We start from the raw sequence: 115,343 nt of genomic DNA on the forward strand, positions 1-115,343 counted from the left end.
CGCGCGAGACCATCGCCGAGGGCCTGGCCGCGGCGCCCGAGGCCTTCCTGGGCCTGCTCAAGGGCAAGAACTTCGGCAAGCAGCTCGTCAAGCTCGTCTGACGATGGCGCTGCACTGGACCTGGGCCCGCTTCGACGACATGGGCGTGCACGCGCTGCACGATGCGCTGGCGCTGCGCTGCCGCGTGTTCATCCTGGAGCAGGGCCCCTACCAAGACCCCGACGAGGCCGACAAGACCGCCTGGCACCTGCTGGGCCGCGGCGGCGCGGGCGACCTGCAGGCCTACCTGCGGCTGGCCGATCCGGGCGTGCACTACGTGGAGCCCTCCATCGGCCGCGTGGTGGTCGCGCCCGAGGCGCGGGGCACCGGCATGGGCTGGGCCCTGGTGCGCGAGGGCCTGGCGCGCGCGCAGGCCACCTGGCCGGACCGTGCGGTGCGCATCAGCGCGCAGGCGCATCTGCAGCGCTTCTACGGTGAGATGGGCTTCGTGGCCGTCTCGGCGGAGTACCTCGAAGACAACATCCCCCACATCGAAATGCTGTGGAGCCCCGCCTGACGGCCCGGCGGCCCGCACGCAGCAGCCACCACTGGCCAGGAGATCGTTCATGTCCGCGCTGATCCTTCACCACTACCCCTCGTCGCCGTTCTCCGAAAAGATCCGCGCGGTGCTGGGCTTCAAGCAACTGGCCTGGAAGTCGGTCATCGTGCCCAGCGTCGCGCCCAAGCCCGACGTGCTCGCGCTCACGGGCGGCTACCGCCGCACACCCTTCCTGCAGGTGGGGGCCGACATCTACTGCGACACCGCGCTGATCTGCGACGTGCTGGAGCACGCCCAGCCCGAGCCGGTGCTGTACCCGCCGCACCTCAAGGGCGTCTCGCGCGTGTTCGCGCAATGGGCCGACACCACGCTGTTCTGGGCCGCCATGGCCTACAACCTGCAGCCGCGCGGCGCGGCCGTGTTGTTCGCCAACCTGCCGCCCGCGGCCGCCCAGGCCTTCGGCGAGGACCGCAAGGCCATGAGCGCCGGCATGAACCGCCTGCGCCCGCACGATGCCACGGCGGCCTACCGCTCGTACCTGCGCCGCATCGCGCACATGGCCGAGGAGCACGAGTTCCTGTTCGGCGCCGAGCCGTGCGTGGCCGACTTCGCCGCCTACCACCCGCTGTGGTTCACGCGCACCTGCGTGCCGGTGATGGCCGAGATCTTCGCCGCCACGCCCGCGGTCACCGAGTGGATGGACCGCATCGCCGCCCTGGGCCATGGGCGCATGGAGAAATTCAACGCGCAGGACGCGATCGCCGTGGCCGCGGCGGCCGAACCCCTGCCGCTGCCGGCCGAGCCGTTCCAGGACGAGCATGGCATTCCCCTGGGCAGCGCCGTCACCATCGCCGCCGAGACCTTCGGCACCGAGCCGACCGAGGGCACGCTCGTGGCCGCCACGCGCACGCGCTACACGCTGGCCCGCACCGACGCGCGGGCGGGGGCGCTGCACGTGCATTTCCCCCGCATCGGCTACGTACTCAAGAAAACGGAGACATCGGCATGATCGAATCGTTCCAGGGCAAGACGGCGGTACTGACCGGCGCGGCATCGGGCTTCGGCCTCGAATGCGCGCGCATCGGCGCGCAGCGGGGCATGAACCTCGTGCTGGTGGACGTGCAGCAGGACGCGCTCGATGCCGCCGCGGCCGAGCTGCAGGCCGCGGGCGCCGCCGTGCTGGCCCGGCGCGTGGACGTGGCCGACGCCGCGCAGATGGCGCAGTTGGCCGCCGACGTGCAGCAGCGCTTCGGCGCGCCGCACCTCGTGTTCAACAACGCGGGCGTGGGCGCGGGCGGGCTGATCTGGGAAAGCAGCGTGCAGGACTGGGACTGGGTGATGGGCGTGAACCTGATGGGCGTGGTGCACGGCGTGCGCCTGTTCACCCCCATGATGCTGGCCGCCGCGGCGCAGGACCCGCAGTGGCGGGGCCACATCGTCAACACGGCCAGCATGGCCGGCCTGCTCAACGCCCCCAACATGGGCATCTACAACGTGAGCAAGCACGCGGTGGTGAGCCTGTCCGAAACGCTGTACCAGGACCTGGCCCTCGTCACCGACCAGATCGGCGCCAGCGTGCTGTGCCCTTACTTCGTGCCCACGGGCATCACCCGCAGCGAGCGCAACCGCCCGGACGTGGCGACCGCGGCGCAGCCCACTAAGAGCCAGCTGATCGGCCAGGCCATGACCGACAAGGCCGTCAGCAGCGGCAAGGTGACGGCGGCCGAGGTGGCCCAGCGCGTGTTCGACGCGGTGGGTGCCGGGCAGTTCTACATCTTCAGCCACCCGCAGGCGCTGGGCAACGTGCAAAGCCGCATGGAGAACATCGTGCGGATGGAGAACCCGCCCGATCCGTTCCTGGCCCGGCCGGACATCGGCCAGCGGCTGCGCGAGCAGCTGCGCGGATGAGCCGCTGCAGGCCTGCCCGCACGGGTGGATCGGCAGGCGAGGGCGGCGCTGGCGGCAGAGGCTTTATGAACGAAAAAGGCCGCCAGCGCAGATTCCACTAGGGCATTCTGCTATCGATTGAATAGCAATCGCGCTCAGCGTGGCGCCAGGCGGATCGCGCCGTCCAGGCGGATCACCTCGCCGTTAAGCATGTCGTTCTCGAAGATGTGCTGCACCAGGCGCGCATAGTCTTCGGGCGTGCCCAGGCGGCTCGGGAAGGGCACGCCCGCGGCCAGCGCGTCCTGCACTTCCTGCGGCATGCCGAACAGCATGGGCGTGCCGAAGATGCCGGGGGCGATGGTCATGTTGCGGATGCCGTTGCGCGCCAGGTCGCGCGCGATCGGCAGCGTCATGCCCACGATGCCGCCCTTCGATGCGGCATAGGCGGCCTGGCCGATCTGCCCGTCATAGGCCGCCACGCTGGCGGTGGAGATGAGCACGCCGCGCTCGCCGGTGGCCTCCGCCTCGTTCCTGGCCATGGCCTCGGCAGCCAGGCGGATCATGTTGAAGCTGCCGATCAGGTTCACGGTGACCGCCTTGGCGAACAGGGGCAGGGCGTGCGCGCCGTTCTTGCCCACGGTCTTCTCGGCCGGGGCGATGCCCGCGCAGTTGACCAGGCCCATCAGCTTGCCCAGGGACACGGCCTTCGCCACCACGGCCTGTCCATCGGCTTCCTGGCTCACGTCGCACTTCACGAAGGCTCCGCCGATGTCGCGGGCGACCGCTTCGCCCCGGTCCGCCTGCAGGTCGGCGATGACGATCTTGCCGCCCTGCGCGGCCAGCTGGCGCGCCGTGCCTTCGCCCAACCCCGACGCGCCGCCGGTGACGATGAATACCTTGCCTTGGATTTCCATGGGGGATGTCTCCTAGATATGACGTTAACGTAAACGTCAATTATGGCCGAAGCCGCGGGCGTGAAAAAGCCCGGCATGCCGGGCTTTTGGTGCGAGGAAAGGGCGGTGCGTGGCTTACTGGAAGTTCACGCGGTCCAGCATCTGCTGCACTTTGGTCATGTGCTCGCCCACCGCGCTGATCGGGATGGTCTCGCTCTTGAAGGGCTTGCCGTCCGTCATGGCTTTCAGGGCCGGATTGCCCGGGTCCACGCCCTTGGCGGCGGGCCATTCGTTGTTACCGTTGGCGAAGTAGTTCTGCGCCTCGGGGCTGGCCAGGTATTCCAGGAACTTGACCGCGTTGGCCTGGTTCTTGGTGTTGCGTGCCACGGCCCCACCGGCGATGTTCATGTGCGTGCCCCACGACTGCTGGTTGGGAAACACCACCGACACCTTGCTGGCGATGGTTTTGTCCTCGGGCTTTTCCGAACGCAGGATGCGGGCCAGGTAGTAGCTGTTGGTCACGGCGATGTCGCACTCGCCGGACGCCACGGCCTTGATCTGGTCGGTGTCGCCGCCCTTCGGAGGACGCGCCAGGTTGCCGGCCACGCCCTTGAGCCAGGCCTCAGCCTTCTGCTCGCCCATGTGCTCGGTCACGGCGCCGAACAGGCTCAGGTTGTAGGGGTGTGAGCCGGAGCGGATGCAGATCTTGCCTTTGTTCTTCGGGTCGCCCAGCTCTTCATAGGTGTCCACGTCTTCCTTGCTGACCTTGTCCTTGTTGTAGACGATCACGCGGGCGCGGGTGGACAGGCCGAACCAGGCAATGCCGCCGTCGGCCGCGGGCTTGGCGCGCAGGTTGGAGGGGATCGTGTCTTCCAGCACCTTGGAGCGGATGGGCAGGAACAGGCCATCGACCTCGCCGCGGTACAGGCGGGCGGCGTCCACCAGCAGGATCACGTCGGCCGGGGAGGCGGTGCCTTCAGCCTTCAGGCGGGCCATGATGCCGGCGTCGTCGGCGTCCACGCGGTTCACCTTGATGCCGGTGGCCTTGGTGAAGCCGGTGTACAGCGCTTCATCGGTGGCGTAGTGGCGGGCGGAGTACAGGTTGACGACCTGGTCCTGGGCGGAGGCGGCGCCAGCGGCGGCCAAAAGGCAGGCCGCCAAAACGGCTTTCATGGACTTCTGCATGGAGAGGGTCTCTTCTCTGGAGGTTGGAAACCGGGCGATGATAGGTCGAACGAGAATGATTCTTAAACAAGACCTGCTGAACCAGAGGTCTTATCGCGGTGGTCCCGCCCGGCCCGCTGCCACTCCAAGCGCCGCGCGCCCATAAAAAAAGCCCGGTCGCAAGACCGGGCTTGAATTGGATCCCTGAAACCCGGTTTCGAGAGATCCAAGGAGACAACGGGTTTTAGCGCTTGCGCTGCTGCACGGCGGCGGCCGACTTGGCGGCGGCGTTGGCAGCGGTGTTGGCCACGGCGTTGAAGTTGGCTTCAGCGACATCGCTGGCTTGCTTCACGGCCTTTTGAACGGATTCGAAGGCGTTGTTGGCGGCAGAGACGGCGCTCTTGAACACGGCCACGCTGGTTTCCGAACCGGCGGGTGCATTCTTGGCGGCGCTGTCCACCAGGTTGCTGAAGTTGCGCTGCACTTCGGACGCCTGGGCTTCGAACGTGCGGCCGAATTCGGCGCTGGTGCTCGAGGCGATGTCGTACAGGTGGCGGTTGTAGGCAGCGGTCTTTTCTGCCAGGGGCTGGAACAGGCTGGCTTGCAGGGACAGCAGTTCTTGCGCATCCTTGGCGCTCAGCACGGCTTGCGTGTGCGTGGCGACTTCGGCCAGGGCAGCGCGGGAGGCGGTGACGTTCAGTTCCACCAGCTTTTCCACGCCTTCGAATGCCTTGTTGGTCAGGCCGAACAGGGTTTCGAGGTGGGCCTTGTGGGATGCAATGAGTTGTTCCGGGGTCAGCGACATGGTGTATCTCCTATTGATAGGTCCTCAAGGGACGGATGGTTGAGACATCTGCGCTGTCGTGACCTGGAAGTCATGTTGCAGTGCAGCATGGGACGGATTCTAGGCGGTTGAGTTCAGGAATCAAGCGATTTTGCTGCGTTGCAACATGATTAGAGTGCATAACCAAAAATGCCGGTCACCTGAGGCACATCAAAGGGGGCGCCTCCACTGGCAGAATTTGCCGCCATGAATGCCCCCACCGTTTCCACGCCGCCCCGCCGCCTGCCGGAGCCGCGCTCCGCATATTCCGTGTTCCGCACGATTACCACCCGCTGGGCGGATAACGACGCATATGGCCATGTCAATAATGTCGTGTATTACAGCTGGTTCGATACGGCGGTGAATGCCTATCTGATTGAGCTTGGCGCCCTGGATATCCATGCGGGCGAGACGATCGGCCTAGTGGTCGAAACCCAGTGCCATTATTTCGCGCCCCTCGCTTTTCCCCAGACGGTGGAGGCTGGCATCCGCGTGGCGCACGTGGGCCGCTCCAGCGTGCGCTACGAAGTCGGGCTGTTCGCCGAGGGCGCGCCCGAGTCGGCGGCGGGCGGGCACTTCGTGCACGTGTATGTCGGCCGCGAGGACCGCCGGCCCCGCGCCTTGCCGCAGGCGCTGCTGGACGCCCTCGCACCCCTGCGCATCGCGGTCGGCCCCTGACCCGGCCCCTTCCATGAAAAAAGCACCGGAACGCTCACGCGGCCGGTGCTTTTTGGAGGGGGGCGCGGCAGGCGGCAGCCCTTCGGCCGGGCCGCCTGGCGCGTCAATGCACGGTCAGGGCTTGTAGGTATCGCCCAGCACCACGCCTTCGCGGCGGGGATCGGCGCCGCCTTGCAGCACGCTCTCGCCGTTGCGCTGCACGCGGATGATGGTGCTCGTGCCGCTCGACTGGGCCGAGGTGGACACCGTGTGGCCCAGTGCGCGCAGGCCCGTGATCAGCGGGTCGTTGTTGCCGCCGTTGCTGCTGTTGATGGCCGGGTGTTCGCCGCCCAGCGAGGTCGTGGGGCTGTTGCTCGCGCCGAAGTCCACCAGCGAGGTGGCCTGCTGCGCATCCAGGCCCCAGTCGAGCGCGCCGACGACCGTCTTCACCACGTACTGGATGATGGTGCCGCCGCCGGGCGAGCCCGTGCCCATCAGGAAGTCGCCCATGCTGCCGTCCGCGGCCTTCTTGAACACCAGCGTGGGTGCCATCGAGCTGCGGGGCCGCTTGCCGGCTTCGACGCGGTTCGCCACCACGGCGCCGGTGCTGTCGGTCGGCGTGGCCGAGAAGTCGGTCAGCTGGTTGTTCAGCAAGAAGCCCTGCGTCATGTGGAACGAACCCATGCCGGCTTCCACCGTCGTGGTCATCACCACGGCATTGCCCTGCTTGTCCACGATGGTGAAGTGCGTCGTGCCCTTCTCGTCGATCAGGCTCACGCCGGCAGGCTTGTTGCTCAGGTCGCCGGCCACGGCCGTGCCCATGCTCTTGGTCATGCTGATCAGGCCCGCACGGTTGCGCAGGTAGGTCTTGTCCAGCATGGCCGCGGGCGAGCCGCCGGGCAGCGACACGAAGTCGGTGTCGGCGATGTACTTGTCGCGGTCGGCATAGGCCAGGCGCTCGGCCTCGCTCACCAGGTGCACGCCCATCACCGAAGGCTTGCCGCCTTCGATGTCGATGGCCGTGGGCTTGTAGTTGGCGAGGTTGAAGTTCTCCAGGATGCCAAGCGCCGACGCCACGGCGATGCCGCCGGAGGACGGTGGCGACATGCCGCACACCCAGTAGTCGCGGTAGGTCGTGCAGACCGGGTCGCGGCGCTTGGCGCGGTAGTTGGCCAGGTCGCTCATCTCGGTCAGGCCGGGGGTGATCGCCACGGTGGGCGTGCCGCCGCTGGTGACCTTGATCTTGTTCACGATGCCTTGCGCCACGGGGCCGGTGTAGAACGCATCGGCGCCGCCGCTGGCGATGGTGTTCAGCGTGGTGGCGTAGGCGGGGTTCTTGATCAGCGTGCCCAGGCCCTTGGGCGTGCCATCGGCATTGAAGAAGTAGGCGACGGCCTCGGGATCGCGCGAGAGGCCGGTGGTGGCGCCGGCGATGGCGCTGGCCATGCGGCCGCTGATCTGGAAGCCGTCCGAGGCCAGCTTGACCGCGGGCTGGAACAGCTCGCTCCACTTGAGCTTGCCGTGGTCCTGGTAGGCCATCTCCAGCATGCGCACGGCGCCGGGCGTGCCGATGGAGCGGCCGCTGGCGCGCGCGCCGCCGGGCTGGGGCAGGGTGCGGTCGCTGTCGCTGACCCAGCGCAGGTAGTTTTCCGTCGCGGCCGCGGGGGCGGTTTCGCGGCCGTCATAGGCCTGCACTTTCTTCTGCGCCGCATCGTAGTGCAGCATGAACGCGCCGCCGCCCAGGCCCGACGATTGCGGTTCGACCAGGCCCAGCACCATCTGCACCGCCACGGCCGCATCGACCGCGGAGCCGCCCTGGCGCAGCACTTCGCAGCCCGCGCGGGAGGCCAGCGGATTGGCCGTGCTCACCATGTACTGCTTGGCATAGACCGCGGTCTTGCCGACCTTGTAGCCGGAGGCGGGTTCGGGCGCTGCGGGATCGCCGGGCAGGCCGGAGCCGACCGTGACCGAGCCGCCATCGCTGACGACCGCGCAGGCCGAATCCTGTCCGGGTGCCGAAGCGCTGCCACTGCCACCCCCGCCACCGCCGCAGCCGGCAAGGACCAGCAGGGCGGCCGTCAGCGTGGCGGTGTAGCGCCAGACAGGGCGCGCGGTGGAGGGTGTGATGGGCGGGCGGGAATGGCGCATTGGAAAAATACCTTTGTTCTTGAAGAAGGAAGTGCCGTCGTCTCTGCGGCGCATCGAGCATACGCGCTGCGCGGGCCCGTTCGGACCCCCTCCATTCCGCCGTGCGACATGTGCGAGATGCGATCGGTGGCGAAGCGGGTGGGGCGGTGACGCGTGCGCGCGTTGCGGGATGCATGCAGTGCGGCGGCCGAAGTGCGGTGCAAGATCCGGACCAATGCGGTGCCCGGCAATGGGGCGCCCTTGATGACACAATGCCATGCGACGGTGCGCCGCTGCCGTTCACTGCAGATGCCCAGCCGGCCCGCCGCGGCCGCTTCCACCCATGATCATCACCAGCCTGCTCGACACCGATCTCTACAAGTTCACCATGATGCAGGTGGTGCTGCACCAGTTTCCCGGCGCGCAGGTGGAGTACCGCTTTCGCTGCCGCAATCCCGGCGTGCAACTGGTGCCTTTCGTCAACGAGATCCGCGAGGAGATCCGCTCGCTGTGCAGCCTGCATTTCCAGGATGCCGAGCTGGCCTACCTGCGGTCCATGCGCTTCATCAAGAGCGATTTCGTGGATTTCCTCGGGCTCTTCCGGCTCAACGAAAAGTACATCACCGTGAGCCCGCTGGCCTCGGGCGAGATCGACATCACCATCACCGGGCCATGGCTGCACACCATCCTGTTCGAGGTGCCGGTGCTGGCCATCGTGAACGAGGTGTACTTTCGCAATACGCAGAAGGTGCCCGACTTTCCCGAAGGCCGCCGCCGGCTCGACGCCAAGATCGCCCTGCTGCAGGCCGATGGCCTGGGTGACCTCAAGATCGCCGACTACGGCACACGTCGCCGCTTCAGCCGCGCCTGGCACGAAGAGGTGCTGCGCGTGCTGTGCGCGCGCCTGGGTACGGGGGAGCGCCGCACGACAGGCGCGCCTTCGGGGCCGGGACAGTTCGCCGGCACGAGCAACGTGCTGTATGCCATGAAGCTCGGCGTGACGCCGCTGGGCACCATGGCGCACGAGTACCTGCAGGCCTGCCAGGCGCTGGGCCCGCGCCTGCGCGACAGCCAGATCTTCGGCTTCGAAATGTGGGCCAAGGAGTACCGTGGCGACCTGGGCATCGCGCTGTCGGACGTGTATGGCATGAGCGCCTTCCTGCGCGACTTCGACCTGTATTTCTGCAAGCTCTTCGACGGCGCGCGCCACGACAGCGGCGACCCGTTCGCCTGGGGCGAGCGCCTGCTCGACCACTACCGCCGCAACCGGGTCGATCCGCTGACCAAGACGCTGATCTTCAGCGACGCCCTCACCGTGCCGCGCACCATCGAGCTGTACCAGCAGTTCCGCGGGCGCTGCCAGCTGGCCTTCGGCATCGGCACCAACCTCACCAACGACCTGGGCTGCGAGCCGCTGCAGGTCGTGATCAAGATGACGCGCTGCAACGGCCAGCCCGTGGCCAAGCTGTCCGACACCCCCGGCAAAGGCATGTGCGACGACGAGAAGTACCTGGCCTACCTGCGCCAGGTGTTCGAGATCCCGGCGCCGCAGTGAACGCATCGACCCGCATGCAGCGCACCGGTCCGCCGGCGCGCGCTTTGATGGCCACCCCCAACCCCGTTCCCACTCTGGAGGCTTCCAACGCCATGTCCCTGTCCTTACTGATGTCCCGCGGCCTGCGTGGCTTGTTGCTGATCGCCACGGGCCTGCTGCCGGGCCTGGCGCGGGCCGCCGAGATCGACGGCAGCGCGCTGTCGGTGCTGTGGGGTGTGCCCTTCGCGGGCCTGTTGCTGTCGATCGCGCTGGTGCCGCTGTTCGCCCCCGCGTTCTGGCACCACCATTTCGGTAAGATCGCTGCCGCGTGGGCGCTGGCGTTCCTGCTGCCGTTCGCGGCAGTCTTCGGGGCCGGTGCGGCGGGTGTGAACCTGGTGCATGCGCTGCTGGCCGAGTACCTGCCGTTCGTCATCCTGCTGGCGGCGCTGTTCACCGTGGCGGGGGGCATCCACATCCGCGGCAACCTGCATGGCGGCCCCGGGCTGAACACGGCCATCCTGGCCATCGGCGCGGTGCTGGCAAGCTTCATGGGGACGACGGGCGCATCGATGCTGCTGATCCGGCCGCTGGTGCGCGCCAACGACCACCGCAAGCACGTGGCGCACATCGTCGTGTTCTTCATCTTCATCGTCTCCAACGCCGGGGGCTCGCTCACGCCGCTGGGGGACCCGCCGCTGTTCCTGGGCTTTTTGAAGGGCGTGGATTTCTTCTGGACGGTCGGGCACATCCATCAGGAGACTCTGTTCCTCGTGGGTTCGCTGCTGGCGATCTTCTACGCGATCGACCGCTGGTTCCATGGCCGGCCGGGCGAGGCGGCACGGCCGGACCCCACGCCCGACACGCGCTCGATCGGCTTCGACGGCCAGGTCAATTTCTGGCTGCTGGGCGCGGTGATCGCCCTGGTGCTGCTCAGCGGGTTCTGGAAGTCGCCGGTGGTGTGGAGCATCGCCGGCACGCCCGTGGGCCTGCCCGGGCTGGTGCGTGACGTGGGGCTGCTGGCGGTGGTGGGCGCCTCGCTGTGGCTCACGCCGCGCCAGGTGCACGCGGACAACCAGTTCGGCTGGGCTCCCATGCAGGAAGTGGCCAAGCTGTTCGCGGGCATCTTTCTCACCATCATCCCGGTCATCGCGATGCTCAAGGCGGGCACGCAGGGGCCGTTCGGCGCCATCGTCGGCGCGGTGACCCGGCCTGACGGCACCCCCGATCCGGCCATGTACTTCTGGGCCACCGGTCTGCTGAGCGCGTTCCTGGACAACGCGCCGACCTACCTCGTGTTCTTCAACACCGCCGGCGGCGACCCGGCCGTGCTCATGACCACGCTCGCCCCCACGCTGGCCGCGATCTCGGCCGGCGCCGTGTTCATGGGCGCGGGCACCTACATCGGCAATGCGCCCAACCTCATGGTCAAGGCCATTGCCGAAGAGCGCGGCGTGAAGATGCCCAGCTTCTTCGGCTACATGCTCTGGTCGTGCGGCATCCTGCTGCCGCTGCTCGTCGCCATGACATTCCTCTGGTTTCGCTGAAAGGTCCTGATCCATGTCCAAGCCCCGCATCCTGGTCGCCCGCGCCATCTTTCCCGAGGTGGTGGAGCGGCTCTCGCAGCATTTCGAGGTCGAGGCCAACCCCGCCGACGCGGTCTGGTCGCCGGCCGAACTGGCCGAGCGCCTGCAGGACAAGGACGGCGCCCTGACCACCGCCAGCCAGCGCATCGACGCCGAGTTGCTGGCGCGCTGCCCGCGGCTGCGCATCGTGGCCAACATGGCGGTGGGCTACAACAACTTCGACGTGAACGCGCTCACCGCGTCGGGCGTGCAGGGCACCAACACGCCCGACGTGCTGACCGAGACCACGGCGGACTTCGGCTTCGCGCTGCTCATGGCCACCGCGCGCCGCATGACCGAGAGCGAGCACTATCTGCGGGCCGGCCAGTGGACGAAATGGAGCTACGACATGTTCGCCGGCTCCGACGTGCACGGCAGCACGCTCGGCATCCTGGGCATGGGCCGCATCGGGCAGGGCATCGCCCGGCGCGGCGCGCACGGCTTCGGCATGCAGGTGATCTACCACAACCGCTCCCGCCTCTCGCCCGCGCTGGAGGGCGAATGCGGCGCGCGCTACGTCTCCAAGGAGGAGTTGCTGCGCACGGCCGACCACCTCGTGCTGGTGCTGCCCTACACGGCCGAGTCGCACCACGCCATCGGCGCCGCCGAGCTGGCGCAGATGAAGCCGACCGCCACCCTGGTCAACATCGCGCGCGGCGGCATCGTGGACGACGCGGCGCTCGCGGCGGCGCTGCGCGACAAGCGCATCGCAGCGGCCGGGCTGGACGTGTTCGAGGGCGAGCCGCAGGTGCACCCGGACCTGCTCACCGTGCCCAACGTGGTGCTGACCCCGCACATCGCCAGCGCCACCGTGCCCACGCGGCTGGCGATGGCCAACCTGGCGGCGGACAACCTGATCGCGTTCTTCGACGGCCGGGGCGCGCTGACGCCCGTCAACACGCCGGCCGAACGGCTGGTGTGACGGATGCCGCCACGGCGCGGCCGCGCCGCGGTTTCAAGCCGAATTGGCCACATGCCGGCGATTTTCATGCCGGTGTAGCTATCAAATCAATAGCAAAAGGAGTGTCGGGTTTTGGAAATGTTCGCTGTCCTGGGTTTGCTGGTGCTGGTCGTCCTGATGCTGGGGGTTCTGCTGCTGCGCAGCCCGCGCGCCGAACTGCCCCCCGAGTGGCTGATGCGCCTGCAGCGCCTGGAGGCCACGGCCCAGGCCACGCAGCTGGCGGTAGCCAAGAACGATGGCGCGCTGGAGGGCATGGCCCAGCAGCTGCGCGGCTTCACGCAGACCATGCAGGGCACGCTGGAGAGCGTGCGCCAGGCCGTGGACGAGCGGCTGGCCCAGGCGGTGCACGAGTCGCGCAGCGGCCGGGCGGAGCTGCTCGCGGCCTTCACCGCCTTCGAAGGCAAGCTGGAGCAGCGTCTGGCGCTGGGCCAGACCGATGCCGTCGCGGCGCGGCAGGAACTGGTGCAGGCGCTGGGCGCTTTCCGTGCCGAACTCACGCAGACCGGCGAGGCCCTGCGCGGCGTGCTCAATGAGCGCCTGTCCGCTATCCAGGCCGACAACGCCGCCAAGCTGGAGGAGATGCGCCGCACCGTGGACGAGAAGCTGCACGCCACGCTGGAGCAGCGCCTGGGCGAATCCTTCAAGCTGGTGAGCGACCGGCTGGAGCAGGTGCACAAGGGCCTGGGCGAGATGCAGACGCTGGCCGGCAGCGTGGGCGACCTCAAGCGCGTGATGACCAACGTGAAGACGCGCGGCACCTGGGGCGAGATGCAGCTGGGCGCCATCATCGAGAACGTGCTCACCGTGGACCAGTTCGCGCGCAACGTGAAGGTCATGCCCGGCAGCGACGACCTGGTGGAGTTCGCCATCCGCCTGCCGGGCCGGGGCGACGAGCAGCCCGTGTGGCTGCCCATCGACTCCAAGTACCCGGTGGAGCAGTACCAGCGGCTGCTGGACGCGCAGGACCTGGCCGACAAGGCGGCGGTGCTGTCCGCGGGCAACGCCTTCGAGACCTCCATCAAGGCCGAGGCGCGCAAGATCTTCGCCAAGTACGTGTCGCCGCCGCACACCACCGACTTCGCCGTGATGTACCTGCCCACCGAGGGCCTGTTCGCCGAGGTGATCCGCCGGCCTGGGCTGGTGGAGGCGCTGCAGAACGACTGCCGCGTGATGATCACCGGGCCCGCCAATCTGGCGGCCATGCTCAGCAGCCTGCAGATGGGCTTCAAGACGCTGGCGATCGAAAAGCGCTCCTCCGAGGTGTGGGGCCTGCTCGGCGCGGTGAAGACGGAGTTCTCCAAGTTCGGCGACGTGGTCGAGGCCACGCGCAAATCCATCGACGCGGCGGCCCGGCGGTTCGACGAGGTGGGCGTGCGCACGCGCGCCATCCAGCGCCAGCTGCGCGAGGTGCAGGCCCTGCCGGCCCCGGGGGCGGAGGTGCCCCTGGCGGGGGCGGGTGCCACGGATGGCGGCCTGCCGCCCACCACCGAAGACGAGGCCGTTTGACATGAACACCGCGCTGGCCCGCCTGATCGCCGGACAGATCTGCATCCACGCCTGCATGGCCGGCATGCGGCTGGCCGCGCCGCTGCTGGCCCTGCGCGAGGGCTACAGCGCGGCGGCGGTCGGCATCCTGCTCGCGCTGTTCGCGCTCACGCAGGTGTTCCTGGCGCTGCCGGCGGGCCGCTATGCCGACCGCCACGGCCTCAAGCGCCCGGTCGGCTATGCCGTGGTCGTGGCGGTGGTCGGGGCGGCCGGGGCGCTGGTGTGGCCGGTGTTTCCCATGCTGTGCTTGGCCGCGCTCATGACGGGCGGCGCCACGGGGGCCGCCACCATTGCCCTGCAGCGCCATGTGGGGCGCGCGGCGCACGACTCCACGCAGCTGCGCCAGGTGTTCAGCTGGCTGGCCATCGGCCCAGCCGTGTCCAACTTCGTCGGGCCGTTCTGCGCCGGGATGCTCATCGACCATGCCGGTCCCACGGCCGGCAGCACCGAGGGCTACCGCGCCGCCTTCGCGCTGATGGCCGTGCTGCCCATCGCCACCTGGTTCTGGGTGCGGGCCACCGTGGAACTGCCGCCCGTGATCGCGGCGGCCGGCGGCGTGCGCCCCCGGGCCTGGGACCTGCTGGCCGAGCCCGGCTTTCGCCGACTGCTCATCGTGAACTGGCTGCTGTCGTCGTGCTGGGACGTGCACACCTTCGTGGTGCCGCTCCTGGGCCACGAGCGGGGCCTGTCGGCGTCGGTGATCGGCACCATCCTGGGCGCGTTCGCCATTGCGGCGGCCGTGATCCGCGTGCTCATGCCCCTGGTGGCGGCCCACCTGCGCGAGGCGGTCGTGGTCACCTGGGCGATGGTCACCACGGCGGTGCTGTTCGCGGTGTACCCCTTGCTGCCCAACCCGTGGGCGCTGGGCCTGTGCTCGGTGCTGCTGGGCTTCGCGCTGGGATCGGTGCAGCCGATGATCATGAGCATGCTGCACCAGATCACGCCATCGCATCGCCACGGCGAGGCGCTCGGCCTGCGGCTGATGGCCATCAATGGTTCGAGCGTGCTGATGCCGGTGCTGTTCGGATCGGCAGGGGCGCTGATCGGCGTGGCGGGGCTTTTCTGGGTCGTGGGTGCGGTGGTGGGCGGCGGCTCCCGGCTGGCCGCGCGCCTGGGAGACGGTGACGCGCATTCCGCCGTGCCGCATTGAGGCCGTGGCCGATCCGGCCGCTCCCTTGCCGGCTTCAGCTCGGTCTGGCACCCCGGGAATTGGGACGCTGAGACAGCACCGGCGAATCGGCAGTCACCAGGGCGTGGAGGTTGCGCACCAATTGCGCCGGGACTTCGTTCGCTTCCAGCGCAGCCGCATGGACGGTCTCGGATGCGGATCCCTGTCTCAGGTCCATGAGGTGATCGACCACCTGGGGCACATGGCGCCCCACCTGCTGTGACAGGTCCTCCGGGTCGTCGGGATCGGGCTCGCCCATGATAAGAACCATACCGAGGGCAGCGACGGCCAGTTCCTGGGAAATTTGGGGCTCACGTCCCTCCGCAATGGCGCCTTGCGCCAAGGCCTGGAAGGCCTCTGCCATGTCCCGAAGGGCCCCAGGTGCCGCCTGGATGCCCTCCGCTATGCCCCGAAGGGCCCCGGGTGCCGCCTGGATGCCGTCCGCGACCGCTTGGGCGCCGCCGGGGAGCATCGCGAAGAAAGCGCGTGCTGCCATCAACGTGTATCCCGCGAAAGCGATCGCCGACCCTCTCACGGTTTCCAGGTCATTGGCGCGCTGGTGGTTGATCAAGGCGTAGCTGCTGCCACCCGCCAGCATGGCGATTCCGGTGGTCCGGACAGGGTCTGCCAGAAAGGCAGCACCGGCTGCCGCGCCGATGCGTGCACCGGCATGTGCGACGACCGTGCCGCCATCGACCGCCGCCTGCGCTGTCTGCCGCAAGGCCTGCAGTCCCGTGCGAACGCGTGCCGGGTGCGGCGCATGCTGCGCGGCGGCAGGTGCATCTGCGCGCTGCTGCAGGCCTTCCGGTGCCTGGTGGCGCGCACTGGAGCGCCGACGCACATCGGACGGCTCTGCCTGCGTGTGTTGCGATGCGCTGGACGCGGCCTGGGCCGAGGGATTGGGAGCGTCGATGCGGGGCATGGTGGTTTGAGGAAAAGCCAAAATGCCCATTGTTCGCGCTGCGCCGGAATGCCGCCGGCGCCATGCGATGCGCCGGCCCATGGTGCGAAACAACGGGTGAACGCACCCGGTTGCAGCGCGGTCAGGCCGGATTCAAAGCTTGTAGAACGCCTTGATGATGTTCCAGGCTTCCTGCGGGTCGTCCGTGTAGTGGAACAGGTTCAGGTCGGCGGCGGAGATGGTGCCTTGCTCCACCAGCGCATCGAAGTTGACCAGCTTCTTCCAGAAGTCGGTGCCGAACAGCACGATGGGCACCGGCTTGGCCTTGCCGGTCTGCACGAGGGTGAGCACTTCGAACAATTCGTCCAGCGTGCCGAAGCCGCCGGGGAATGCCACCAGGGCCTTGGCGCGCATCATGAAGTGCATCTTGCGCAGCGCGAAGTAGTGGAACTTGTAGCTCAGCGAGGGCGAGATGAAGCGGTTGCCGCTTTGCTCGTGGGGCAGCGCGATGTTCAGGCCCACGTTGAGCGCGCCGACGTCGTGCGCGCCGCGGTTGGCGGCTTCCATGATGCCGGGGCCGCCGCCGGTGCACACGTAGATGCGGTCCGCGGGTTGCTGCTGTTCGCTGTGCTCGGCGACCACGCGTGCGAACTGCCGCGCCAGGTCGTAGTAGCGGGCGTTGCGCACGGCGAGCCTGGCGCGCGCGATGCGGCTGTCGTCGCCACTGGCCTGGGCATCGGCCAGTTGTTGCTCGGCTTCGTCGGGGGCGATGAAGCGCGCGCTGCCGTACACCACCACAGTGTTCTCGATGCCCTGCGCGGTCTGGCCCAGGTCGGGCTTGAGCATTTCGAGCTGGAAGCGGATGCCGCGCGTTTCACGCCGCAGCAGGAATTCGGGGTCTGCGAACGCCAGCCGGTAGGCATCGGCGTGCAGCGGGTTGCCGTTCACGGCGTGGTTGTTCAATTCGGCCCAGGCATTGGCCAGGCGGCTGTCGTTGAGTTCGGTATTGGAATCCATGGGGTGAGATTGTGCGGGCAAAAAGAAGGGCCCGTTGCCGGGCCGTCGGTCAGCGGGCCGCCCACCACAGGGCCGTGCGCATGCCGGCCCAGGTGAGGGTGAAGGAGCCGCCCACGTGCAAAAGCAGCGTGGCCAGCGCGATGCCATAGCGCTGCTGCATCAGCATGGTCACGACTTCGCCAGAGAAGCTGGAGAAGGTGGTCAGGGTGCCGAGAAAGCCGGTGATGATGAGCAGCCGCCAGGCCGGGTCGATGTCCGGCCGCTGGGTGAACACGGCGATGGCGATGCCGATCAGGTAGCCGCCGATGAGGTTCACCGCCAGCGTGCCCCAGGGCAGCAGGCCGCCGGGGTTGAGCCACAGGGCGAAGCCCCAGCGCAGCAGGGCGCCCAGGCAGGCGGCCAGGCAGATGACGGCGACGTTGAGCAGCATGCCGCAAAGTATCGCAAAAACCCGGAGCCTCGCCGCCGAGGCGCTCATCTTCCTCCCGTGGAGTGGCGGCTGCCAGCGGCCCCAGGGCGGCGGCGCCTAGCCGCCGTCCTTGCCCATCACCAGGTCCGGCAGCACGGTGACGATCTGTGGGAACACGGTGATGATCGCGATGCACACCACCAGGCACAGGAAGAACGGAATGGCCGCGCGTGCGATCGTGTTGCTGTCCTTGCCGGTCATGTTCTGCAGCACGAAGAGGTTGAAGCCCACGGGTGGCGTGACCTCGGCGATCTCCACCAGCAGCACGATGAAGATGCCGAACCAGATCAGGTCGAAGCCGGCCTTCTGGATCATGGGCAGCACCACCGCGCTGGTGAGCACGATCATGCTGATGCCGTCCAGCGCCGTGCCCAGCACGAGGTAGACGATCGTCAGCACGCCGATCAGCGCGAAGGGCGAGAGGTTCATCGCATTGACCCACTCGGCCAGCTCGCGCGGAATGCCGGTGAAGGCCATGGTCTTGGTCAGGAAGGCCGCGCCGGCTAGGATGAACATGATCATGCAGCTGGTGCGCGTGGTGCTCATCAGCCCTTCGGTGAAGTTCTTCCACGTGAGCGAGCGGCTCCACAGCGCCAGCCCCAGCGAGCCGGCCACGCCGTAGGCGGCGCACTCGGTGGCGGTGGCGTAGCCGGCCACCAGCACCCACACGATGAAGACGATCAGGACCGCCACCGGAATCAGGTTGCCGGACTGCCGGATCTTCTGGCGGAAGGTCGTCGGTGCATCGGCCGGCGGCACCTTGTCGGGGTTGCGCAGGCTCCACCAGCCGATGTAGCCCGAAAACAGCAGCATCAGCAGCAGGCCCGGCAGGAAGCCGGCCAGGAAGATGCGGATGATGGAGGCATCTGCCGCCACCGCATACACCACCATGGTGATGGATGGCGGAATGAGAATGCCCAGCGTGCCTGCCGTGGCAAGCGAGCCCAGCGCCAGGCGCTCGTCGTAGCCGCGCTTGAGCAGCTCGGGCAGGGCCACCTTGCTGATGGTGGCGCAGGTGGCGGCGGACGAGCCCGACACCGATCCGAAGATCCCGCACCCCAGGATGGTGGTGTGCATCAGCCGGCCCGGCACCCGGTTGAGCCAGGGCCGCAGGCCTTCGAACATCTCTTCGCTCAGCTTGGTGCGAAAGAGGATCTCGCCCATCCAGATGAAGAGCGGCAGCGCCGCCAGCTCCCAGCTGGCGTTGCTTTCCCAGAAGGCCGAGAACAGGTTCTTGCCCGGCTGCGTGTTCGTGAAGAACGCCTGTCCGACCCAGCCGCAGATCGCCAGCGTCATCGCGATCCAGACGCCGCCCGAGAGCAGCACGATCATCAGCAGCAGCAAGATGCCGCCCACCATCAGAATGTCCATGGGATTCTTCTTTCGGGCCCGGCCGGGCCGCAGCGAGGGTTCAGGTCGGGTGGAGGGTCAGATGTCGGAAGAGAAATCGCCGCGCGCATGCCGGTCCTCGACTTCGCGCACGAAGGTGGGCACGCCGCCGCGCAGGACGATGATGAATTCATCGACCACCGCGACGAAGAGCAGCACCGAACCCAGTGCGAAGCTCATCTGGGGAATCCACATCGGCAGCGGCAGCAGGCCCTGGGCCACATCGTTGAATTCCCAGCTTTCGTAGGTGAAGAGGCACGCCGACCAGGCCAGGTAAGCCACTGCCACCGAGCCGATGGCCAGCGAGACGATCTCGAACTGCCGGCGCCGGGGCGGCGAGAGCTTTTCCAGCAGCAGCGTGACCCGCACGAAGTCGCCGTGCTTGAAGGCTTGCGCCATGGCGAAGAACGCCGCGGCGGCGCAGAACCACGCCACCACGTCGTTCAGCGCCCCGGTGCGCACCCCCACCTCGCGCAGCACGCTCTGCGCGATCATCAGCACGCAGATCAGGGCCACGAAGGTGGCGCCCAGGGCGCCCGCGCCCAGGTACAGGCGGTCCAGGAAGCGGCGCATCACTTGGCTGCCACGGGAGCCGGCTTGCGGTAGGCGGCGATGATGGCCTCGCCATCGGGGCCGGCCTTCTTGAGCCAGTCGGCCAGCATGATGTCACCGACCTGGCGCAGGTCGGCCACCAGCTTGGGCGGGGGCGGGAGGATCTTCATGCCCTTGTCGGTCAGGGCCTTCTTGTACCACTCGTTCTTTTCCGCGCTGACCTTCCAGCCGCGGGCCTCGGCCGCGGCGGCGCTCTTGAGCAGTTCGTACTGCGTGGGCTTGTCGAGCGCGTCGAAGGCCTTCTTGCTCACGATGACCGCGTTCTTGGGCAGCCAGGCCTGGGTGTCGTAGAAGTACTTGATGCTCTCGTAGAGCTTGCTGTCGTAGCCGGTGGAGCCGGAGGTCATCATCGATTCGACCGCGCCGGTGGCCGTGGCCTGCGACAGTTCGGCCGCCTGGATGGTGACGGGCTGCGCGCCGATCAGTTCGGCGATCTTGGCCGTGGCGGGGCTGTAGGCGCGCCATTTGATGCCCCGCAGATTGGCCACCGAGGTGATTTCCCGCTTGGAGTAGATGCCCTGCGGGGGCCAGGCCACGGTGTACAGCAGCCGCAGGCCCTGTGCATTGAGGAGCTTTTCGAGCACAGGCTTTTGCGCTTCGTACAGCCGCTTGGAATCGGCGTACGAGGTGGCCAGGAACGGAATGCCGTCCACGCCGAAGATGGGGTTCTCGTTCTCGAAGTTGGGCAGCAGGATCTCGCCGGCCGGCGCCTGCCCGCCCTGCACCGCGCGCTTGATCTCGTTGGCCTTGAACAGCGATGCGTTGGCATGCACCGTGATCTTGAGCTTGCCGCCCGTGGCGGTGTCCACGTCCTTGGCAAACTCCATCAGGTTCTCGGTGTGGAAGTTGGTGGCGGGATAGGCGGCGGCCAGATCCCATTTGGTCTGCGCGAACGCGGTGGGGGCACACAGTCCGCAACCCAGGGCGCCGGCAAGGGCCCATGCGGACAGAGGGAGAGCGCTACGCTTCATCGGTGAACTCCACAGTGGTAGTGAGACAGGGAAACGAAAGACCGCATTCAATGTAACCGCGTGTTTGCAGCAACACCCTCAGGTGTTTACCTGAACAAAGCGCATGGCAAAGGCCCGGACCGGGCCCATCGCCAGTGCGGTTCGGTATGCACAGACCGTGCCAGAGAAGGGGGCTGCCAACCCCCCTGTTTTCATGCCGCTGGGCGCTTGCGGCAAGCGACGCGATGGCCTTCAGCGCCGGGCGTGCACCACGTCACGCACCGCCGAAGGGAACAAGGCCCGATCCCCCCATTCACCCAAGCGCAATCAGCCGCGCTCGGAAAGAATGGCCTGCCAAGCGTCCACCGCGGCCAGCACGGCGGCCTTCTGCACGCCGTGCGCGAAGCGGAAGGCATCGCCCGACACCGTCTCGTCGGGGAACTCGGTGATGAGCGTGACCGGCGCACCGCGCGGGTTCTCGGACTGCGTACAGGCCGTGCCATGGATCACCTCGAACGGCAACGCCCCCGCATGGTGCTCATACAGCGCCATCTGGCGGGCGTTGTACTCGGGCAGGCCGGGAACGGCCTGCAGCGCCGCGGCCACCTGCTCCAGCAGCGCACGGCCTTCGGCCTGCCAGCCCGGGTGGTGGCGCAGGATCAGAAAGAACCCCTTGGGCACCGTCCACAGGCCGAAGCCTCGTGGCACGTAGCCGGACAGCGGCCGGGTCCACTCGTGCGCGGGGTAGCCGTGCAGGTTGATGTGCAATTGCGCGCCGGAAAGGGCCAGGGCCTGTTCGCGGGCTTCGCGCTCGTACAGCGGCGCCGTCTCGCGGTATTCGATGTCGTCGCCCAGCGCGCTGTAGCGCGCGGCATGCTGCATGTGGTGGGCGTGGTGCGCGCCCAGTTCGCGGTGCAGCGCATAGCCGTCGGGGTTCTCCAGCGCGATGAGGGCGAAGTGCGCGCCGGGCCGCGCATGCAGCGCCTCGGCCGCGCGCAGGGCCCCCACGACGCCGGAGGTCTCGTTGGCGTGCTGGCCGCCGCTCAGCAGGATCGGGGCCTCGGTGCCGGTGCGGTACAGGCCCAGCACCTCGCGCCCCTGGCGGCTGCGCGCGGAAAAGCGCTGGCCGCCCAGCCGCGCCATCGCTTGTGCGATGCGCTCGGGCGGCGGAGCCTGGCCCATGTCGTCCAGGGCCTGTCCGGCCGTGGTGTCCGCCCAGGCGCCCGCGTCCTGTGCGGCCACGTCGAAGGCGCGCAGCGCGATGCGCAGGCGTGGCGGGCCGTCGTGTTGGCGGATGTCGGGCACGATCTGCCCGGGCTGCAGCCGGCGGTCGCCCGCAGGGCGGCCGGAGTGCTGCTGAAAGAACTCGAGCAGCGAAAAATACAGGTCTTCGTGCAGGGCCTCGTGCAGGCTCATGCATTCGTGCGGCGTGGACAGCGGCTGCTCGAAGCCCGGCAGGTCGACGCGGATGTCCAGCCGTTCGAAATAGGGCTCCTGCGCGGGCCAGGCATGCTCCCGCAGCGTTCGCATGGCGTGCGCGAAGAGGTCTTCGAAATCGGTGGATTCGGCCGCATCCTGGTTGCTGTCCGGCGCACCGGACGCGTCCACGCGCAGCCAGCCCGTGGGCGACAGCAGCGGGTCCGGGCTGGTGGGGTCTTCGTGCACCCGGTTGGGTGCGAAGACCCGATCGACCGTTTCGCGGCCATCGCGAAAGCGCAGCGCCACGCTGTAGTGCAGGTCGTCGGCCCCGGGTTCGAACCGCAGGTCGCACCCGGCCAGGAGGTCGGCCAGCGGATACGCCTCCAGCAGAAAACGCCCGGCCGAGCCCGTGGCCGGCACCGGGTAGCGCACCGTGGCGGCGGCCAGCTGGGCGGTATCGACCTCTTCCAGAAAGTAGTGCACCAGGGGCTTGTAGGCACTGCGAAAGCGCGCCACCACGCCCACCGCCGCAAGGCGCTGCTCGGCCGCGCGCCGCGCGGCCACGCCCTCGAACAGCCAGCCTTCGATGCGGGCGCCGCGAAACGCGGGTTGGCCGAAACGCTCCACCCAGGCGGACAGGGTGCGGGGAAAGGTCTGGTCCAGCAAGGGACGGTGGGGGACGAAAGAGGCCATGCGATTCGGTACCTGCGGCGCCCCGGTGACGGGGCTAAAGGAAAGGACCGCCCATTGTCATCGGGGCGATGCCGCCGCGGTGTACAGGCCGGACGCCGCACGGGGCGGATGCACGACGATGTTGCTGTACCCGCGGTAGGTGCCGTTCTTGAGCTCGTCCGTCACCCAGACGATCCATTCGGGCGGGTGGCCCCTGCCGTGGTCGATGGTGCCCACGACCTCCAGGCGGAAGAACTGCTCCGGGGTTTCCACCTGGACGGCGCTGCCTTCGGACTGGGGCGTGCCGGGCAGCAGCGCCCGGAGCGTGTGCTTCTTGCCATCGGCGCGATTGCGCAGCGACGAGGGGAACGACCGCAGGTCCAGTTTTTCGTACAGGGTTTTGCCCTGCTTGCCGGAGGCGGCGGCCTTCTGTGCGACGAAGGGCTTGCCCGCGATCACGCGGATGCTGTCGCACAGCCGGTATTCGCTGCGGATCTCGAAGTTGCGGGTCGACTCGACCGGCTGGCTCTTCGACAGCAGGTCCGAATATTCGAGGCAGTTCTTGGCCGAAGCGCCATTGTCGAACGCGAGCGGCGTGCGCTCTGCCGTGAGCGAGGCCTTGAGGTTCTGCAGCGCCGAGAGCAGTTCCGGGTTGGTGACATGCACCACACCGACCGCGTGGTCGGCGCCAGGGTTGGCAGGTGCAGCATGCAGGGCGGCGCAAGCCATCGCGGCGCTGACCAGGGCGATCCATCGTTTCATTTGACTTTCTCCAGCAGGGCGGCTTCCTTGCCGCGGCGGGTGGGATACACATCCCCGAAGTTCTTGAGCAGCTTGACCGCTTCGGTCCAGTCCTGTTCGGTGACGGCCTTCCAGAATTTCGGCGTGGCGGCATCCAGGTTGACGCCGTACTGGAACGACACCGACGCGATGACGGTCTGCGCTTCCGCCGGCAGGTCGATGAAGTTCTTCTTGGCGGCCGTGGCCGAATCGTATTTGAGCTTCACGCTCGCGATGTGGCTGGCCTTGGTGGCCTTGTCGATGGATTCGGCCTCGGCGGCAGTGATCGTCAGCGGGGTCTTCTCGATCAGCGTCTTGGCGTCGGTGCCCTTGGTGCCGAGGTAGGGTTTGAGCTTGGTGACCAGGCCGCTGGCCAGGCCCAGGTTCTTCAGATCGCTCTCGGAGCGCTGGCCCAGGTCGAACCCGGTCGCGATGGTCACGCCGCTCTTGCTCACGTTGGCCGCCGGCACGTAGCCGGTGGTCAGCGAGCCGCCCTCCAGGGCGCTCAGGAAGGCATAGTCGATTTGTTCTGGCATGTCTGGTGGATGAAGGGGATCGGTGGCTGCCGCAGTCGTTGGAATGGGCTGGTTCGTTGAGGGGGCGGGGCGCCGAAAATCGCCCACGCAATGAATGCAAGCGGGCCGCAGCGGCGTGCCGCGGGCCGAAGATATCATCGAAAAAGGTCGGCAGATCGTGGATGCTCTCCTGTCTCGCAGGTGATGCCTGCGTCAATGTTGTCCAACCATTTCATTCGTAACAGGCTGAAGAAAGCATCGACATGGCAACGCAACTGTGGCAGTTCTGGGTGGACCGTGGCGGCACCTTCACCGACGTGGTGGGCCGCCGGCCCGACGGCACCCTGGTCACTCACAAGCTGCTGTCCGAAAACCCCGGGCACTATCGCGATGCCGCGGTGGCCGGCATCCGCCACCTGCTGGGCCTGCAGCCCGGCGCGCCCGTGTCGCCCACGCAGGTGGAGTGCGTGAAGATGGGCACCACCGTGGCCACCAACGCGCTGCTGGAGCGCAAGGGAGAGCCCACGCTGCTGGTGACCACGCGGGGCTTTCGCGATGCGCTGCGCATCGCCTACCAGAACCGCCCCCGCCTGTTCGAGCGCCGCATCGTGCTGCCCGAGCTGCTGTACAGCCGCGTGATCGAGGCGCAGGAGCGCGTGGGGGCCCATGGCGAGGTCGAGCAGGCGCTGGACGAGGCCCACCTGCGCGAGCGCCTGTGGGCCGCCCACGACGCGGGCCTGCGCAGCGTGGCCATCGTGTTCATGCATGGCTACCGCTACACCGCGCACGAGCAGGCGGCGGCGCGGCTCGCGCGCGAGGCGGGCTTCACGCAGGTGAGCACCTCGCACGGCACCAGCCCGCTGATGAAGTTCGTGAGCCGGGGCGACACCACGGTGGTGGATGCCTACCTGTCGCCCATCCTGCGCCGCTACGTGGAGCAGGTGGCCGCCGAGATGCCGGGCGTGCCGCTGTACTTCATGCAGTCGTCGGGCGGGCTCACCGATGCGCACCGTTTCCAGGGCAAGGACGCGATCCTCTCCGGCCCGGCCGGCGGCATCGTGGGGATGGCGCGCACGGCGGAGCTGGCCTTCGCGGGCGAGGCAGGCGGCGCAGGAGGTGCAGGCGGGGCCGCGGGCCCGGGGGATTCGGTGCGCGTGATCGGTTTCGACATGGGCGGCACCTCCACCGACGTGAGCCACTACGCGGGCGAGTTCGAGCGCGAGTTCGAAACCCAGGTGGCGGGCGTGCGCATGCGCGCGCCGATGATGAGCATCCACACCGTGGCCGCCGGCGGCGGCTCGCTGCTGGAATACGACGGCGCGCGCTTTCGCGTGGGCCCGCAGAGCGCGGGCGCCAACCCGGGGCCGGCCAGCTACCGCCGGGGCGGGCCGCTGGCCGTGACCGATGCCAACGTGATGGTCGGCAAGATCCAGCCCGCGCACTTTCCGCACGTGTTCGGCCACGGCGGCAACGAGCCGCTCGATGCGGACGTGGTGCAGGCCCGCTTTGCTGACCTCGCGGCGCAGGCCGGCCGCCCCGCGCACGACGTGGCCCACGGCTTCATCCAGATCGCGGTGCAGCAGATGGCCAATGCCATCAAGAAGATCTCGGTCGCACGGGGCTACGACGTCACGCGCTACACCCTGCAGTGCTTCGGCGGCGCGGGCGGGCAGCATGCCTGCCTGGTGGCCGATGCGCTGGGCATGCAGCGCGTGTTCGTGCACCCGCTGGCCGGCGTGCTGTCGGCCTACGGCATGGGCCTGGCCGACCAGAACCTGATCCGCGAGCAGGCGGTGGAAGCGCGCCTGTCGCCCGAGGCCCTGGGCGGCATCGCCCACACGCTGGATGCGCTGGCCGAGGCGGCCCGGGCCGAGATGACACAGCAGCAGCAAGGCGGTGCGCCGGTGTCGGTGCGCCGCCGGGTGCATGTGCGGTACGAGGGCTCGGACGCGGCGCTGGTCGTGCACGTCGGCGAGGTGCCGGAGGTGGCGGCCATCACGGCGGGGTTCGAGGCCGCCTACCGCCAGCGCTTCGCCTTTCTCATGCGGGGCCGGGCGTTGATCGTGGAGGCGGTCTCGGTCGAGGCGGTGGTGGCCGGCGACGCGCCGGTCGAGCCGATGCAGGCCCTGCAACCGCCGCGCGAGGCGCCGCGCCGTGGCACCGTGCGCATGTACACCGTGGGCGTGGACGGCGTGCCCGCGTGGCACGACGCGGCGCTGGTGGTGCGCGAGGACCTGCGCCCCGGCGATGTGATCGCCGGCCCGGCCATCATTGCCGAGAAGAACGCCACCACCGTGGTGGAGCCGGGCTGGCAGGCCGCGCTGACGGCCCTCGAGCACCTGGTGATCGACCGCACCACCGCGCGCAGCGTGCGGCATGCGCTGGGCACCACGGTGGACCCGGTGTTGTTGGAGGTGTTCAACAACCTCTTCATGAACATCGCCGAACAGATGGGGCTGCAGCTGCAGAACACCGCGCACTCGGTGAACATCAAGGAGCGCCTGGATTTCAGCTGCGCACTGTTCGACGCCGAAGGCCACCTGATCGCCAACGCGCCCCACATGCCGGTGCACCTGGGCTCGATGGGCGAAAGCATCAAGGCGGTCATCCACCGCAATGCCGGGCGCATGCAGCCGGGCGACGTGTACGTGCTGAACGACCCGTATCACGGCGGCACGCACCTGCCGGACATCACCGTCATCACCCCCGTGTACCTGGCCGAAGAGGCCGAGCCCACGTTCTACGTCGGCAGCCGCGGCCACCATGCCGACGTGGGCGGCACCACCCCCGGGTCGATGCCGCCGTTTTCCACGCGCATCGAGGAAGAGGGCGTGCAGATCGACAACGTCAAGCTGGTGGAGCGCGGCGTGCTGCGCGAGGCCGAAATGACGGCCCTGCTGCAAAGCGGCGAATACCCCAGCCGCAACCCGCAGCAGAACCTGGCCGACCTGAAGGCGCAGATCGCCGCCAACGAAAAGGGCGTGCAGGAACTGCGGCGCATGGTGCAGCAGTTCGGCCTGCCCGTGGTGCAGGCCTACATGGGCCATGTGCAGGACAACGCCGAGGAGTCGGTGCGCCGCGCCATCGCCCGCCTGGCCGCCCGGCTCCAGAACGGTGCCTTCACGCTGCCGCTGGACAACGGCGCGCAGATCCAGGTCGCGGTGCGCGTGGACGCCGCCGCCCGCAGCGCGGTGATCGACTTCACCGGCACCTCGGCGCAGCAGGCCAACAACTTCAATGCCCCCACCGCAGTGTGCATGGCCGCGGTGCTGTACGTGTTCCGCTCGCTGGTGGACGACGACATTCCGCTGAACGCCGGCTGCCTCAAGCCGCTGGATGTCATCATCCCGCCCGGCTCCATGCTCAACCCCTTGCCGCCGGCGTCCGTGGTGGCGGGCAACGTGGAAACCTCCACCTGCATCACCAACGCGCTGCTGGGCGCTTTGGGCGTGTCGGCGGGCAGCCAGTGCACGATGAACAACTTCACCTTCGGCAACGACCGCCACCAGTACTACGAGACCATCTCGGGCGGCAGCGGCGCCGGTGGGGTGTTCGGCGATGGAGGGGAACTGGTGGAGGGTTTCCACGGCACCGGTGTCGTGCAGACGCACATGACCAACTCGCGCCTGACCGATCCCGAGATCCTGGAGTTCCGCTTTCCGGTGCGGCTGGAGAGCTACGCCATCCGCGCCGATTCGGGCGGGGCGGGGCGCTGGAACGGCGGCAATGGCGGCGTGCGCCGGGTGCGTTTTCTCGAACCCATGACGGCCGGCATCCTCTCCAACGGGCGCCGCCACGGCGCGTTCGGCATGGCGGGCGGCCAGCCGGGGCAGCCGGGCATCAACCGCGTGGTGCGTGCGGACGGCCGGGTGGAGGTGCTGGAGCACATCGGCCAGGCGCAGATGGAGCCGGGCGATGTGTTCGAGGTGCACACGCCGGGTGGCGGCGGCTTCGGTGGGGCGGGTTCTTGATTCGAGCGGAAAAGGCCGCCAGCGCATATTCCACTAGGGCATCATGCTATTGAATTGGTAGCGTTCGGCTGTGTCCAGGCACCGATGCCGCTCGTCCGGTACGGACCGTTCGGCATGTGGTCAAACAGGCCGTGGCCGCATATTCTTCTAGGGCATATTGCTATAAATTTGGTAGCAAATGCGTCGAAGAAGGCGCCGAGAAACACGCCGAGAAACACGCCGAGAAACACGCCGAGAAACACGCCGAGAAGATGCGCCGACGATCGCCTCAGGAGTCTCGGTCGGTGCTCTCGTGCAAGCGGCTCAGGCTGGGCGGCACGTTCTGGCCGGCCCGGCGCGCGCGGAACAGGGCGGCGCGCATCAGGAAGATGTTGGTCACCGGCACGGTGACCGCCACGAACAGGCCGATGAGCAGCGCGTGCAGCGCCAGCCCGGCGCCCTGGACCGAAAAGTACAGCAGCGTGGCCAGCACGATGCACCAGCACCCGAGCGTGGCGATCACGGACGGCGCGTGCACCCGCTCGAAGTAGGTCGGCAGGCGCAGCAGCCCGAGCGACCCCAGCAGGGCGATGCCGCACCCGGCCAGCACCAGGGCCGCGATGGCGATCTCGGCCCACAGGGGCAGGGTGGTGGCGGTCATTCGATCACCTCGCCGCGCAGCAGGAACTTGGCCATCGCCGTGGAGCTGGCAAAGCCCAGCAGCGCGATCAGCAGCGCCGCCTCGAAGTAGTTCGTGCTGCCATAGTAGATGCCCAGCACCAGCATGCACAGCATGCCGTTCAGGTACATGCAGTCCAGGGCCAGCACCCGGTCCTGCGCCGACGGGCCCTTGAGCATGCGCACCAGGGCGCAGGACATCGCCAGCACCAGCAGGAAGACGGCGACCGGCAGCGCGATGGACAGGATGGAACCGTTGGTCATGATTCGAAAATCTCCATCAGGGGGCGCTCGTAGCGCGTTTTGACGTGATCGATGGCGGCCTGCTTGTCGTCCAGCTCCAGCACGTGCAGCATCAGCACCGAACGGTCCAGCGACAGTTCGGCCCACGACGTGCCGGGGGTGATGCACACGATCATCGCCAGCACCGCCAGGGCGTTCGGGTCGCGCATCTCCAGTGGAATCTGCACGAAGCCCGGCGGGTGCGGCCGGTGGCCCGATGGCGTTGCCAGAAAGCGCAGCAGCCGCAGGTTGGACACCACGCTGTCGGCGATGACGGACGCCACCAGCCGCAGCACGGTGCCGGGCCGGCGGATGCGCACCGGCAGGGGCCGCAGGCCACGCGTGAGTACCGGGATGGCGATGGCCACGCACGCCGCCAGCACGAGCTGCCCGGCGCTCACCGAGCGGTTGAGCATCAGCCACATCACGAACAGCGCCACGGACAGCAGCGGGGCCGGGAACAGCCGCTTCATGGCGTCTCCTTCGCGGGCGGCTGCGCCGGCGTGACCGGCCCGGGCACGGGCCGCGCCGACATCACCGCGCGGATGTAGCTGGACGGGGTGTGCAGCGCGTTGGCGGTGGCCTGCGTGAACCGCATCACCGCGCCGGCGTACAGCGTGAGGCCGATGCACCCGGCCAGCAGCAGCGCGATCGGCAGGCCTTCCAGCACGCGCAACTGGGGCGGGCGGCGGTCGTGCGTGGTCCAGAAATAGCGGATGCCGGTGCGGGTGAGGGCGATCAGCGCGAACAGGCCGGTGACGATCATCAGCGCCAGCAGCACCCATCCCGGCGTGCCGGGCTGGTAGCCGGAAGACGAGCCCAGGCCCAGCGGGTTGAGCAGCGCCGTCAGCATGGCGAACTTGCCCACGAAGCCCGACAGCGGCGGCAGCCCGGCGATCACCAGCGTGCACAGCAGGTAGGCCAGGCCCAGGAAGGCGGCGGCGGCGGGAATGACCCGGCCGATCAGCACGGTCTCGTCCTCGTCGAGGTTCAGGCCCGCGGCGGGCACCAGCTCGGCCGTGAGGAAGGGCGCGTCGTCGTGCCGCTCGTGCGGCGCGAGCGTGGCGCCGTCGTTGCGCCAGCGGTCGATCAGGTCGCCCAGCAGGAACATCGCGCTGATCGCGAGCGTGGAGCTGGGCAGGTAGTACAGCAGCCCGGCGGTCAGCACGTTCTGCCCGAAACCGGCCGCCGCCAGCAGCGTGCCGGACGAAAGAATGGCCGCATAGCCCGCCAGGTGCGTGAGCCGCTGCGAGCCCAGCATGCCGATGCCGCCGAAGGCCATGGTGATCATGCCGCCGCCGATCAGCCACAGGCTGCCGAACAGCGCGGAGGCGCCGGCCTCGCTGCTGAACATGAGCGTCCACAGCCGCAGGATGGTGTACACGCCCACCTTGGTCATCAGCGCGAACAGCGCGCCGGCCGGCGCGGTGGCGGCGCTGTAGGCCGGCACCAGCCAGAAGTTGAGCGGCCACATCGCGGCCTTGATGAGGAAGGCCGTGGCCAGGATGGCCGCCGCTGCGTGCAGCAGGCCCCGGTCCGCCGCCGCCACCTTGGGAATGCTCTGCGCCAGATCGGCCATGTTCAGCGTGCCGGTGATGCCGTACAGCATCGACACGCCGATGAGGAACAGCGACGAGGCCGCCAGGTTGATGGCGATGTAGTGCAGCCCGGCCTGTACCCGAGTGCGTCCGGAGCCGTGCAGCAGCAGCCCGTAGGAGGCGGCCAGCATGATCTCGAAGAACACGAACAGGTTGAACAGGTCGGCGGTGAGGAACGCGCCCGCCAGCCCCATCAGCTGGAACTGGAACAGCGGGTGGTAGTGCACCCCGGCGCGGTGCCAGCGCGCGGCCGCGAAGACGATGGAGCACAGGGCGACGGCACTGGTCAGCACCAGCATCATGGCCGAGAGCCGGTCCAGCGCCAGCACGATGCCGAACGGCGCGGGCCAGTTGCCCGGCAGGTACACGCCCATGGTGGTTGGCACGGTGGCCTGGGCCGTCCAAAGCAGCAGCGCCGTGGCCACCAGCAGGCCGAGGAAGGTGGATGCGATGTTCAGGCCCAGCTTGAGCCGCTGGCGCTCTTCGCGCAGCAGCAGCATCAGCGCGGCGGTGAGCAGCGGCAGCACGATGGGCACCAGCATCAGGTGCGGCATCCATGCGGAAAGGGCGTGCGCGAGGGCCGGGGTCACGGCATCTCCTGCACGTCGTGCGAGCGCGTGCCGTCCACATGGTCGGTGCCCGACATGCCGCGCGATGCCAGCAGCACCACGAGAAACAGCGCCGTCATGGCGAAGCCGATCACGATGGCGGTCAGCACCAGCGCCTGCGGCATGGGGTCGGCATAGTGCAGCAGGTCCTTCGGAACACCTTCCACCAGCACGGGCTCCTTGTTGATGGCCAGACCCAGGCGGCCCATGCTGAAGATGAACAGGTTGACCGCATACGACAGCAGGGCCAGGCCCATGATGACCTGGAAAGTCCGCGGGCGCAGCAGCAGCCACACGCCGGAGCCGGTGAGCACGCCGATGGCAATGGCGAGAACGATTTCCATCAGCGGGCTCCTCCTTCGGGGGCGGTGGCGTCGGGGCTGGCCGCCAGTTCGGCCTCGCGCTCCTCGGCCAGGCGCGCGTGGTAGCGGTGGCCCCGCACCGATTGGTGGGCGATGGCGGTGAGGATCAGCAGCGTCGAGCCGACGACCAGGGTGAAGACGCCGATGTCGAAGAACAGCGCGCTGGCGATGTGGATCTCGCCGATCACCGGCAGGTGCAGGTGCGCGGTGTGGCTGGTCAGGAACGGATAGCCCAGCGCGATGGCGCCCAGCCCGGTGCCCAGGGCGAACAGCAACCCCGTGCCGATCCAGCGGCGCGGGTACAGCGGCAGATGCGCCTCGACCCAGTGCGTGCCCGAGATGATGTATTGCAGCAGCAGCCCCACCGACAGCACCAGCCCGGCCACGAAGCCGCCGCCCGGCTCGTTGTGGCCGCGCATGAACATGTAGAACGACACCAGCGCCGTGAACGGCAGCAGCAGCCGCACCAGCACGGCGGGCACCATCAGGTAGCCGATGGCGGTGTCGGTCGCATTGCGCGGGTTGAGCAGGTCGGTCTGCAGATCGGCCGGCATGTTGCGCTGCTGCTCGGGCAGGTCCATGGTCTCGCGCGCCGGGCGGAAGCGCCGCAGCAGCGCATACACCGTCAGGGCGACGATGCCCAGCACCACGATCTCGCCGAAGGTATCGAAGCCGCGGAAGTCCACCAGCATCACGTTGACCACGTTGGTGCCGCCGCCCTCGGTCTGCGCGCGCTCCAGGAAGAAGGTGGAGGTGCTCTCGGGGAACGGCCGGCTCATCATGGTGAAGGCCAGCCAGGCCATGCCGCCGCCGGCGGCCAGCGCCACCGCCATGTCGCGCAGCCGCCGTGCCCGCACGATGCCCGGGTGGGTGGTGTCCACGCCGCGCAGCCGCTCGTCGCGCCGGGGCAGCCAGCGCAGGCCCAGCAGCACGAGCACGGTGGTGACGATCTCCACCACGATCTGCGTGAGCGCCAGGTCGGGCGCCGAGAACCACAAAAAGGTGATGCAGGTGCACAGGCCCGCGCCGCCCATCAGTGTCAGCGCCGCCAGCCGGTGGTACTTGGCCTGCCACGCGGCGGCCACCGCGCAGATCGAGCCCAGCGTCCACAGCACCACGAAGGCCGGCGACAGGGGCAGCGTGCCGCGGTCGCCGAGCTGCAGGCCCTGCGTCCACAGCGGCAGGGCCGCGCCGGCCAGCGCCGCCAGCACCAGCCACAGCATCTGCCACTGCAGCCGCGGCGTGGCCATCAGCCGCCGCCCGTTGTGCCCGCACAGCGTGAGCCAGGTGAGGGCGATCTCGAACAGGCGCCGTCCGCTCACGCGGTAGATGAGCGGGGGCGCATCCACCTTGCCGGCGGCGCGCTGGCGGCGCAGCAGAAGGTAGAGCGCGGTGCCGCCGCCCAGGGCGACCAGGCTCATCACGAAGGGGGTATTGAAGCCGTGCCAGATGGCCAGGCTGAACTCGGGCAACGGGCCGCCGACCACCGGCCGCGCCGCCGCGTCCAGGTACTGCCCCACCGACCACGCGGGAAAGATGCCGACCACCAGGCAGGCCAGCACCAGCAGTTCCACGGGCACGCGCATCCAGTGCGGCGGCTCGTGCGGCTGGCGCGGCAGGTCTTGCGCGCGCGGGCCCCAGAACACGTCCACGATGAACCGCAGCGAGTAGGCCACGCTGAACACGCCGGCCAGCGTGGCGGCGACGGGCAGCACGGTCGCCACCAGCGGCGAGGCGTCGAGGAACACCGTCTCGGCGAAAAACATTTCCTTGGACAGAAAGCCGTTGAGCAGCGGCACGCCCGCCATGGAGGCGCTGGCCACCATCGCCAGGGTGGCCGTCACCGGCATCATGGTGCGCAGTCCGGACAGGCGCCGGATGTCGCGCGTGCCGCTTTCATGGTCCACGATGCCCGCCGCCATGAAGAGCGAGGCCTTGAAAGTGGCGTGGTTCATGATGTGGAACACCGCTGCCACCGCCGCCAGTGGGCTGTTGAGCCCCAGCAGCAGCGTGATCAGGCCCAGGTGCGAGATGGTGGAATACGCCAGCAGCCCCTTGAGGTCGTTCTGGAACATGGCCGCGTAGCCGCCCACCAGCAGCGTGCACACGCCCGCGCCGCCCACCAGCCAGAACCAGGGCTCGGTGCCGCCCATCACGGGCCACATGCGCGCCAGCAGGAAGACGCCGGCCTTGACCATCGTGGCCGAGTGCAGATAGGCCGACACAGGCGTTGGCGCGGCCATGGCGTTGGGCAGCCAGAAGTGGAAGGGAAACTGCGCGCTCTTGGTCAGCGCACCCAGCAGCACCAGCACCAGGGCCGCCAGGTACCACGGGTGGTTGCGGATCTGCTCGCCGGCGGCCAGCACATGGTCGAGGTCGTAGCTGCCCACGATGTGCCCGATCACCAGCATGCCTGCCAGCATGCACAGTCCGCCCGTGCCCGTCACGGTGAGCGCCATGCGAGCGCCCCGGCGCGCGTCCTGGCGGTGGTACCAGTAGCCGATCAGCAGGAAGGAGAACAGGCTGGTGAGCTCCCAGAAGAAGGCCAGCTGGATGATGTTGCCCGACAGCACCACGCCGGCCATGGCGCCCATGAACGCCAGGAAGAACGAGAAGAAGCGCGGCACCGGATCGGCCGGCGACATGTAGTAGCGTGCATACAGCACCACCAGCGAGCCGATGCCCAGGATCAGCATGCAGAACATCCAGGCGAATCCGTCCATACGGATCACCAGGTTCAGCCCCAGCGCGGGCAGCCAGGGGATTTCCTGGCGCAGCACCCCGCCCGCAGCGATCTCCGGAAAGTACAGCGCAGCCTGCACCGCACAGAACAGCGCGATCGCACCGGCGAGTGTGGATTCGGTGTTGCGCGCGTTCGACGGCAGCACCGCCGCCAGCAGGCTGCCGATGAAGGGGAGGAGGACGAGGAGGATCAGGGGCATGCCCGAACGATTCTACGGGCATGCCTTTCGGACATGCTATGAATACCCTAGCAGAGCCCGGAGATTGGGCGTGCTGCGGGCTCGCAATCCGTTGGGTGTCTAACGCGACGCGCCCGCCATGGGCAGCGATGGAACGGCTGCGGCCCGCGCGCCGTCGAACGCGGCACCGTTCACCGTGAGGCCTTCGCTGGACAGGCGCGCGGCGGAGGCCTTGCCCAGGCCCGGGACGCGGCCGACGAGGTCCGGCCAGTTCTGGAACGGACCTTTCTCGCGCGCCTGGAGAATTTTGGCCGACAGCGCCGGGCCGATGCCTTTGACTCCGTCGAGGTCGGCAACGGAAGCCGTGTTGACCTCCACGGCCGCCACGGCGGCCGCGCAGTGAACGGCCGCAGCCGCGGCCACGGCCACGAGCAGGGCCTTGATCCCCGGAAGCTTCATAGCTCTTCCACGCGCCGGGCAGGGTAGCTGTCCCAGGTCTGGCAGCCGGGGCATTGCCAAAAATGCTGCCGGGCCTCGAAGCCGCAGGCCGCGCAGCGGTAGCGGGTGAGCGGCTTGGTCGCCTGGTCCAGCGCCTTTTGCACCTGGGGATGGAACTGCTCGTGCTCCAGTGTTTCCTGCGCCAGCCACTTCGCGGCCGCCACCAGCGAGGGCTCCTTGTCCAGATGGCGCACGTACCACTGCGGCCCGGGCCGTGACGCGTCGCCCGAGGCGGCGTCCATCGACACGATGGCCTCCAGCATGTCCAGCGACGGCGCCCGCTCGTAATGGCCCAACAGCAGCTGGTAGGTTTCTTCGGCGCGCTGGGTGGCTGCGCCCACCTCGACCAGCAACGGGGCGGCCAGGGGCAGGGCGCCGGGCGATTCGCGCGACAGCTCCAGCAGCGTGGAAAACGCCTGTTCCGGCCGGCCGCAGCGGTGGTGCAGGCGGGCCAGTTCGATGCGCGGGCGGGGTGCGTGGGGCGCGGCGGCCACGGCCTCTTCGAACTGCGCCTGCGCGGCTTCCTGGTCGCCTTGCGCGGCCCGTGCGATGGCCTGTTCGCACAGGTAGTGGGCCTGACGCGTGCTGAAGTCGCCCTGATGCGATCCGTGCATCTTGCGGGCGATGGCCGCCGCCTGCGGCCAGTCGCGCGAGCGTTCGTAGATGGCCAGCAGGGCCAGGCGCGACTGGCTCTCAAACGGCGTGTTCTCGAGCCGCCGCAAGGCATCTTCGGCGCGGTCGAGCAGGCCGGCCTTGAGGAAGTCCAGGGCCAGCGCATGCTGCGCCCGGTCGCGGTCGGTGCGGCTCAGGTCGCCGCGTGACAGCAAGTGCTCGTGCACTCGGACGGCGCGGTTGTACTCGCCACGGCGGCGAAAGAGGTTGCCCAGCGCGAAATGCAGCTCGGACGTGTCCGGATCGTTCTGCACCGCCTCGATGAACGCATCGATCGCCTGGTCCTGCTGCTCGTTGAGCAGAAAGTTCAGGCCTTTGAAATAGGCCTTGGGCGCGCGGCGGTTCTCCTCGCGCAATTGCCGCAGGTCGAAGCGGGAGGCGAACCACCCCAGCACGAACGCCAGCGGCAGGCCCAGCAGCAGCCAGCTGAAATCAAATTCCATGGATGGAGGGCGGTTGTTGTTGCAGGTCCGGCACGGCTGGAGCCGCGACCGGTGCGGGGGCCGGGGCTTCAGCCGGCAACGCGGCCTGTGCGCGCCGGGCGGCGCTGCGGTGCTTCCACCAGCGGGGCACCATGCCCAGCACGCCCACGACGACCCCGGCCGCGAAGGCCGTCAGCACGACGAGCACCAGGGGGGCGCTCCAGTGCGTGCCGAAAAAGAAGTGCACGGTGGCGTCTTGCTGGTTGTTAAGTGCAAAAGCGAACAGGGTAAAAAAAATGGCTGCCTTGAGCAGCCACAGGAGGTATTTCATGCGTCTCCCCGGTGGTGTGGGGGCATTCTACGGGCAGGCCGTGGCGCGTCTGCCATCTGCGCCGATACCCGTGCCACGGGCTCCCGGCGCTTGACAGCCAAGCGCAGGCAGCTATCAATTTTGATGTTTTTGCGACGGTGCATCGACGATGCCCATTTCGACCGTGCGCTGGTCTACGGCTTCGCGCAGGGCCTTGCCGGGCTTGAAGTGGGGCACGCGCTTTTCCGGGATCGCCACGGCTTCGCCGCTGCGGGGATTGCGGCCCATGCGGGGCGGGCGGCGGTTGACCGAAAAGCTGCCAAAACCCCGGATCTCGATGCGGTGGCCACGCACCAATGCGTCGCCCACGGCGTCCAGAATGGTCTTGACGGCGTATTCGGCATCGCGCTGGGTGAGCTGGCTGAACCGTGCCGCCAGTTCTTCAACGAGGTCTGATCGGGTCATGGAATCCTAGTCTTTGCAACCTGGGAAACAGAACAAAAAGAAGCGGGCGCACGAGGCGCCCGCCATTCACAACCGCCGAAGCGGTCGTTGCCTGACTCTCGGATTACTTGTCCGAGTTGTCCAGCTTGGCGCGCAGCAGGGCGCCCAGGCTGGTCGTGCCGGCGCTTTCGCGGCTCGATTGCTGGCTCAGGTTGGCCATGGCGCCTTGCTCGTCGGCCATGTCCTTTTGCTTGATGGACAGCTGGATGTTGCGGGTCTTGCGGTCCACGTTCACCACCACGGCCGTGACTTCGTCGCCTTCCTTGAGCACATTGCGGGCATCTTCCACGCGGTCGCGGGAGATTTCCGAGGCGCGCAGGTAGCCGATGATGTCTTCGCCGAGGTCGATTTCAGCACCACGGGCGTCCACGGTCTTGACCTTGCCGGTCACCGTCTGGCCCTTGTCGTTCACCGTCACGAAGGTGGTGAATGGGTCGCCGTCGAGCTGCTTGATGCCCAGCGAGATGCGTTCGCGGTCCACGTCCACGGCCAGCACGATCGCTTCGACTTCCTGGCCCTTCTTGTAGTTGCGAACGGCGGCTTCGCCGGTTTCGTTCCACGACAGGTCGGACAGATGCACCAGGCCGTCGATGCCGGCAGCCAGGCCCACGAACACGCCGAAGTCGGTGATCGACTTGATCGGGCCCTTGACGCGGTCGCCGCGCTTGGTGTTCTGCGCGAACTCTTGCCATGGGTTGGCCTTGCACTGCTTCATGCCCAGGCTGATGCGGCGCTTGTCTTCGTCGATCTCGAGGACCATGACTTCGACTTCGTCACCCAGCGACACGAGCTTGGAAGGAGCGATGTTCTTGTTGGTCCAGTCCATTTCGGAGACGTGCACCAGGCCTTCGATGCCGGGTTCCAGTTCCACGAATGCGCCGTAGTCGGCAATGTTCGTGACCTTGCCGAACAGGCGGGTGCCCGAAGGATAGCGGCGCGAAACGCCCATCCATGGATCGTCGCCCATTTGCTTGAGGCCCAGGGACACGCGGTTCTTTTCGGTGTCGAACTTGAGGATCTTGGCCGTGATTTCCTGACCGGCCGTGACCACTTCCGAAGGATGGCGAACGCGGCGCCATGCCATGTCGGTGATGTGCAGCAGGCCGTCGATGCCGCCCAGGTCCACGAACGCACCGTATTCGGTGATGTTCTTGACCACGCCCTGGACGATGGAGCCTTCCTTCAGGGTTTCCATCAGCTTGGCGCGCTCTTCGCCCATGGAGGCTTCCACCACCGCGCGGCGCGACAGCACCACGTTGTTGCGCTTGCGGTCGAGCTTGATGACCTTGAATTCCAGGGTCTTGTTTTCGTAAGGCGTCAGGTCCTTGATCGGACGCGTGTCGATCAGCGAACCTGGCAGGAAGGCGCGGATGCCGTTGACCAGCACCGTGAGGCCACCCTTGACCTTGCCGCTGGTCGTGCCGGTGACGAATTCGCCGGATTCCAGGGCCTTTTCCAGCGCCAGCCAGGAGGCCAGGCGCTTGGCGGTGTCACGCGACAGGATGGTGTCGCCGTAACCGTTTTCGATCGAGCCGATGGCCACGGAGACGAAATCGCCCACCTGGACTTCGACTTCGCCCTTGTCGTTCTTGAACTCTTCCAGGGGCACGTAGGCTTCGGACTTGAGGCCGGCGTTCACCACGACGAAGTTGTGTTCCACGCGCACGACTTCGGCGGTGATCACTTCGCCCGGACGCATTTCGGTGCGTGTCAAGGACTCTTCGAAAAGGGCGGCAAAAGATTCAGACATGTATTTCCTAAAGCCGCAAACAGGGTTCCGACAGCACCATTGCCATCGTTTTTAAAGCTGCCTGCGGAGGTTTTTTGCGGCAAAACCGCGGTTAGGTTGGAGAACCGCACGGTCTGGGCACTGGGTGCCTGTGGGGCCGGGCGGGCCTGTCCGGGGCGTGAGCCTCGGGTTGCAACCCCGTGCCTAGGTGGCGAAGGGCTGTCGTTCCTGCCACCAGGCAAGTACCTGCTCGACAGCCGCATCGACCGTGAGCGAGGAGTTGTCCAGAACCAGGGCATCCTGCGCCGGCTTCAAGGGCGCAACGCTGCGGGAACTGTCCCGGGCGTCGCGCGCCTCCAAATCGGCGCGAAGGTCTGCGATGCTAGCCGAAATCCCCTTTGAAATCAACTGTTTATGCCGGCGTTCAGCCCGGCATGCCGCGCTGGCGGTCAAGTAGACCTTCAAGGCGGCCTGGGGAAAGATCACGGTGCCCATGTCGCGCCCGTCCGCCACGAGTCCCGGAAGCCGCCGAAAGCTGTGCTGCAGGGCCACCAGGGCCTCCCGCACGGCGGGCAGTGCGGAGACGCGGGACGCATTCATGCCCGCTTCTTCGGTGCGGATGGTATCGGTCACATCGTCGGCGCCGAGCCAGATCCGCCCGCCTTCGAAACGCACGGGCAGTCCGCGTGCGAGAGTCGCAATGCGCGACTCGTGCGCCGCATCGATCTGCAGGCCCGCCCGCAAGGCCGCCAGCGCCGCGATGCGGTACATGGCGCCCGAGTCCAGAAACCGGTAGCCCAGCCGCTGCGCCACGGCGGCAGCCACGGTGCCCTTGCCGGATGCGGTCGGGCCGTCGATGCAGATCACCGGAACGCGTTCCGTGGGGGTGTGCGTGACGGAAAACAGCGCCTCGAAATAATCCGGAAACGTCTTGGCCACGCACTTGGGGTCTTGGATGCGAACGGGCAGCGCCGCCGGATTGAAGGCCGCCAGTGAAAAGCACATGGCCACGCGGTGGTCGTCGTAGGTGTGGATGCTGGCGGCCAGCCAGCCACCAGGCGCAGCCGGGGGCGTGACGCGCAGGAAGTCCGCGCCTTCCTCCACCGTGGCGCCGAGTTTGCGCAGCTCGGTCGCCATGGCGGTCAGGCGGTCGGTTTCCTTGACGCGCCAGCTGGCGATGTTGCGCAGCGTGGTCGTGCCTTCGGCATAGAGGGCCATGACGGCCAGCGTCATGGCGGCGTCGGGAATGTGGTTGCAGTCCAGATCGATGGCTTTGAGCGGCCATGCGCCGCGGCGGATCTTCAGCCAGTTGGGCCCGCCCGTGACCTGTGCGCCCATGGCCTGCGCTGCCTCGATGAAGCGGATATCCCCCTGGATGGAGTCTTGCCCCACGCCCAGGATCTGCACGCCGTCGTCCTGCTCGGCAACGCCGGCGATGGCGCCCAGCGCAATGAAATAGCTGGCCGAAGACGCGTCGGCCTCGACGTGGATGCTCCCGGGCGAACGGTATCGGCTGCGGGCCGGGATGGTGAACCGCTGCCACCGGTCATGCTGTACATCGATGCCGAACCGCGCCAGCAACTGCAGCGTGATGTGGATGTAGGGCCGCGAGATCAGCTCGCCCACCACCTCGATCACCACGTCTTGCTCGACCGCGACCAGTGGAAGCGCCATCAGCAGGGCGGTGAGGAACTGGCTCGACACGTCACCGCGCACGGGAATGGGCCTGGACAGCGATAGCGGCGGCATGCCTTGGGCGTGTGCAATGCGAAGGGGTGGAAACCCTTCGTTGCCCAGATAGTCGATGCGGCAACCGAGCTGGCGCAGCGCATCCACCAGGTCACCGATGGGCCGCTCGTGCATGCGCGGCACGCCGGACAACTCGAACTCGCCACCCAGCAGCGCCAGCGCGGCCGTCAGCGGGCGCATCGCCGTGCCGGCATTGCCCAGGAAAAGGGCGGCCGGGGCGTTCGCGGGTTGGGTGCCCAGCCCCGTGATGCGCACGCTGGCGCCTTGCTCGTCCACCGTGCAACCCAGTTGCCGCAGTGCATCGAGCATGACCCGGGTGTCATCGGATGCCAGCAGGTCGTGGATTTCGGTGGTGCCTTCGCTCAGTGCCGCCAGCAGCAAAACACGGTTGGAGATGCTCTTGGAGCCTGGAAGCTGTATGGCGCCGCCCGCCGTGGACAGCGGCGGGAGGTCGAGAAACTCGGTGCTGAACATCAGGAATTGGGGGTGGGGGTGCGTTGGGCGCCCATGCGCCAGTGCGCGCGGGTTTCGCTGGCCAGGGTGATCAGGTCTTCCAGCGCCTGGGGATTGCCCTGCTGCATGGTCTGCTCCAACTGCTGCAATGCCTGCTGGAAAAGCCGCGACTGTGCCAGAAGCTCTTCGCGGTTGGACAACAGAATGTCTCGCCAGACCTTGGGGTCGCTGGCCGCGATGCGGGTGAAATCGCGAAAGCCCGGGCCTGCCAGGGACAGGAACATATCGCCATGGTCTTGCGCCGTGATGCTGTTCATCATGGCGAAGGCCAGCAAATGAGGCAGGTGGCTGACGGACGCAAAGGCAGCGTCGTGCGATTCGGGCGACATGCTTTGCACCCGGCAGCCCAGCGTGCGCCACACTTCTTCGGCCTTTTGCAGATGGGCGGTCAAGGTGCGCTCGGTCGGCGTGAGGATGACCTGGCGCCCGCTGTACAGCTCGGCTTCCGCGTATTCCACGCCGGACACCTCGCGCCCGGTGATCGGGTGGGCCGGAACGAAGGATCCCACCTGGTCGCGGAGGGCGCGGCGTGCGGCCTGCACCACGTCGGCCTTGGTCGAGCCCACGTCCATGATCAGCATCTGCGGTGTGACGAGGTGCTTGATGGCCTTGAGCGTGGCCTCGGTCGCGGCCACGGGGACGGCCACGAGCACGATGTCGGCGCCCGCCACGGCGAGCAACGCGGACGGTGCCTCGACATCGATCACGCCCATCTGGCGGGCGCGGTCGGTGGTGGACGGCGACTTGCTATACCCGACCACGCGCTTGACGAGGCCGGCCTTCTTCATGGCCAGAGCGAACGACCCTCCCATCAGGCCGCAGCCGATCAACCCCAGCTGTTCAAACATGGCGGGCCCGCTCATGGCGCGACCGGGTAGGTGCCCAGCACCTTGTAGAAGGCACACAGCGCACGCAGTTCTTCGAGGGCCCGTGCCACATGGGGCAGGGACGGGTGGCCGTCGAGGTCGATGTAGAAGTAATACTCCCACTGGCCTGTGCGGGCGGGACGGGATTCGAACCGGGTCATCGACACCCCGTGTGTCTTGAGCGGCACCAGCAGGTCGTGGACCGCGCCGGGCCGGTTGGGCACCGAGATGACCAGGCTGGTGCAGTCCTTGCCCGACGGTGGCGGCGTCTGCAGCGTGTGCGGCAGGCAGATGATGGCGAACCGGGTGCGGTTGTAGGCATCGTCCTGAATGGCATGCGCGACCAGATGCAGGCCGAATTGCGTGGCGGCCCGTTCGCTCGCAATGCCCGCCCACGCCGGATTGGTCGCGGCCAGTCGGGCCCCTTCCGCATTGCTGGATACCGGGCGGCGCTCTGCGTGGGGCAGGTGCTTGGACAGCCATCCCTGGCATTGCGCCAGCGCCTGCGGGTGTGCCAGCACCGCCTCGATGCCTTCGAGCGAGTCGGACTGCCGCATCAGGTTGTGGCGCACGAGCAGGCTCACTTCGCCGACCACGTGGCAAGGCGTGTGCAGGAACAGATCGAGCGATCGGGTCACCACGCCCTCGACCGAATTTTCCACGCCGACCACACCGTATTGCGCACTGCCTGCCGCCGTGGCGTGGAACACTTCGTCAAAATTGGCGCAGTACATGAGGTCGGCCGCGCCACCGAAGAACTCCACGGCCGCCTGCTCACAGAAGGTGCCGGCCGGGCCGAGCACGGCCACCCGCTGCGGTGACTCGAGTGCCAGGCAGGCGGACATGATCTCGCGCCAGATGGCCGCGACATGCGGCCCCTTCAATGGGCCGGGATTGGCGGTCTGGATCTTCTCGATGACCTGGGCCACCCGGTCGGGGCGGAAGAAGGGCGTGCCTTCGCGCTTCTTGATCTCGCCCACCCGTTCGGCGACCAGGGCGCGCTGGTTCAGCAGCGTGAGCAGCTGCTGGTCGATGTTGTCGATTTGGACGCGCAGGCTGGCGAGGTCCGGAGAGGCTTGCGGGATGGTCATGAAAGGTGTGGGGGCGTTTTCTCTGGACTGTCAGGGCTTCAGGCGTGCTTGCGTTCAAATTCTCGCATGTAGGCCACCAGGGCCTCGACGCCCGACAGGGGCATGGCGTTGTACAGGCTGGCGCGCATGCCGCCCACCGATTTGTGCCCCTTGAGCTGCAGCAGCCCGCGTTCCTTGGCGCCTGTCAGGAAGGCATCGTTGCGCGATTCGTCGCGCAGGAAGAACGGAATGTTCATGCGGGACCGGGCGTTCTCCGACACCTTGTTCACATAGAACTGCGACTGGTCGATGGTGTCGTACAGCAGCCGGGCCTTTGCGATGTTCCGATGCTCCAGCGCCGCGATCCCGCTCAGTTCGCCCTCGCGCTGGCGCTTGAGCCACTGGAAGGTCAGGCCGGCCACGTAGATGCCCCAGGTGGGCGGGGTGTTGAACATGGACTGGTTGTCCGCCACGATCTTGTAGTCGAAGGCGCTGGGGCAGGCGGGCAGGGCGTGCCCCAGCAGATCCTCCCGCACCACCACCAGCGTGAGGCCGGCAGGGCCCAGGTTCTTCTGCGCTCCACCGAACGCCAGGCCCACGCGCGACCAGTCGACGGCGCGCGATGCCACATGGGAAGAAAAATCGATGACCAGGGGCGCATCGCTGCCCAGCGCCTTCAGGTCGGGCAGTTCGTGAAATTCAATGCCGTGGATGGTCTCGTTGCTGCACAGGTGCAGGTAGCTCGCGCCGCGGCTCAGCTGCCAGCTGGCTGGCTCGGGAAGCGTGGTGAAGTGGCTGGTCTCGCCCGATGCGGCCACGTGCACTTCCGCTGCATATTTGCGGGCCTCCTTCACCGACTTCTGGCTCCAGCTGCCGGTGACGACCATGTCCACCGTCGCTGCGCGCGAGAGGTTCAGCGGCACGATGGCGTTCTCAGCCAGACCGCCCCCCTGCATGAAAAGGATCTTGAACTGCGAAGGCACCGCCAGCAACTCACGAAGGTCGGCTTCGGCATGTTCGTAGATCGACAAGAACTCCTTGCCGCGGTGGCTCATCTCCATGACGCCCATGCCGCTTCCGTGCCAGTCCAGCATTTCGGCAGCCGCTTGCTGCAGGACTTCGGCGGGAATGGCGGCCGGGCCGGCGGAGAAGTTGTACGGGCGATTCATGGTTTCAAGTGAAATAGGGCCTCAGCGCATATTTATCTAGGGCTGATTGCTATGGTTGTGATAGCAAAGCGTCCATCGGAGCGCTTTGCATGGGGCAGGGATCAGGCTTCTGCGGGCGGCGTGCCACCTTCTTCATCGGCGTCGATATCCGGCACATTGGCGTCGTTTTCCACGATGCGTTGCAGGCCGCTCAACTGCGAGCCCTCGTCCAGCGCGATCAGCGTCACGCCTTGGGTGGCGCGGCCGAGTTCGCGGATCTCCGACACGCGGGTGCGAACCAGCACACCCTTGTCGGTGATCAGCATGATCTCGTCATCGGCGTGGACCAGCGTGGCCGCCACGACCTTGCCGTTGCGCTCGCTCTGCTGGATCGCGATCATTCCCTTGGTGCCCCGGCCATGGCGCGTGTATTCGACAATGCTGGTGCGCTTGCCGTAGCCGTTCGCGGTGGCGGTGAGCACGCTCTGGGTCTCGTCTTCGGCCACCAGCATGGCGATCACGCTCTGCCCGTCTTCCAGCATCATGCCGCGCACGCCGCGGGCCTGGCGGCCCAGGGGGCGCACGTCGTTTTCGTCGAAACGCACCGCCTTGCCGCCATCGCTGAACAGCATGACGTCGTGCGCACCGTCGGTGAGCGCCGCGCCGATCAGGTAGTCGCCATCGTCCAGGTTGACGGCGATGATGCCGCCCTTGCGGGGGTTGCTGAATTCATCGAGCGCCGTCTTCTTCACGGTGCCCATGCTCGTGGCCATGAACACGTAGCGATCGGCCGGGAACGTCCGCATGTCGCCGGTCAGCGGCAGAACCACATTGATCTTTTCGCCTTCTTGCAGCGGGAACATGTTGACGATCGGGCGGCCGCGCGAGCCGCGCGAGCCTGCCGGAACCTCCCACACCTTGAGCCAGTAGAGTCGACCACGGTTGGAAAAGCACAGGATGTAGTCGTGCGTGTTGGCGATGAAGAGCTGGTCGATCCAGTCGTCTTCCTTGGTGGCCGTCGCCTGCTTGCCGCGGCCGCCGCGCTTTTGCGCCCGGTATTCGGACAGCGGCTGGCTCTTGATGTAGCCCGTGTGGCTGAGCGTGACCACCATGTCGGTGGGCGTGATCAGATCTTCGGTCGACAGGTCCTGCGCGCTGTATTCGACCACGCTGCGCCGCGCCCCGAGCTTGTGCTGGCCGAACTCCTGCTTGATGGACGTCAGCTCTTCGCCAATGATGACGGAGACGCGTTCTGGCTTGGCCAGAATGTCCAGCAGGTCTTCGATCACCGCCATCACGTCCCGGTATTCGGAAACGATCTTGTCCTGCTCCAGGCCCGTCAGGCGCTGCAGGCGCATCTGCAGGATTTCCTGCGCCTGGGTGTCGGACAGCCGGTACAGGCCGTCCTGGCCCATTCCGTATTCACGCTCCAGCCCTTCCGGCCGGTAGTCGTCCGCATTCACGGTGCCACCGTCGGCCCGGGTGCGCGTGAGCATCTCGCGCACCAGTTTGCTGTCCCACGAGCGGGTCATCAGTTCCGCCTTGGCCACCGGGGGCGTCGGCGATTCGCGAATGATCCGGATGAAGTCGTCGATGTTGGCCAGCGCCACCGCCAAACCTTCCAGCACGTGGCCGCGTTCGCGTGCCTTGCGCAGTTCGAAGACCGTGCGGCGCGTCACCACTTCGCGGCGGTGCTGCAGGAAGACGCTGACCAGTTCCTTCAGGTTGCAAAGCCGCGGCTGCCCGTTCACCAGGGCCACCATGTTCATGCCGAACGTGTCCTGCAGCTGCGTTTGCTTGTAAAGGTTGTTCAGGACCACCTCGGGCACTTCGCCGCGCTTGAGTTCGACCACCAGGCGCATGCCCGATTTGTCGGATTCGTCCTGGATGTGGCTGATGCCTTCGATCTTCTTTTCGTGCACCAGCTCGGCCATCCGCTCCTGCAGCGTCTTTTTGTTGACCTGGTAGGGCAGCTCGTCCACGATGATGGCCTGGCGCTGGCCACGGTCGATGTCTTCGAAGTGGCAGCGTGCGCGCATGACCACCTTGCCCCGGCCCGTGCGGTAGCCGTCCTTCACGCCATTGATGCCGTAGATGATGCCGGCCGTGGGGAAGTCAGGAGCGGGAATGATCTCCATCAGATCGTCGATGGACGCGTCGGGATGGTGCAGCAGGTGCAGGCAGCCATCCACCACTTCATTGAGGTTATGGGGCGGGATGTTGGTGGCCATGCCCACGGCGATCCCGCCGGAGCCATTGACCAGCAGGTTGGGCAGCTTGCTGGGAAGCACCAGCGGTTCTCTTTCGCTGCCGTCGTAGTTGGGGCCGAAGTCGACGGTTTCCTTGTCGATGTCCGCCAGCATTTCATGGGCGATCTTCGCCAAGCGGATTTCGGTGTAACGCATCGCGGCCGCGTTGTCGCCGTCCACCGAGCCGAAGTTGCCCTGGCCATCGACGAGCAGATGGCGCATGGAGAAGTCTTGCGCCATGCGCACAATCGTGTCGTACACCGATTGATCGCCGTGCGGGTGGTATTTACCGATCACGTCGCCCACGATACGGGCGGACTTCTTATAAGGCCGGTTCCAGTCGTTGTTGAGTTCGTGCATGGCAAACAGCACGCGCCGGTGCACCGGCTTGAGGCCGTCGCGCGCATCGGGCAGCGCGCGACCCACAATTACGCTCATGGCGTAATCGAGATAACTTCGCCGCATTTCCTCTTCAAGGCTGATGGGCAGGGTTTCTTTGGCGAACTGTGTCATGGAGAACTGCGTGGACGGCGGAGGAGGGCCATTCTAGGCGGAACGTCTTGTCGCAAGTGCGCAACACATCAGGGGTAAAGCGCTTTTGTCCTACCGTGCGCGCCCCGTCTGCAACCACTTTGCGTTGTTACGTATGGCACAATCATTTCAACGTTTTTAGTGATGGTCACTGATGACGTCCATATTCGCAGCGCGGCTGCGGCTTTTTCCCCAAGAGGAGAACCATGAAGAAACTGAACAAAGTGGCGATGTTGTTGGCCTCTGCTGTGCTTGCTACCTCGGCTGGCGCTCAAGTCAAAGCAGCCGACGGCGGCAAGGTTGTTGACAACTGGCAGAACGGTACCGGCGAACTGGTGTGGAAGAACGGCACGAACGAACTGTGCTGGCGCGATGCCAACTGGACCCCTGCTACCGCTGCTGTCGGTTGTGATGGTGCTCTGGTTGCTCAGGCTCCTGCTTCTACCCCTGCCGCTGCTGCTCCCGCACCTGCTGCAACGCCTGCCCCTGCAGCGCCTCCTGCTCCCGCAGTGGCCAGCAAGGTGACGTACGCTGCCGATGCGTTCTTCGACTTTGACAAGTCGGTGCTCAAGCCAGAAGGCAAGGCCAAGCTGGATGACCTGGTTTCCAAGGTCAAGAGCGTGAACCTGGAAGTCATCATCGCCGTGGGTCATACCGACTCCGTCGGTACGGATGCCTACAACCAGAAGCTGTCGGTTCGCCGCGCTGAAGCTGTGAAGGCTTATCTGGTGTCCAAGGGCATCGAAAAGAACCGCGTTTACACTGAAGGCAAGGGCGAGAAGCAACCCGTCGCCGACAACAAGACCAAGGAAGGCCGTGCGAAGAACCGTCGCGTGGAAATCGAAGTGGTCGGTACCCGCGCTTCTAACTGATTTCCGAATCAGTCATGAAAAAGCCCCGGAAACGGGGCTTTTTTTATGGGCCATCTCTTTTGGAGCACTTACCCACATGAGCGATCACATTAATGCCGATCCAGCAGAGCTGGCCAAATTTTCCGCACTCGCCCACCGCTGGTGGGATCCGGAAAGTGAATTTCGTCCATTGCACCAGATTAATCCGCTGCGCCTGGAATGGATCAATGGCATATCGCCTTTAGAAGGGCAGCAGGTGCTGGATGTGGGATGTGGTGGCGGCATCCTCACGGATTCGATGGCCAGAAAAGGCGCGCAGGTAACAGGCATTGATCTGGCCAGCAAATCATTGCGAATCGCGCAACTGCATGCCTTGGAAACCGGGACACCCCATGTGCAGTACCGTGAAGTCAGCGTGGAGGACTTGGCCGCGGAAGTACCTGGCACCTTCGATACTGTCACATGCATGGAAATGCTGGAGCACGTGCCGGACCCCGCCTCCGTGATTCAAGCGTGCGCGCGTCTGGTCAAGCCGGGTGGCTGGGTCTTTTTTTCCACCATCAATCGCAATACCAAGGCGTTCATGCTGGCAGTCGTCGGCGCCGAATACATTTTGGGCATGCTGCCCAAAGGCACGCACGAGTATGCGAAATTCATCAAGCCCAGCGAATTGGCGTCCGCCAGTCGGCTGGCGGGCCTCGATATCGTTCACAGCCGGGGGCTGGAGTACAACCCGCTGACCAAACGCTATTGGCTGAGTGCCGACACCTCGGTCAACTACATGCTCGCTGCACGCCGCGCCGCCGTATGAGTTCACCTGTCTTTACCCATGTTCGTGCCGTCTTGTTCGATCTCGACGGCACATTGATCGATAGTGCTCCCGACCTGGGTGCTGCCGCCGACAAATTGCGAACGGACCGTGGCTTGCCGTCTCTGCCTGCCGATCGGTATCGGCCCATGGCAGGGGCTGGAGCCAGGGGCATGCTGTCAGTGGCATTCGACATGGATACGGCCCATCCCGACTTTCCGGCGTTGCGAGAAGAGTTCTTCGTCAACTACGAGGCCTGCATTCAGCAGCGCACGAAAGTGTTCGATGGTGTGGAGTCAATGATCGCCGAGTTGACCCGGCGTGGCATGCCTTGGGGCATCGTCACCAACAAGGCGGCAAGGTTCACGGATGTGCTGGTGGCGGCCACGCCACTGTTCAGTAGCGCCGGTGCGGTGATCAGTGGCGACACCACCGCACACAGCAAGCCGCACCCCGAGCCCCTGCTCGAAGCGGCCAGACGCCTGGATATCGAACCAGCGCATTGCATCTACGTCGGCGACGATGAGCGCGATATCGTCGCGGGCCTCGCGGCCGGCATGCGCACCGTGGCTGCGTTGTATGGCTACCTCGGCACGCAAACCGCTGTGCACGAGTGGGGCGCACAGGCCGCAATTAAATCTCCCCTCGAGGTCTTGCAATTGATCTCTGCGCCTTAAAATACGAGGCTTGGGGCTGCCCTGGTTTCGACGTGGGTTCGGAATCGGTGTGGTGCATGTCGAGCTTGAGTGGCGCTCGTAAATCTGCATTCAAAAAACTAACTGCAAACGACGAACGTTTCGCACTCGCCGCTTAAACACCGGTGAGCCTTGCAACAGCATGCTAGCGGGCTGGGCAAGGGGGTCGCAAGACCTCCCGGCTGCAAGGTTATTCACGCTGGCTGGTTCCGTGCCGGGTACCTTGGCATGGAGCGAGATCCAAGGGTACTGGTGTCCCACGTAGCGTGCGACTGCGCGACGTGGGCCATGAGAATCAAAACAGACCGCTAAACATGTAGATCTGCCCGAAGAAGGCTTGCGGACGCGGGTTCAATTCCCGCCAGCTCCACCACTCAGGATACCGCCACACTCTGACACCGTCAGGCTGTGGCGGTTTTTTCTTGCCCGGCGCTTTGTGGGGTGTCGCGCCCATCGCATCGAAATGGCCCGCGAGTCCCACGTGCTGGTTACTGCACTTGCCGATACGCCATCGAGTGTGGGCGTGCCTGGCATGTCCGTGTCGACTCCGCGGACGTGCATCGAAAGCCGTTCTGCCCTCGGTATCACGGCCTGTGGTGCCACTGCGGCATGAGCGCTTCAGTCCTACACCCGCATCGAACAGGGGTTCGCAAACTGATTTCTCCTTGGAAAGGAAATTCATGCAAACCACCAGACCAGCCGGTATTTCAAGCACCGCCAACGCGGTACCTGCCACGACGCGCATCGCCACAGGAACGCAGCCCTGCCAGGTGGCAGTGGCCGACATGCCGGAGGTACAGCCATGGTGAACCAGGTCGACTCCCCGGACGGTAAGCCGCGCAAGGACCTCGGTCGTCCCAGCCCGGCATTGGTCGAAACAGATCCCGCAATGCAGCGCATGCCGCAGAAAGGGCCTGCACCGCAAAAGGAGGGGGAAGACGGCGGTGGCATTGCGGATTCCCGCGAGCCGTCAGACCCCCGTCGAAACGGCTAGCCAGACGGCCTTCAGTGCGCCGCCACCATTCATCCATCCGTCGTCGTCTCTGGAAGAAGTCCTCCCATGAACACCCGCAGCCCTGATGCCTTTCCCTTTCCGACATCTGAAAGCCATCCTTGTCCTCCGCCTGAAGGCACTGCTCCGGCGTTGAGACCTGCGGCCAATCCCGCGCACACGGAGCCTGCCCTCGATCATGGAATAGAGGAGTCGTTTCCTGCCAGCGATCCTTTGTCGATCGCTTTGACGCAGGTCCACGTTCTGCCGACGTCGGATTTGCAATGCCTGCCGCATGGCCACCACGGCCCGCATGCCACTGCACGCTCGGTGATCAGCATAGGGCTGATGGCTGGGACTTTGGCAAGCGTCGCATCGACGATGGTGCTTGCTTGGCGGGGGCGCGGCGGGCCTGGCAAAGCTGGCATGTTGGAGCGGTGGGTCGAGCCGACTGATGGCACTCCATGCCTTGTGCATGGCGGCTCTCAGCAGGCCATGGCAACGCTTTGTGCGACTTTCGCCGCGGGGCTTGCCGTGGGCTGCGCTGCGGCCCGTCGGGGCCATCGCAGCCGTCGGGAAAACCCATAAGAAGGCATTCAGGGCCGGTCCCAGGCCGCGACAATGACCTTATAGAGGGCACCACCACGGCCGCAGGAGCCTGCCCTGCCCATCAGTCTTCGAGCGTTTTCGGCACGCCGCGCAAACGGCCTGCATCACCCACAGGGTCCAGATCTTCTCCCATGCCCAGTTCGGCACCCGTGGTGGGATCCATGTCGGGCTGAGATGCCGTGCGTGCGGCCATCTGCTCCACGGCGGGCGCTTCCAGTTCGTTCAGGGCCACGGTCGCCAGGCCATCGCCGCCATCCACCGCTTCGGCGCCCTGGGGAAGGGGAACGACGTTCCAGCGCTCTCCTTCGTTCCACGCACCCCGCACTTCCGGCTCGCCCTGCGAGGTGCGAAAGTACACGCTGGTGAAGCGCGGATCGCCTGGCAGCTTGCCGGGAGGGAAGTTCGGTTCGATGGCATAGAGTGCTTTTTCAAACGACTTCTGGTGGGCGATCTCTCGCGTCATGAGGAAGGTCAGCGCGTCCTTCACGCCCGGGTCGTCCGTGAGGTTGATGAGGCGCTCATACACGATCTTCGCGCGGGATTCGGCCGCGATGTTCGACCGCAGGTCGGCGGTGGGCTCGCCGATGGTGTCGACGTACGCTGCCGTCCAGGGTACGCCTGCCGAGTTGATCAACGCTGGGCCACCCCCGTACAGCACCTGGGTGAGGTGGCTGTCGTTGCCTGCGCCGGTGATGGACCGATAGAGATCGCCCTCTTTTTCAACGCCTTCCGCCAGTCGGCCCTTGGCGCCCTTGTTGAGCATGCCCACGATGGTTCCGATGATCTCCAGATGGCTCAGCTCTTCGGTCGCGATGTCGAACAGCATGTCCTTGCGGCCCGGATCGTCCTCGCCCAATGCCTGGGTGAAATAGCGGCAGGCTGCGGCGAGTTCGCCCTGGGGTCCGCCAAACTGCTCGAGCAGCAGGTTGGCGAGGCCGGGATTGGTTTCGCTGATTCGTACGGTGTATTGCAGCCGCTTGTTATGAGAAAACATGAATGCTCCTGGTGGGGTTGAGCCAGCGGGTTCACCGACAGGCAACGCCATGTGGCGTCGAAGGAGTCAGGGCAAGCGGTGTGCCGAAGGGCCGGGCAATGGGCCGATGGCCATGCCGGACAGGGCGGCGCAGAGGGTGAAACGCAACCAAACACGGCATGTACCTTGCCTGTTTCCTGGCGCGCCACACCCGAGAGGCCCAGTCCGGTGCGGACGGCGCTGGCAGTACAGGGCCACTACGGCGACGGGGTGCCGCGGCGGATGGGCGATTGCCCGGACCATGCCGCGCGGTAAATTTTGTAGCGGTTTTTTCTGTTCGCTCGCTGGCGCGGTCCGTGGCTTGGGGCCTGTCTAGAGAGTTGAGCGGGCTATGGTTGGGGTCACGGCGGCATCGCGCTTGTGGGCGCTGGCGAGGTAGGTGTTCACGATGATCCGCTCGGCCTCGCGATCGATGGGCAGGCCTTCCAGGAAGTCGTCGATGGTGTCGTAGCTCACTCCGAATGCGTCTTCGTCGGGCCGTTGCGGGGCCAGTGTTTCCAGATCAGCCGTGGGCACTTTCATCACCAGATCGCGGGGAGCGCCCAATGCAAAACCCACCGCGCGCACGCGGCGCTTGTTCAGGCCCGCCAGCGGCAGCACATCGGCTGCTCCATCGCCATGCTTGGTGAAGAACCCCATCAGTGCCTCGGCTGCATGATCGGTGCCGATGACCAGCCCTGCGGTGGCGCCGGCCACCGCGTATTGCGCCACCATGCGGGCGCGGGCCTTGATGTTGCCGACCAGAAAGTCTTCCGCCGGGGCATCGCCCAGGTCCACGCCGGCGGCGATCAGCGCTTGCTGCATGGCATCGACCGATGCGCGGATGTCCACGGTGCGCACCTCGTCGGGTGCGATGAAGTCGAGGCACCTGACTGCCTCGGCCTCGTCCCGCTGCTGGCCATACGGCAGCCGCATGGCGATGAAACGGACGCTTTCTCCGGAGGCCCGCAGGCGGGCCACGGCCCGTTGCGCCAGGCAGCCGGCAACCAGCGAATCCACGCCGCCGCTGATCCCGAGCACGTAGGTCTGTCGCCCGGTGCGCGCCAGGTACTGGGCGAGAAAGTCGACACGGCGCTCCAGTTCGACCTCGACATCGAACTCGCGCACCACCGACAGGGATTCCAGAATCTGTGGCTGACTGGGCCTGACGCTCATTGGGGTCGCTCCTCAAAGGTGGATGGCACCGGCGCGGACTTCGCCGGGCCGCAATGGACCATTGGGCGGCCAAGTGGCCGAAGCGGTTGTCGGATGGTGCCGGCATGTCGCTGCCGCCTTGCACGGCAGGAGGCGTGTCAGTGGGTGTGTCAGGGGCGCAAGGCCTGTCAGCCGGCCCAGCCATTCCAAATGCCACCGAAGCACCGTGGATCAAAACGGCTTCCAGCGCAATAAGTACTAGGGCATGTCGCTATGAAAAACATAGCGCCTGGTGGTGGGCTCAGCGCGGTGCCTTGTCCCGCTGGCGGGCCTCGATCAGCGCGATGAGTTGCTGGACCTCCACGGGCTTGACCATGTGTGCGTCGAACCCCGCTTCGGCGGCAGCGTTCCGGTCGGCTTCCTGGCCCCAGCCGGTCAACGCGATCAGCTGCACGTCCGCGCCGCCCGGCAGGGCGCGCATCTGGCGCGCCACTTCGTGCCCGCTCATGCCCGGCATGCCGATGTCCAGCACCGCCACGTCAGGCATGCCCTCGCGGGCGGCCGCGACCGCCGCGGGGCCGTCGGAACAGGTGCGTACCTCGCAACCGGAAATTTGCAGCAGGGTGGCGATGCTCCAGGCCGCATCGGCGTTGTCGTCGGCCACCAGCACCTTGGGCGCCAGGGCGGAGAGATTGCGCAATGGGGCCGGCAACCCGGGCTCCGGCAACGGCGCAAGGGGCTCCGCCTGCGCCAGCGGCAGGCGCACGGTGAAGGTGCTGCCTTGGCCCTGGCCCGGGCTGGAGCCTTCCACCAGGCCGCCGTGCAATTCCACGATGCTGCGCACGAGCGCCAGCCCGATGCCCAGGCCCCGCGCGCCGGGCAGGTCGGATGTTTCCTGCACGAACATGCCGAACAGGCTATGGATGTTGTCCGCTGCCATGCCGATGCCGTTGTCCGTCACGGCGATCACGGCGGTGCGCTGGTCCACCTGGGCCCGTACCCCGATGTGGCCACCTGGAGGGGTATATTTGGCGGCGTTGGCCAGCAGGTTGGACAGCACCTGGCTGAGGCGCACCGGGTCCGCATCGAGCACCACCGGCATGTGCGGAAGCACCACCTCCAGCCGGTGCGCGCCGGCTTCGATGGCGGGCCTGGTGGTTTCGATGGCCATGTCCACGACCTCGGACAGCAGGATGCGGCGGCGGTGCAGGGCCAGGCGCCCCAGCCGCAGGCGCGAGACGTCCAGCAGGTCGTCCAGCAGCGTCTTCATGGCGGCGGATTGCCGGTCCAGGATGCTGGACGACTGGGCCCGCTCCTCGTCGTTCAACTGCCCCGACTGCAGCGCCTCTGCGGCATTGCGGATGGAGGCGAGGGGGTTGCGCAGTTCGTGCGACAGCACGGCCAGGAACCGGTCCTTGGCGGCGTCGGCGGCTTCCAAGGCCGAGTGCGCGGCTTCTTTCTGCCGCAGGGCCTCGACCAGTTCGGCCCGGCTGGTCTCCAGGTCTTCCTGGGCCTGGCGGGCACGGCTCTGGTCGCGCAGGATCTTGACGAAGCCGACCACGGCGCCATCGTCGAGCATCGGCATCAACACCCCGCTGGCCCAGAAGGTGGTGCCATCTTTGCGGCGGTGCAGGCGGTCGTCCATGGCGCGGCCATCGGTCAGCGCCTGGCGCACCTCGATCTGCGGTGCGCCCAGGGCGCGGTCTTCGTCGGTGAAGATGATGTCGGCGGGCTGCCCCAGCACCTCGGCCTCGGGGTAGCCGAGCAGGCGCTCGGCGCCCACGTTCCAGCGGGTCACGCGCATCTGCGGGTCGGTGGAGAAGATGGCGAACTCGACGGCGTTCTCCACGATGAGCCGCAACTGCTCCTCGCTGCGGCTGAGGGCTTCCTCCGCCCGTTTGCGTTCCGTCACGTCGGTGCACATCACCAAGGCAGCGTCCGCACGGCCTTGCACATTCGACAGGCGGCTCACGTTGTTGAAGGTCCAGATCACTGAGCCGTCCTTGCGCAGGCAGCGCTTTTCGACCTGGAACGCCTCGCCGTGGCGGGCGAGCTTCTCGAACAGCCGTGCGCTCTCGGCTCGGTCGTCGGGGTGGACGAGGTCGAGTAGCGACATGCCCACGATGTCGGCCTCGGAATAGCCCAGCAGTTCGCGGTAGCTGCGGTTGGTGAATTCGATGCGCCCGTCCAGCGACACCTCCATCACCCCGGCCGTCGCCTGGCTGACGATGAGACTGAATCGGTCCTGCGAGACGCGCAAGGCCTCCTGGCTGTGCTTGCGTTCGGTGATGTCCACGAAGGTGAGCACCACCCCGGCAATGCGGTCGTCCAGCGTGCGGTAGGGCAGGGCCCTGACCAGGAACCACTGGCCGCTGCCCTTGCCGACCTCTCGCTCCATCGGCACCAGCCGCTCCAGGACGCGGCGGGCATCGGAGGTCATCTCCGGGTAGTCCAGGTGGGTTGCCAGATCGGACAGCGGGCGGCCGATGTCAGTGGGAATCAGTTTGAACAGCGTGATCGCCGAGGGGGTGAAACGGGTGATGCACAGCTCGCGGTCCAGGAACACCGTCGCGATCGCGGTGGCGTCCATCAGGTTGTGCATGTCGCTGTTGGAGTGGCCGAGTTCATCGACCTTGCTCTTGAGCTCGTGGTTGACGGTGGTGAGCTCTTCGTTGATCGACTGCAGTTCTTCTCGGCTGGTTTCGAGTTCCTCGGTGGCCGAGCGCAGCTCTTCGTTCATGGCCTGCAGCTCTTCGTTGCTGGCCTTGAGTTCTTCGGTGGACACCTCGTACTGCTCGACCGTGTCGCGCAGGTGCAGTTTCATGCGCTCCAGTTCTTGCTCCAGGTGCTGCGCCAGGGGCTCGGAGACCGACATGGGCCGCACCGGCATGGGCAGCAGCGGCTGCAGCGCCGACGCGGGCTGGATGATCACCAGATGAAAACCCGGCGCCTCGTGGAACGGGACGATGCGGACCACCAGCACCATTTCGCCGCCAGCATGGGTGACAGCCACGGGCGGGGTCTCCACGGCCATCTTGCGCTGCGCCGCCTGGTAGAGCGCCGCGCGCACTTCGATGCGCAGGTCCTCGTGGATGGCGCGCAGCAGGTTGCGGCTGGGCTCGCCGCCCTGAAAGCGCAGGAACTCGCCGGCGTTGGGCGACAGGTGCACGATGTCGTGGCCGGCATCGATCAGCACGGAGGGCGGCGCGATCTTCTCCAGCAGCCGGAAATGCAGCTCACCCCAGCTGTGGCTGCGGCCATCGAGGGGCGGCAGATCGCGCGAGGCCGGGGGCGTCGAGGTGAAGGCCGGGCCGGCCAGCACCGGGCCGGACCGCGCGGCGTGCTGCGCCTCCATGGCGAGCGAGACGGTGCCGGGCGCGGAGTGCCCTGGCATGCCCGAGCGCGAGGCGGGGCGGTGGCTGTAGATGCGGTGCTTCTTGTCGAGCACGACAAACAGGGGGCTGTTGTCTTCGACGGATTCCGATGAGCCCAGAAACATCAGCCCGCGGGGCTTGAGCGAGAAATGGAAGGTGTCGAACACGCGGTGCTGGGCGTTGCGGTTCAGGTAGATCAGCAGGTTGCGACAGGTGACGAGGTCGAGCCGCGAGAACGGCGAATCCTTGAGCACGTCATGCACCGCAAACAGCACCATTTCGCGGATTTCGCGGCGAAGCCGGTAGCCGCGGTGCTCCTTCACGAAATACCGGCGCAGCCGTTCTTCCGACACGTCGGCCTCGATGGTCGTGGGGTAGAGCCCCTCGCGGGCGATGCCGATGGCCTCGTCGTCCAGATCGCTGGCGAAGACCTGGATCACCGGCGCCGCATCCACCTTGCGTGCGTATTCACTGAGCAAGATGGCGATGGAGTAGGCCTCCTCGCCCGTGGCGCAGGCGGCCACCCACACACGGAGCGAGTCCCCCGGCCCCTTGCCGGCAAACAGCCCCCCGATGTGCGCCTCCAGCGCACTGAAGCACTCGCCATCGCGAAAGAAGTTGGTCACGCTGATGAGCAGGTCCTGCAGCAGCGCCCCAGCCTCACCGGGCCGCGTGCGCAGGCAATCCAGATAGCCCGGCAGATCGGCGATGCCGTTGACCTGCATGCGCCGGCCGATGCGCCGCAGGATGGTGGCCCGCTTGTAGTAGGCGAAGTCCCGGCCGGTCCGCGTTCGCAGGAAGATCAGCACGTCGCGCAGGGCCGCTTCTGTGGCCATGCCATGGGGAATCGGGTTTTCCATGGGCGGGGGTCCCTTCTCCGAAGGCAGCTTCAGGCGGCGCTCCAGCCGGTAGTACTCCAGCAGCCGGCCGGGCATGGCCGCCGCGGGCAGCGTCCAGTCCACCATGCCGGTGGCCAGCGCCGAGCGGGGCATGCTGCTGTGCTCCGCCTCGTCCGGGTCCTGGGCGATGGTGAGTCCGCCCCGCTCCTTGATGCGCTTGATGCCAATGGCACCGTCGCCATCCATGCCGGACAGCACGATGGCCGTGGCATGCGGACCGTGGGTGTCGGCCAGCATGCGAAAGAACAGGTCCACGGTCACATGGCCATGGCGCGGGCTCGGCAGATCGGCCAGCTGCAGAAAGCCGTCATAGGTGCGCAGCACCTTGCCAGGCGGGATGACGTAGACGGTGTTGACCTGGACCTTGCAGGTCTCGCGCACCTGCATCACTTGCAGGGAGGTGCTGCGCTGCAGGATTTCGGCCAGCTCGCTGTCGTGGTCGGGCGACAGGTGCAGGATGACGACAAAAGCCAGTCCGGGGTCTTCGGGCATGGACTGCAGAAAGGTCTGCAGGGCCGGGATGCTGCCCGCCGAACCACCCAGACCGATCAGCGGCAACATGTGATAGGCCCGCGCCGGCGCCACGCTGTCCAGCGCCTCTCCCACATGCTCTTCGGCTTCGTCGGGGGTGGTCAGCGAGTCATCCATGTTGGCGTCTTTCTAGTGAATGCCGATTATCGATCGTGGGCTTTCGCGTTCGACGGCGTGGTCTGGTGGGCCACGGCGGAAAGCATGCGCGGGGTTCGTTCGATGCCGTATAGGGGTTGGGCTTGCCGGGGGAGCGGCCACTGCGCGCGGAGACGCGCGCGGACTGCTGGGGCGGGCGATGGCGTGCGCGCCCAGTGTGCCCGGCGCATGGCGGGTTCTGGATTCAGGATGTATGACCGGACAACGGGTTGTACCGGCGTTCAGGCCGCAGGCTTGGAGCCCGGACGATGTTGCCGCCCTTGAGAAGGCCAGGCCTGGTGACGGCCACCGCCAGCCGGTCAGGCGCCGTCGCCGTATTCCTTCAGCCGGTTGTACAGCGTCTTCATGCTGATGCCCAGCATGGCGGCGGTCTGCTCGCGCCGCTGCCCGCAGTGAGCGAAGGTGGCGAGGATCAGCGCCCGCTCCACTTCCGCCAGCGAGCTGCCCAGCGGCAGCCGCAGTTCGGTGGAGGCGGCAGCGCCGTCGGCCATCGGTGCCATCTCGCGTTGCTGCGGCGCAAGCGGTGGCAGTGGGAGCGGTGGCTGCGAAGGCACGAGGTCGCGCGGCAACCAGCGCTCGGTCACCGGCCCTTCTTGCGTCATCACGAAGGCGCGCTGCAGCACGTTGCGCAACTCGCGCACGTTGCCGGGCCACCGGTATTCCGCCAGGCGCTCCAGGGCGGCGGCGGTCAGCGTCTTTCGGCCCCCCTCACGTGCTGCGATGTCGTCCAGGAAATGCTGTGCCAGCAGGGGCAGGTCTTCCAGCCGGTCCCGCAGGGGCGGCAGGTGCAGCGGGAACACGTTGAGGCGGTAGAGCAGGTCTTCCCGCAACGCGCCATCCACCACGGCCTGGGCCAGGTTGCGGTTGCTGGCAGCCACGATGCGCACATCGGTGTGCCGCGCCTCGGTGGAGCCTACGCGCAGGAAGGTGCCGGTCTCCAGCACGCGCAAGAGCTTGACCTGCAGCTCCAGCGGCATCTCGGTGATCTCGTCCAGGAAAAGGGTGCCGCCATTGGCGCGCTCGAAAAACCCCAGGTGCTGTCGGTCCGCCCCCGTGAAGCTGCCCCGCTCGTGGCCAAAGATTTCGCTCTCGATCAGCTGGGGCGAGATCGCGCCGCAGTTCACCGCCAGAAAAGGACCGTCGCGTCGCCGGCTGAGGTCATGGAGGGTGCGGGCAACCAGCTCCTTCCCAGAGCCGCTTTCCCCTGTCACGAACACCGAGACCGAGGTGCCGGCCACGCATGCGATCTGCTCGTACACCTCGCGCATGATGGGCGACCGGCCCAGCAGGTGGCCGAAGCGGCCGGTCGATTCCCACTGCAGGCGCATGTCCTGAATCTCGGCCAGCAGGGTGGAGGGCGAGCGAGCGCGGGAGAGCACGGCATTGAGCCGTTGCGTATCCACCGGCTTGATAAGGTAATCCGCCGCGCCCAGGCGAAGGGCCTGGATCGATGTGTCCAGGCTGGCGTGGCCAGTGATCAGCACCACTTCCGAATACGAGAGCAGCTCGGCCTCCTCGCACAGAGACAGCCCATTGCCGTCGGGCAACTGCAGGTCGAGCAGCACGATGTCGGGGCGCTGCAGGGCAATCTGACGGCGCGCATCCCGGAGCGAAGACGCCGTGGCTGCCGTGAATCCGCCAGTGTGCAACAAGCTCGCGAGCATGCGCGCGGAGTCGGCATCGTCTTCCACTACCAGGGCATGGGCCATGCAAATCTCCCCGAGTAAGAATTTGAAAAAGAGGAATTATTTGCAGCGATCGCTGCCATGGGTGTAAACGAACGTACAGCGGTCAACCGCTTCCGCGTTCCAGCGCGTCCGTCAGCACCTGGGGCCACTGGCCCCAGGCGGCCCATGCGTCAAAGCCTGCGCGCCGGGCGCCGGCTGCATCCAACGCCTCTTCCTGCGCACAAGGCATGGCGGCTGCCACGGCCACCATGCGGCCGGCATACCCGGTCTCCCGCGCGGCGGCTGCGAACTCGCGCGCCTCTTTGGCAGGCTGAGCATTTGCAAGAACCAGATCGGGCACGTGCTGCAGCAACAGGTCCAGCGCCGGCTGGGTCGCCCCGCCGTCCAGCACGGTATATCCCTGGCGCTCCAGAGTTTGCACTGCTGTCTGGCGATCTTGCGCGCCGTGCAGTGCGACAAGCACCTTCAGGCGCCGCAGTCGGGCTGGCGGCGGTGGCGTTTCTGCGAGGCAGGGCAGCGCGAGATACTGCAGCGGTCCATCGGACGGCGATGGAGTGCGTCCCCCATGCAGTGCAATGACATGGTCGGCAAGAAGGTCTGCCAAGGTGGCAGGTGCGCCGGCCCGCACATGCAGAGCCAGCAGGCATGCGGCTCCCGAGGGCCGCTCCATGTGGTCGTTGGGCAGGCCGCGAACTTCCACGCGCACCTCGTCCCCTTGCCTGAACACGTTCAAGTCCATGCGCATGCCCGGCGCCGCCGCTTTGCACGCCCGGCAAAGCATCTGATCCATCGCCCGGCGCATCAGGCGAGGATCTGCCATGACCCGCAGGTCCGCAGCGATCTGCTGGGTGCAGGCATAGCCCCTGTTGGAGTTAACCAATGCCTCCCAGGCCTGCCGCACCAGACCCGAGAAGTCCAGCGGCACACGCCGCAGTTCCATGCGCCCCTCGCGCGCCGCCAGCACGTCCTGCAGGTCTTCCAGCAGCGAAGACAGATGCCGTGTCTGCCGAGCGGCCACCGCGCACGCTTCGCTCTGGATGGGCATTGGATGGGGGGCGAGCGCAATCACCTCCAGCGCTGCGGACAGTGCGCCCAGCGGGGTGCGCAATTCATGTCCCACACCAGCCATGGAAAGCCACGGCGGCGCTGCAACGGGGGGCTCTGCGGTGGGGTGAGGCGCTGCTGTCGGGATGGGTGTGGAGGTGTCGTTCATGATGGGCGAAGGCGTTCGGCTCGCGATGGTGTTGCGGGGTGCCAGTGCCGCAGCATGCCGTGTGCCAGTCAGCGCCGGTAAAAACCGGACCAAGCAACGGACCCGTGGGCGAAACCGGCAGGAATTGCGGCAATCTCTACCGGTTGAGCAACATGCTTGCATTGAAGGATAGCGCCAAGTGCTCGTTTTCTAGGCTGGGTGAGCTCTTTCCAAGCCATGCGTGGTGTGGCATATGCCTTGCTTTGTTGCATGGGATGCTCCCCAACCCATGGACCTTCGATGAGCCAGCTTAGTCTGAGCACTTCCGCAGCACTCACCCAGAATGCTTCGCCCCGCTTGCAGCATGCCGTACGCCTGCTGCAGATGTCCTCACAGGATTTCGCTCGCGCCGTGCGGGAGGCGGTGGAGAGCAATCCGCTGCTGGAAGTCGAGGATGGCGATGCACAGCGGGATATGCAGACGGTGCCGCACGCGCCGCCGAGCGACTGGAGTCCGTCATCTGGCAGCGGCCGGATCCCGTCTGCCGACAGCGATGGGGAGAGGGCCTGGGAGCGTTCAGCAGCGCCCATTTCATTGCGAGCCCATTTGCATGGGCAACTGGACCTGCTTCGTCTGCCGGAGCGGGATCTGCTGTTGGCAAAGGCGGTCATCGAATCACTGGACGACGATGGCTACCTGCGCGGCGGGCTTGAAGAGATCGAGCAGGCGGTGCACACCATGGCCCTGTCTCCGGAGCCGGATGGGCAGGAAATCCGCATGGCGTGGCGCCGGGTCCAGGGGCTGGATCCAGCAGGCGTTGCCGCCGTGGACCTGCAGCATTGCCTGCTATTGCAATTGCACACGATGGAGTGCGTGACGACCCGGGATCTGGTGCGTCGTGCCATTGAAGGCCACCTGAAAGCCGTGGCGTTGCGCGACCCCACACGGCTGTCCGAGGCGCTGGGGGTGTCGCGCGAGGCTGCAGCAGCGGTTTGCGCGAAGATTCGCGCGCTCAACCCCAGTCCTTGCCGCGCCTTCCTGCAAGACGATGTGCCGCTTGCGGTGCCTGACATCGTGGCGGTGAGGGGCGGGAGAGGTTGGCAAATGGTTCTCAACGATGCTGTGATGCCTCGCCTTCGGGTGCATTCCGCCTATGCGCGGATGTTTCAGCAGCGCAAGCGCCATGGCGAGAGTGCGGCGTTGAGCGCTTGCCTGCAGGAAGCGCGTTGGTTGGTGGGCAATGTGGCACAGCGCTTTGCCACCATCCTGGCGGTGGCGCGAGCCATCGGGCGGCACCAGCAGGCGTTTTTCGAGCATGGCCCGTTGGCGCTCAAACCACTGAAGCTGCAGCAGATCGCGCAGGAAGTGGGGGTGCACGAATCCACCGTGTCCCGTGTCACCAACAACAAGTTCTTGGCGACCCCGTTCGGCTTGCATGAACTCAAGTATTTTTTCTCGCGCGGCTTGTCTACGCGCAATGGCACCACCTGCGCTCCTGCGGCCGTCAAGGAGCTGGTGTCGGAGTTGATTGCGGCCGAGTCGCCCTTACATGCTTTGTCCGATGCGGCGATTGCCGGCCTGCTGGCGCAGCAGGGGTTTTCGGTCGCCCGGCGCACGGTCACCAAGTACCGGCAGGCGCTTCGCATTTCGGCGGCGCCGGAACGTCACAGGAACGTTTGAACCAACGGTTTGCACCTCAGGGTGAAGACCAATTCACCAAAGATCAATCATGGCTTTCGCCTGGGCTTCCATTGACGGATTGACCTTGTTTTCCCGCACGTTGGCGGTGGATGGTCATTGGTGTGGGCTGGTCGATGTGCTGCAGGGCATGCAGCCCCGGATCACGACTGTGGCCTGCGCGCAAATGCGGTTCAGTGCAGCGCAAGCGGATTGCGATGCGATTGACCTGGTGCAGACGCTTTATGCGGGTATCGCTCGCCGCAGGCATGCGAGGCAAGAGGCTGCGCGTTGTGTCAAGCGAGCAATCCAGGCAGACGTGGACCGGTAGCTGCGCAAGGGGGCCTGCAGGTGCCGGGCATGTCGATTGCCTCTGCCGTGCCAAGCCTGGTTTGACTGCCAGGCCTGGGCCGCTCCCCTCCACGGGAGCACATTGAAGGAGTATCGAAATGGCCAACCAAGGCAATCCATCCAGTAGCAATCGTGGCTTCGCCGCCATGGATGCGGCAAAGCAACGTGAAATTTCAAGCAAGGGTGGGCAGGCGGCGCATCAAAAGGGCACGGCGCATCAGTTCACCTCCGAAGAAGCCCGCGCCGCTGGCGCCAAGAGCCATAGTCGCCGCAACTCGAATTCTGGCGGTGCCAAAGCCGGTGCGTCAGCTGATGCGGAGGCCACTCTGTCGGACAGCGCTTCCAGCACGAAACCCAACGGAGCGACTCGCGCGCCGCAGGGCGCAGGTCGCGATTCAGGCCCCCAAAGCCGTTGAATCCAGCGCTGTGGTGCAGACGATTTGTTCGGGGGCTACCGCTGAAAACAGATGGGTGGCACATCGATTGCCGTTGGAAGCGCTGCACGTGTCGAACCCGCATTCCTGCGCAAGCCCAGGCACTCGTTCCGTAGGCTGTCCAGGAGGGTGGGACGCGCCATAAATCCTATTCCATGAGGCAATCCATGAACACCAACTACCCCACGCGCGCCCCGCGCCACCGCGGGCTCTTTCAGCAATTTTCTCCGCTCCATCTCGCGCCTGAGTGGGAGCAGTACAGCGTCATCAAAGCGCGGGGAGTGCGCACCATTGCCCTCGGCGGGCATGCCCCCTATGCCACTTCTGGCTGGGTGGTCGAGCAGGCGGTGGGTTGCATCGAGCTCATCGGCGCCAAGGTGGCAGGTCTGGGGCAGATGCTGCTGATCGGGTTCACCCTCGGCGAACCTGCGGCTCCTGCGGGCTTTGAAGTCACGACAACCGACGCCATCGGCACATTGATCTTGCCGGCCCACTGCTTTGCCGCCTGCGTGGCGATTGCGACCGGTCAGAACGCGCACTTTCGCATCGGCGGAGACGGACAGTTGAATGCGATCGGCAGCGACCCTTCGTTGCTGCAGATGCCATCACCCCTGTAAGTCTTTGCGGTCCACCGCTGTCTCAGGGCAATGGTCGCTCCAGCGGTCAGGCCGCCCAGCTTTCGTTGATGAAGAGCCGGGTGGCCAGCAACCCTGTCGAAGTCCAATGCGTCGCGGGAGACAGCGCGGCGCTGAGGAACTGTCGGCGCTGCTCTCCTTCCAGTGACTGGAGTTGTTCATTGAATTGATTCAGTTCGGGGTCCAGTACAGGCTCTGCGCTGGCCGCGAAAGGGCCCGCCGAGCGGTGGCGTGCCAGGGCTCTGAACGAGGGCAGTCTGCGCGTCTGGTTGGCCGAGGCGGGCTGGGCATAGTCCTGTCCGTCGCGGCTGTCCTCGCCACGAATCCAGTCGTGGATCACCTGCAACTCATATCCCGTGAACACGCCGAACATTTCCGCGCGTTCTCCTTGAAGCAGGTTCCAGAATCGGCTTTGCGCTACCGGCGCGCCGAGTCGGATCCACCCGCCGTCCACCAGCGCGTCGAGCAATGCATCGATGTTGCCCTGGGGCCCCAGCCAATCGTTGACGGTGCGCCCGCCAATGCGGCAATAGTCGGAGTGCATGCCTGCACCGGCCGGTGCCTTTCTTTCGAAGATTTTTACCACTTCGGCCCTGGCGTCAAAAGATGCGATGACCTCCTGCGTGCCACGCCCGGCGTCTGCGAGCTTGCTCCCGGCGCGAACGCGCTGCCAAAACTGCTCGCGGTCTGCCTGGACTTCCATCATCTGAAGCACTGCTTCGCAAGCTTGCCATGCATGGCCGCTGTCGCCGTTATCGACCGTGACGTGAAGCGTGAAGTAGTAGGGGTCGATCCCAAGCTCGTTGAGCTCGTACGCCGTGATCAGCAGGTGCAGCGGCAACTGTTCATAGCCCAGGTTGAAGCCGATGACCTCCGGCAGCAAATGCTCGGCATTCCATCCCAGGGCCAATTGCACCGCGCCCTGCAGATAGTTGGCATCGTCCAGTTGCAGGTCTTGCTGAAGGCCGTGCCGGCGCATCAATTGGCGATAGAGCGTGACGTGGTTCTTGTGCGGCACGCCGTCTCCGAGTTCTTCGAGGTAGGTCTGGAGCAGAGGTCGCAGCCGTTCAGTCGATGAATGCTGCGCCAGACCGTAGAGCCAGGACCCGTCCACCAGCTTGGTTGGCGCCACCGATGCCAGAAAGTTGAGTGCATGGGCGCGGTTGTGAAAATACTGGCGCTCGCCGCCTGCGCGCCGCCCATCCAGGTAGGCTTGATAGCGCTGCGCCACAGACTGGGCGTTTGCGCGGGCCCACGCATGCAGGTCCTCGGGCGCTTCGCACAATGCGCTGGGGACGTCTTTGCTATCGTCCATCAGCCGCTGCAGCCACTGGGCGGCGTGCTGGCGGGTTTGCAGCGTGGGGGACGGCGTGAGCAGCGCTTCGTAGAGACGACGATAGGGGCCGGCGGCATTCGGGCGCTGCGCATCGTCAGCGCGAGGTGCTTGGCTGCCATGGTGGTCGACGGAGGGAAGAATTTTTTGTGCAAGCATCGTTGGCGATGGGCTGGAGGAGTGGACCCATGCTGCGATGCTGGAAAGAAGGCAGAAACCACCAGATGGCGCGAACCCCGGTCGGCAAGGTCCTACGCCGCCGATGGCTTCCCCCGCAGCCAGCCCCACGAGCGCAGTTGCTGCAATTCGCCCCCGTGCAGCCGCGCGCCAATGTCGCTACGGTACCGCAGGTTGGGCACGATCACTTGGCGAACGCAATCCAGGGCGGCCAGGTTGGCGGCATGCACTGTTGCGCCCACGCCCGTGGCAACGCCCAGGTAGCCGCATGAGCCACTCGCCACCAGCTGTCCCTGATGCAGAGCCACCTCTGAAAAATGCAGGCTGTCTCGCTGTGCCTGCGTGATGGAGGGATCCAGGAACACCGGCAAACCCTTGGACAGTTCCGCATACCCATGCCGGTAGGGAAACGGCGGGACTGTAAGAACCACGCCGCAGGCAAACCCCTTTTTCGTACCGAAGTCCAACGTGTCGCGGCGCAGCATTCGGCGAAAGATGGCCTCCCACGGATCATCGTGAAGCGCTTCGCAAATCGCGAAACCCGGGTAGCCGAACCGGCAAGTGAATTCGAGGGGCCACAGCCCGTTTTCGTTGGCGATGAGGTTCACGTTGATGTAGCCACAGTAACCGCCATCCCGCAGCATGGACAGCAGGGGACGCAGGACGGTGTCGTACAGGCGCGCACTTTCGTGGTAGCTGACGATGGTGCCCATCTCTCCGGTGAGTTCGCCCAGGTCGCCCGGGAAAAACCGCTTGTGCTCGAAATCGACACACACGGGCGACAGAAAGTCATGGCCGTTGAAATACCCGCCGACCCCGATCTCGATCCCATCGATGAACTCCATCAAGATGAAGTCCGGTGCCTCGGCCTGGTCCACTCGGGTTTTGCCCGCGTGCATGGCCAGCAGGGCGCGCACGTCGGCGCCGTTGCTGGACTGGCCGACGTAGTTGCGCGTGCGCTCGCCGGAGGCCCCGTTGAACTTGAGTACATAACGTGCGGGATGGTCATCGAGGAACACCATCGCTTCGCCATAATCGGTGAAACGGTGGCAGCCCGCTACCTGCAGTCCCGCGGCCTGCAAGGCACTCTGCCCGAAGGCGCGGTCCGCCTCCAGTCGATCGCCGAGGGCGCTGCCGCCGATGACCTGAAAGCCTTCCGCACGCAATGCATCCTGCAATTCGCCCTGGGTCGCGGATTCGAAGAGGATCACGCCTTCGTTTCCAGCCGCCTTGATCCATCCCAGTTCGCTTTCCCATCCTTCGACGCGCTGCAGGATGCCCTGGAAGACGTCGTGGCACGCAGGGTCTTCAATCACGACCCGCACCTCATGGCCTCGGTGCTGGAGGCCGCCATACATGGCCGCCAGGTCGTTGGTCTGCCCAATGCCCAGAAATCTCATGCAGCCCGCCTTTGCACCACCACGCCGACGGCCGCGATCCGATCCGCCTTGGCATAGGCCCGCCCTTCCAGTTCCTCTCCGAAGACATCGGGGTCCAGTTCTTCATAGTGCACCGCACAGTCGTGGGCCGCGGCGTAGGCGACAACGGAGTCGCGCAAAGCATCGCGTCCTTCGACGATGGTCGAGCCGGTGTAGAGCAGCAGGCGGCCGGTGGGCGTCAAGCGATCGAGGCTCTCTTTCAAAATGCGATCGGAAAGGGCTTCTCCAAACTGTCCACCTCCGTGCCGGTACGTGCGGTTGGCATCGTCCACCAAGTAGGGCGGGTTGGAGACGATGAGATCGAACCTGCCGGTGACCTCGGAGAAGAGGTCACTTTGAACGCACTGCGCGTAGGGGTAGCCGGCGACTGCTGCATTGGCTTTCGCGTGCAAGAGCGCGCTGGGATTGATGTCCACCAGGACGATCTCGCATCCGTTGGGCTGCGCCTGCCACGCCCTCGCCGCGACGAGTCCTCCCGGCCCGGCGCCGCACCCGACATCGGCAATGCGTGGTGATTCCGGCTGCGGCTGCATTCGCAACTGATGGCGGATGAAACTCGCAAACCGGTAGGTGTCCGGCCCGAAGAAAACGGCATCCTCTTGCGCCGTCGGAAAGGCGGAGTGGGCAAAGAGGAATCCATCGAGCGAACTGAACCGAACGTTGCTTTGCAACAGCCCGTTTGGGGCGGACTGCAGCCAGCCATCGTCCAGCAGAGCGGTTGATAGATCTGGGGGAAGCTGGTCTTTTGGAAAAGGTCGGTTCCATCCAAATGCGTCACGCAGGTCCGAAGCCTCAGGGACGTGCGGCCTTGCAAGCACTCTCTGGTGCGTGAGCGGCGTTACCGTGACGAACCGGTAGCCCATGACCGTGAGCCATTGCCCGAGCCGCTGAAGACTGTGTTGGGCAGAATGCGTGGTGGATGCTTTCATCGGATTTGGCAAGCGGCATTGCAAGGAGAGGGGGCGAGCGGCGAGGGGGGCGGGCGCCGCAGGATGCCAACCGCTGCGATCTTTCAGGGGGCCTCGGCCGTCGTGGTGTAGGACAAAAGAGCCTGCTCGCTGACGATCGTTGCATCGCCGGATCCGGTTTGCGTGGGCTGAATGGGCCGCGGAAGTCGGGATGCTCTTTCAGTGAGGCTACAATTGGAGGCTTTCCCGCAAAAACGTCGCCCGGCAGCAACCAAAGCAATCCCCCAACAAGCAGCAGTCTTCAGGAATGTCTTCCTGCGGACTCCGGGCGACCCGTAACCATTCGGAGAACCCAGTGCTTTTGTCTCTACAGGGATCCTTCCCGCCCGCCATCCTGGCGCTCGCAGACGGCACGGTCTTTATCGGCAATTCGATTGGTGCCACCGGCACCACGGTCGGCGAAGTGGTGTTCAACACCGCCATCACCGGCTACCAAGAAATCCTCACCGACCCGAGCTACTGCCAGCAGATCGTCACCCTGACGTATCCGCACATCGGCAACTACGGTGTCAATACCGAGGACATCGAAGCCGACAAGGTCCATGCCGCAGGCTTGATCATCAAAGACCTGCCGTTGCTGGCCAGCAATTTCCGCAGCACCGAGACCCTCTCGCAGTACCTTGTGCGCGAAAACACCGTTGCCATCGCCAACATCGACACCCGCAAGCTCACGCGCATCTTGCGCACCCACGGAGCGCAGAACGGCGCCATCGTCGGGCTTGCGGCCGGCGAAGCGGTGACCCAGGCGCGCATCGACGAGGCCCTGGCCGCCGCCAAGGCGGCACCCAGCATGAAGGGCCTGGATCTGGCCCAGGTGGTGAGCACCTCCGCGGCCTATCCGTGGGACCAGACCGAGTGGAAGCTCGGTTCGGGTTACGGCACCCTTGCCGCTCCGCGTTTTCACGTGGTGGCCTACGACTACGGCGTGAAGAAGAACATTCTGCGCATGCTGGCCGAGCGCGGCTGCCGCCTCACGGTGGTTCCGGCCAAGACCCCGGCAGCCGAGGTGCTGGCCATGAAGCCCGATGGCGTGTTCCTGTCCAACGGCCCTGGCGATCCGGCGCCGTGCGACTACGCCATCGAAGCCACGCGCCAGATCATCGATGCCGGCGTGCCCACCTTCGGCATCTGCCTGGGCCACCAGATCATGGCCCTGGCCAGCGGCGCGAAGACCTTCAAGATGGACAACAGCCACCATGGCGCGAACCATCCCGTGAAGGACCTGGACAACGGCCGTGTCAGCATCACCAGCCAGAACCATGGGTTTGCCGTGGAGATGGAGTCGCTGCCGGCGACCCTGCGCCCCACGCACATCAGCCTGTTCGACGGCACGCTGCAGGGCCTGGAGCGCACGGACAAGCCCGCGTTCTGTTTCCAGGGCCACCCCGAGGCCTCGCCCGGCCCGCACGACATCGCCTACCTGTTTGACCGCTTCACTGCGCTGATGGAGAAGAAATAATGCCGAAGCGCACAGACCTCAAATCGATCCTCATCATCGGCGCCGGCCCCATCATCATCGGCCAAGCCTGCGAATTCGACTATTCCGGCGTGCAGGCCTGCAAGGCCCTGCGCGAGGAAGGCTACAAAGTCATCCTGATCAACAGCAATCCTGCGACGATCATGACCGACCCGGCCACCGCCGATGTGACCTACATCGAGCCCATCACGTGGCAGACCGTCGAGAAGATCATCGCCAAGGAGCGCCCCGACGCGATCCTGCCGACGATGGGCGGGCAGACGGCGCTCAATTGCGCCCTCGACCTGTGGCGCAATGGCGTGCTGCACAAGTACAAGGTGGAGCTGATCGGCGCCACGCCCGAGGCGATCGACAAGGCGGAAGACCGCCTCAAGTTCAAGGATGCGATGACCCGCATCGGCCTGGGCTCGGCCCGCTCCGGCATCGCCCACAGCATGGACGAGGCGTGGACGGTGCAAAAGACCGTGGGCTTTCCCACGGTGATCCGTCCCAGCTTCACGCTGGGCGGCACCGGCGGCGGCATTGCCTACAACCCTGAAGAGTTCGAGACCATCTGCAAGCGCGGGCTGGAGGCCTCGCCCACCAACGAACTGCTGATCGAAGAATCGCTGCTCGGCTGGAAAGAGTACGAGATGGAAGTGGTTCGCGACAAGGCGGACAACTGCATCATCATCTGCTCGATCGAGAACCTCGATCCGATGGGCGTGCACACGGGCGACTCGATCACGGTGGCGCCTGCGCAAACGCTGACCGACAAGGAATACCAGATCATGCGCAACGCGTCCCTCGCGGTGCTGCGCGAGATCGGCGTGGATACCGGTGGCTCCAACGTGCAGTTCTCGGTGAATCCGAAAGACGGTCGCATGATCGTCATCGAGATGAATCCACGCGTATCGCGGTCGTCGGCCCTGGCATCGAAGGCCACGGGCTTTCCGATCGCCAAGGTCGCGGCGAAGCTCGCGGTGGGCTACACGCTCGACGAACTGAAGAACGAAATCACGGGCGGCGCTACGCCCGCATCGTTCGAACCCTCGATCGACTACGTGGTCACCAAGATTCCACGTTTTGCATTCGAGAAGTTCCCCACGGCCGACAGCCGCCTGACCACGCAGATGAAGTCGGTGGGCGAGGTCATGGCCATGGGCCGCACGTTCCAGGAGTCTTTCCAGAAGGCGTTGCGTGGCCTGGAAGTCGGCGTGGACGGCATGAATGAAAAGACGCAGGACCGCGAACTGCTGGAAAAGGAACTGGGCGAGCCGGGTCCCGAGCGCATCTGGTATGTGGGCGATGCCTTCGCCATGGGCCTTTCGGTCGACGAGGTGCATGACCTCACCAAGATCGACAAATGGTTCCTGGTGCAGATCGAAGAGATCGTGAAGATCGAACTGGATCTGGACAAGCTGACCGATGAAAAGGGGGATGGCGCGCTGGCTGCCATCGACGCCGATACGCTGCGAGCGCTCAAGAAGAAGGGCTTTTCCGATCGCCGCCTGGCCAAGCTCCTGCGGACGCAGGAAAAAGCTGTGCGGGAGGCGCGCCGGGCACTCAATGTGCGTCCCGTCTACAAGCGGGTGGACACCTGCGCCGCCGAGTTCGCCACCAACACGGCTTACATGTACTCGACCTACGAGGACGAGTGTGAAGCCGCGCCCACCACCAACAAGAAGATCATGGTGCTGGGCGGTGGCCCCAACCGCATCGGCCAAGGCATCGAGTTCGACTATTGCTGCGTTCACGCCGCACTCGCCATGCGCGAGGACGGCTATGAAACCATCATGGTCAACTGCAATCCGGAAACGGTTTCGACCGACTACGACACGTCGGATCGGCTTTATTTCGAGCCGCTCACGCTGGAAGACGTGCTGGAAATCGTCGACAAGGAAAAGCCCACGGGCGTGATCGTGCAGTACGGTGGCCAGACGCCCCTGAAGCTGGCGCTCGGCCTGGAGGCCGAGGGCGTGCCGATCATCGGCACCAGCCCGGACATGATCGATGCTGCGGAAGACCGCGAGCGCTTTCAGAAACTGCTCAACGACCTGGGGCTGCGCCAGCCGCCCAACGCCACGGCACGCACCGAGCCGGAGGCCCTGGAGAAGGCTGCCGCGTTGGGCTATCCACTGGTCGTGCGCCCCAGCTATGTGCTGGGTGGCCGTGCCATGGAAATCGTCCACGAACAGCGGGATCTGGAACGCTACATGCGCGAAGCCGTCAAGGTGAGCAACGACTCGCCCGTGCTGCTGGACCGTTTCCTGAACGATGCCATCGAGTGCGATGTGGATTGCCTGCGCGACCCCGAAGGCGAGGTTTTCATCGGGGGCGTGATGGAGCACATTGAGCAAGCCGGCGTGCACAGCGGCGACTCGGCCTGCTCTTTGCCGCCTTACTACCTGAGCAAGGCCACGGTGGATGAACTCAAGCGCCAGACTGCAGCCATGGCCGAGGGCCTGAGCGTGGTGGGCTTGATGAACGTGCAGTTCGCCATTCAGGAAAAGGATGGCAAGGACGTAATCTATGTGCTCGAAGTGAATCCGCGCGCATCCCGCACGGTGCCCTTCGTCAGCAAGGCCACGGGCATCCAGTTGGCCAAGGTGGCGGCCCGCTGCATGGCGGGGCAGTCGCTGGCGAGCCAGGGCATCACCCGGGAAGTCACGCCGCCTTATTTCAGCGTGAAGGAGGCGGTGTTCCCCTTCGTCAAGTTCCCGGGTGTGGACACGATCCTCGGCCCGGAGATGAAGTCCACCGGCGAAGTGATGGGAGTGGGCAAGACGTTCGGTGAGGCTTTCGTGAAGAGCCAGCTTGGGGCCGGCACGAAACTGCCGACGTCCGGCAAGGTGTTCCTCACCGTGAAGAACAGCGACAAGCCGCGTGCGGTGGAAATCGGCCGGCAACTGGTCACCCTGGGCTTCGACCTGGTGGCGACCAAGGGAACGGCTGCCGCGATCTCGGAGGCCGGCGTGCCGGTGACCGTGGTGAACAAGGTGACCGAAGGCCGCCCGCACATCGTGGACATGATCAAGAACGACGAAATCGTCATGGTCATCAATACGGTGGAAGAGCGGCGCAATGCGATTGCCGACTCCCGCGCGATCCGCACGAGTTCGCTGCAGGCCCGGGTCACCACCTTCACGACCATCTTCGGTGCCGAAGCGGCCGTGGAAGGCATGAAGCATCTGGACCATCTGGACGTTTATTCCGTGCAGGAACTGCACGCGCAATTGACGGCCTGAACGGCACAGTCAGGTTAAGCGTCCGGCCGCCTCAAACGCGGCATAATCGCCACTGACCAGAGACCGCCGCGCGGCAACGCGCGGCGGTTTCCTTTTGGGGCGTCCGTTTGTGCATCCACGGGTGTGCAAGACGCCAGGAGGGCCGCGCGTTGCGCGGCGTCGAATTGAACGTGGAGACTGATTCAATGGCCACCATTCCCATTACCAAGCGCGGCGCTGAAAAGCTCAAGGAAGAGCTGCACCGTCTGAAGACCGTCGAACGCCCTGCGGTGATCAATGCCATCGCCGAGGCGCGTGCCCAGGGCGATCTGAGCGAAAACGCCGAGTACGAGGCCGCCAAAGACCGGCAGGGTTTCATCGAAGGCCGCATCCAGGAAGTCGAGAGCAAGTTGTCCGCTGCGCAGATCATCGACCCCACCGCGCTGGACGCGGGCGGCAAAGTGGTGTTCGGTGCCACCGTGAAGCTGGAAGACGAAGAGAGCGGCGATGCCGTCACCTACCAGATCGTGGGCGAGGACGAGGCCGACTTGAAGCTGGGCCTCATCAATGTGTCCAGCCCCATCGCTCGCGCGCTGATCGGCAAGGAAGAGGGCGACACGGCCGAGGTCCAGGCCCCCGGTGGCCTGCGCCGCTATGAAGTGGTGGGCGTGAGCTACATCTGAGCGAAAGACGCTGCCATGTATGACCGCGTGCCCGTTCTGGCCGCCGCATTGTGGTGGGGGAGTCTGTCGGCCATCGGGTTCCTGGCCGTACCGCTCCTGTTCGTGCATTTGCCTACACCGGCGCTTGCCGGCAACATGGCCGCACGCCTTTTCGAGGCACAAACCTTCGTCTCGATCGCTTGCTGCGTGTGCCTTCTCCTGTTGTCCAAACGACGGCATGCAGAGACGCAGGAGGATTGGGCCCAGGCCGCGCTGGTCTTCGTGATCGCCGGGCTTTTACTGGCGTTGCTGGTGCAGTACGGCGTATCGCCCCGCATCGTCGCTCGCCAGAATCTACGGCTGTGGCACAGCGTGGGCAGCGTGATGTACGCGTTGCAGTGGGGATGCGCTCTGGCCGTCCTGTGGCGAACGTCCCGGCGCTGATTTCTCGGCGCAGGGGGCGCTCCTTTTACTGCCCGTTTACTCTTTCCAGTGCTCGGACACCCAGGTGGCAGGCTGGATGTAGCGAAAGCGGCGATTGCGATGGCCTGCCAGGGCATCGGGCGGGTTGCACTCACCGTGAAAGATCACGATGCGCGCGTCGGCCGGAATGATTGGCGGCTTCCAATAGTTGGAAGGCCACGCAGGAATGCAGTGGTACTTGAAGCTGGGGCACCAGCCTGCGGGCCAGTAGCTCAGCTTGCCCTGCTGATGCAGGAAGTCCGAAAGGTAGGCCTGTTCGTTGCGAAACTTCCGGCGGATGGCATCGAAGTGCCCGCGAAAGTATTCGAGTACGTCGGGGTGTGAACCGATCTCGAACCGATACACCGATGAATTGCCGGTGATGCGCCAGGGCCGTTTGTAGTCATGGATGATCAGGAACTCGCCCGGCGCTTCGAAAAAAGCATCAAGACCGCCTGTGACGACGACATCCACGTCCAGGAACAGTGCGGTGCCTGACAGGCCATGCAGATCGGCGCTGAACGTGGCGAGCTTGGTCCAGCCGCGCTCCGGAATGCCGGCGGGCAGATCCAGTGCGGGAATCGGAAGGCATTGCACTTCGGCCCGGATGCCCGTCGAATCATCCGTCAGGCAGACAAAGCGAAAATCGCCAGTGAGATGACGCCGAACCATGGCGTAAAGCCGGTTCACATATTCGGGGCCGTATTTGGTGCCCCATTTCATGCAGATCACGTGGCGCGTTCGCGCCGTGCTGGAGCCCATCAATCGGCCTGGCGCTTCTTGACGGATTTCTGCTTGGGCTTCTTGGCCCGCTTGATCTGGCCGCCGGGCGTCAATCGCTGGTTGCCAAGGACGCGCAACTGCTTGATCTCGGGCCGCTGGCCGCCGCGCTTGCTGAACTTGAGCACTTTCACATCGCGAGGGCCGGGCATGCGGTCTTCGTCGACGGTGCGCTCCTTGGGAGGCTGCGGGCGCCAGAGCACCAGCAACTTGCCGATGTGTTGGATGGGCGCAGCGTTGAGTTCTGCCGCCAAGGTCTGGTAAATCTGTTCGCGCGATGTCCGGTCGTCGCTGAAGACGCGGACTTTGATCAATCCGTGGGCATTGAGGGCGGCGTTGATTTCTTTTTGGACAGCGGGGGTCAACCCATCGCCGCCGATCAGGACGACGGGGTCCAGATGGTGGGCATTGGCGCGGTGTTCCCGGCGCTCTGCGGGAGTCAATTGAATTTGGGGCATGGCCGTATTATCGAGGCAGGATGAAAACAAACACGAAAAGCAAGAAGGTGAACAAGGCATGGCTCCATGACCATGTCAACGACACCTACGTCAAGCTCGCCCAGAAAGAGGGCTATCGCGCCCGTGCCGCTTACAAACTCAAGGAAATCGACGAGCAGCTGGGGCTGATCAAGCCAGGGCACGTCGTGGTCGACCTGGGCTCCTCGCCAGGGGCCTGGAGCCAGTACCTGCGGCGTCGCATGTCGCCAGGAGGCGCGGCAGTCGGCCAACTCAACGGCACCATCATCGCCCTGGATCTGCTGCCCATGGAGCCGATCGAAGGGGTCGGTTTTCTCCAGGGCGATTTCCGGGAGGACGATGTTCTGGCGCAGTTGCAGGAAGCCGTCCAGGGGCGGGCTGTCGACGTGGTGGTTTCCGACATGGCCCCCAATCTGTCCGGAATCGAGTCCGCCGACGCGGCGCGCATTTCCCACCTGATCGAACTGGCCGTCGAATTCGCCGTGCAGCACCTCAAACCCGAAGGGGCGCTCGTGGTCAAGCTGTTCCATGGCAGCGGGTATGCGCAGCTGGTGCAGTTGTTCAAGGAAACATTCAAGGTGGTCAAGCCCATCAAGCCCAAAGCCTCGCGGGACAAATCTTCCGAGACTTTTTTGGTGGGAATCGGCTTGAAAAAGCAGGCTTGAACAGTATGAACGCGGTTCGTCAGCGGTTACAACCCATGCCAATGCAGTCTTCCCGTGGGTTGACCATGGCCTCTGCTGGGGTAAATCGCACCGCCTTCCACCTTGAAACGCCTAAAATGCGCCCTAAATGCGCTAGGACGTCTCCATGACACGTTCGTGGCGTTATCCCCTTTGCTTCTGGAGCCCCGCTTGAACAATCAGTGGTTTTCAAAAATTGCCGTGTGGCTGGTCATCGCCATGGTGCTCTTTACGGTGTTCAAACAGTTCGACACCCGTTCAGGCGCCAGCGCGGGCTCCGTGGGGTACTCCGAATTCCTGGAGGAGGTGCGCAGCAACCGGATCAAGAGCGCCACGATCCAGGAAGGGCAGGGTGGCACGGAGATCGTTGCCACTACCACCGATGATCGCAAATTGCGCACCACCGCGACCTATCTGGACCGCGGATTGGTGGGCGATCTGATCAACAACAACGTCAAGTTCGACGTCAAGCCACGGGAAGAGGGCTCGCTTTTGATGACCCTGCTCGTCAGCTGGGGCCCCATGCTGCTGCTGATCGGCGTGTGGGTGTACTTCATGCGTCAGATGCAGGGCGGCGGCAAGGGCGGAGCTTTCAGCTTCGGCAAGAGCAAGGCCCGCATGCTGGACGAGAACAGCAATCAGGTGACCTTTGCCGACGTGGCAGGATGCGACGAAGCCAAGGAAGAAGTCAAGGAAGTCGTCGACTTCCTCAAAGACCCTCAGAAATTCCAGAAACTCGGTGGCCGCATTCCTCGGGGCCTTCTGTTGGTCGGCCCTCCGGGCACGGGCAAGACGCTGCTGGCGAAGTCCATTGCCGGCGAAGCCAAGGTTCCCTTCTTCAGCATTTCCGGCTCCGACTTCGTGGAAATGTTCGTGGGCGTGGGCGCGGCCCGCGTGCGCGACATGTTCGAGAACGCCAAGAAGAATGCGCCCTGCATCATCTTCATTGATGAAATCGATGCGGTGGGCCGCCAGCGCGGCGCCGGCCTGGGTGGTGGCAATGACGAACGCGAACAGACCTTGAACCAGATGCTGGTCGAGATGGACGGCTTCGAGACCAATCTCGGGGTGATCGTGGTGGCTGCCACCAACCGCCCTGACATCCTGGATGCCGCCTTGCTGCGCCCGGGCCGATTCGACCGACAGGTGTATGTGACGCTGCCCGATATCCGCGGCCGTGAGCAGATCCTGAACGTGCACATGCGAAAGGTGCCTGTCGGCCAGGACGTGAACCCGAGTGTCATCGCCCGTGGAACTCCCGGCATGTCGGGCGCGGATCTGGCCAATCTTTGCAACGAAGCGGCTTTGATGGCGGCACGCCGCAGTGCGCGCACCGTGGAGATGCAGGATTTCGAGAAGGCCAAGGACAAGATCATCATGGGCCCCGAGCGCAAGAGCATGGTGATGCCCGAGGAAGAGCGCCGCAATACGGCGTACCACGAGTCTGGCCACGCGCTGATCGGCAAGCTGCTGCCCAAGTGCGATCCTGTCCACAAGGTCACCATCATTCCGCGTGGTCGTGCACTGGGCGTGACCATGAGCCTTCCCGAAAAGGACCGCTACAGCTACGACCGCGAGTACATGCTGAACCAGATCAGCATGCTGTTCGGCGGACGGATTGCCGAAGAGGTGTTCATGAACCAGATGACCACCGGCGCCAGCAACGATTTCGAACGTGCCACCTCGATCGCGCGGGACATGGTGACGCGTTACGGCATGACGGAGGCGTTGGGCCCGATGGTCTATGCCGAGAACGAGGGCGAGGTTTTCCTTGGCCGCTCGGTGACCAAGACCAACAACATGAGCGAGCAGACGATGGAAAAGGTCGATGGCGAGGTTCGCCGCATCATCGACGAGCAATACGCGCTGGCACGCAAGCTGATCGAAGACAACAGCGACAAGATGCATGCCATGGCCAAGGCGCTGCTGGAGTGGGAGACGATCGACACCGAGCAACTCGACGACATCATGGCAGGCAAGCCTCCGCGTCCTCCCAAGGATTGGACGCCTCGCACGCCATCTTCGGGTGGGGATAATTCGGGCGGCGGCACGCCGGCCGTGACGACCGAACCTGCTCCTTCGGCCGCTTGAGCCTGCGGCGGAACGCTGCAATCAACAACGGGGCCTGTGTGCCCCGTTTTTGTGTTCTTCTCGTTTAAATCATTCCAGCGTGTCGATGCACTGGCAGACCAGCCGATTCCAGATCGATCTCTCACGGCCTCGGGTCATGGGTATCGTGAATGCCACTCCGGATTCCTTCTCCGATGGCGGGCGGCACGCCACCACCCTGGACGCGATGCGCCACTGCGAAAGCCTGCTGGCGCAGGGGGCCGACATTCTGGACATCGGGGGGGAATCCACCCGCCCAGGCAGTCCCGCCGTCTCGCTGGATGAGGAGTTGGCTCGGGTGTTGCCGCTGGTCCGGTTGGCGGTGGGTCTGGGCGTGCCATTGTCCATCGACACCTACAAGCCCGAGGTGATGCGTGCGGTGCTGGACATGGGCGCTGACATCATCAACGACATCTGGGCCCTTCGGCAACCCGGAGCCATGGCCGTGGTGGCCGGCCATCCTGCATGCGGGGTGTGCCTGATGCACATGCACCGCGACCCCCAAACCATGCAGGCGGCTCCGATGGAGGGAGATGTGGTCTCTCAAGTGCTATCTTTTTTAGAGCAATGTGCCCTAGATTTACATGCGCTGGGGGTCGAAAAGAGTCGCATCGTGCTGGACTGCGGCATCGGCTTTGGCAAGACGGTGGAGCAGAACTTTGCGCTCCTTGCCAGCCAGCCTTTGCTGTCCCGCGCGGGCTACCCCTGGCTGGCTGGCTGGTCGCGCAAATCGTCGCTCGGTGCGGTCACGCAGTGGCCGGTTTCAGAGCGCATGGTCCCGAGCGTGGCCGCGGCGTTGTTGGCCGTGGAGCGTGGCGCGCGCATCGTGCGTGTGCACGACGTGCGCGAAACCGTCGCCGCATTGCAAGTCTGGCAGGCCTCTCAAATTCCCCCACCCTCACTCTAGCCTGCGGATATCCTTCGGGCGGAGGCAAAAAATCATGACACGTCGATATTTCGGTACGGATGGCATCCGCGGCACCGTAGGGCAGGCGCCCATCACTCCCGACTTTGTGCTGCGGCTCGCGCATGCGGTGGGCCAGGTTTTGCGCCGCAAGGAAGAGCGACCCACGGTGTTGATCGGGAAGGACACGCGCATTTCCGGCTACATGCTGGAGAGCGCGCTGGAGTCCGGCTTCAACTCTGCAGGGGTGGATGTGGTGCTGCTGGGCCCTTTGCCCACGCCCGGCGTGGCGTACCTGACCCGTGCCCAGCGCGCCAGCCTGGGTGTTGTGATCAGCGCCAGCCACAATGCCTATCCGGACAATGGCATCAAGTTCTTCAGCGCTCAAGGGACGAAGCTCTCCGATGAGTGGGAAATGGCGGTGGAGTCGGCGCTGGATGAAGCCCCCGTCTGGGCGGACTCTGCCTCTTTGGGCAAAGCGAGGCGCCTGGAGGATGCGGCAGGCCGCTACATCGAATTTTGCAAGAGCACGTTCCCACAGGATCTGACCCTCAAGGGGGTGAAGATCGTGGTGGATGCGGCCCACGGCGCGGCGTATCACATCGCGCCCAAGGTGTTTCATGAACTGGGCGCGGAAGTGTTGGCCATCGGCTGCTCCCCCGATGGCCTGAACATCAACCACCAAGTCGGTGCGACCCATCCCGAAGCCTTGGTGCGGGCGGTCCGGGCCAACCACGCGCACTTCGGCGTGGCGTTGGATGGTGACGCGGATCGGCTCCAGATGGTGGACGCGGCGGGGCGCCTCTACAACGGCGATGAACTGCTGTATCTCATGGCCTCTGACCGTTTGGGCCGGGGCGAGCCGGTGCCGGGCGTGGTCGGCACGCTCATGACCAACATGGCGGTAGAGCTTGCGCTCAAGGCGCAGGGCATACAGTTCGTGCGTGCCAAAGTGGGCGACCGGTATGTGCTGGAAGAGTTGGCCCGCCATCGCTGGCTTTTGGGCGGAGAGGGTTCAGGGCACCTGTTGGCCCTGGACCGCCATACGACCGGCGATGGCCTCATCAGCGCCCTCCAGGTGCTTCAGGCGTGTGTTCGCAACGCCTGCGGTTTGCCGGACATGCTGGCGAGTGTGCAACTCTTTCCGCAGGTGCTCCTCAATGTCCGGCTGGCTCCAGGGCAGGATTGGAAGAGCAACACCACCTTGTCAGACACCTTGCGTTCCGTGGAGGCGGCATTGGGCGAAACCGGGCGGGTATTGATTCGCGCCAGTGGAACCGAACCTCTGCTGCGCGTGATGGTGGAGGCCAGCAATGCCGACCATGCCAATCACTTCGCGCAACAACTGGCAGATGCGGCGCGTGCGGGGTGAGTCCATCTGCGGCGTGCTTCAGTATCTGAGCCTGCGCAGCGTCTGATCCGGCCTATTGCGCTGCATGCTGCCGCTGTAGCAGGGCGGTGATCTGGTGGGCGGGCAAAGGCTTGCTGAAGTAATAGCCCTGTGCTTCGTCGCAACCTTGTTCGCGAAGGTATGACAGCTGCTCGCTCGTTTCCACGCCCTCGGCCGTGGTCCGGATGCCCAGAGCCTGCGCCATGCGAATGATGGCGCTGACGATGGCCCGGTCGTTGCTGTCATTGCCCAAGTCCCGCACGAACGACTGGTCGATCTTGAGCTTGTAGATTTGGAAGCGCTTGAGTTGGCTCAGCGAAGAATATCCCGTGCCGAAATCGTCCATGGACATGCGCACGCCCCGGGCATGCAACTGGTCCATGGTGGCGATGGCGGAACGGGGGTCGTCCACTGCGACGCCTTCGGTCAGTTCGAGCTCCAGCCGGTTGGCCCGCAGCGAAGTGCTGTCCAGAAGCCGGCTGACCAGTTCGGGCAACTGCGGCTGTCTGAACTGCAGTGCCGATAGATTGACCGCCATGGCCAGCCAGTCCATGCCCATGGTGTGCCAGTGCTGCAACTGGTCCAAGGCTGTCTGCATGACCCATTCGCCGATCTGCAGGATCTGGCCGCTGTCTTCTGCGATGGGGATGAACTCTGCGGGAGAGATGCTCCCGAGGTCGGGATGCTCCCAGCGGAGCAGCGCTTCCACGCTGCGGATCTCGCCCGTCGCGATGGTGATCTGCGGTTGGTAGTGCAAATGCAGCTGGTTGCGCTCCAGAGCGCGCCGCAGGGCATTTTCCAGAAGGAGGGCACGCACCGACTGGGCTTGCATTTCCGGGGTGAAGAAGCGGTAAGTGTTTCGACCGTCCAGCTTTGCCCGGTACATGGCCACATCGGCGGACTGGGTCAGGGTGTCGAAATCCGCGCCGTCCTGTGGAAACAGTGCGATGCCCATCGAAGGCGCCATCGTGAGTTCGTGGTGCCCAATTTGGTAATGCTGGCGCGACGCCTCCTGCAGCTTGCCTGCGACACGTGCCGCCCCATGCGCGTTGGCCCCGGGCAGCAGCAGAATGAATTCGTCGCCCCCTAAGCGCGAAACGGTGTCCTTGTCCCGCACGACCGCCCGGAGCCTTTTGGCGATTTCCACCAGCAGAGCATCTCCGACCCGGTGGCCCAGCGAGTCGTTCACGTGCTTGAAGTGATCGAGGTCGAGGAAGATCACAGCGAGGGGCGTGCCCCCTTCGCTGGCAGCGCGGATCGCAAGGTGGCTGCGCTCAGCCAGGAGCGTGCGGTTCGGCAGACCGGTCAATGGATCATAGTGGGCCAGCCAATAGATGCGTTCCTGGTCGTGCTTGCGATCGTTGATCTCGCGATGCAGGTTGTCCACGGTTTCGCTGAGCTGCCGCGTCCGCTGGTGCACCTGACGCTCCAGGTCAGCATGCATCCGGGCCAGCTCTGCCTGTGCCTGGCGCTGCTCGCTGACATCCATGGCAATGCAAACCGATCCATTGGCCGGACGGGCAGGGTCGATGGCCTTGACGCGCACTTCGCACACCACGGCACGGCCATCCTTGCCGCGCAAGGTCATCTCGCCCACGAAGATCTTGCCGTCCGTCAGTGGTTCGTAGCAGCGCTTTTTCGCATCTTCCCAGTCCGCGTCGCTGAAATGCCATTGCCGCGTCGCTGCGTTGGCCAGCTCCCCAGGACCATAGCCCAGCATCTGTTCGAAGTGCTGGTTGCAGCGTGTCATGCGCTGATTGGAGATAAACGCGATGCCCACCATGGCGTGGTCGAAAAGGGCCTGCTTTTCCTGCACCACGGCGTGAAGCTGGGTTTGCGCATGCCGCTGCTCATCGATGTCATCGATGATCCAGATCGAGCCTTCCGCCGTGTCGGCGGGGTTGATCAGCCGACCGGCCAAGCTGCTCCAGAACAAGCGGCCGTTGCAGCGCCGCATCTGGCATTCCGTGCGGTAAGTATCCCCACGCGCAAGCACCGGATAGGCATTGCGTCCCAAGTCCCGGAACGCGTCGAGGGTGGGATACAGGGCCTGGCTGCTCAGTCCTATGGTTTCTTCGACCGTTTCATAGCCAAAGATATCGGCATAGCGTTGATTGCAGCGAACGATCTGCCGTTGGCGGATGAAAACGATGCCCACCCCGGCGCTGTCCAACAAAGTCTGCTGCTCGCGAAGGATGCGTTGCAAAGTCGGCCCGGGCTGAGAAAGTACGGGCGCATCAAGCGTGGGGCACATGGAAATGAGTGAAGCCCTGGCGGGCGGCAAGTTGTGCGAAAGTGTAGCAGTCGCCCCTGAAATCCCGAGTTCGGGATTGTCTCGATCAAAAGCGCGATGCATATCTTCTGGCAGGCCAGGCTCCGTTCTTTCCAAGTCATGAAGCTGTCATGGCCTGGACATGGCGGCGTCACTGCCGTTTGCCACAGTCTCGTCCAAGCGGGAAGGGCAACGCTCCTTCAAGCTGTGATCCAACCACCCTTGCAGGGAGAGACGAGTGAACGAACTACCCATCCCGACGATGCCCTTGTGTCCAGACTCATTGCCCAGGGGGTCACTTCATCGCCCTGGCCATTCGGGCGATGTGGCAAGCCGTTTGTCCACCGAAGGCGGGGTGGAAGTGGCTTGGGCGCGGCACCTCGACGAAGTCCGGGAAGCCCAGCGCCTGAGGTTCGAGGTGTTCGCATCGGAGATGGGAGCGCGACTCAATACCTCGGTGGCCGGCCATGACGTGGACCTTTTCGACGAATATTGCGAGCACCTGCTGGTCCGGGACATCGCCACGCGTCAGGTCATCGGTACCTACCGCGTACTCACTCCCGCTCAAGCCCGCCGGGTCGGCGGTACCTACAGCGATACCGAGTTCGACCTGACACGGCTGCGCACGCTCCGCTCTCGAATGGTCGAATTGGGGCGAAGCTGTGTCCATCCCGACTATCGGCACGGAGGCGTGATTCTGGCGCTTTGGAGCGCCCTGGCGGATTTCATGGTGCGCAATCAACTCGACACCATGATCGGTTGCGCCAGCATTCCCATGCTGCACAACGGGGTGGTGAGCGGCGATGCGGCTGCAAGCATCTGGAGCCAAGTGCAAAAGTCGCATCTGGCGCCCATCGAATTCCACGTGCGCCCGCGGTTGCCGTTGCCTGTGGATCAATTGGACGGATCACTGGCAATCGAGCCGCCCGCCCTCATCAAGGGCTATTTGCGCCTGGGGGCACGTGTTCTCGGTGCGCCGGCCTGGGACCCTGATTTCAACTCAGCCGATTTGCCAATGCTCATGCGCATTGCGGATTTGCCTTCGCGATACCGCAAGCATTTTCTCGGAGTGTGACGGCGCCTTATCTGTCATGAACATCAGCAAACCTTCCGTGACGCCTTCACCGGACTGTCATGAAAATGTCATGGTGACTGTCAATACTGGGGTGGAACCCATCCCTTCCAAAGCAGCCATGCCGTCGCCTTCCGAGCCTCTCCCCGAATCGCCTCTTCAATCTGCTGTGCCTACCGGGGAAGTCGAGGGGGCCAATGTGCCCCCTTTGCCAGAGAAATCGTTGAACTCCGATCCTGATTTTCTCAATCGCGACCACAGCATTCTTGCTTTCAATGAGCGGGTATTCGACTGGGCCGCCCGGGTCGATGTGCCGCTGCTCGAGCGTTTGCGATACCTCTGCATCGTTTCTTCCAATCTCGATGAATTTTTCGAGGTGCGTGCCGCGGCCCATCTGACTGCCGCTCAGAACGGCGATACCAAAGGCCCGTATACCGTCGCTTCGTTCGAGGAGCTGGCTGCCAAAGCCCATGACCTTGTCGCGCGGCAATACGCGCTGTACAACGACTCGCTCACCCCGGCCTTTGCGGCCCAGAACATCCACATCGTCTCCCACGGCGACCGTACCGGGGCACAGAGACGCTGGGTGAACGAGTATTTCGACCGGGAGGTTCGTCCTCTGCTGATCCCGGTCGGCCTGGACCCGTCGCATCCGTTCCCGCAGGTCGCCAACAAGTCGCTGAATTTCATCGTGCGTTTGAAAGGCAACGATGCCTTTGGACGCGAGAATGAAATTGCCATCGTCAAGGTGCCTCGCGTCTTGCCGCGCCTGATACGCATGCCCGCCAAAGTGGCCGTGACAGGAGCGCAGTTTGTCAGTCTGTCCAGCATTGTGCGGGCACACCTGGCAGAGCTCTTCACCGGGCGCGAAGTGACCGAGTTTTCCCAGTTCCGTGTCACGCGCCATTCCGATCTGGCCGTGGATGAAGACGATGTGCGCAATCTGCGCACGGCGCTGCGTCAGGGGCTGGAGCACCGCCACTATGGCCAAGCGGTACGGCTGGAGGTGTCATCGAGCTGTTCGCGGTTCTTGTCCGATTTCCTGCAATTGCAGTTTGCCCTTCCCGATGCGGCGCTGTATCGCGTGCATGGCCCGGTGAATCTGGTCAGGCTCTCGCAATTGGTGGACCTGGTGAACGATCCGGCACTGCTGTTTCCTCCATGGCGTTCCGTATGGCCACGTCAAATCCAGTCGGGAAGCTCGCTCATCGAACAGATCGGTCGGCGCGATGTGCTGGCCCACCAGCCTTTCGAGAGTTTCGACGCCGTGCTGGCGTTTCTGCGCGAGGCGGTCAACGACCCGCAGGTACTTGCCATCAAGCAAACCATTTACCGCACGGGAGCCGATTCGGAATTGATGGAGTTGCTGCGGGAGGCCGTCCGGCGCGGCAAGGAAGTCATGGCGGTGGTGGAATTGAAGGCGCGCTTCGACGAAGAGGCCAACATCAATTGGGCGGAAGCCCTGGAGTCCATCGGGGCGCAGGTCGTGTACGGTGTGGTGGGCCTGAAGACACACGCCAAGATGCTGCTGGTCACGCGCCGCGAAGGCCGGCACCTGCGCCGCTACGGCCATCTTTCCACGGGCAACTACAACCCGCGGACCGCCCGCCTGTACACCGATCTGAGCTATTTCACGGCCGATGCCGAAGTCACCGCCGACATGGATGCGGTGTTCAATCATCTGGCGAGCCAGAACAAGCTGCCCAAATTGCGCAAGCTGGTGCTCGCGCCTTTCCATTTGCAGCAGCACATGCTGGACATGATCGAGCGGGTGGGAGAGTCCGCGGCCAAGGGCGACGATGCCCGCATCGTGGCCAAGATGAATGCCCTGACGGACGATGTGCTGATGCGCGCGCTCATCAAGGCGGGGCAGCAAGGTGCGCGCATCGATCTCATCGTGCGGGGTGCCTGCATGCTGCCGGCGCAACGCAAGGGCATCACGGACAACATTCGGGTGCGTTCGGTCATCGGACGTTTTCTGGAGCACACGCGGGTGTTTTATTTCCGGGCGGGCAAGTCAGAGGATCTGTATCTGTCCAGCGCGGACTGGATGAACCGCAACATGCTGCGTCGTGTGGAGTTGGCCTGGCCCATCACCGACAAGGAACTGCGGCAGCGCATTATCGATGAATGCCTGGTGGCTTACCTGCGGGACGATCGGGACGCCTGGACTCTGCAGCCCGACGGTACGTATGAGCGCGCGCCGCATCCCGTCTCTGGTAAAGGTGCGCAAAAAGCCCTGATGGACCGCTATGCTGCGGCGGCGGGCCGAACAATGGCCCACGGCGGCGGCAGTTCCAAGGCATGATGGATCTGATCCTCTGGCGCCACGCGGAGGCTGAAGAACTCCGTGAGGGAGAAGACGATCTGGATCGTCCTTTGACCGCCCGCGGAGAGAAGCAAGCGGCGCGCATGGCCGCTTGGCTGGATCGGCAACTGCCCGATGGGTTGCGCGTGTTGTCCAGCCCCGCTCGCCGCACCGAGGCCACTGCGAAGGCCCTGGGGCGCAAGTACAAACTGCGCGCCGAGCTATTGCCTGGTGGCACTCCGCAGGAACTGTTGGAACTGGCGCAATGGCCGAAGTCGCGCGGCGCCGTACTGGTGGTGGGGCATCAGCCGGTGTTGGGCCAAGCCGTTGCAAGCCTTTTGGCCTTGCAGGCACCGGAATGTGCGATCCGTAAAGGGTCGGTGTGGTGGCTGCGTCAGCGGCAACGGCCGGAGACCACGGAAACCATCCTGCTGGCCGTGCAGTCCCCGGATTTTCTCTGAGACCAACACCACCATGGGTGCCAGGGCCAACCGGCGCCGAGGGCTCCTGGCTTACTTGCGCGCTGTCTTCGCCGGCTTGGCAGCCTTCTTCGCGGCTGGTACAGGCTGCGCAGGCGCTTGCGCCTTTGGCCGACCGGTCTTGATGGATGGAACGGCCTGCAGCGCCTTTGCCAATGCATCGTCGCCCAGCGCAGAAAGCAGCTTGAGGCCCGCGCGCAGCAATTCGCTCTTCTTGGCAGTCGTGCCCAGTTGCCCGGTGCGCAGCTTCAGTGCTTCGATGGCAGCGTACTCGTCTTTGGGAATGGTGAAGCTGTCACGCATGAGCTTGGGCTTCTTGGCCTTTGGGTCGCGGGCCGGGCTGGGCACAGCCGGCTGGGCAGCCGCCTTGCGGGCCGGGGCCTTCTTGGAAGCAGCGGCCTTGCTGCGTGGGGCGGGCTTGGCTGAAAGGGCTGCACTCGCTGCAGGAGCAGCGGTTTCTGCAGTGTTCGAGGCAGAAGCGGCGGAAACGTCTGAGGTACTGGGCATATCGGTTAAATGAGAAAACGGTATATACAGTTTATACCGTTTCATCCAACGATTTGTCCATCATTGCAGCTCGGCGGCGAACTCCCAAGGCGTTTTGATCCAGGCCGTGCTTTCTTCTCGAAGAAGATGAGCGGACTGTGGATACGCGGCCGACCAGCCGGGGCGTGTGGACAAAGCGAATCGATTGCCCTGCTGGGAAAGCGACAACCCTTGCATGTCGGGCGTGCGGCGGGCGTGGCAAAGCGCCACGGCGATGCGCAGGCAGACCAACTGCAGCGCCAGGTCGGGATCGTCAAGGTCGGCTTCGAGCTTGCGGACCTTCCCCCGATGGCCTTTCACCAGCAGTCCCAGCCGGTGCAGTTCCCAAACCGCAAAGCCGGCGGCGTCGGTATGGTCCAGGATGTACGCGCCATGGTGGTGGTACTCGCTGTGAGAAATGCGGCATCCCACTTCGTGTAACTGCGCGGCCCAGGCCAGTTTCCGCTCGGCACGTTCGCAGGGCTTGCGGCACGCTTGCGTGAACAACCAACAGGCCGTCTTTGCCACCCGCTCCGCGTGATCGATGTCCACCGCGAACCGGTGCATCAGCCCTCGCACCGTGGACGATCGCAAGTCCGTTTCCGGCAGTTCACGGTCGAGCAGGTCGTACAGCGCTCCTTGGCGCAATGCCCCTTGCGCCACCTGCATCTGATCGATCTGCAGTAGCTCGAAAATGGCGCGCAACACGCTGAGGCCGCCGCCGATCACGCTGCGGCGTTCTTCCTTGAGCCCCTCCATGCGCACCCTGTCTGCGGAACGGACACGCAGCAGTTGCTCCTGCAGCCAATCCAGCCCCTGGCGCGTGATGAGTCCGCCGGGATGGCCTGCCGCGGCAAGAACGTCCCCCACCGCCCCGACCGTGCCAGACGACCCGTAAGCCACGTCCCAGGTGTCCGGCCGGTAGATGTTGAGCGCTTCGTCCAGCACAGCCTGGGCCGCGATCTCGGCCGTCCGGAATGCCTGGGGCGTGAAGATGCCTTCCGGAAAATACCGGCTGGACCAGGCCACGCTGCCCACCCGATAGGATGCGACGGCACGCGCCGAAAATTGCTGCCCCAGAATCAGTTCGGTGGATCTTCCGCCAATGTCCACGACCAGCCGACGTTCGTCGGACTGCGGAAGCAGCCGAGCGACCCCTTGATAGATCAGGCGGGCTTCTTCAGGACCCGAAACCACCTCGATCCGGTGGCCCAGGATGTCGCTGCCGCGTTGGAGAAACACCTCGCGATTGCGCGCTTCCCGCAGGGTCTGCGTGGCGACGGCGCGGACGTGATGGGGTTCGAAGGCGGTCAGGCGTTCGGCAAAGCGGGCAAGGCAGTCCCAACCACGCTGCATCGCCTCGGGGGTCAGGTTGCGGTCTTCATCCAGGCCATTGCCCTGGCGAACCGTTTCCTTGAGGTATTCCACACGCTGGATATGGCCGTGTTCGAAACGCCCGATTTCCAGGCGAAAGCTGTTGGATCCGAGATCCACAGCGGCAAGCAGTGTTCCGTCGTGCATGTTGTTGCGCAAGGCGCGCTGGTTTTCAGGCGGGGCAGCATAGCACCTGCCTCTCCAGTCGATGGCGCATCGGAGCTGTGCCAGGAAGGGCGGGGGATGCCGCCCCTCCTGCAATGTCGATTCAGTTACTTCTTGGCTGGTGGCATCAGCACGCGGTCGACCACGTGCACCACCCCATTGCTGGCGGGAATGTCGGCTTGAACGACCATCGCATCTTCCACGGTCACGAAGGTGCCGGCGCGCGACAGTGTGATCTCGCTGCCTTGCAGGGTTTTCGCCGAGCCAGGCTGGATGTCGGCCGCCTTCAGCCGCTTGGGAACAATGTGGTAGTTCAAGACCGCCTGGAGCTTGGATTTATCAGCCTGGAGTTCTGCCATGGTCTTGGCTGGCACAGCCTTGAACGCTTCATCGGAAGGGGCGAAGACCGTGTAAGGGCCGTTGGCAGCCAGCGTATCCGCCAGACCGGCTTGCGTGGCCAGCGTGCGGAAGGTGCTGATGGAGGGGGTTGCCGCCAGCGCGGCGGGAATGGGGCTGGAGGCGCTGGGGCCCGTGGCACAAGCGCTCAGCGTCGCGGCAGTCAGGGCAGCAAGCAGAAAAGGAAAGACGTAGCGGCGGTACATGTTGGGTTCTCCGAAGGGTTGCCGACGGTGTCGGTGCGCCGGAGGCTACGCAGCAATGATGACGATTGCGTGACAAGCAAAGACGGATGTGCCTCTGAAAATCGCAAATGACAGCTTGCAGGGGGTGTCACGATGGTGTCATAAAGCGCTTCTAGAGTCGCCTCACTGATTCTTTCAACCAAGAGGTTCCTACATGAAACTGTCTGTGATTCGGATTCTGGTGTCTGGTGTGGTCGCGGCCGGCGCTTTTTCCAGCGCCTGGGCCCAGCAGGAAGCCACGGGTGCTGGCGCGAGTTTCCCCGCACCGCTGTACTCCAAGTGGGCAGCCGACTACAACAAGGCCACCGGCGTCAAGATCAACTACCAGTCGGTGGGCTCGGGTGCCGGTCTGCGCCAGATCGAAGCCAAGACGGTGGATTTCGGTGCGTCCGACGCGCCCCTCAAAGACGACGAACTGGCCAAGAAAGGCCTGCTGCAGTTCCCCACCGTGATCGGTGGCGTGGTTCCCGTGGTGAACATCAAGGGCATCTCGCCCGGCCAGATCAAGCTGAGTGGGCAAGTGCTGGGCGATATCTACCTGGGCAAGGTGACGAACTGGAACGATGCGGCCATCAAGGCGCTGAACCCCGGCGTGAACCTTCCGGACGCCGCCATCGCTCCCGTCCGCCGTGCGGACGGCTCGGGCACCAGCTTCATTTTCACGAACTACCTGTCCAAGGTGAATGCCGAGTGGAAGTCCAAGGTGGGTGAGGGCACCGCGGTGAACTGGCCCACCGGCGCCGGCGGCAAGGGCAACGAAGGCGTTGCCGCTTTCGTGGGCCGTCTGCCAAACTCCATCGGCTACGTGGAATACGCCTATGTGAAGCAGAACAAGCTGAACTACGTCCAGCTGCAGAATGCGGACGGCGCCTTTGTGTCGCCGGAAGACAGCGCCTTCAAGGCCGCCGCTGCCGGCGCCGACTGGGCCAAGAGCTTCTATCAGATCCTCACCAACCAGCCAGGCAAGGATGCATGGCCGATCACGGGTGCCACCTTCATCCTGATGCACAAGACGCAGGACAAGCCCGCACAGGCAACCACCTCGCTCAAGTTCTTCGAGTGGGCCTACAAGTCGGGTGACAAGACGGCGGCGGACCTGGACTACGTGCCCATGCCTGACTCCGTGAAAAACGTCATCATCAAGTCCTGGGGTGACATCAAGGACACTTCCGGCAAAGCCGTTTCGCTGAAGTGATCCCATGGTGGCCCGCCGACGCGGGCCACCAGTTCGTTTTTTCTTATGGAAGGCACAGCAGTGTCCAGCACCATGCCAGTACGTCAGTCGTCCTCGATGCCGGTTCGCGCCGAGGCTCCCCGTACCACGCCGCCCCCGCGGTCGCCGCTCCTGTCGGGCGTGATGGCCGATCGGGTTTTCGGCTTTCTCGCCCGCGGTGCGGCCCTGCTCACGCTGGCGCTTCTCGTGGGTATTTTGTTGTCGCTCGTGGTCGGTGCCTGGCCCTCGATCGAGAAGTACGGCCTGACCTTCCTCACGCGCAGCGTGTGGGACCCCGTGCAGAACGACTACGGCGGCCTGGTGATGATCTATGGCACGCTCGCCACCTCGTTCATCGCGTTGCTCATCGCCGTTCCCGTGAGCTTCGGCATTGCGCTGTTCCTGACGGAACTCTCGCCCGCCTGGCTCAAGCGTCCCTTGGGCACCGCCATCGAGTTGCTGGCGGCGGTTCCCTCCATCGTGTATGGCATGTGGGGCCTGATGGTGTTCGGCCCCATTCTGGCCACCTGGGTCCAGCAGCCGCTGCAGTCGCTGTTCAGCGGTATTCCTTATCTGGGCGCCCTGGTGTCCGGCCCCCCGGTCGGTATCGGCATCCTTTCGGCCGGGATCATCCTGGCCATCATGATCATTCCGTTCATCGCAGCGGTGATGCGGGATGTTTTTGAAGTCACCCCTGCGCTGCTCAAGGAATCGGCCTATGGGCTGGGCTCCACCACCTGGGAGGTGGTGTGGAAGGTTGTGCTGCCCTACACCAAGACGGGTGTGCTGGGGGGCGTGATGCTGGGCCTCGGCCGTGCATTGGGCGAGACGATGGCCGTGACCTTCGTGATCGGCAACATGAACCAACTCAATTCGCTGTCGGTCTTCGAAGCCGCCAACAGCATTACCTCCGCACTGGCCAACGAGTTCGCCGAAGCCGGCGAAGGCCTGCATCAGGCCTCGCTCATCTACCTGGGCCTGGTGCTGTTCTTCATCACCTTCGTGGTACTGGCCCTGTCCAAGGTGCTGCTGTCTCGACTGCAAAAGAACGAAGGAACCCGCGCATGAGCACGTCTCAAACCCTCATCACGGCCGCTGAAATGGCGCAGGTGCGCCAGCGCCGCTACGACAGCCGCAAGCGTGTGAACAACATTGCCCTGACGCTCTCGCTCGCCGCCATGGTGTTTGGCGTGTTCTGGCTGGTGTGGATTCTCTGGGAAACCATCCGCCTGGGCATCGGCGGACTCAGCCTGGCGCTCTTCACCCAGATGACGCCCCCGCCCAACGAGGTCGGCGGCATCTCCAACGCCATCTTCGGCTCGCTCGTGATGGTGTCGCTCGCCACGTTCGTCGGCACCCCCATCGGCATCATGGCCGGTGTGTACCTTGCTGAATACGACACGCGCGGCTGGCTGGCCTCCACGACCCGCTTCGTGAACGACATCCTGCTCTCGGCACCCAGCATCGTCATCGGCCTGTTCGTGTACGCGGTGGTCGTGGCCCGGTTCAAAAGCTTTTCCGCCTATGCCGGTATCCTGGCGCTGGCGCTCATCGTGATTCCCGTGGTCATCCGCACCACTGAGAACATGCTGGTGCTGGTTCCTGCCAGCCTGCGCGAAGCGGCCTATGCGCTCGGAACGCCGAAGTGGAAGGTGATCACCATGGTGACGCTGCGGGCTGCCCGGGCCGGCGTGATCACCGGTGTGCTGCTGGCGGTGGCCCGCATCGCTGGCGAGACCGCACCGCTGTTGTTCACGGCGCTCAACAACCAGTTCTGGAATGCCGACCTGGGCAAGCCCATGGCCAGCCTGCCGGTCACCATCTTCAAGTTCGCCATGAGCCCTTACGAGAACTGGCAGCAGCTCGCCTGGGCAGGGGTGTTCCTGATCACCGTCGCCGTCCTCGGCCTCAATATCCTGGCCCGCGTGCTCACGCGCCAGAAGTAAGCAATACAAGGAAGACACCATGCCCTCCCCAACGCCCGCTGTGTCCGAGACGCCGAAGATCACGGTCCGCGACCTGAATTTCTACTACGGCAAGTTCCACGCCCTCAAGGGCATCAACCTCGATATTCCGGAGAAGAAGGTCACTGCCTTCATCGGTCCGTCGGGCTGCGGCAAGTCCACCTTGCTGCGCACCTTCAACCGCATGTTCGAGCTGTATCCCGAGCAGCGCGCCGAAGGCCAGATCGTGCTGGACGGTGAGAACCTGCTCACCAGCAAGCAGGACGTGGCGCTGATCCGTGCCAAGGTCGGCATGGTGTTCCAGAAGCCCACGCCGTTTCCCATGTCGATCTACGACAACATCGCGTTTGGCGTGAAGCTCTTCGAGAGCCTGAACGCCACCGACATGGACGACCGCGTGGAGTGGGCGCTGCGCAAGGCGGCCCTGTGGAATGAAGTGAAGGACAAGCTGCATCAGAGCGGCTCCGGCCTGTCCGGCGGGCAGCAGCAGCGGTTGTGCATCGCCCGTGGCATTGCCATCAAGCCCGAAGTGCTGCTGCTGGACGAACCATGCTCGGCGCTGGACCCCATTTCCACCGCCAAGGTCGAAGAGCTGATTGCAGAACTCAAGAACGACTACACCGTGGTCATCGTGACGCACAACATGCAACAAGCTGCGCGCTGCAGCGACTACACGGCCTACATGTACCTCGGCGACTTGATGGAGTTCGGCGAAACCGAACAGATGTTCTTCAAGCCGCAGCGCAAGGAAACCGAGGACTACATCACCGGCCGGTTCGGCTGAGGAGCGACAACATGCCCGACAAGCACCTTTCTTCGCAGTTCGACAGCGAACTCAACAGCATTTCCGCCCGCGTCATGGAACTGGGTGGGTTGGTGGAATCGCAGATCCGCCAGGCCATCTACGCACTCTCGCAGTTCAGTGTGGAAGCCGCCGACCAGGTGGCTGCCACCGAGCACCGCGTGAACGCGATGGAAGTGGAGATCGACCACGAGCTGTCGTCCATCATCGCGCGCCGCCAGCCAACCGCGCGTGACCTGCGCCTGCTGATCGCCTTCTCCAAGGCCACCGCCAATCTTGAGCGCATGGGCGACGAGGCCAACAAGATGGCGCGCATGGTGAAGTCCATCATCGAAAGCGGCTCTGCCCGGCTGCTGCCCACCAGCGATCTGCGGGTGGCGGCAGATCTGGCCTCCGGCCTGCTGCGCAAGACGCTGGATGCCTTTGCCCGCCTGGACACCAAGGCGGCCGTGGCGATCCTCAAGGAGGATGACCTCATCGACAAGGAATTCGACGGCTTCGTGCGCAAGCTCATCACCTACATGATGGAAGACCCGCGCACCATTTCGGCCAGTCTGGACCTGCTCTTTCTCGCCAAGGCGATCGAACGCATCGGTGACCACTCCAAGAACGTTGCCGAACTGATCATCTACCTCGTCAAAGGCAAGGACGTGCGCCATACTGCACTGGACCAGATCGAGTCCGCCGTGCTTTGAAGGGCGGTGCATAGCCATGAAGAGACTTCCCCGTGTACTCATCGTCGAGGACGAACCCGCGATCGCCGAACTGATTGCGGTCAACCTGCGGCACAACGGCTTTCAGCCGATCTGGTCGGAAGACGGCGAATCCGCCCAGCGCGAGCTGGACGCGGTGCTGCCCGACGTGATCCTGCTGGACTGGATGCTTCCCGGCCAAAGCGGTCTCACGCTCGCCCGCAAGTGGCGCGCCGATGCGCGCACCAAGCCCATCCCCATCCTCATGCTGACGGCGCGCGGCGATGAGCCGGACAAGGTCGCTGGCCTGGATGCCGGTGCCGACGACTACATCACCAAGCCGTTTTCCACCCAGGAGCTGCTGGCGCGCATCCGCGCCGTGCTGCGCCGCCGTGCGCCCGAACAGGTCAGCGACAGCGTGACCATCGGCGAATTGACGCTGGACGCCGCCACCTACCGCGTGACCTTCCAGGGGCAGCAACTCAAGATCGGTCCGACCGAGTTCAAGCTGCTGCACTACCTGATGAAGCACCCCGAGCGCGTGCACAGCCGTGCGCAGTTGCTGGACAAGGTGTGGGGCGACCACGTCTTCATCGAAGAGCGTACCGTCGATGTGCATGTCAAGCGCCTGCGGGAGGCCCTGGGCGTGGCCGGCGCCATGGTGGAAACGGTGCGTGGCGCGGGGTATCGGCTCACCGCTCAGCCGCCGGCACTGATGCGGGCTTGACGTTCGCTTTGCGGCGCCGGGCGCGCCGCGCCCTTTGACCCGTACTGCACGACATGGCTTGGCGCTTTTTCTTCTTTTTCTCCTTTCAGTTGGCGGGTCTGGCTGTGGGATGGTGGCAGGGCGGACCGTGGGGGGCGATGCTGGCGGCGGCTTTGGCGGCCTGGGTGTGGTTCATCTGGGATTTGTTGCGCGGCGCGCGCGTTGTGGCGTGGCTGCGTGAGGGCGATCTGGCCCGGGCGCCCAACCTGCGTGGCCTGTGGGGCGAGGCGGCCGATCGCGCGCGGCGGCTGCTGCGCCAAAGCCAGGCGGAAGTGGCCGCAAGCGACGCACGGCTGCAGGAAATTCTGGCGGCGCTCCAGGCCACGCCCAACGGCGTGGTGCTGCTGGACGGTGAGGGGCGCATCGAATGGTGCAATCACATCGCCGCCAGCCAGTTCGGGTTCGACGCGCAGCGCGACGTCATGCAATCCATCGGCAACCTGGTGCGCGATCCGGACTTCAGCGCCTACTATTCCAGCCAGGATTTTTCACACGATGTCGTGCTGCAAGGCCGCGACAGCACGGCCTCCCGGCCGGTGCGCATCTCGGTGCACCTCCACCCCTATGGCGACGGGCGCAAACTGCTGCTGTCGCGCGACGTGACGGCGCTCGAGCAGGCAGAAGCCATGCGCCGGGATTTCGTCGCCAACGTGTCGCATGAGATCCGAACCCCGCTCACCGTCTTGACCGGCTTTGTCGAGACGCTGCAAACGCTGCCGCTCTCCACCGAAGAGCGTTCGCGCTACCTGGGCATGATGTCTCAGCAGGCAGCACGCATGCAAAGCGTGGTGCAGGACCTGCTGACCCTGTCGCGGCTGGAAGGGAGCCCGTTGCCCGGCATCACCGAATGGACACCGGTGGAGGTGCTGCTGCGGCGTTGCGAGGACGAGGCCCGCGGCCTGTCCGCCTTGCTCACCCAGAACCAGCCCCGGCCGCACACGATCCAGTTCCCTTCGCTGGAAACCATGCGCGCGGCAGGCCAGCTGGGTGGGGTGCCGGCCGAGTTGCAGAGCGCTTTGTCCAACCTCATCGGCAACGCGGTCCGGTACACCCCTGCCGGTGGCTCCATCACCGTCGAATGGCTGACGCTGGAGGATGGCGGCGCACGCTTTACGGTGCGCGACACCGGCCCGGGGATCGAGGCGGTGCATCTGCCCCGTTTGACGGAGCGCTTTTACCGCGTGGACCGCAGCCGCTCGCGCGAGACCGGGGGCACGGGCCTGGGGCTGGCCATCGTCAAGCATGTCTTGCAGCGCCATTCGGCATCGCTCGACATTTCGAGCACGGTAGGGAAGGGCTCGGTCTTTTCCGTCACCTTTCCTGCGGGCCGGGTGCAGAGCCGCCGCCCGGTCACTGTGCTGGAGGCGGGAGCGGTTGCCCAGGCCTGAGCGCCCTGGCCAGCATCGTGACGAACACCATGGCGGTCGTGATGAGGGCCGCGGCACTGGCCCCCCAGAATGCCGACGGTGATCGAAGGGCCTCCCAGCCCAGGGCACCTTCGTAGGCCAGCAGGTAACCGCCGGTCAGTCCGCCGCCCCACAGCAGCACGCAATAGACGACCAGCGGCGCAAGCGTAATGCGGTAGCAGCGAAGGACGAAAACGCAGACCGTTTGCAGCGCATCTGCGACGTGATAGATCGATACCCAGACCAGCAGTGAGGCTGTGAGCCAGGCGACTTGGTCCGAAGACGTGTAGAACGGTGCGATATGCCCTTTTGCTATGAAAAGCATAGCTGCCAAGGCAATACTTATTCCGGCAGAGAGGCGAAAACCCATCCAGGCTGCCGCACGGGCGCGGGATTCGTCGCCCGACCCGCGCCAGAAGCTCACCCGTGCGCTGGTGGCAATGGACAACGACAGCGGCACCATGTACAGCACGGCGGTGAGGTTGGACGCGATCTGGTGCGCTGCTGCCGCGATGTTGCCTTGCCGGGCGATGAAGAGCGCCATCAGCGTGAATGACGTCACCTCCACCAAAATGGCCAGCCCCGCCGGGACGCCCAATTGGGCGAAGCGGCCGATCTGCGCCCAGTCCGGTTTTTCCAGCCGCCGCCACAGTTCGAGCGGCGTGTACAGCGGCTGGGTGTTCAGCAGCCAGGCCGCCACAACGAGCAACGCGTAGTTGACCACCAGGGTGGCCCAAGCGCAGCCTACTGCGCCCTGCGCTGGCAGCCCGGCACCGCCGAAGGTGAACCAGATCGACAAGGGAATCTTGACCAGCAGCGAGCCCACCTGCAGCCAGGTGACCAGCTGGGGGCGCCCCAGCGCCTGGTTGAGCGTGCTGTAGATCCGGAACAGAAGGGCCGGGGGCAGTGCCAGTGCCAGCACGCCCAGGTAGCTGCCCACCACGGTGCGCAGCGCTTCGGGTACCTGGGTCCACCGCAGGATGGCGCCGGGCGACACCAGCACCACGATGCCCATCGCGCAGGCGATGGCGCACAGGTACAGCGCCTGCCGCACCGTTCGGCCGATGCCTTCCCGTTCTCCCGCTCCGCGCTGCTCGGCCCAGACCGGCAGGAGGGCCTGCAGCGCGCCCATGAGCGCCACATAGATGCTGACGTAGATCGCCGACCCGATCGACAGGGCCGCCAGGGCGGCGGCGGAATGCCGGCCGGCCACGATGGTGTCCGTGACGCCGAACGCCATGACCGCCAGCTGCCCGGCCAGCACGGTGCCGGCATGCCGCGCGATGGTGGCGCGTTCGGACATTACCGCAGCGTGGCCGCGCGCCGCAGCACCAACAGTTGGTCGTTCTTGTCGGTGGGCCGGGGGAGCTGAGTCACTCGCGACCACTCTGGCGGCGAGGCAATATCGCCGCCGGGTGGCTGGGCTTCGCTGTCGGCCACCAGCCACTGGCAATCGGACGCAGCCGGCAGCCGGCGGCCGTCGGTCGGCTGCAGCGAAAGGCCGCCGTGGTATTGGAGCGCCGCCACCTGGGCGCGGCTCAGGCCATGGGTGATGATGCAGCCTGGCTGCGGGCCCAGCACGGCCATCAGGCTGTTGATCTGCGGGCGATAGCTGCGACCATAGTCGAGCAGTGGCAGCCAGAGCGTCATCAGCAGCAGCCAGCCCAGCGTGGCGCCGCTGGCAGGCAGCACCAGGCTCTTCCAGATCACGGCCCGGTCGCGCGAGGCACGCCACCACACGAGAGCGCACCATGCCGCGGTGGCGATCAGCGCGAGGGTGAAAGCAATCGCCGAAAAGTGTGGCACGAACGCGGGAGCCAAACGGGCCACGTTGGCCGCCGGTTTGGACGGCACGCCCGTCTGCAGCGACAGCCAGATCACCCAGATCGTGATGGCGGAAGCACTGAAGAAAAGCAGGGTGAACCAGTCGATCAGCGAAGCGATGGCGCGGCGCAGTGTGGGCAGCGCGAACGCCGCCAACGCCGCGAGGGCCGGCAGCCCCAGCAGCAAGGCGCGGTCGGCGGGCTGGGTGGTGATGGTGGCGCCCAGCGTGACCGCTGTGAACCACAACGGCAGCAGCAGATGGCGGTGCATGGCGCGGCTGGTGATCTGGTGGCGCCAGCGCCACAGGGTCCACAATGCCAACGGCCAGGCCGGCCACGCGAACCAGGTCAGCAGGCGCAGCAGGCTTTGCCAATCCTTCGCGCCCTCTGCGCTGCCCACGATGCGCCAGCGCCAGAGGTTCAGCTTCCAGGCCAGCAAGGCGGCCACCACCGTCAGGCCCAGCAAGGCCAGCGCCCAGGTGCGGCTCGAACGCGGTTCGTGGTCGGCTGTGCGCAGCACCAGCAAGGCGCTGCCCGCGCCGAGCAGGGCGGCCATGGTGGGCGCCCCGCTCAACACCAGTCCGATCAGCCCGAGCGCGGCGGCCGCCGTGGGCAGTGCGGTGCGATAGGGCAGGGCCGATGCCGCAAAGAACAGCAGGGCGGTGCAGGCCAGTTGGGTGAGATAGCTGGTGATCTCGTGCGACAGCTGCGCCAGGCCCAGGCAGGCTAGCAGGGCCAGCAATCCGCCGTCGGCCATGGCGCGGGCGTAGTCGGCGGGCAGGGCCTCGCCGCCGAATGCAAAAGCCACCGGCTGGGCACCCGGACTTTTTGCCAGGTAGTAAACGCCGTACCAGGTGGCTACGAGGGTGGCTGCCAGCAGGGCAATGAAGGGCAGCCGCGCTGCCATTTCCTGTGAAAGCCAGGAGGGCGCGATCTGCAGGGCCAGCGCCCCCAGCCAATAGGGCAGCAGGCCTTCCGTTTCGGGGGGCATTCCGGCCAGCGAAGGGGACAGCCACGCCGTTGTGCCGTGCGCCAGCTCGAGCATGTAGCCGAACGCGGTGACGTCGGCGTTCTTCCAGGGGTCTCGCATGACAAACCCGGGCACCACATACGCCAGGCACAGCAGCAAGAGCGCCCAGCGCGGCAGCGGGCGGACTGCGCCTTGGGTGACGATGGCAGGGGTGGGGTGGATCACTCGGCTCGTTCTGATGGCGGAAAAGGACGCCCGAGAATACGGGCAAAAAGACAAAGAAAAAGGCAGCGCGGTCGAGCCGGGCTGCCTTTCTTCAAACGGTGTTGTCGGCCTGCGGTAGCAGGCCGGCTGCCTTGCGGCACCGCAGGCCAGGGCCTGCACACATCGTTGTCCGCCGATTACTTCGCTGCGGTCGTCTTGCCGAAGCGGTTGCGGAACTTCTCCACGCGGCCGCCCATGTTGTCCACGGACTTTTGCGTACCGGTGTAGAAGGGATGCGATTCGCTGGAGGTGTCCAGCTTGAACAGAGGCAGTTCGCGTCCGTCATCGGTCTTGCCCATTTCCTTCGTGTTCACGCAGGAGCGGGTCACGAACTTGAAACCGTTGGACAGGTCCACGAACAACACTTCGCGGTAATTGGGGTGAATGCCTTCTTTCATGGCATGGTCCTTTCAGGGCTGCTGCGGTAGCCACGCCGCACCCATTGCGTCGCACTTTCCGCGGAAATTAGCCTTCGATTATTGCATAGGCCTGCCAAAGTGAGACCATTGCCATTCCAGAACTTCTCCAAAAGCCACGAATTGCGCCTCCTGCATACCTCCGACTGGCATCTGGGCCAACACTTCATGGGCCAGACACGACAAGCCGAACACCTGGCTTTCATCGACTGGCTGGCGCAGCAGGTCCGCGCGCAAGCGGTGGACGCCGTGATCGTGGCAGGCGACGTCTTCGATACCGGCGCCCCTCCAAGCTATGCGCGCGAACTGTACAACCACTGCGTGCTGGCGTTGCGTGACGCCGGGGCGCAATTCGTCGTGCTGGGCGGCAACCATGACTCCGTTTCCGTGCTCGGCGAAAGCCGCAGCTTGCTCGCGCATCTCAATACGCGGGTGGTGCCAGGCATGGCGGAGCGGCCCGAAGACCAGGTGCTGGTGCTCCAAACCCGCGCTGGCGTGCCGGGAGCGGTGCTGTGCGCCGTGCCGTTCTTGCGCCCGCGGGACCTGCTGCTGAGCCAGCCCGGGCAAAGCGCGGCCGACAAGCAGTTGGCGTTGCAGGCATCCATCCGTGCCCATTACCAGGCCTTGCATGCCCTGGCCGTCGAGCGCAGCGCCGCGCTGGGCGGCGTGCCCATCGTGGCGACGGGGCACCTCACCACCGTTGGCGCCAGCGCCAGCGAATCGGTGCGCGAAATCTATGTGGGCACGCTGGAAGCCTTTCCCACCAACGCGTTTCCACCGGCCGACTACATCGCCCTGGGCCACATCCATCAGCCGCAAAAGGTCGGAGGGCTAGAGCATGTGCGCTACAGCGGATCGCCGATACCGCTGAGCTTCGACGAGGCGCGCCAGCGCAAGGAAGTGCTGCTGGTCGATTTCGACCTGGCGGGCCTGAAGTCCGTGACGCCGCTGCCGGTGCCCTGCTTTCAGCCGCTGGCCAGCGTGCGCGGCCGCCTGTCGGAACTGCCGGCGGCATTTGCCGCTGCCGCCGGCAGCGCAAGCGACTCTTTACCGGTTTGGGTCGAGGTGGAAGTGGCCCATGACGACTACCTTGCCGATCTGCAGGTGCGCGTGGCCCAGATGGCGGAAGGCCTGCCGATCCAGATCCTGCGTGTGCGCAGGGCCCGCAATGTGCTTCCCACCGCGCTGGATGCCGCTGCGGGAGAAACCCTCGATGAACTGGGCCCCGCAGAAGTCTTTGCCCGCCGGCTGGCGGCCCAATCGCTCGAACCGGCACTGCAGGAGCGGCTTTCGGCGCTGTATCGGACCGTCCTGGCGGACCTGCAGGAAAGGCCCGCGCCATGAGAATCCTGAGCCTGCGCCTCAAGAACCTGAATTCGCTCAAAGGCGAATGGCGCATCGACTTCACCGCGGCACCTTTTGCCGGCAACGGCCTGTTCGCCATCACCGGCCCCACCGGGGCGGGCAAGACCACCCTCCTCGATGCGATCTGCCTGGCGCTCTACCACCAGACGCCGCGCATCGCTGGCGTGTCCCAAGGGGGCAACGAGGTCATGACCCGGCACACCGCGGAATGCCTGGCGGAAGTGGAGTTCGAAGTTCGCGGCGCCCGCTACCGGTCGTTTTGGAGCCAGCGCAGGGCACACGGCAAGCCCGATGGGGCCTTGCAGCAGGTGCAGGTGGAATTGGTGGCCCAGGTCCGCGGCGACGGCGGAGGCGAAATTTTGACCACCAGGGTGCAGGACAAGCTGCGCCAGACGGAAGTGCTCACCGGGCTCAATTTCGAGCGTTTCACCCGGTCCATGCTGCTCGCGCAGGGCGGCTTTGCGGCCTTCCTCGAAGCCAGCGCTGGCAAGCGTGCGGAGTTGCTGGAGGAGTTGACGGGGACCGATATCTACGGGCAGATTTCGCAGCGGGTGTTCGAGAGTGCACGGGACGCGCGCACGGTGCTGGAGCAACTGCGGGCCCGTGCCGGTGGCGTGGAGTTGCTGGACGAGGCCACGCGCGCCACGCTGGCGGGCGAAGCCGGCCGCCTTGCCTTGCATGCCGATTTGCTGCAGGCGCAGCGACAGGCCACCGCCCGCGAGCGCCAGTGGCTGGCGGACAAGGACCGCGCCCAGATGCGGCGTGACGAGGCGGTGCGGCATCGGGAGCAGGCCCAGGCCGAATGGGATGCCGGTGCCGAAGAGCGCCTGCGCCTTGCCGCCAGCGAGCCCGCTGCGCGGCTGCAGCCGGTCCATGTCGCATGGCAGGCCGCGCGGCACGATGCGGTGGCCGTGGTTCGGCAACGGGATGACGCGCAGGTGCGGCATGGTCAGGCGGTGGATCGCTGCGCCCAAGCGCTTCGCCAGGTGCAATGCGACAGCCAGCGCCTGGCCCGGTTGCGCGAAAACGAATGGCAGGATGTTGTGCGGGCCCGCCAGACGCTGTCCCAAGAACTCGCGGCGTTGCCCCAGCACGCCCAATTGGGGGAATGGTTGAGCGGATGGCGCGAGCAATTCGGCGCCCGTGCGCACCGGTTGCAGGCGATGGCCGAAACCCGGGCGCGCCAGGAAAAACAAGGCAGTGAGTGTCAGGCCCTGGAGGCACAACGCGCCGGCCATGAACAGGCATGCCAACGTGCTGCTGCGGCCTTGAACCAGGCGCAACAGGAGGCCGAGGCAGCGCGCCATGCCCATGAGCGCCTGACGATGGGGCGTGAAGAATCCGCATGGCGCGATGCCCCGTTGCAACTGCTGGAGCGCAGCCATGCCTGGGAGCGCCTGGGCCAGAGCCTGAGCGCATGGCAGCAATCCCGAACGCGCCAGGCGCAATGGATGGCGGCCCAGACGGAGCGGCAGCGGCAGGAGGCGGACGAAGCGCAGGCCGTGCAGTCGCTGCGCGATCGCTATGCCAGCCTGCACCGGCAAGTGCAGGACCAGGAAAAGCTCCTGGCGCAAGAGCAGCGCATTCAGGCCCTGGAGGCGCATCGCAGCCATTTGCAGCCGGGCGAAGCCTGTCCGCTGTGCGGATCGACCACCCATCCCGCCGTCGACGCCTACGAGGCGCTGGACGTTTCCGCGACCCAGTCCGCACTGGAGATGCTGCGCGCGCAGCGCGACGAGGTGACCGAGCAAGGGCAGGCGCGGCGCTCCCGCCTGGCCGCGCTGCAGGCGCAGAGCGATCAGGCGGCGCAGCAGATCGCCGAAGGAGAGCAGGCTTTGGCACAGTGGCTGGCGCAGTGGCAGGCATGTTGCGCGGCCACTGACTGGCCGGTGGATGCCGTGGACGCCCAGGCCATTGTCGATACCCAGGCCCGGTACGCGGCCGAGCTGGAAGCCGCGCAACAGCGATGGGCGGAGATCGTCCAGGCACGAACGCGGCTCGACGAGACGCTGTCCGCATGGCAACAGGCCGAACAGGCCGAGCGCGCGGCCCTGCAGCAGCGGGCCCTGTCGGACAAGGATCTGCAGGCGGCCCGAGGGCGTGCGGACGAGTTGGCGCGGCACCTCCAACAGCAGCAGAGCCAGCACGCTGAGGCCGAAGCGGCGCTGGCGAGCCAATTGCAAACGTTGGGCTACGCGCTGCCCAGCGATGGGGCGGACTGGCTGCAGCAGCGTGTGCAAGAACATCGCGCGTGGCAGGCGGCGCAAGCGCGCCTTCAGGCATTGGCGGCCAGTGAGTCGGCATTGAAACAGGTGGCCGACATGGCGGGGGAGGCCGCCCAGCGTTGGGCGGCCGTGGGAGCGTCTGGCACGCGGGCCGAGGTCGATGCCCTGCTGCGGGAAGATCCCGAATCCGGGCCCGCAGACTTGGCACAGGCAGTCGAACAAGCCGAGGCGCTCTGGCGTGCGGCAGAGAACGAGCTGGCCACGCTGCAAGGCATGCTGGAGTCCTTGCAGCGCCGGCATGCCGAGGTGCAGGTGGCCCAGGTCCAGGCCGAGCAGGATTGGGCGCAGGCGTTTTCGCTCAGCCCCTTCGCCGATGAAACCGCTTTTCACGCGGCGGGCATGGCCGAGCCGGAGCGCGAAGCGCTGCGCGCACGGCTGGGGCAGCGGCAGCAGGCGCTGACCGAGGCGAACGCCCTGCAGGCTGCCGCTGACGCAGCCTTGGCGGAGCTGCAAGCCCTGCCCCTCACCGAGCGGAGTTCAGAGGATCTGACCGCGCTGATGGCGCAGTGGGAGGCTGAGCTCACCTTGGCGCAGCAGCAGCAGGGTGCCATCGCGAGCCGGCTGCAAGACGATGCGCAGCGCCGCGATGGCTTGCAAGCGCTGTTGGCACAGATCCAGGCCCAGGAGACCGACCATGATCTGTGGCAGCACCTCAATGGGCTGATCGGCTCTGCCGATGGCGCCAAATACCGCAAGTTCGCTCAGGGCCTCACGCTGGACCACCTGGTGCATTTGGCGAATCGCCAACTGGGGCGGCTGCACGGGCGCTACCGGCTGGGCCGCCGCTCTGCGGGCGAACTGGAGCTGGAGGTGATCGACACCTGGCAGGCCGATGTGGCCCGCGACACCCGCACCCTGTCGGGCGGCGAGAGCTTTCTGGTGAGCCTGGCGTTGGCGCTGGCGCTTTCCGACCTGGTGAGCCACAAGGCCAGCATCGACTCGCTTTTTCTTGACGAGGGATTCGGCACGCTGGATGGAGAAACACTGGAGACCGCCCTGGATGCGCTCGACACCCTCAACGCCAGCGGAAAGACCATCGGCATCATCAGCCACGTGGAGGCCCTCAAGGAACGCATCCCCGTGCAGATTCGCGTGCACAAGGGCGTCGGCCTGGGCTACAGCGCGTTGGAGCGGCGATTCTCCGTGGGCTGAGCCGGCCGCGGTCCGTTGTACGCAGCGCGCGGCCGGATGAGCTGCCCGCTTTCGCGCTGCTCCAGCGCATGGGCCACCCAGCCGATGGACCGCCCGAGGGCGAACAGGCCGAAGGCCGCTCCTTCCGGAAGCGCCAGATGGCGCCGAAGGGCGACCAGCGCCAAATCGATCGAAGGCCGTTGGCCTGTCAAGGCCTGGGCCTCCGCGATCCAGCGCTGCAAGCGTTCGTTGTGCGGCAGCAGTGGGCGCAGCAGGCATTCGGCGCGCACATCCCCTTGCGGATAAAGGTGGTGGCCGAAGCCTGGCAGGTCCTCTCCCCGTGCCAGGCGCTGCCGCAGGCGTTGTTCTGGCACGGCGTTGTCCAACTCGTCCCAGAGGGCTTCCACGCGTGCGGTGGTGCCGCCGTGCTTGCTGCCCGTGAGCGCGGCCAGACCACCGATCACCGCGGCCCGCAGGCTCGCGCCAGTGGAGGCCACACAGCGGGCGGTGAAGCTGGACGCGTTGAGTTCGTGGTCGGCGCAAAGCACGAGCGCCTGGCGGATGAGGTCCGCCCCCTTGGGGTCCAGCCCCCATGCCGCGCCGCATTGTTGATGGATCGGGGCCGTTTGGGGTGCCGTGCCCAGCAGGCACGCGGCCAGCAGCCGCACCAGCGCACCGCATCCCTGTGCCAGCCGCTCGGGCGACGTCTGCCACACAGCGGTGTGGACGTCCTCGCTGCCCGCGGCAAAGAGCGGCAGCAGCTTGTCTTCGGGCCGCAGCCCGGCCAGACAGGGCTGCAATGCCGCCATGGCCCGGGGCCAGGCAGGCGTGTCGGAGCCGAAAGCGGATGCGGTGGGCCAGCGCCACAGCCGGGCTGCGAGGTCTTCCACGGTGCAGGCGGCTGCCAGCGGGATGGCGTTTTCTCCACGGTAGTAAAGCTGCCCATCCTCGATCAATGTGATGGAGGACTCCAGCACCGGCAAGCCCCAGTCCAGCGCCGCCTTGACCACCTCCTTCGGCTTGCGGCCCCGCGTGCGCTGGCCGGCGAGCCGTTCCACGTCCTGCTGCAGGTATCGGCTCTCGCGGGTGCTGTCTCCCGCGTGGGCTGGCAGCAGGCCCCGGCTCACATAGGCGTAGAGCGTCTGTCGGGAAACACCGAGGCGGGCAGCGGCCTCAGGGGCGGAGAGGTAGACAGGCATCGGGACTCCTGGTGTGGAATGGTTTCATGTTGAAAATATAAATCAATATTGACAATTTAATGGGTTGATCTAGTCTGATGCATCGTTTTTGAGGCCTGCCATGTCCACCCATTCCTCCGCTCCTTTGCCCCCTTCTGCGTCACTCACCCATTTCGCGCGCACGCTGTGGAAGGGCCTGGGCGGCACAACCGATCCGATGGATGCGCTGTCTTTCACGGGCGCTGGGCAATTGCCATCGGTCTTTCCCGTGACCGACCTGGCCAGTGCCTCGATGGCGGTGGCCGGTCTCGCATTGGCGGAGGTCGCGGCACCTTCCCGCGCACTGGTGCCGCAGGTTCGGGTGGATCGGCGGCTGGCGTCCTTCTGGTTCGGTGGATCGTTGCGTCCGATCGGCTGGGCCCTGGCACCGCTGTGGGATGCCATCGCAGGCGACTACCAAGCTGCGGATAGATGGATCCGCTTGCACACCAATGCGCCGCACCACCGTACCGCGGCGCTGGCGGTGCTCGGCGGGGTGACGGACCGGGAGTCGGCGGCCCAGGCGGTCGCTCGCTGGCGTGCGAGCGATCTGGAGTCCGCCATCGTGGAGCAGGGCGGTTGTGCCGCGGCCATGCGAAGCCTGGACGAATGGTCATCCCATCCGCAGGGAGAGGCTGTCCAGGCGGAGCCTTTGCTCCACGTGGCCTTTGGCGCGCAGGGGCCCGAGCGCGCCTGGGTGGGAACGACGCAGCGCCCGCTGCATGGCGTGCGTGTGCTGGACCTCACCCGCATCCTGGCGGGGCCAGTGGCGACGCGTTTCCTCGCCGGCTTTGGTGCCGAGGTCCTGCGCATCGACCCGCCGGGCTGGGAAGAGCCCGGCACCGTGCCCGAGGTGGTTTTGGGCAAGCGCTGCGCGCGCCTGGACCTTCGGCACGCCGCCGACCGCGCGGTGTTCGAGCATTTGCTGCGCCAGGCCGACGTGTTGGTACACGGGCTGCGGCCACAGGCCCTGGAGCGGCTGGGGCTGGGCGTTTCGTGGCGGCGCGCGGTCCATCCCGGATTGATCGACGTATCGCTTGACGCCTACGGGTGGAGCGGCCCGTGGCGCGGACGCCGGGGTTTCGACAGCCTCATCCAGATGAGCACCGGCATTGCCGAGGAAGGCATGCGCCGGACCGGGCGGCAGGTGCCGGTGCCACTGCCCGTGCAGGCCATCGACCATGCCACCGGCTACCTGATGGCGGCCGCGGCCCTGAAGGCGCTGGCGCACCGCCGGCAGACCGGTCAGGGCTGCGAGGTACGGGCGTCGCTGGCGCGAACCGCCCACTGGCTGGCACAGGCGCCGTCGTCGCTGGACCGGGAGCCGCTGTTGCCCGAGGCCTTGCATGACCAGTCTCCGGAGATCGAAGCCACCGCCTGGGGGCCAGCTAGGCGCTTGCTGGCGCCGCTGTCCATCGAAGGCATGGCGATGCACTGGGAATTGGCTGCACCTGCACTGGGATCGTCCGCCGCGGCGTGGTCCGGTACTTGACGGAAAAGGGCGCTGCCTTCAGCAAAAAGCCCCGCAGGCCGGATGGCCTGCGGGGCTTTTGGATGTACACGAGAGCGGCGCAAGCCACCAAGTACGGACGGCAAAAAATCAACCGCCGCGGCGCATCATGTCGAAGAAGTCCACATTGGTCTTCGTCGCCTTCATGTTCTTGATCATGAGCTCCATCGACTCGATCTCGTCCATGTTGTACATGAACTGGCGCAGGATGCGGGTCTTTTGCAGGATCTCGGGCGGCAGCAGCAGCTCTTCGCGGCGGGTGCCGCTCTTGTTGAGCTCGATGGCCGGGAACACGCGCTTTTCGTACAGGCGGCGGTTCAGGTGGATTTCGCTGTTACCCGTGCCCTTGAATTCTTCGAAGATCACTTCGTCCATGCGGCTGCCGGTGTCGACCAGCGCCGTGGCGATGATGGTCAGCGAACCGCCTTCTTCCACCTTGCGCGCCGCGCCGAAGAAGCGCTTGGGGCGCTGCAGCGCAGCGGCATCCACACCGCCCGACAGCACCTTGCCGGAGGAGGGCACCACGTTGTTGTAGGCACGGGCCAGGCGCGTGATGGAGTCCAGCAGGATCACCACGTCCTTCTTCAATTCGACCAGGCGTTTGGCCCGCTCGATCACCATCTCGGCCACGTGCACATGGCGTGCGGCAGGCTCGTCGAAGGTGGAGGCGATGATTTCGCCCTTCACGGTGCGCTGCATTTCGGTCACTTCTTCAGGGCGCTCGTCAACGAGCAGGACCATGAGGTGAACGTCGGGGTTGTTGGCGGTGATGGCGTGCGCGATGTGCTGCATCATCATCGTCTTGCCGCTCTTGGGCGGTGCGACGATCAGTGCACGCTGGCCGCGGCCGATGGGGGCGATGATGTCGATGATGCGGCCGGTGATGTTCTCTTCGCCCTTCATGTCCCGCTCGAGCTTCATTTGCTCCTTGGGGAACAACGGCGTCAGGTTCTCGAACATGACCTTGTGCTTGTTCTGCTCCGGCGGGCCGCCGTTGACCGCGTCGAGCTTGGTCAGCGCAAAGTATCGCTCCCCGTCCTTGGGGGTGCGCACTTCGCCTTCGATCATGTCGCCGGTGTGCAGGTTGAAGCGCCGGACCTGGCTGGGCGAGATGTAGATGTCGTCGGTGCTGGCGGTGTAGCTCGTGTCGGGGCTGCGCAGGAAGCCGAAGCCATCCGGCAGGATTTCCAGCACACCGTCGGCGAAGACCTGCTCACCGGCCTTTGCGCGCTTCTTGATGATCGCGAACATCAGCTCCTGCTTGCGCATGCGCCCGGTGTTCTCGATCTCCAGCTCTTCGGCCTGCTTGAGCACTTCGGACACGTGCAGTGCCTTGAGTTCGTTTAAATGCATGGGGTGACTCCTGAACGGAGCGGATTTGAATCAGGGGGGAGGCCGGGAGCCGGGCTGCCGCTGTTTGCGGACCTCGGATGGCCTGGGGATCTGGAACCGGCCGCCAGTGCATGCGGACGCGATGATCTGCGGCGATTATGACAGGAAAAAAAACCGGTTTGCCAAGGCCCGGGCAGCAAGATGGCTGCCATCGAACAATGCTTGCGGGCGGGGTGGCGTGCTGCGGACCAGGCCGCCGCCCGCGCCAGCCCCGAAAGCCACCAATCAGGCCAGTTGCTGGTCGATGAACGCGGTGAGCTGCGTCTTGCTCATCGCGCCAACCTTGGTGGCGGCCAGCTGGCCGTCCTTGAACAGCATGAGGGTCGGGATGCCGCGGATGCCGAACTTGGCAGGCACTTCGCGGTTCTCGTCCACATTCATCTTGGCGACGGTCAGCTTGTCTTTGTAGGTGTTGGCGACTTCGTCCAGGATGGGCGCGATCATTTTGCAGGGGCCGCACCATTCGGCCCAGTAATCCACCAGCACCGTGGTGCCCGGTTGCAGCACATCGGTTTCAAAACTGGCGTCGGAAAGGTGTTTGATGAGTTCGCTTGCCATGGCACATTCCTTTGTGGAGCAAGTTGAGGTGGGCGGGTCCGGATAAAGTCAGGGGATTGTGACAGAAAGATATTTCCCGCCCCACGGTGTGGCCGCGGCCTCCACCGCTATGACAGTCATAGCGAAAAACGATGCGCCCGGCAGCGTTTGGGGCCCGGTGCTGGACCGGGTGCAGGTCCACATCCGGCGCACTGGCGCGCACCCCGCGGCCACCGTGGTGCTGGTGCCGTACGCCCAGCTCATGGCCGAGGCGCAGCGCGAATGGGCGCGCTGCGTGCCCGACGGCTTCGCGCCGCGTTTCGAGACCACCCGGAACTGGGCCTCCCGCATCGCCCCTTTCGTGCCGGAAGGCGACGATCTCTCGCACGACATGGGGCGCGACACCCTCACGGCGCGCGCGTTGCTCGACCGGGTCGGCCTGACCGAGCAGCGCGACGTGCTGGCCGCGCCGCTGCTGGAGGCGGCGGCCCAATTGGCCAGCGTCGTCTGCGCCGTGCCGCCGTCCGAGCGCGACGCTTGGGCGGTGGGCGCGCGCGAATCGATGCCCACCGCAGGCGACGGCGCGGCACTGCGCTACGAGGCGGCGGTGGCGCGCATCGCCCTCGAATGGGTGCTGGCCTCCCGCCACGCAACGGACGTGCTGTTCGAGCCGGGCACGCGATCGGCCGTGGATGCGCTGGTGGTGCTCGGCGGCTTTCAGGCCGATCCGCTGGCCAAGACGCTCTGCACCCGGTGGGGCGACCGCGCGCTGTCCCTGCCGCTCGGTGAGCCGCGTGAAACGGCGCTTCCCGCGCTCGGCGAGGTGTTCCTGCACGAGGCCGCCGATGCCGAGGATGAAGCCCAACGCGCGGCGGCGTGCGTGCTGCACCGCCTGGCGCAGGGCCAGGCTCCGCTGGCCCTGGCCGCGATCGACCGGGCCTTGACGCGCCGCATCAGCGCGCTGTTGCAGGGCCGCGGGGTGGCCGTGCACGACGAAAACGGCTGGACCTTGTCCACCACGCGCGCGGCGTCCCATGCCATGGTGGCGCTGCGGGCATGTGCCTGGAACGCCTCCGCCGACGCGGTGCTGGACTGGCTCAAGCACGTGCCGGCCGCCAGTCCCCAGGCGGTGGGCGCGGCCGAGAAATGGCTGCGCAGGGCCGGCACCGGCCACTGGTCGGCCATCGAGGAACGCAGCGATGCCATGCCGCCTGCAGCGGCTGCAGTGCAAGCGCTCATCGCTCAGGTACAGGCCTGGCGCACGCCGTGGCAGGCCGCGAGGCCGTTGGCGGCATGGCTGGCCGCATTGCGCGAACTGTTGCAGGCAACGGGGCAATGGGAGGCGCTGCAGGCCGACGCGGCGGGGGAGCGCGTGCTGGCGGAGCTGCGGCTTCAGGACGGGTTGCCTTCCGATCTGGAGGGGCTGGCAAGCGCCGGGCGGCCCATGGCGCTGGCCGAGTTCACGCGCTGGGTGGACGAGGTGCTCGAAGCCGCACGCTACCGGCCCGGCCACGACGGCAGCGCCTCGGTGTTCGTCGTGCCGCTGCCGCAGATCCTGGCGCGCCCGTTCGCCACGCTGGTGGTGCCCGGCTGCGACGAAAAGCGCCTGCCGCCCGCTCCGGAGCCCCCCGGCGCCTGGACCCGGGCGCAGCGCGAGGGCCTGGGCCTGCTCACCCGCGAGGCGCTGGAGGCCGCCCAGCGCGCGGCCTGGCGCAATGCCTTGTGCACCGCCCACGTGGATGTGCTGTGGCGCAGTGGCGACGAGGGCGGCGAGCCTTTGCTGGCCAGTCCGCTGGTGCTGGCCCTGCCGCTGGACGGGCAGGCCCGCGCCGGCACCGATCCGCGAAGTGCGCGCGAAGTGCCGCTCGCACCCGTGCCCCGGCCGATGCCGACGGGCGAGGCCCTGCCCGTGCTGCAGTTGTCCTCCACCGCCTACTCCGATCTGCGCCACTGCCCCTACCGCTTCTTCGCGCTGCGCCAGTTGGGCCTGCAGGAATCCGACGAGCTGGGCGCCGAAGTGGGCAAGCGGGATTTCGGCAACTGGCTGCATGCCGTGCTCCAGCACTTCCACGAGGCTCTGCAGGCGGCGCCCAACGAAGCCTTGCCGGCGCGCCGCGCGCTCATGGATGCCGCGGCCGAGGCCGTTACCCGTGCGCAGCGGCTGGCGTCGGGCGAGTTCCTGCCGTTCGCCTCCGGCTGGCCGGCCCTGCGCGACGGCTACCTTCGCTGGCTGCAGGACCACGAAGGGCAGGGCGCTGCCTTCCGGCAGGCCGAGGTGCGCTCGGCGCAGTCGCTCGGTCCGCTCCAACTGGTGGGACTGCTCGACCGCATCGATACCGTCCGCTCCGGCGTACCGGGCGAAGCACCGACCGTGCTGGTGATCGACTACAAGACCGAGAACGAAGCCGTCACCCGCAAGCGCCTGGCCGCCGGTACCGAGGACACACAACTGGCGTTCTATGCCGCGCTGCTGCACGACGACCACCTGCGCGCCGCCTACGTGAACGTGGGCGAGCGCGGCGACACGCGGACCTTCGAGCAGCCCGACATCGTGGCCCTGCGCGACCAGCTGGTGGACGGCATCCTGCACGACTTCGAACGCATCGCTGCCGGTGCCGCCATGCCGGCGCTGGGCGAGGGCGCCGTGTGCGACTACTGCGCTGCGCGCGGCCTGTGCCGCAAGGATTTCTGGGCATGAAGAACGCACCATGACGCTGGCCGCCTACGAACACAACGGCCGTCCGGTCACGCGCGAGGCGTTCTATGCGATTGCCTGCGATCCGGACCGCAGCGTGGCGGTGGAAGCCTGCGCGGGCGCGGGCAAGACCTGGATGCTCGTCTCCCGCATGCTGCGTGCCTTGCTGGACGGGTGCGCGCCGCACGAAATCCTGGCCATCACGTTCACGCGCAAGGCCGCGGGCGAGATGCGCCAGCGCCTGCAGGAATGGCTGGAGGAGTTTGCCCAGGCCGAGCCCGAGCGCCTGGCCCGGGAACTGGTCGCCCGCGGCATCCCGCCCGATCGCGCGCTGGAAAAGCGCGTGCTGCTGCAGACGCTGTACCGCTCGATGCTCGAATCCGGGCGGCCGGTGCAGATCCGCACCTTCCACAGCTGGTTCGCCGCGCTGCTGGGCACGGCGCCGCTGGCGGTGCTGCACGCACGCGGGCTGCCCGGCAACTACGAGCTGCTGGAGGACGACGCCGAGGCCGTGCGCCAGGTCTGGCCGCCGTTCCTGCAGCAGGTGGCCGACGATGCCGCGCTGCATGCCGACTACCTCGCGGCAGTGGCCTCGCACGGGCGGTCGCAGACGCACAAGGCCCTGGGCGCGGCGCTGTCCAAGCGCATCGAGTTCGAATTGGCGGACGCGGCCGGCGTGATCGACGCCTCGGTCCCGCCGTTCCATGCGCACTTCCCCGACCTGCAGGGGCTGGACAGCCCGGCCCAGGCGCTGGAGGGCGATGCGGCGCGCGCCCGCTGGCTGGCCCGCGCCAGTGCCCTGGGCACCGAATCCAACAAGACGCCGCAAAAGGCGGCCGACGCAGTGGTCGATGCCTTCGCATGCGAGGACCTGCACGAGCGCCTGGAGCGCTTGCGCCGCGCCTTCTTCGTGGCCAAGGAAGACCGGCTCAGCAAGAACCTGGAGAAGTTCGCCGCGGCGCAGGAAGCCGAGGCCGAGCTGCAGCGCCTGTGCCTGGCTCGCCGCCAGCACGAGGCTTGGGGCCACCACCACCGCATGGCCCGGCTCACGCGCGCCCTGGTGGCTGCATTCGCTGCCCTCAAGCGCGATCGCGGCTGGGTGGACATGAACGATGTCGAACGCACGGCGCTCGTCATGCTGTCCGACCCGGTGCTGAGCGGATGGGTGCAGGAGCGGCTGGATGCGCGGGTGCGGCATCTGCTCGTGGACGAGTTCCAGGACACCAACCCGCTGCAGTGGCAGGCGCTGCACGCCTGGCTGTCGGGCTATGTGGGCGCGGGCGGAGGGCGTGCGCCCAGCGTGTTCATCGTGGGTGATCCCAAGCAGAGCATCTACCGCTTTCGGCGTGCCGAGCCGCAGGTGTTCCTCGCCGCGCAGGCCTTCGTACGCCAAGGCCTGGGCGGCGACCTGCTGAGCTGCGACCACACGCGCCGCAATGCGACGGGCGTGATCGACGCGGTCAACCACGTCATGCAGGCCGCGCAGGGCCAGGGGGAATACGCCGGCTTTCGCGACCACACCACCGAGTCCACCGACCCGGGAATGCGGCTGCGCCTGCCCGCGATCACTGCGCCCGATGATGGCGCGGGCCCTGCCTTCGACCCCATGGCGTGGCGCGACAGCCTCACGCAGCCGCGCCACGAGGCCGAGGAAACCCTGCGCATGCGCGAATGCACGCAGGCCGCCCGCTGGGTGGCCGGGCGCATCGCCGACGGCGTGCCGCCGCGCGAGGTGATGGTGCTCGCCCGCAAGCGCGACCGGCTGGCCGCCATGCAGGACGCGCTGCGCGACCTGCACCTGCCCTGCGTGCAGCCCGAAAAAGCCGAACTGGCGGAGGCGCCCGAGGTGCAGGACGTGGTGGCGCTGCTGGATGCGCTGGTCTCGCCGGGCCACGACCTGTCGCTGGCCCGCGCGCTGCGCTCGCCGCTGTTCGGGGTGGGCGACGACACGCTCGTGCGGCTGGCGCTGTGGCGGCGCCAGCCGGAGAACCTCGAATGCAGCTGGCTCGATTTGCTATTAAAAAGTGAGCATAATGCCCTGGACTTTATTGCCCTGGGGGTCGATTTGGCTCTATACAAGGGTTGGTTCGACGCATTGCCGCCCCACGACGCGCTGCAGGCCTTCTACACCCACCGCGACGTGCTGGCCCGCTATGCCGCTGCCGCGCCCGCCACCCAGCGCGCCAGCGTGCTCGCCAACCTGCGCGCGCTGCTGTCGGCCGCGCTGCAGATCGACGGCGGGCGCTACCTCACGCCCTACGCCTTCGTCCGGGCGATGAAGCGCGCCGGCCAGCGCGCGCCGGGCCGGGTGGACGCGCAGGCGGTGCGCCTGCTCACCGTGCACGGCGCCAAGGGCCTGGAAGCGCACAGCGTGCTGCTGCTGGACACCGACACCCGCCCGCAAAAGGCCGAGACCATGGGCGTGCTGGTGGACTGGCCGGGTGAAGAGCCACTGCCGCGCCGCTTCGTCTTCCTCGCCAGCGAAAGCACGCCGCCGCCCAGCGCGGTGGACATGCTCGCCGCCGAACAGGCCGAGCGACAGCGCGAAGAACTCAACACCCTGTACGTGGCCATGACGCGGGCCAAGCACTGCCTGGCGGTCTCGTCGGTACAACCCTCGTCTTCGGCGCTCGGCAGTTGGTGGAACCGGCTGGCGCCCCTGTTGAAGGATGAGGAAGAGAACGTTTTGGCCGAACCGGCCGGCGAAGCATCATTGCCGCAAAACCATGGGCGGGCGCAGGACCATGCCTTGCTGGCCGAACTGCCGGCCTGGTCGCCGCCGCCGAGGCCGGAGCCCGATGGCCCGGCCGTGCCGGCGGTGGCCGTGTCCACCCCGGCATCGCGCCAGGGCGAGGCCATGCACCAGTTGCTGGAGCAGGCCGCCATGGCCACCGCCGGCGGGCCGGCCCCTTCCGGCGGCGGATGGCCCGCCACGCGGCTGGCACGGTTGGCGGCAGACTTCGACCTGGCGCCGGAGTCCGCCACCCTGGCCGCCGGCATGGCCCAGCGCATCCTGGGCGGCGAGGGCGCCTGGGCATGGCAGGCCGACGCGGTCGATCGGGCGGTGAACGAGGCCACCATCGTTCACGCCGGGCAGACCTTGCGCATCGACCGGCTGGTGCGGCGCGTCGATTCCGGCGGCGGGCCGGTGTGGTGGGTGCTCGACTACAAAAGCGCGGCGGACCCCGAGCGCCGCCCCCATCTGATGGCCCAATTGGCGCGCTACCGCGAAGCTGTTCAGGCCCAGATGCCGGGCCACGCGGTGCGCGCGGCGTTCCTCACCGGCGACGGGCGGATGGTGGAGGTGGGCGGCGAGACTCCGCCACCGCCACCGCCACCGCCACCGCCACCGCCACCGCCACCGCCACCGCCACCGCCACCGCCGGCTACGGCTCCGGTGCAGGGCGCCCTGTTTTGATGGCGCGGCGCGCTGCAGGCTCCCGGACTGCGGCGCCGCGCCCCGATGTTTCCAAAGCAAAGGTTGAAGATGACTGTTTCCGAATCGATCGCCCCCGTGCTGGCCTGTGATGTCGCCGTGATCGGCGGCGGCCCCGCCGGCCTGATGGCGGCCGAAGTGCTGGCCCGTGGCGGCCTGGCCGTGCATTTGTTCGACGCCATGCCTTCCGTGGGGCGCAAGTTTCTGCTGGCGGGCAAGGGGGGGCTCAACCTCACGCACTCCGAGGCGTTCGAGCCGTTCGCGGCCCGCTTCGGCGAGCGCCGCGCCGCCATCGAGCCCCTGCTGCAGGCCTTCGGCGCCGATGCGGTGCGCGCTTGGGCGCAGGGCTTGGGGGTGGAGACCTTCGTCGGCACCTCGGGCCGGGTGTTCCCCTCCGACATGAAGGCCGCGCCGCTGCTGCGCGCCTGGCTGCACCGCTTGCGCGGGCAGGGGGTGGTGTTCCACATGCGCCACCGCTGGCTGGGCTGGAGCGACGCGGGCGCCGCGCAGGACGGCGATGCGGCCGCCATGACACTGGGTTTCACCAGCCCTGCGGGCCTGGTGCCGGTGCAGGCCCGGGCCGTGGTGCTGTCGCTGGGGGGTGGCAGCTGGGCCCGGCTGGGCTCCGACGGCGCGTGGGTGCCGCTGCTGGCCGAAAAGGGCGTGCCCGTGGCCCCGCTGCGCCCGGCCAACTGCGGCTTCGACACGGTGCGTGCCGGTGGCGCCCCGGCAGGCGAGACGCGGCGGGAATTCCTGCGCGAGCTGATGGGGCGGGCACCCGATCCGGCCGGCTGGACGCCGCATTTCACCGAGCGCTTTGCCGGACAGCCCTTCAAATCGGTCGCGCTGCATTTCTCCGACCACCAGGGGCGCACGTTCAGCCGCCGGGGCGAGTTCGTGGCCACGGCCACCGGCGTGGAGGGCAGCCTGATCTACGCGGTCTCCAGCCTGCTGCGCGACGAGATCGAGGCGCATGGCCATGCCACGTTCACCCTGGATCTGCTGCCCGACCACACGCCCGAGCGCGTGCTCAAGGAAGTGCGCCATCCGCGCGGTGCCCGCAGCCTCAGCAGCCACCTCAAGAGCCGCCTGGGGCTGGACGGCATCAAGATGGGCATCCTGTACGAGCAACTGGGCAAGGAGGGCATGAACGATGCCGCCGCCCTGGCCCAGGCCATCAAGGCGCTGCCCATCAC

The 115,343-nt window shown here is 66.0% G+C and carries 91 protein-coding genes and 1 other RNA gene (2 of these 92 cut by a window edge); 43 read left to right on the top strand and 49 right to left on the bottom strand.

What is annotated here, in order from left to right:
- The 4 genes in view from R1Z03_RS05725 to R1Z03_RS05740 are tightly spaced (at most 49 nt apart) and all read left to right on the top strand, a layout consistent with a single transcriptional unit that may run on beyond the window.
- A protein-coding gene (locus R1Z03_RS05725; RefSeq protein WP_317357627.1) for an NADP-dependent oxidoreductase crosses the window boundary here: on the top strand, positions 1–101 show its final stretch. It extends 916 nt beyond the left edge of the window; 101 of the gene's 1,017 nt are visible here — the last part of the coding sequence; the start codon falls outside the window, past its left edge; the stop codon is at positions 99–101.
- 2 nt (positions 102–103) lie between these two features.
- Complete coding sequence (locus R1Z03_RS05730) at positions 104–556, top strand: GNAT family N-acetyltransferase (RefSeq protein WP_317357631.1); 453 nt, start codon at positions 104–106, stop codon at positions 554–556.
- Between the two features lie 49 nt (positions 557–605).
- Positions 606–1,547, top strand: a complete 942-nt coding sequence (locus R1Z03_RS05735) for a glutathione S-transferase family protein (RefSeq protein ID WP_284403699.1) — start codon at positions 606–608, stop codon at positions 1,545–1,547.
- Positions 1,544–2,446: an SDR family oxidoreductase gene (locus R1Z03_RS05740; RefSeq protein ID WP_317357634.1), complete on the top strand. Its 903-nt coding sequence runs from the start codon at positions 1,544–1,546 to the stop codon at positions 2,444–2,446. The genes R1Z03_RS05735 and R1Z03_RS05740 overlap by 4 nt, the downstream gene beginning before the upstream one ends.
- A 134-nt stretch (positions 2,447–2,580) precedes the next feature.
- On the opposite strand, the gene R1Z03_RS05745 is transcribed toward R1Z03_RS05740, so the two are convergent.
- The 3 genes from R1Z03_RS05745 to R1Z03_RS05755 all read right to left on the bottom strand — a co-directional run bounded on the left by R1Z03_RS05745 (position 2,581) and on the right by R1Z03_RS05755 (position 5,287).
- Positions 2,581–3,339 carry a 3-hydroxyacyl-CoA dehydrogenase gene (locus R1Z03_RS05745; RefSeq protein WP_317357637.1) on the bottom strand — a complete coding sequence of 253 codons (759 nt, stop codon included), beginning with the start codon at positions 3,337–3,339 and terminating at the stop codon, positions 2,581–2,583.
- A 114-nt stretch (positions 3,340–3,453) separates the two neighbouring features.
- A complete protein-coding gene (locus R1Z03_RS05750) occupies positions 3,454–4,503 on the bottom strand; it encodes an extracellular solute-binding protein (RefSeq protein WP_284403705.1) in 1,050 nt (349 codons plus the stop codon).
- Between the two features lie 223 nt (positions 4,504–4,726).
- A complete protein-coding gene (locus tag R1Z03_RS05755) occupies positions 4,727–5,287 on the bottom strand; it encodes a phasin family protein (RefSeq protein WP_272568836.1) in 561 nt (186 codons plus the stop codon).
- Between the two features lie 225 nt (positions 5,288–5,512).
- Here R1Z03_RS05755 and R1Z03_RS05760 point away from each other — a divergent pair, with 225 nt between their 5' ends.
- The gene (locus R1Z03_RS05760) at positions 5,513–5,983 is read left to right on the top strand and encodes a thioesterase family protein (RefSeq protein WP_317357643.1); all 471 of its coding nucleotides are present in this window, start codon (positions 5,513–5,515) and stop codon (positions 5,981–5,983) included.
- Between the two features lie 114 nt (positions 5,984–6,097).
- Here R1Z03_RS05760 and ggt read toward each other — a convergent pair whose 3' ends face one another.
- The gene (ggt, locus tag R1Z03_RS05765) at positions 6,098–8,110 is read right to left on the bottom strand and encodes a gamma-glutamyltransferase (protein ID WP_317357645.1); all 2,013 of its coding nucleotides are present in this window, start codon (positions 8,108–8,110) and stop codon (positions 6,098–6,100) included.
- A gap of 322 nt (positions 8,111–8,432) precedes the next feature.
- On the opposite strand from ggt, the gene pncB reads away from it, so the two are divergent.
- From pncB to R1Z03_RS05790, 5 genes are all read left to right on the top strand, one after another.
- On the top strand, positions 8,433–9,644 hold the full coding sequence (pncB, locus tag R1Z03_RS05770) for a nicotinate phosphoribosyltransferase (RefSeq protein ID WP_284428673.1): 1,212 nt from the start codon (positions 8,433–8,435) through the stop codon (positions 9,642–9,644).
- 110 nt (positions 9,645–9,754) lie between these two features.
- Positions 9,755–11,167: a sodium:proton antiporter gene (locus R1Z03_RS05775; protein WP_284429554.1), complete on the top strand. Its 1,413-nt coding sequence runs from the start codon at positions 9,755–9,757 to the stop codon at positions 11,165–11,167.
- 13 nt (positions 11,168–11,180) lie between these two features.
- A complete protein-coding gene (locus R1Z03_RS05780) occupies positions 11,181–12,167 on the top strand; it encodes a D-glycerate dehydrogenase (RefSeq protein WP_317357650.1) in 987 nt (328 codons plus the stop codon).
- Between the two features lie 117 nt (positions 12,168–12,284).
- Positions 12,285–13,712: a DNA recombination protein RmuC gene (gene rmuC / locus R1Z03_RS05785; protein ID WP_372588267.1), complete on the top strand. Its 1,428-nt coding sequence runs from the start codon at positions 12,285–12,287 to the stop codon at positions 13,710–13,712.
- A gap of 1 nt (position 13,713) precedes the next feature.
- Positions 13,714–14,901, top strand: a complete 1,188-nt coding sequence (locus R1Z03_RS05790) for an MFS transporter (protein ID WP_317357653.1) — start codon at positions 13,714–13,716, stop codon at positions 14,899–14,901.
- Positions 14,902–14,935: 34 nt separating this feature from the next.
- Here the strand turns inward: R1Z03_RS05790 and R1Z03_RS05795 are convergent, their stop codons facing one another.
- The 9 genes from R1Z03_RS05795 to R1Z03_RS05835 all read right to left on the bottom strand — a co-directional run bounded on the left by R1Z03_RS05795 (position 14,936) and on the right by R1Z03_RS05835 (position 23,664).
- Positions 14,936–15,841 (bottom strand): hypothetical protein, encoded by a 906-nt coding sequence (locus R1Z03_RS05795; protein ID WP_317357655.1) that lies wholly within the window; start codon positions 15,839–15,841, stop codon positions 14,936–14,938.
- A gap of 132 nt (positions 15,842–15,973) precedes the next feature.
- Positions 15,974–16,837: a TIGR00730 family Rossman fold protein gene (locus tag R1Z03_RS05800; protein WP_317357658.1), complete on the bottom strand. Its 864-nt coding sequence runs from the start codon at positions 16,835–16,837 to the stop codon at positions 15,974–15,976.
- A 49-nt stretch (positions 16,838–16,886) separates the two neighbouring features.
- Positions 16,887–17,267, bottom strand: coding sequence for a fluoride efflux transporter CrcB (gene crcB / locus R1Z03_RS05805; protein WP_272547945.1), 381 nt, complete (start codon positions 17,265–17,267; stop codon positions 16,887–16,889).
- Between the two features lie 96 nt (positions 17,268–17,363).
- Positions 17,364–18,677: a TRAP transporter large permease gene (locus tag R1Z03_RS05810; protein ID WP_284427132.1), complete on the bottom strand. Its 1,314-nt coding sequence runs from the start codon at positions 18,675–18,677 to the stop codon at positions 17,364–17,366.
- Between the two features lie 57 nt (positions 18,678–18,734).
- Positions 18,735–19,268: a TRAP transporter small permease gene (locus tag R1Z03_RS05815; RefSeq protein ID WP_317357662.1), complete on the bottom strand. Its 534-nt coding sequence runs from the start codon at positions 19,266–19,268 to the stop codon at positions 18,735–18,737.
- Positions 19,268–20,278: a TRAP transporter substrate-binding protein gene (locus R1Z03_RS05820; RefSeq protein WP_317357665.1), complete on the bottom strand. Its 1,011-nt coding sequence runs from the start codon at positions 20,276–20,278 to the stop codon at positions 19,268–19,270. The genes R1Z03_RS05815 and R1Z03_RS05820 overlap by 1 nt, the downstream gene beginning before the upstream one ends.
- A 306-nt stretch (positions 20,279–20,584) precedes the next feature.
- Positions 20,585–22,369: a peptidase M14 gene (locus tag R1Z03_RS05825; protein ID WP_317357668.1), complete on the bottom strand. Its 1,785-nt coding sequence runs from the start codon at positions 22,367–22,369 to the stop codon at positions 20,585–20,587.
- A gap of 57 nt (positions 22,370–22,426) precedes the next feature.
- Entirely contained in the window at positions 22,427–23,110 is a 684-nt protein-coding gene (locus tag R1Z03_RS05830; protein WP_317357670.1) for a hypothetical protein, read from the bottom strand.
- Positions 23,107–23,664, bottom strand: coding sequence for a pesticin C-terminus-like muramidase (locus tag R1Z03_RS05835; RefSeq protein WP_272568865.1), 558 nt, complete (start codon positions 23,662–23,664; stop codon positions 23,107–23,109). The genes R1Z03_RS05830 and R1Z03_RS05835 overlap by 4 nt, the downstream gene beginning before the upstream one ends.
- 242 nt (positions 23,665–23,906) lie before the next feature.
- Here R1Z03_RS05835 and R1Z03_RS05840 point away from each other — a divergent pair, with 242 nt between their 5' ends.
- Entirely contained in the window at positions 23,907–27,614 is a 3,708-nt protein-coding gene (locus R1Z03_RS05840) for a hydantoinase B/oxoprolinase family protein (protein WP_317357672.1), read from the top strand.
- A 268-nt stretch (positions 27,615–27,882) separates the two neighbouring features.
- Here the strand turns inward: R1Z03_RS05840 and mnhG are convergent, their stop codons facing one another.
- From mnhG to gyrA, 16 genes are all read right to left on the bottom strand, one after another.
- Positions 27,883–28,254, bottom strand: a complete 372-nt coding sequence (mnhG, locus tag R1Z03_RS05845) for a monovalent cation/H(+) antiporter subunit G (RefSeq protein WP_284401042.1) — start codon at positions 28,252–28,254, stop codon at positions 27,883–27,885.
- Positions 28,251–28,535 (bottom strand): K+/H+ antiporter subunit F, encoded by a 285-nt coding sequence (locus R1Z03_RS05850; protein WP_284415051.1) that lies wholly within the window; start codon positions 28,533–28,535, stop codon positions 28,251–28,253. The genes mnhG and R1Z03_RS05850 overlap by 4 nt, the downstream gene beginning before the upstream one ends.
- On the bottom strand, positions 28,532–29,026 hold the full coding sequence (locus R1Z03_RS05855) for a Na+/H+ antiporter subunit E (protein WP_284401041.1): 495 nt from the start codon (positions 29,024–29,026) through the stop codon (positions 28,532–28,534). The genes R1Z03_RS05850 and R1Z03_RS05855 overlap by 4 nt, the downstream gene beginning before the upstream one ends.
- The gene (locus R1Z03_RS05860) at positions 29,023–30,705 is read right to left on the bottom strand and encodes a monovalent cation/H+ antiporter subunit D (protein ID WP_284415099.1); all 1,683 of its coding nucleotides are present in this window, start codon (positions 30,703–30,705) and stop codon (positions 29,023–29,025) included. Before R1Z03_RS05860 ends, R1Z03_RS05855 begins: the two co-directional genes overlap by 4 nt.
- Positions 30,706–30,737: 32 nt before the next feature.
- Positions 30,738–31,103 (bottom strand): Na+/H+ antiporter subunit C, encoded by a 366-nt coding sequence (locus R1Z03_RS05865; protein WP_272568874.1) that lies wholly within the window; start codon positions 31,101–31,103, stop codon positions 30,738–30,740.
- On the bottom strand, positions 31,103–34,063 hold the full coding sequence (locus tag R1Z03_RS05870; protein WP_284428663.1) for a monovalent cation/H+ antiporter subunit A: 2,961 nt from the start codon (positions 34,061–34,063) through the stop codon (positions 31,103–31,105). The genes R1Z03_RS05865 and R1Z03_RS05870 overlap by 1 nt, the downstream gene beginning before the upstream one ends.
- Before the next feature lie 99 nt (positions 34,064–34,162).
- Entirely contained in the window at positions 34,163–34,501 is a 339-nt protein-coding gene (locus tag R1Z03_RS05875; RefSeq protein WP_317357680.1) for a helix-hairpin-helix domain-containing protein, read from the bottom strand.
- Entirely contained in the window at positions 34,498–35,655 is a 1,158-nt protein-coding gene (lapB, locus tag R1Z03_RS05880; protein ID WP_284401038.1) for a lipopolysaccharide assembly protein LapB, read from the bottom strand. Before lapB ends, R1Z03_RS05875 begins: the two co-directional genes overlap by 4 nt.
- Entirely contained in the window at positions 35,645–35,965 is a 321-nt protein-coding gene (locus tag R1Z03_RS05885; RefSeq protein WP_272568882.1) for a lipopolysaccharide assembly LapA domain-containing protein, read from the bottom strand. Before R1Z03_RS05885 ends, lapB begins: the two co-directional genes overlap by 11 nt.
- 114 nt (positions 35,966–36,079) lie before the next feature.
- Complete coding sequence (locus R1Z03_RS05890; RefSeq protein ID WP_284415059.1) at positions 36,080–36,409, bottom strand: integration host factor subunit beta; 330 nt, start codon at positions 36,407–36,409, stop codon at positions 36,080–36,082.
- Positions 36,410–36,512: 103 nt separating this feature from the next.
- A complete protein-coding gene (rpsA, locus tag R1Z03_RS05895; protein WP_092739611.1) occupies positions 36,513–38,198 on the bottom strand; it encodes a 30S ribosomal protein S1 in 1,686 nt (561 codons plus the stop codon).
- A gap of 183 nt (positions 38,199–38,381) precedes the next feature.
- The gene (locus tag R1Z03_RS05900) at positions 38,382–40,400 is read right to left on the bottom strand and encodes a bifunctional 3-phosphoshikimate 1-carboxyvinyltransferase/cytidylate kinase (RefSeq protein WP_317357689.1); all 2,019 of its coding nucleotides are present in this window, start codon (positions 40,398–40,400) and stop codon (positions 38,382–38,384) included.
- Positions 40,400–41,287: a prephenate dehydrogenase/arogenate dehydrogenase family protein gene (locus R1Z03_RS05905; RefSeq protein WP_284415064.1), complete on the bottom strand. Its 888-nt coding sequence runs from the start codon at positions 41,285–41,287 to the stop codon at positions 40,400–40,402. The genes R1Z03_RS05900 and R1Z03_RS05905 overlap by 1 nt, the downstream gene beginning before the upstream one ends.
- An 11-nt stretch (positions 41,288–41,298) precedes the next feature.
- Complete coding sequence (gene pheA / locus R1Z03_RS05910; protein WP_284428660.1) at positions 41,299–42,396, bottom strand: prephenate dehydratase; 1,098 nt, start codon at positions 42,394–42,396, stop codon at positions 41,299–41,301.
- A 38-nt stretch (positions 42,397–42,434) separates the two neighbouring features.
- Positions 42,435–43,544, bottom strand: coding sequence for a 3-phosphoserine/phosphohydroxythreonine transaminase (gene serC, locus R1Z03_RS05915; RefSeq protein ID WP_317357694.1), 1,110 nt, complete (start codon positions 43,542–43,544; stop codon positions 42,435–42,437).
- A gap of 101 nt (positions 43,545–43,645) precedes the next feature.
- Entirely contained in the window at positions 43,646–46,285 is a 2,640-nt protein-coding gene (gyrA, locus tag R1Z03_RS05920) for a DNA gyrase subunit A (RefSeq protein ID WP_284428658.1), read from the bottom strand.
- Between the two features lie 224 nt (positions 46,286–46,509).
- Here gyrA and ompA point away from each other — a divergent pair, with 224 nt between their 5' ends.
- From ompA to ssrA, 4 genes are all read left to right on the top strand, one after another.
- Positions 46,510–47,175: an outer membrane protein OmpA gene (gene ompA / locus R1Z03_RS05925; protein ID WP_272568896.1), complete on the top strand. Its 666-nt coding sequence runs from the start codon at positions 46,510–46,512 to the stop codon at positions 47,173–47,175.
- Positions 47,176–47,251: 76 nt separating this feature from the next.
- Positions 47,252–47,965 carry a bifunctional 2-polyprenyl-6-hydroxyphenol methylase/3-demethylubiquinol 3-O-methyltransferase UbiG gene (gene ubiG / locus R1Z03_RS05930; RefSeq protein ID WP_317357698.1) on the top strand — a complete coding sequence of 238 codons (714 nt, stop codon included), beginning with the start codon at positions 47,252–47,254 and terminating at the stop codon, positions 47,963–47,965.
- The gene (gene gph, locus R1Z03_RS05935; protein ID WP_317357700.1) at positions 47,962–48,639 is read left to right on the top strand and encodes a phosphoglycolate phosphatase; all 678 of its coding nucleotides are present in this window, start codon (positions 47,962–47,964) and stop codon (positions 48,637–48,639) included. The genes ubiG and gph overlap by 4 nt, the downstream gene beginning before the upstream one ends.
- Positions 48,640–48,651: 12 nt before the next feature.
- Positions 48,652–49,030: a transfer-messenger RNA gene (ssrA, locus tag R1Z03_RS05940) on the top strand.
- A gap of 1,288 nt (positions 49,031–50,318) precedes the next feature.
- Here the strand turns inward: ssrA and R1Z03_RS05945 are convergent.
- From R1Z03_RS05945 to R1Z03_RS05965, 5 genes are all read right to left on the bottom strand, one after another.
- Positions 50,319–51,251, bottom strand: coding sequence for a manganese catalase family protein (locus R1Z03_RS05945; protein ID WP_317357703.1), 933 nt, complete (start codon positions 51,249–51,251; stop codon positions 50,319–50,321).
- A 351-nt stretch (positions 51,252–51,602) separates the two neighbouring features.
- Positions 51,603–52,445 (bottom strand): ammonia-dependent NAD(+) synthetase, encoded by an 843-nt coding sequence (gene nadE, locus R1Z03_RS05950; RefSeq protein WP_317357707.1) that lies wholly within the window; start codon positions 52,443–52,445, stop codon positions 51,603–51,605.
- 280 nt (positions 52,446–52,725) lie between these two features.
- Positions 52,726–57,345 carry a PAS domain S-box protein gene (locus tag R1Z03_RS05955; RefSeq protein ID WP_317357710.1) on the bottom strand — a complete coding sequence of 1,540 codons (4,620 nt, stop codon included), beginning with the start codon at positions 57,343–57,345 and terminating at the stop codon, positions 52,726–52,728.
- 338 nt (positions 57,346–57,683) lie between these two features.
- Entirely contained in the window at positions 57,684–59,093 is a 1,410-nt protein-coding gene (locus tag R1Z03_RS05960; protein ID WP_317357713.1) for a sigma-54 dependent transcriptional regulator, read from the bottom strand.
- A gap of 82 nt (positions 59,094–59,175) precedes the next feature.
- Complete coding sequence (locus R1Z03_RS05965; RefSeq protein WP_317357715.1) at positions 59,176–60,285, bottom strand: HAMP domain-containing sensor histidine kinase; 1,110 nt, start codon at positions 60,283–60,285, stop codon at positions 59,176–59,178.
- Between the two features lie 279 nt (positions 60,286–60,564).
- Here R1Z03_RS05965 and rpoN point away from each other — a divergent pair, with 279 nt between their 5' ends.
- From rpoN to R1Z03_RS05985, 4 genes are all read left to right on the top strand, one after another.
- Entirely contained in the window at positions 60,565–61,944 is a 1,380-nt protein-coding gene (gene rpoN / locus R1Z03_RS05970; RefSeq protein ID WP_317357717.1) for an RNA polymerase factor sigma-54, read from the top strand.
- A 49-nt stretch (positions 61,945–61,993) separates the two neighbouring features.
- A complete protein-coding gene (locus R1Z03_RS05975; RefSeq protein WP_317357720.1) occupies positions 61,994–62,272 on the top strand; it encodes a hypothetical protein in 279 nt (92 codons plus the stop codon).
- Positions 62,273–62,390: 118 nt separating this feature from the next.
- Positions 62,391–62,708: a KGG domain-containing protein gene (locus R1Z03_RS05980; protein WP_317357723.1), complete on the top strand. Its 318-nt coding sequence runs from the start codon at positions 62,391–62,393 to the stop codon at positions 62,706–62,708.
- 185 nt (positions 62,709–62,893) lie between these two features.
- Positions 62,894–63,343: a hypothetical protein gene (locus R1Z03_RS05985; protein WP_317357726.1), complete on the top strand. Its 450-nt coding sequence runs from the start codon at positions 62,894–62,896 to the stop codon at positions 63,341–63,343.
- Positions 63,344–63,389: 46 nt separating this feature from the next.
- On the opposite strand, the gene R1Z03_RS05990 is transcribed toward R1Z03_RS05985, so the two are convergent.
- The 3 genes from R1Z03_RS05990 to R1Z03_RS06000 form a co-directional block, all read right to left on the bottom strand.
- The gene (locus R1Z03_RS05990) at positions 63,390–64,853 is read right to left on the bottom strand and encodes an iron-containing redox enzyme family protein (RefSeq protein WP_317357728.1); all 1,464 of its coding nucleotides are present in this window, start codon (positions 64,851–64,853) and stop codon (positions 63,390–63,392) included.
- A 92-nt stretch (positions 64,854–64,945) separates the two neighbouring features.
- Complete coding sequence (locus tag R1Z03_RS05995; protein WP_317357730.1) at positions 64,946–66,271, bottom strand: phosphoribosylamine--glycine ligase; 1,326 nt, start codon at positions 66,269–66,271, stop codon at positions 64,946–64,948.
- Positions 66,268–67,239, bottom strand: coding sequence for a class I SAM-dependent methyltransferase (locus tag R1Z03_RS06000; RefSeq protein WP_317357732.1), 972 nt, complete (start codon positions 67,237–67,239; stop codon positions 66,268–66,270). The genes R1Z03_RS05995 and R1Z03_RS06000 overlap by 4 nt, the downstream gene beginning before the upstream one ends.
- 334 nt (positions 67,240–67,573) lie before the next feature.
- On the opposite strand from R1Z03_RS06000, the gene carA reads away from it, so the two are divergent.
- From carA to R1Z03_RS06020, 4 genes are all read left to right on the top strand, one after another.
- Complete coding sequence (carA, locus tag R1Z03_RS06005; protein WP_284428556.1) at positions 67,574–68,737, top strand: glutamine-hydrolyzing carbamoyl-phosphate synthase small subunit; 1,164 nt, start codon at positions 67,574–67,576, stop codon at positions 68,735–68,737.
- Entirely contained in the window at positions 68,737–71,982 is a 3,246-nt protein-coding gene (gene carB / locus R1Z03_RS06010) for a carbamoyl-phosphate synthase large subunit (RefSeq protein WP_317357736.1), read from the top strand. The genes carA and carB overlap by 1 nt, the downstream gene beginning before the upstream one ends.
- Before the next feature lie 185 nt (positions 71,983–72,167).
- Positions 72,168–72,644, top strand: coding sequence for a transcription elongation factor GreA (gene greA / locus R1Z03_RS06015; protein ID WP_272568938.1), 477 nt, complete (start codon positions 72,168–72,170; stop codon positions 72,642–72,644).
- A gap of 15 nt (positions 72,645–72,659) precedes the next feature.
- Entirely contained in the window at positions 72,660–73,067 is a 408-nt protein-coding gene (locus R1Z03_RS06020) for a DUF4149 domain-containing protein (protein ID WP_317357739.1), read from the top strand.
- A 36-nt stretch (positions 73,068–73,103) separates the two neighbouring features.
- On the opposite strand, the gene R1Z03_RS06025 is transcribed toward R1Z03_RS06020, so the two are convergent.
- Together R1Z03_RS06025 and R1Z03_RS06030 are read right to left on the bottom strand one after the other, a co-directional pair.
- On the bottom strand, positions 73,104–73,847 hold the full coding sequence (locus tag R1Z03_RS06025) for a glycosyltransferase (RefSeq protein WP_317357741.1): 744 nt from the start codon (positions 73,845–73,847) through the stop codon (positions 73,104–73,106).
- Positions 73,847–74,323, bottom strand: a complete 477-nt coding sequence (locus R1Z03_RS06030) for a YhbY family RNA-binding protein (RefSeq protein WP_272568941.1) — start codon at positions 74,321–74,323, stop codon at positions 73,847–73,849. Before R1Z03_RS06030 ends, R1Z03_RS06025 begins: the two co-directional genes overlap by 1 nt.
- A gap of 20 nt (positions 74,324–74,343) precedes the next feature.
- Here R1Z03_RS06030 and R1Z03_RS06035 point away from each other — a divergent pair, with 20 nt between their 5' ends.
- The 4 genes from R1Z03_RS06035 (at position 74,344) to glmM (ending at position 79,409) form a co-directional block, all read left to right on the top strand.
- Positions 74,344–75,006 (top strand): RlmE family RNA methyltransferase, encoded by a 663-nt coding sequence (locus tag R1Z03_RS06035; protein WP_272568942.1) that lies wholly within the window; start codon positions 74,344–74,346, stop codon positions 75,004–75,006.
- 189 nt (positions 75,007–75,195) lie between these two features.
- A complete protein-coding gene (ftsH, locus tag R1Z03_RS06040) occupies positions 75,196–77,115 on the top strand; it encodes an ATP-dependent zinc metalloprotease FtsH (RefSeq protein WP_284428551.1) in 1,920 nt (639 codons plus the stop codon).
- 85 nt (positions 77,116–77,200) lie between these two features.
- Positions 77,201–78,040: a dihydropteroate synthase gene (gene folP / locus R1Z03_RS06045; protein WP_317357745.1), complete on the top strand. Its 840-nt coding sequence runs from the start codon at positions 77,201–77,203 to the stop codon at positions 78,038–78,040.
- Positions 78,041–78,074: 34 nt separating this feature from the next.
- Entirely contained in the window at positions 78,075–79,409 is a 1,335-nt protein-coding gene (gene glmM / locus R1Z03_RS06050; protein WP_317360260.1) for a phosphoglucosamine mutase, read from the top strand.
- Positions 79,410–79,461: 52 nt separating this feature from the next.
- Here glmM and R1Z03_RS06055 read toward each other — a convergent pair whose 3' ends face one another.
- Positions 79,462–81,681 carry a bifunctional diguanylate cyclase/phosphodiesterase gene (locus R1Z03_RS06055; protein ID WP_284428548.1) on the bottom strand — a complete coding sequence of 740 codons (2,220 nt, stop codon included), beginning with the start codon at positions 81,679–81,681 and terminating at the stop codon, positions 79,462–79,464.
- A 256-nt stretch (positions 81,682–81,937) separates the two neighbouring features.
- Here R1Z03_RS06055 and R1Z03_RS06060 point away from each other — a divergent pair, with 256 nt between their 5' ends.
- The 3 genes from R1Z03_RS06060 (at position 81,938) to R1Z03_RS06070 (ending at position 85,540) form a co-directional block, all read left to right on the top strand.
- On the top strand, positions 81,938–82,774 hold the full coding sequence (locus R1Z03_RS06060) for a GNAT family N-acetyltransferase (RefSeq protein WP_284428547.1): 837 nt from the start codon (positions 81,938–81,940) through the stop codon (positions 82,772–82,774).
- Between the two features lie 70 nt (positions 82,775–82,844).
- Positions 82,845–85,079 (top strand): polyphosphate kinase 1, encoded by a 2,235-nt coding sequence (gene ppk1 / locus R1Z03_RS06065; protein ID WP_372588268.1) that lies wholly within the window; start codon positions 82,845–82,847, stop codon positions 85,077–85,079.
- Positions 85,076–85,540, top strand: a complete 465-nt coding sequence (locus R1Z03_RS06070) for a histidine phosphatase family protein (protein ID WP_284428546.1) — start codon at positions 85,076–85,078, stop codon at positions 85,538–85,540. The genes ppk1 and R1Z03_RS06070 overlap by 4 nt, the downstream gene beginning before the upstream one ends.
- 51 nt (positions 85,541–85,591) lie before the next feature.
- Here R1Z03_RS06070 and R1Z03_RS06075 read toward each other — a convergent pair whose 3' ends face one another.
- The 3 genes from R1Z03_RS06075 to R1Z03_RS06085 form a co-directional block, all read right to left on the bottom strand.
- Entirely contained in the window at positions 85,592–85,861 is a 270-nt protein-coding gene (locus R1Z03_RS06075) for a hypothetical protein (protein WP_317357754.1), read from the bottom strand.
- Positions 85,862–86,125: 264 nt separating this feature from the next.
- The gene (locus tag R1Z03_RS06080) at positions 86,126–87,604 is read right to left on the bottom strand and encodes a Ppx/GppA phosphatase family protein (protein WP_317360263.1); all 1,479 of its coding nucleotides are present in this window, start codon (positions 87,602–87,604) and stop codon (positions 86,126–86,128) included.
- Between the two features lie 125 nt (positions 87,605–87,729).
- Entirely contained in the window at positions 87,730–88,224 is a 495-nt protein-coding gene (locus R1Z03_RS06085) for a fasciclin domain-containing protein (protein ID WP_284428544.1), read from the bottom strand.
- 193 nt (positions 88,225–88,417) lie between these two features.
- Between R1Z03_RS06085 and pstS the strand changes: the two genes are divergently transcribed.
- From pstS to phoR, 7 genes are all read left to right on the top strand, one after another.
- Positions 88,418–89,458: a phosphate ABC transporter substrate-binding protein PstS gene (gene pstS / locus R1Z03_RS06090; RefSeq protein WP_284428543.1), complete on the top strand. Its 1,041-nt coding sequence runs from the start codon at positions 88,418–88,420 to the stop codon at positions 89,456–89,458.
- 72 nt (positions 89,459–89,530) lie between these two features.
- On the top strand, positions 89,531–90,544 hold the full coding sequence (gene pstC / locus R1Z03_RS06095) for a phosphate ABC transporter permease PstC (RefSeq protein ID WP_272569680.1): 1,014 nt from the start codon (positions 89,531–89,533) through the stop codon (positions 90,542–90,544).
- Positions 90,541–91,422 (top strand): phosphate ABC transporter permease PstA, encoded by an 882-nt coding sequence (gene pstA / locus R1Z03_RS06100; protein WP_272568960.1) that lies wholly within the window; start codon positions 90,541–90,543, stop codon positions 91,420–91,422. Before pstC ends, pstA begins: the two co-directional genes overlap by 4 nt.
- A gap of 19 nt (positions 91,423–91,441) precedes the next feature.
- A complete protein-coding gene (gene pstB / locus R1Z03_RS06105; protein WP_272547864.1) occupies positions 91,442–92,224 on the top strand; it encodes a phosphate ABC transporter ATP-binding protein PstB in 783 nt (260 codons plus the stop codon).
- Positions 92,225–92,235: 11 nt separating this feature from the next.
- The gene (gene phoU, locus R1Z03_RS06110) at positions 92,236–92,937 is read left to right on the top strand and encodes a phosphate signaling complex protein PhoU (protein WP_272547863.1); all 702 of its coding nucleotides are present in this window, start codon (positions 92,236–92,238) and stop codon (positions 92,935–92,937) included.
- Positions 92,938–92,953: 16 nt separating this feature from the next.
- Positions 92,954–93,661 carry a phosphate regulon transcriptional regulator PhoB gene (gene phoB / locus R1Z03_RS06115; RefSeq protein WP_272568962.1) on the top strand — a complete coding sequence of 236 codons (708 nt, stop codon included), beginning with the start codon at positions 92,954–92,956 and terminating at the stop codon, positions 93,659–93,661.
- Positions 93,662–93,714: 53 nt separating this feature from the next.
- Entirely contained in the window at positions 93,715–95,088 is a 1,374-nt protein-coding gene (phoR, locus tag R1Z03_RS06120; RefSeq protein ID WP_317357764.1) for a phosphate regulon sensor histidine kinase PhoR, read from the top strand.
- Here the strand turns inward: phoR and R1Z03_RS06125 are convergent.
- From R1Z03_RS06125 to R1Z03_RS06135, 3 genes are all read right to left on the bottom strand, one after another.
- Entirely contained in the window at positions 95,051–96,409 is a 1,359-nt protein-coding gene (locus R1Z03_RS06125; RefSeq protein WP_317357766.1) for an MATE family efflux transporter, read from the bottom strand. The two genes, phoR and R1Z03_RS06125, sit on opposite strands and share 38 nt — an antisense overlap.
- Positions 96,409–98,124 carry a hypothetical protein gene (locus tag R1Z03_RS06130; protein WP_317357767.1) on the bottom strand — a complete coding sequence of 572 codons (1,716 nt, stop codon included), beginning with the start codon at positions 98,122–98,124 and terminating at the stop codon, positions 96,409–96,411. Before R1Z03_RS06130 ends, R1Z03_RS06125 begins: the two co-directional genes overlap by 1 nt.
- 176 nt (positions 98,125–98,300) lie before the next feature.
- Complete coding sequence (locus R1Z03_RS06135) at positions 98,301–98,561, bottom strand: type B 50S ribosomal protein L31 (RefSeq protein WP_272568968.1); 261 nt, start codon at positions 98,559–98,561, stop codon at positions 98,301–98,303.
- Between the two features lie 141 nt (positions 98,562–98,702).
- Here R1Z03_RS06135 and sbcD point away from each other — a divergent pair, with 141 nt between their 5' ends.
- Entirely contained in the window at positions 98,703–99,923 is a 1,221-nt protein-coding gene (sbcD, locus tag R1Z03_RS06140; RefSeq protein WP_317357770.1) for an exonuclease subunit SbcD, read from the top strand.
- A complete protein-coding gene (locus R1Z03_RS06145; protein WP_317357772.1) occupies positions 99,920–103,381 on the top strand; it encodes an AAA family ATPase in 3,462 nt (1,153 codons plus the stop codon). Before sbcD ends, R1Z03_RS06145 begins: the two co-directional genes overlap by 4 nt.
- Here R1Z03_RS06145 and R1Z03_RS06150 read toward each other — a convergent pair.
- A complete protein-coding gene (locus R1Z03_RS06150) occupies positions 103,345–104,559 on the bottom strand; it encodes a citrate synthase family protein (RefSeq protein WP_317357774.1) in 1,215 nt (404 codons plus the stop codon). The genes R1Z03_RS06145 and R1Z03_RS06150 overlap by 37 nt on opposite strands.
- A gap of 100 nt (positions 104,560–104,659) precedes the next feature.
- On the opposite strand from R1Z03_RS06150, the gene R1Z03_RS06155 reads away from it, so the two are divergent.
- Positions 104,660–106,069 (top strand): CoA transferase, encoded by a 1,410-nt coding sequence (locus tag R1Z03_RS06155; RefSeq protein ID WP_372588237.1) that lies wholly within the window; start codon positions 104,660–104,662, stop codon positions 106,067–106,069.
- A 108-nt stretch (positions 106,070–106,177) separates the two neighbouring features.
- Here R1Z03_RS06155 and rho read toward each other — a convergent pair whose 3' ends face one another.
- Positions 106,178–107,440, bottom strand: a complete 1,263-nt coding sequence (rho, locus tag R1Z03_RS06160) for a transcription termination factor Rho (protein ID WP_272547856.1) — start codon at positions 107,438–107,440, stop codon at positions 106,178–106,180.
- A gap of 264 nt (positions 107,441–107,704) precedes the next feature.
- Positions 107,705–108,037, bottom strand: a complete 333-nt coding sequence (gene trxA / locus R1Z03_RS06165; RefSeq protein ID WP_272568977.1) for a thioredoxin TrxA — start codon at positions 108,035–108,037, stop codon at positions 107,705–107,707.
- A 109-nt stretch (positions 108,038–108,146) separates the two neighbouring features.
- Between trxA and R1Z03_RS06170 the strand changes: the two genes are divergently transcribed.
- The 3 genes from R1Z03_RS06170 to R1Z03_RS06180 form a co-directional block, all read left to right on the top strand.
- Positions 108,147–110,714 (top strand): PD-(D/E)XK nuclease family protein, encoded by a 2,568-nt coding sequence (locus tag R1Z03_RS06170; RefSeq protein WP_317357777.1) that lies wholly within the window; start codon positions 108,147–108,149, stop codon positions 110,712–110,714.
- Between the two features lie 10 nt (positions 110,715–110,724).
- Positions 110,725–114,129, top strand: a complete 3,405-nt coding sequence (locus tag R1Z03_RS06175) for a UvrD-helicase domain-containing protein (RefSeq protein WP_317357779.1) — start codon at positions 110,725–110,727, stop codon at positions 114,127–114,129.
- Positions 114,130–114,198: 69 nt separating this feature from the next.
- Positions 114,199–115,343, top strand: partial view of a TIGR03862 family flavoprotein gene (locus tag R1Z03_RS06180; RefSeq protein WP_317357782.1) — the 5' portion only. 223 nt of this gene lie beyond the right edge of the window; only the first 1,145 of its 1,368 coding nucleotides appear in the window; the start codon lies at positions 114,199–114,201; its stop codon lies beyond the right edge, outside the window.

The organism is Acidovorax sp. BLS4 (assembly GCF_032929295.1).
Classification (GTDB): Bacteria; Pseudomonadota; Gammaproteobacteria; order Burkholderiales; family Burkholderiaceae_C; genus Paracidovorax.

Bases quoted from the DNA above. Each gene is read 5' to 3' on its own strand.
- R1Z03_RS05730 (WP_317357631.1), top strand. From the start codon at position 104: ATGGCGCTGCACTGGACCTGGGCCCGCTTCGACGACATGGGCGTGCAC.
- R1Z03_RS05735 (WP_284403699.1), top strand. From the start codon at position 606: ATGTCCGCGCTGATCCTTCACCACTACCCCTCGTCGCCGTTCTCCGAA.
- R1Z03_RS05740 (WP_317357634.1), top strand. From the start codon at position 1,544: ATGATCGAATCGTTCCAGGGCAAGACGGCGGTACTGACCGGCGCGGCA.
- R1Z03_RS05745 (WP_317357637.1), bottom strand. From the start codon at position 3,339: ATGGAAATCCAAGGCAAGGTATTCATCGTCACCGGCGGCGCGTCGGGG.
- R1Z03_RS05750 (WP_284403705.1), bottom strand. From the start codon at position 4,503: ATGCAGAAGTCCATGAAAGCCGTTTTGGCGGCCTGCCTTTTGGCCGCC.
- R1Z03_RS05755 (WP_272568836.1), bottom strand. From the start codon at position 5,287: ATGTCGCTGACCCCGGAACAACTCATTGCATCCCACAAGGCCCACCTC.
- R1Z03_RS05760 (WP_317357643.1), top strand. From the start codon at position 5,513: ATGAATGCCCCCACCGTTTCCACGCCGCCCCGCCGCCTGCCGGAGCCG.
- ggt (WP_317357645.1), bottom strand. From the start codon at position 8,110: ATGCGCCATTCCCGCCCGCCCATCACACCCTCCACCGCGCGCCCTGTC.
- pncB (WP_284428673.1), top strand. From the start codon at position 8,433: ATGATCATCACCAGCCTGCTCGACACCGATCTCTACAAGTTCACCATG.
- R1Z03_RS05775 (WP_284429554.1), top strand. From the start codon at position 9,755: ATGTCCCGCGGCCTGCGTGGCTTGTTGCTGATCGCCACGGGCCTGCTG.
- R1Z03_RS05780 (WP_317357650.1), top strand. From the start codon at position 11,181: ATGTCCAAGCCCCGCATCCTGGTCGCCCGCGCCATCTTTCCCGAGGTG.
- rmuC (WP_372588267.1), top strand. From the start codon at position 12,285: ATGTTCGCTGTCCTGGGTTTGCTGGTGCTGGTCGTCCTGATGCTGGGG.
- R1Z03_RS05790 (WP_317357653.1), top strand. From the start codon at position 13,714: ATGAACACCGCGCTGGCCCGCCTGATCGCCGGACAGATCTGCATCCAC.
- R1Z03_RS05795 (WP_317357655.1), bottom strand. From the start codon at position 15,841: ATGCCCCGCATCGACGCTCCCAATCCCTCGGCCCAGGCCGCGTCCAGC.
- R1Z03_RS05800 (WP_317357658.1), bottom strand. From the start codon at position 16,837: ATGGATTCCAATACCGAACTCAACGACAGCCGCCTGGCCAATGCCTGG.
- crcB (WP_272547945.1), bottom strand. From the start codon at position 17,267: ATGCTGCTCAACGTCGCCGTCATCTGCCTGGCCGCCTGCCTGGGCGCC.
- R1Z03_RS05810 (WP_284427132.1), bottom strand. From the start codon at position 18,677: ATGGACATTCTGATGGTGGGCGGCATCTTGCTGCTGCTGATGATCGTG.
- R1Z03_RS05815 (WP_317357662.1), bottom strand. From the start codon at position 19,268: ATGCGCCGCTTCCTGGACCGCCTGTACCTGGGCGCGGGCGCCCTGGGC.
- R1Z03_RS05820 (WP_317357665.1), bottom strand. From the start codon at position 20,278: ATGAAGCGTAGCGCTCTCCCTCTGTCCGCATGGGCCCTTGCCGGCGCC.
- R1Z03_RS05825 (WP_317357668.1), bottom strand. From the start codon at position 22,369: ATGGCCTCTTTCGTCCCCCACCGTCCCTTGCTGGACCAGACCTTTCCC.
- R1Z03_RS05830 (WP_317357670.1), bottom strand. From the start codon at position 23,110: ATGAAACGATGGATCGCCCTGGTCAGCGCCGCGATGGCTTGCGCCGCC.
- R1Z03_RS05835 (WP_272568865.1), bottom strand. From the start codon at position 23,664: ATGCCAGAACAAATCGACTATGCCTTCCTGAGCGCCCTGGAGGGCGGC.
- R1Z03_RS05840 (WP_317357672.1), top strand. From the start codon at position 23,907: ATGGCAACGCAACTGTGGCAGTTCTGGGTGGACCGTGGCGGCACCTTC.
- mnhG (WP_284401042.1), bottom strand. From the start codon at position 28,254: ATGACCGCCACCACCCTGCCCCTGTGGGCCGAGATCGCCATCGCGGCC.
- R1Z03_RS05850 (WP_284415051.1), bottom strand. From the start codon at position 28,535: ATGACCAACGGTTCCATCCTGTCCATCGCGCTGCCGGTCGCCGTCTTC.
- R1Z03_RS05855 (WP_284401041.1), bottom strand. From the start codon at position 29,026: ATGAAGCGGCTGTTCCCGGCCCCGCTGCTGTCCGTGGCGCTGTTCGTG.
- R1Z03_RS05860 (WP_284415099.1), bottom strand. From the start codon at position 30,705: ATGCCGCACCTGATGCTGGTGCCCATCGTGCTGCCGCTGCTCACCGCC.
- R1Z03_RS05865 (WP_272568874.1), bottom strand. From the start codon at position 31,103: ATGGAAATCGTTCTCGCCATTGCCATCGGCGTGCTCACCGGCTCCGGC.
- R1Z03_RS05870 (WP_284428663.1), bottom strand. From the start codon at position 34,063: ATGCCCCTGATCCTCCTCGTCCTCCTCCCCTTCATCGGCAGCCTGCTG.
- R1Z03_RS05875 (WP_317357680.1), bottom strand. From the start codon at position 34,501: ATGAAGCTTCCGGGGATCAAGGCCCTGCTCGTGGCCGTGGCCGCGGCT.
- lapB (WP_284401038.1), bottom strand. From the start codon at position 35,655: ATGGAATTTGATTTCAGCTGGCTGCTGCTGGGCCTGCCGCTGGCGTTC.
- R1Z03_RS05885 (WP_272568882.1), bottom strand. From the start codon at position 35,965: ATGAAATACCTCCTGTGGCTGCTCAAGGCAGCCATTTTTTTTACCCTG.
- R1Z03_RS05890 (WP_284415059.1), bottom strand. From the start codon at position 36,409: ATGACCCGATCAGACCTCGTTGAAGAACTGGCGGCACGGTTCAGCCAG.
- rpsA (WP_092739611.1), bottom strand. From the start codon at position 38,198: ATGTCTGAATCTTTTGCCGCCCTTTTCGAAGAGTCCTTGACACGCACC.
- R1Z03_RS05900 (WP_317357689.1), bottom strand. From the start codon at position 40,400: ATGTTCAGCACCGAGTTTCTCGACCTCCCGCCGCTGTCCACGGCGGGC.
- R1Z03_RS05905 (WP_284415064.1), bottom strand. From the start codon at position 41,287: ATGTTTGAACAGCTGGGGTTGATCGGCTGCGGCCTGATGGGAGGGTCG.
- pheA (WP_284428660.1), bottom strand. From the start codon at position 42,396: ATGACCATCCCGCAAGCCTCTCCGGACCTCGCCAGCCTGCGCGTCCAA.
- serC (WP_317357694.1), bottom strand. From the start codon at position 43,544: ATGAATCGCCCGTACAACTTCTCCGCCGGCCCGGCCGCCATTCCCGCC.
- gyrA (WP_284428658.1), bottom strand. From the start codon at position 46,285: ATGACACAGTTCGCCAAAGAAACCCTGCCCATCAGCCTTGAAGAGGAA.
- ompA (WP_272568896.1), top strand. From the start codon at position 46,510: ATGAAGAAACTGAACAAAGTGGCGATGTTGTTGGCCTCTGCTGTGCTT.
- ubiG (WP_317357698.1), top strand. From the start codon at position 47,252: ATGAGCGATCACATTAATGCCGATCCAGCAGAGCTGGCCAAATTTTCC.
- gph (WP_317357700.1), top strand. From the start codon at position 47,962: ATGAGTTCACCTGTCTTTACCCATGTTCGTGCCGTCTTGTTCGATCTC.
- R1Z03_RS05945 (WP_317357703.1), bottom strand. From the start codon at position 51,251: ATGTTTTCTCATAACAAGCGGCTGCAATACACCGTACGAATCAGCGAA.
- nadE (WP_317357707.1), bottom strand. From the start codon at position 52,445: ATGAGCGTCAGGCCCAGTCAGCCACAGATTCTGGAATCCCTGTCGGTG.
- R1Z03_RS05955 (WP_317357710.1), bottom strand. From the start codon at position 57,345: ATGGATGACTCGCTGACCACCCCCGACGAAGCCGAAGAGCATGTGGGA.
- R1Z03_RS05960 (WP_317357713.1), bottom strand. From the start codon at position 59,093: ATGGCCCATGCCCTGGTAGTGGAAGACGATGCCGACTCCGCGCGCATG.
- R1Z03_RS05965 (WP_317357715.1), bottom strand. From the start codon at position 60,285: ATGAACGACACCTCCACACCCATCCCGACAGCAGCGCCTCACCCCACC.
- rpoN (WP_317357717.1), top strand. From the start codon at position 60,565: ATGAGCCAGCTTAGTCTGAGCACTTCCGCAGCACTCACCCAGAATGCT.
- R1Z03_RS05975 (WP_317357720.1), top strand. From the start codon at position 61,994: ATGGCTTTCGCCTGGGCTTCCATTGACGGATTGACCTTGTTTTCCCGC.
- R1Z03_RS05980 (WP_317357723.1), top strand. From the start codon at position 62,391: ATGGCCAACCAAGGCAATCCATCCAGTAGCAATCGTGGCTTCGCCGCC.
- R1Z03_RS05985 (WP_317357726.1), top strand. From the start codon at position 62,894: ATGAACACCAACTACCCCACGCGCGCCCCGCGCCACCGCGGGCTCTTT.
- R1Z03_RS05990 (WP_317357728.1), bottom strand. From the start codon at position 64,853: ATGCTTGCACAAAAAATTCTTCCCTCCGTCGACCACCATGGCAGCCAA.
- R1Z03_RS05995 (WP_317357730.1), bottom strand. From the start codon at position 66,271: ATGAGATTTCTGGGCATTGGGCAGACCAACGACCTGGCGGCCATGTAT.
- R1Z03_RS06000 (WP_317357732.1), bottom strand. From the start codon at position 67,239: ATGAAAGCATCCACCACGCATTCTGCCCAACACAGTCTTCAGCGGCTC.
- carB (WP_317357736.1), top strand. From the start codon at position 68,737: ATGCCGAAGCGCACAGACCTCAAATCGATCCTCATCATCGGCGCCGGC.
- greA (WP_272568938.1), top strand. From the start codon at position 72,168: ATGGCCACCATTCCCATTACCAAGCGCGGCGCTGAAAAGCTCAAGGAA.
- R1Z03_RS06020 (WP_317357739.1), top strand. From the start codon at position 72,660: ATGTATGACCGCGTGCCCGTTCTGGCCGCCGCATTGTGGTGGGGGAGT.
- R1Z03_RS06025 (WP_317357741.1), bottom strand. From the start codon at position 73,847: ATGGGCTCCAGCACGGCGCGAACGCGCCACGTGATCTGCATGAAATGG.
- R1Z03_RS06030 (WP_272568941.1), bottom strand. From the start codon at position 74,323: ATGCCCCAAATTCAATTGACTCCCGCAGAGCGCCGGGAACACCGCGCC.
- R1Z03_RS06035 (WP_272568942.1), top strand. From the start codon at position 74,344: ATGAAAACAAACACGAAAAGCAAGAAGGTGAACAAGGCATGGCTCCAT.
- folP (WP_317357745.1), top strand. From the start codon at position 77,201: ATGCACTGGCAGACCAGCCGATTCCAGATCGATCTCTCACGGCCTCGG.
- glmM (WP_317360260.1), top strand. From the start codon at position 78,075: ATGACACGTCGATATTTCGGTACGGATGGCATCCGCGGCACCGTAGGG.
- R1Z03_RS06055 (WP_284428548.1), bottom strand. From the start codon at position 81,681: ATGTGCCCCACGCTTGATGCGCCCGTACTTTCTCAGCCCGGGCCGACT.
- ppk1 (WP_372588268.1), top strand. From the start codon at position 82,845: ATGGTGACTGTCAATACTGGGGTGGAACCCATCCCTTCCAAAGCAGCC.
- R1Z03_RS06070 (WP_284428546.1), top strand. From the start codon at position 85,076: ATGATGGATCTGATCCTCTGGCGCCACGCGGAGGCTGAAGAACTCCGT.
- R1Z03_RS06075 (WP_317357754.1), bottom strand. From the start codon at position 85,861: ATGCGTGACAGCTTCACCATTCCCAAAGACGAGTACGCTGCCATCGAA.
- R1Z03_RS06080 (WP_317360263.1), bottom strand. From the start codon at position 87,604: ATGCACGACGGAACACTGCTTGCCGCTGTGGATCTCGGATCCAACAGC.
- R1Z03_RS06085 (WP_284428544.1), bottom strand. From the start codon at position 88,224: ATGTACCGCCGCTACGTCTTTCCTTTTCTGCTTGCTGCCCTGACTGCC.
- pstS (WP_284428543.1), top strand. From the start codon at position 88,418: ATGAAACTGTCTGTGATTCGGATTCTGGTGTCTGGTGTGGTCGCGGCC.
- pstC (WP_272569680.1), top strand. From the start codon at position 89,531: ATGCCAGTACGTCAGTCGTCCTCGATGCCGGTTCGCGCCGAGGCTCCC.
- pstA (WP_272568960.1), top strand. From the start codon at position 90,541: ATGAGCACGTCTCAAACCCTCATCACGGCCGCTGAAATGGCGCAGGTG.
- pstB (WP_272547864.1), top strand. From the start codon at position 91,442: ATGCCCTCCCCAACGCCCGCTGTGTCCGAGACGCCGAAGATCACGGTC.
- phoU (WP_272547863.1), top strand. From the start codon at position 92,236: ATGCCCGACAAGCACCTTTCTTCGCAGTTCGACAGCGAACTCAACAGC.
- phoB (WP_272568962.1), top strand. From the start codon at position 92,954: ATGAAGAGACTTCCCCGTGTACTCATCGTCGAGGACGAACCCGCGATC.
- phoR (WP_317357764.1), top strand. From the start codon at position 93,715: ATGGCTTGGCGCTTTTTCTTCTTTTTCTCCTTTCAGTTGGCGGGTCTG.
- R1Z03_RS06125 (WP_317357766.1), bottom strand. From the start codon at position 96,409: ATGTCCGAACGCGCCACCATCGCGCGGCATGCCGGCACCGTGCTGGCC.
- R1Z03_RS06135 (WP_272568968.1), bottom strand. From the start codon at position 98,561: ATGAAAGAAGGCATTCACCCCAATTACCGCGAAGTGTTGTTCGTGGAC.
- R1Z03_RS06145 (WP_317357772.1), top strand. From the start codon at position 99,920: ATGAGAATCCTGAGCCTGCGCCTCAAGAACCTGAATTCGCTCAAAGGC.
- R1Z03_RS06150 (WP_317357774.1), bottom strand. From the start codon at position 104,559: ATGCCTGTCTACCTCTCCGCCCCTGAGGCCGCTGCCCGCCTCGGTGTT.
- R1Z03_RS06155 (WP_372588237.1), top strand. From the start codon at position 104,660: ATGTCCACCCATTCCTCCGCTCCTTTGCCCCCTTCTGCGTCACTCACC.
- rho (WP_272547856.1), bottom strand. From the start codon at position 107,440: ATGCATTTAAACGAACTCAAGGCACTGCACGTGTCCGAAGTGCTCAAG.
- trxA (WP_272568977.1), bottom strand. From the start codon at position 108,037: ATGGCAAGCGAACTCATCAAACACCTTTCCGACGCCAGTTTTGAAACC.
- R1Z03_RS06170 (WP_317357777.1), top strand. From the start codon at position 108,147: ATGACAGTCATAGCGAAAAACGATGCGCCCGGCAGCGTTTGGGGCCCG.
- R1Z03_RS06175 (WP_317357779.1), top strand. From the start codon at position 110,725: ATGACGCTGGCCGCCTACGAACACAACGGCCGTCCGGTCACGCGCGAG.